Origin of the sequence: Mesorhizobium sp. M2E.F.Ca.ET.219.01.1.1 (assembly GCF_004016445.2) — a bacterium.
Taxonomy (GTDB): domain Bacteria; phylum Pseudomonadota; class Alphaproteobacteria; order Rhizobiales; family Rhizobiaceae; genus Mesorhizobium.
The window spans coordinates 57367-172709 of sequence record NZ_SADT02000005.1 but is presented as its reverse complement, the minus strand read 5'-3'; the positions used below and the strand labels follow the sequence as shown (position 1 = coordinate 172709).

100 protein-coding genes, 1 tRNA gene and 1 pseudogene (1 of these 102 running past the window's edge) are annotated in these 115343 nt (G+C 64.4%); 45 read left to right on the top strand and 57 right to left on the bottom strand.

Going from position 1 to position 115343, the window contains the following annotated elements; translation table 11 throughout:
• Positions 1-349, top strand: the 3' portion of a protein-coding gene (locus tag EN862_RS23760; protein ID WP_126083650.1) for a L,D-transpeptidase. 248 nt of this gene lie to the left of the window's left edge; the window shows 349 of its 597 coding nt (coding positions 249-597); its start codon lies off the left edge, out of view; it ends in the stop codon at positions 347-349.
• 64 nt (positions 350-413) lie between these two features.
• On the opposite strand, the gene EN862_RS23755 is transcribed toward EN862_RS23760, so the two are convergent.
• Positions 414-812 (bottom strand): GFA family protein, encoded by a 399-nt coding sequence (locus EN862_RS23755; protein WP_127865981.1) that lies wholly within the window; start codon positions 810-812, stop codon positions 414-416.
• A 76-nt stretch (positions 813-888) separates the two neighbouring features.
• The gene (locus EN862_RS23750; RefSeq protein WP_127865980.1) at positions 889-1152 is read right to left on the bottom strand and encodes a hypothetical protein; all 264 of its coding nucleotides are present in this window, start codon (positions 1150-1152) and stop codon (positions 889-891) included.
• Positions 1153-1283: 131 nt separating this feature from the next.
• Here EN862_RS23750 and gcvA point away from each other — a divergent pair, with 131 nt between their 5' ends.
• Positions 1284-2204 (top strand): transcriptional regulator GcvA, encoded by a 921-nt coding sequence (gene gcvA / locus EN862_RS23745; RefSeq protein WP_127865979.1) that lies wholly within the window; start codon positions 1284-1286, stop codon positions 2202-2204.
• Between the two features lie 8 nt (positions 2205-2212).
• On the opposite strand, the gene EN862_RS23740 is transcribed toward gcvA, so the two are convergent.
• From EN862_RS23740 to tsaD, 6 genes are read right to left on the bottom strand one after another with little or no spacing between them, the layout of a single operon-like run.
• Positions 2213-2638: a DUF1761 domain-containing protein gene (locus tag EN862_RS23740; RefSeq protein WP_127865978.1), complete on the bottom strand. Its 426-nt coding sequence runs from the start codon at positions 2636-2638 to the stop codon at positions 2213-2215.
• 50 nt (positions 2639-2688) lie between these two features.
• Entirely contained in the window at positions 2689-3387 is a 699-nt protein-coding gene (locus tag EN862_RS23735) for a methyltransferase (protein WP_189401482.1), read from the bottom strand.
• A complete protein-coding gene (locus tag EN862_RS23730; protein ID WP_127865976.1) occupies positions 3342-3767 on the bottom strand; it encodes an EVE domain-containing protein in 426 nt (141 codons plus the stop codon). Before EN862_RS23730 ends, EN862_RS23735 begins: the two co-directional genes overlap by 46 nt.
• Positions 3768-3798: 31 nt before the next feature.
• A complete protein-coding gene (locus EN862_RS23725) occupies positions 3799-4095 on the bottom strand; it encodes a YciI-like protein (RefSeq protein ID WP_127305685.1) in 297 nt (98 codons plus the stop codon).
• Between the two features lie 17 nt (positions 4096-4112).
• The gene (locus EN862_RS23720; protein WP_127865975.1) at positions 4113-5117 is read right to left on the bottom strand and encodes an NAD(P)H-dependent glycerol-3-phosphate dehydrogenase; all 1005 of its coding nucleotides are present in this window, start codon (positions 5115-5117) and stop codon (positions 4113-4115) included.
• Positions 5114-6199 carry a tRNA (adenosine(37)-N6)-threonylcarbamoyltransferase complex transferase subunit TsaD gene (gene tsaD, locus EN862_RS23715; protein ID WP_189401531.1) on the bottom strand — a complete coding sequence of 362 codons (1086 nt, stop codon included), beginning with the start codon at positions 6197-6199 and terminating at the stop codon, positions 5114-5116. The genes EN862_RS23720 and tsaD overlap by 4 nt, the downstream gene beginning before the upstream one ends.
• 103 nt (positions 6200-6302) lie before the next feature.
• On the opposite strand from tsaD, the gene hemC reads away from it, so the two are divergent.
• The 7 genes from hemC to EN862_RS23680 all read left to right on the top strand — a co-directional run bounded on the left by hemC (position 6303) and on the right by EN862_RS23680 (position 13944).
• Entirely contained in the window at positions 6303-7226 is a 924-nt protein-coding gene (hemC, locus tag EN862_RS23710; RefSeq protein ID WP_127865974.1) for a hydroxymethylbilane synthase, read from the top strand.
• A gap of 1 nt (position 7227) precedes the next feature.
• On the top strand, positions 7228-7941 hold the full coding sequence (locus tag EN862_RS23705) for a uroporphyrinogen-III synthase (RefSeq protein WP_127865973.1): 714 nt from the start codon (positions 7228-7230) through the stop codon (positions 7939-7941).
• Between the two features lie 205 nt (positions 7942-8146).
• Positions 8147-9610, top strand: coding sequence for a COG4223 family protein (locus EN862_RS23700; RefSeq protein WP_127865972.1), 1464 nt, complete (start codon positions 8147-8149; stop codon positions 9608-9610).
• Positions 9611-9620: 10 nt separating this feature from the next.
• Positions 9621-11189 carry a heme biosynthesis protein HemY gene (locus EN862_RS23695; RefSeq protein ID WP_127865971.1) on the top strand — a complete coding sequence of 523 codons (1569 nt, stop codon included), beginning with the start codon at positions 9621-9623 and terminating at the stop codon, positions 11187-11189.
• Positions 11190-11222: 33 nt separating this feature from the next.
• A complete protein-coding gene (locus tag EN862_RS23690) occupies positions 11223-11702 on the top strand; it encodes a TerB family tellurite resistance protein (RefSeq protein ID WP_127865970.1) in 480 nt (159 codons plus the stop codon).
• An 18-nt stretch (positions 11703-11720) separates the two neighbouring features.
• Positions 11721-12437 carry a glutamine amidotransferase gene (locus EN862_RS23685; protein ID WP_127865969.1) on the top strand — a complete coding sequence of 239 codons (717 nt, stop codon included), beginning with the start codon at positions 11721-11723 and terminating at the stop codon, positions 12435-12437.
• 541 nt (positions 12438-12978) lie between these two features.
• On the top strand, positions 12979-13944 hold the full coding sequence (locus tag EN862_RS23680) for an MBL fold metallo-hydrolase (protein WP_127866339.1): 966 nt from the start codon (positions 12979-12981) through the stop codon (positions 13942-13944).
• 267 nt (positions 13945-14211) lie between these two features.
• Here EN862_RS23680 and EN862_RS23675 read toward each other — a convergent pair whose 3' ends face one another.
• Positions 14212-17067 (bottom strand): winged helix-turn-helix domain-containing protein, encoded by a 2856-nt coding sequence (locus EN862_RS23675; protein ID WP_127865968.1) that lies wholly within the window; start codon positions 17065-17067, stop codon positions 14212-14214.
• Between the two features lie 223 nt (positions 17068-17290).
• On the opposite strand from EN862_RS23675, the gene EN862_RS23670 reads away from it, so the two are divergent.
• From EN862_RS23670 to EN862_RS23655, 4 genes are all read left to right on the top strand, one after another.
• Complete coding sequence (locus tag EN862_RS23670) at positions 17291-18652, top strand: epoxide hydrolase family protein (RefSeq protein WP_127865967.1); 1362 nt, start codon at positions 17291-17293, stop codon at positions 18650-18652.
• A gap of 87 nt (positions 18653-18739) precedes the next feature.
• Entirely contained in the window at positions 18740-20056 is a 1317-nt protein-coding gene (locus tag EN862_RS23665) for an epoxide hydrolase family protein (RefSeq protein WP_127865966.1), read from the top strand.
• A gap of 54 nt (positions 20057-20110) precedes the next feature.
• Positions 20111-20776, top strand: a complete 666-nt coding sequence (locus EN862_RS23660; protein WP_127865965.1) for a VOC family protein — start codon at positions 20111-20113, stop codon at positions 20774-20776.
• 222 nt (positions 20777-20998) lie between these two features.
• On the top strand, positions 20999-21424 hold the full coding sequence (locus tag EN862_RS23655) for an Ohr family peroxiredoxin (protein WP_127865964.1): 426 nt from the start codon (positions 20999-21001) through the stop codon (positions 21422-21424).
• A 116-nt stretch (positions 21425-21540) separates the two neighbouring features.
• On the opposite strand, the gene EN862_RS23650 is transcribed toward EN862_RS23655, so the two are convergent.
• Both EN862_RS23650 and EN862_RS23645 read right to left on the bottom strand, forming a co-directional pair.
• Positions 21541-24744 carry a multidrug efflux RND transporter permease subunit gene (locus tag EN862_RS23650; protein WP_127865963.1) on the bottom strand — a complete coding sequence of 1068 codons (3204 nt, stop codon included), beginning with the start codon at positions 24742-24744 and terminating at the stop codon, positions 21541-21543.
• On the bottom strand, positions 24741-25847 hold the full coding sequence (locus tag EN862_RS23645) for an efflux RND transporter periplasmic adaptor subunit (protein WP_189401534.1): 1107 nt from the start codon (positions 25845-25847) through the stop codon (positions 24741-24743). The genes EN862_RS23650 and EN862_RS23645 overlap by 4 nt, the downstream gene beginning before the upstream one ends.
• Before the next feature lie 345 nt (positions 25848-26192).
• On the opposite strand from EN862_RS23645, the gene EN862_RS23640 reads away from it, so the two are divergent.
• The 3 genes from EN862_RS23640 to EN862_RS23630 all read left to right on the top strand — a co-directional run bounded on the left by EN862_RS23640 (position 26193) and on the right by EN862_RS23630 (position 28021).
• Entirely contained in the window at positions 26193-27263 is a 1071-nt protein-coding gene (locus tag EN862_RS23640) for a cyclic nucleotide-gated potassium channel (protein WP_127865961.1), read from the top strand.
• Positions 27264-27463: 200 nt separating this feature from the next.
• The gene (locus EN862_RS23635; protein ID WP_127866338.1) at positions 27464-27697 is read left to right on the top strand and encodes a hypothetical protein; all 234 of its coding nucleotides are present in this window, start codon (positions 27464-27466) and stop codon (positions 27695-27697) included.
• 123 nt (positions 27698-27820) lie between these two features.
• Positions 27821-28021 (top strand): hypothetical protein, encoded by a 201-nt coding sequence (locus tag EN862_RS23630; protein ID WP_127865960.1) that lies wholly within the window; start codon positions 27821-27823, stop codon positions 28019-28021.
• Between the two features lie 237 nt (positions 28022-28258).
• Here EN862_RS23630 and EN862_RS23625 read toward each other — a convergent pair whose 3' ends face one another.
• Positions 28259-31438, bottom strand: coding sequence for an amino acid permease (locus tag EN862_RS23625; RefSeq protein WP_210235678.1), 3180 nt, complete (start codon positions 31436-31438; stop codon positions 28259-28261).
• Positions 31439-31928: 490 nt separating this feature from the next.
• On the opposite strand from EN862_RS23625, the gene EN862_RS23615 reads away from it, so the two are divergent.
• Positions 31929-32246 (top strand): GYD domain-containing protein, encoded by a 318-nt coding sequence (locus tag EN862_RS23615; protein ID WP_127865958.1) that lies wholly within the window; start codon positions 31929-31931, stop codon positions 32244-32246.
• A 158-nt stretch (positions 32247-32404) separates the two neighbouring features.
• Here the strand turns inward: EN862_RS23615 and EN862_RS23610 are convergent, their stop codons facing one another.
• The 7 genes from EN862_RS23610 to EN862_RS23580 all read right to left on the bottom strand — a co-directional run bounded on the left by EN862_RS23610 (position 32405) and on the right by EN862_RS23580 (position 41239).
• Complete coding sequence (locus EN862_RS23610; protein ID WP_127865957.1) at positions 32405-33643, bottom strand: MFS transporter; 1239 nt, start codon at positions 33641-33643, stop codon at positions 32405-32407.
• A gap of 141 nt (positions 33644-33784) precedes the next feature.
• Complete coding sequence (locus EN862_RS23605; protein ID WP_127865956.1) at positions 33785-34885, bottom strand: aminotransferase class I/II-fold pyridoxal phosphate-dependent enzyme; 1101 nt, start codon at positions 34883-34885, stop codon at positions 33785-33787.
• Between the two features lie 107 nt (positions 34886-34992).
• Positions 34993-35454, bottom strand: coding sequence for a MucR family transcriptional regulator (locus tag EN862_RS23600; RefSeq protein WP_127865955.1), 462 nt, complete (start codon positions 35452-35454; stop codon positions 34993-34995).
• 207 nt (positions 35455-35661) lie between these two features.
• The gene (locus EN862_RS23595; protein ID WP_127865954.1) at positions 35662-36366 is read right to left on the bottom strand and encodes an ROK family protein; all 705 of its coding nucleotides are present in this window, start codon (positions 36364-36366) and stop codon (positions 35662-35664) included.
• 18 nt (positions 36367-36384) lie between these two features.
• Positions 36385-37761: a glucose-6-phosphate dehydrogenase gene (zwf, locus tag EN862_RS23590; protein WP_127865953.1), complete on the bottom strand. Its 1377-nt coding sequence runs from the start codon at positions 37759-37761 to the stop codon at positions 36385-36387.
• 13 nt (positions 37762-37774) lie between these two features.
• Entirely contained in the window at positions 37775-38788 is a 1014-nt protein-coding gene (gnd, locus tag EN862_RS23585) for a phosphogluconate dehydrogenase (NAD(+)-dependent, decarboxylating) (RefSeq protein WP_127865952.1), read from the bottom strand.
• Positions 38789-38821: 33 nt separating this feature from the next.
• Positions 38822-41239 (bottom strand): glucan 1,4-alpha-glucosidase, encoded by a 2418-nt coding sequence (locus tag EN862_RS23580; RefSeq protein WP_127865951.1) that lies wholly within the window; start codon positions 41237-41239, stop codon positions 38822-38824.
• A gap of 196 nt (positions 41240-41435) precedes the next feature.
• Here EN862_RS23580 and EN862_RS23575 point away from each other — a divergent pair, with 196 nt between their 5' ends.
• The 4 genes from EN862_RS23575 to EN862_RS23560 are packed head-to-tail and all read left to right on the top strand — an operon-like array spanning position 41436 to position 45891.
• The gene (locus EN862_RS23575; RefSeq protein ID WP_112128638.1) at positions 41436-42449 is read left to right on the top strand and encodes an ABC transporter substrate-binding protein; all 1014 of its coding nucleotides are present in this window, start codon (positions 41436-41438) and stop codon (positions 42447-42449) included.
• Between the two features lie 48 nt (positions 42450-42497).
• A complete protein-coding gene (locus EN862_RS23570; protein WP_127865950.1) occupies positions 42498-43961 on the top strand; it encodes a sugar ABC transporter ATP-binding protein in 1464 nt (487 codons plus the stop codon).
• Position 43962: 1 nt separating this feature from the next.
• Positions 43963-44940: an ABC transporter permease gene (locus tag EN862_RS23565; RefSeq protein ID WP_189401485.1), complete on the top strand. Its 978-nt coding sequence runs from the start codon at positions 43963-43965 to the stop codon at positions 44938-44940.
• 3 nt (positions 44941-44943) lie between these two features.
• Positions 44944-45891, top strand: coding sequence for an ABC transporter permease (locus EN862_RS23560; RefSeq protein ID WP_127865948.1), 948 nt, complete (start codon positions 44944-44946; stop codon positions 45889-45891).
• 61 nt (positions 45892-45952) lie between these two features.
• Here EN862_RS23560 and ppa read toward each other — a convergent pair whose 3' ends face one another.
• The 5 genes from ppa to EN862_RS23530 form a co-directional block, all read right to left on the bottom strand.
• A complete protein-coding gene (gene ppa / locus EN862_RS23555) occupies positions 45953-46486 on the bottom strand; it encodes an inorganic diphosphatase (protein WP_126063718.1) in 534 nt (177 codons plus the stop codon).
• A gap of 121 nt (positions 46487-46607) precedes the next feature.
• A complete protein-coding gene (locus EN862_RS23550; RefSeq protein ID WP_095816522.1) occupies positions 46608-47117 on the bottom strand; it encodes a GNAT family N-acetyltransferase in 510 nt (169 codons plus the stop codon).
• Positions 47118-47346: 229 nt separating this feature from the next.
• Positions 47347-47985, bottom strand: a complete 639-nt coding sequence (locus tag EN862_RS23545) for a TPM domain-containing protein (RefSeq protein ID WP_127865947.1) — start codon at positions 47983-47985, stop codon at positions 47347-47349.
• A gap of 6 nt (positions 47986-47991) precedes the next feature.
• A complete protein-coding gene (locus EN862_RS23540) occupies positions 47992-48810 on the bottom strand; it encodes a YgcG family protein (protein ID WP_189401488.1) in 819 nt (272 codons plus the stop codon).
• Positions 48811-49013: 203 nt separating this feature from the next.
• Positions 49014-49661: a LemA family protein gene (locus EN862_RS23530; protein WP_127865945.1), complete on the bottom strand. Its 648-nt coding sequence runs from the start codon at positions 49659-49661 to the stop codon at positions 49014-49016.
• A 153-nt stretch (positions 49662-49814) separates the two neighbouring features.
• Between EN862_RS23530 and EN862_RS23525 the strand changes: the two genes are divergently transcribed.
• The 6 genes from EN862_RS23525 (at position 49815) to EN862_RS23500 (ending at position 55069) form a co-directional block, all read left to right on the top strand.
• Entirely contained in the window at positions 49815-50063 is a 249-nt protein-coding gene (locus EN862_RS23525; protein ID WP_127865944.1) for a hypothetical protein, read from the top strand.
• A gap of 12 nt (positions 50064-50075) precedes the next feature.
• Positions 50076-50960, top strand: coding sequence for a pyridoxal kinase PdxY (pdxY, locus tag EN862_RS23520; protein WP_127865943.1), 885 nt, complete (start codon positions 50076-50078; stop codon positions 50958-50960).
• Positions 50957-51718, top strand: coding sequence for a DUF429 domain-containing protein (locus tag EN862_RS23515; RefSeq protein ID WP_127865942.1), 762 nt, complete (start codon positions 50957-50959; stop codon positions 51716-51718). The genes pdxY and EN862_RS23515 overlap by 4 nt, the downstream gene beginning before the upstream one ends.
• Positions 51719-51868: 150 nt before the next feature.
• Positions 51869-52510 (top strand): carbonic anhydrase, encoded by a 642-nt coding sequence (locus tag EN862_RS23510; protein WP_127228985.1) that lies wholly within the window; start codon positions 51869-51871, stop codon positions 52508-52510.
• Between the two features lie 10 nt (positions 52511-52520).
• Complete coding sequence (locus tag EN862_RS23505) at positions 52521-52937, top strand: nuclear transport factor 2 family protein (protein ID WP_127865941.1); 417 nt, start codon at positions 52521-52523, stop codon at positions 52935-52937.
• A gap of 77 nt (positions 52938-53014) precedes the next feature.
• Positions 53015-55069 carry a M3 family metallopeptidase gene (locus EN862_RS23500; RefSeq protein ID WP_127865940.1) on the top strand — a complete coding sequence of 685 codons (2055 nt, stop codon included), beginning with the start codon at positions 53015-53017 and terminating at the stop codon, positions 55067-55069.
• Between the two features lie 121 nt (positions 55070-55190).
• Here EN862_RS23500 and EN862_RS23495 read toward each other — a convergent pair whose 3' ends face one another.
• The 4 genes from EN862_RS23495 to EN862_RS23480 all read right to left on the bottom strand — a co-directional run bounded on the left by EN862_RS23495 (position 55191) and on the right by EN862_RS23480 (position 60141).
• Positions 55191-56735 (bottom strand): M81 family metallopeptidase, encoded by a 1545-nt coding sequence (locus EN862_RS23495; RefSeq protein WP_127865939.1) that lies wholly within the window; start codon positions 56733-56735, stop codon positions 55191-55193.
• A 75-nt stretch (positions 56736-56810) separates the two neighbouring features.
• Positions 56811-57635 (bottom strand): carbohydrate ABC transporter permease, encoded by an 825-nt coding sequence (locus EN862_RS23490; protein WP_040991530.1) that lies wholly within the window; start codon positions 57633-57635, stop codon positions 56811-56813.
• Positions 57632-58501: a sugar ABC transporter permease gene (locus EN862_RS23485; RefSeq protein ID WP_127865938.1), complete on the bottom strand. Its 870-nt coding sequence runs from the start codon at positions 58499-58501 to the stop codon at positions 57632-57634. Before EN862_RS23485 ends, EN862_RS23490 begins: the two co-directional genes overlap by 4 nt.
• 413 nt (positions 58502-58914) lie before the next feature.
• The gene (locus tag EN862_RS23480) at positions 58915-60141 is read right to left on the bottom strand and encodes a sugar ABC transporter substrate-binding protein (RefSeq protein WP_127865937.1); all 1227 of its coding nucleotides are present in this window, start codon (positions 60139-60141) and stop codon (positions 58915-58917) included.
• A gap of 174 nt (positions 60142-60315) precedes the next feature.
• Between EN862_RS23480 and EN862_RS23475 the strand changes: the two genes are divergently transcribed.
• From EN862_RS23475 to EN862_RS23465, 3 genes are read left to right on the top strand one after another with little or no spacing between them, the layout of a single operon-like run.
• Positions 60316-61086 carry an SDR family oxidoreductase gene (locus tag EN862_RS23475; RefSeq protein ID WP_127865936.1) on the top strand — a complete coding sequence of 257 codons (771 nt, stop codon included), beginning with the start codon at positions 60316-60318 and terminating at the stop codon, positions 61084-61086.
• Between the two features lie 2 nt (positions 61087-61088).
• Positions 61089-62156: a sn-glycerol-3-phosphate ABC transporter ATP-binding protein UgpC gene (gene ugpC / locus EN862_RS23470; RefSeq protein ID WP_127865935.1), complete on the top strand. Its 1068-nt coding sequence runs from the start codon at positions 61089-61091 to the stop codon at positions 62154-62156.
• Positions 62157-62163: 7 nt separating this feature from the next.
• Positions 62164-63045, top strand: coding sequence for a MurR/RpiR family transcriptional regulator (locus EN862_RS23465; protein ID WP_127865934.1), 882 nt, complete (start codon positions 62164-62166; stop codon positions 63043-63045).
• Positions 63046-63214: 169 nt separating this feature from the next.
• On the opposite strand, the gene EN862_RS23460 is transcribed toward EN862_RS23465, so the two are convergent.
• Positions 63215-63526, bottom strand: coding sequence for a DUF167 family protein (locus EN862_RS23460; RefSeq protein WP_127865933.1), 312 nt, complete (start codon positions 63524-63526; stop codon positions 63215-63217).
• On the bottom strand, positions 63526-63825 hold the full coding sequence (locus tag EN862_RS23455; protein WP_112129074.1) for a YggT family protein: 300 nt from the start codon (positions 63823-63825) through the stop codon (positions 63526-63528). Before EN862_RS23455 ends, EN862_RS23460 begins: the two co-directional genes overlap by 1 nt.
• Positions 63826-63964: 139 nt before the next feature.
• On the opposite strand from EN862_RS23455, the gene EN862_RS23450 reads away from it, so the two are divergent.
• Positions 63965-64040: transfer RNA gene (locus EN862_RS23450), tRNA-Ala, on the top strand.
• A gap of 174 nt (positions 64041-64214) precedes the next feature.
• On the top strand, positions 64215-64658 hold the full coding sequence (locus EN862_RS23445) for a hypothetical protein (RefSeq protein ID WP_127865932.1): 444 nt from the start codon (positions 64215-64217) through the stop codon (positions 64656-64658).
• 197 nt (positions 64659-64855) lie between these two features.
• On the opposite strand, the gene EN862_RS23440 is transcribed toward EN862_RS23445, so the two are convergent.
• From EN862_RS23440 to exbB, 7 genes are all read right to left on the bottom strand, one after another.
• Entirely contained in the window at positions 64856-65185 is a 330-nt protein-coding gene (locus EN862_RS23440) for a hypothetical protein (RefSeq protein WP_127865931.1), read from the bottom strand.
• Positions 65186-65456: 271 nt separating this feature from the next.
• Entirely contained in the window at positions 65457-68513 is a 3057-nt protein-coding gene (locus tag EN862_RS23435) for an AsmA family protein (protein WP_189401493.1), read from the bottom strand.
• A gap of 124 nt (positions 68514-68637) precedes the next feature.
• Positions 68638-69132 (bottom strand): hypothetical protein, encoded by a 495-nt coding sequence (locus tag EN862_RS23430; protein ID WP_127865929.1) that lies wholly within the window; start codon positions 69130-69132, stop codon positions 68638-68640.
• Positions 69133-69226: 94 nt separating this feature from the next.
• Positions 69227-70621: a multicopper oxidase family protein gene (locus EN862_RS23425; RefSeq protein WP_127865928.1), complete on the bottom strand. Its 1395-nt coding sequence runs from the start codon at positions 70619-70621 to the stop codon at positions 69227-69229.
• A 99-nt stretch (positions 70622-70720) separates the two neighbouring features.
• Positions 70721-71716: an energy transducer TonB gene (locus EN862_RS23420; RefSeq protein WP_127865927.1), complete on the bottom strand. Its 996-nt coding sequence runs from the start codon at positions 71714-71716 to the stop codon at positions 70721-70723.
• Complete coding sequence (exbD, locus tag EN862_RS23415) at positions 71713-72216, bottom strand: TonB system transport protein ExbD (protein ID WP_127865926.1); 504 nt, start codon at positions 72214-72216, stop codon at positions 71713-71715. Before exbD ends, EN862_RS23420 begins: the two co-directional genes overlap by 4 nt.
• Positions 72217-72221: 5 nt before the next feature.
• Complete coding sequence (exbB, locus tag EN862_RS23410) at positions 72222-73175, bottom strand: tonB-system energizer ExbB (protein WP_127865925.1); 954 nt, start codon at positions 73173-73175, stop codon at positions 72222-72224.
• Positions 73176-73434: 259 nt separating this feature from the next.
• Between exbB and EN862_RS23405 the strand changes: the two genes are divergently transcribed.
• The 3 genes from EN862_RS23405 to EN862_RS23395 all read left to right on the top strand — a co-directional run bounded on the left by EN862_RS23405 (position 73435) and on the right by EN862_RS23395 (position 75477).
• The gene (locus tag EN862_RS23405; protein WP_127865924.1) at positions 73435-74109 is read left to right on the top strand and encodes an isochorismatase family cysteine hydrolase; all 675 of its coding nucleotides are present in this window, start codon (positions 73435-73437) and stop codon (positions 74107-74109) included.
• A 130-nt stretch (positions 74110-74239) separates the two neighbouring features.
• On the top strand, positions 74240-74566 hold the full coding sequence (locus tag EN862_RS36980) for an antibiotic biosynthesis monooxygenase (protein WP_127865923.1): 327 nt from the start codon (positions 74240-74242) through the stop codon (positions 74564-74566).
• On the top strand, positions 74563-75477 hold the full coding sequence (locus EN862_RS23395; RefSeq protein WP_348632084.1) for a sigma-70 family RNA polymerase sigma factor: 915 nt from the start codon (positions 74563-74565) through the stop codon (positions 75475-75477). Before EN862_RS36980 ends, EN862_RS23395 begins: the two co-directional genes overlap by 4 nt.
• A gap of 2 nt (positions 75478-75479) precedes the next feature.
• Here the strand turns inward: EN862_RS23395 and EN862_RS23390 are convergent, their stop codons facing one another.
• Both EN862_RS23390 and EN862_RS23385 read right to left on the bottom strand, forming a co-directional pair.
• Positions 75480-76418, bottom strand: a complete 939-nt coding sequence (locus EN862_RS23390) for an LLM class flavin-dependent oxidoreductase (RefSeq protein ID WP_127865921.1) — start codon at positions 76416-76418, stop codon at positions 75480-75482.
• Between the two features lie 150 nt (positions 76419-76568).
• Positions 76569-76724: a hypothetical protein gene (locus EN862_RS23385; RefSeq protein ID WP_127865920.1), complete on the bottom strand. Its 156-nt coding sequence runs from the start codon at positions 76722-76724 to the stop codon at positions 76569-76571.
• A gap of 278 nt (positions 76725-77002) precedes the next feature.
• On the opposite strand from EN862_RS23385, the gene EN862_RS23380 reads away from it, so the two are divergent.
• Positions 77003-77770, top strand: coding sequence for an SDR family oxidoreductase (locus EN862_RS23380; RefSeq protein ID WP_127865919.1), 768 nt, complete (start codon positions 77003-77005; stop codon positions 77768-77770).
• A 207-nt stretch (positions 77771-77977) separates the two neighbouring features.
• On the opposite strand, the gene EN862_RS23375 is transcribed toward EN862_RS23380, so the two are convergent.
• From EN862_RS23375 to EN862_RS23335, 7 genes and pseudogenes are all read right to left on the bottom strand, one after another.
• The gene (locus EN862_RS23375; RefSeq protein ID WP_127865918.1) at positions 77978-78922 is read right to left on the bottom strand and encodes an ABC transporter permease; all 945 of its coding nucleotides are present in this window, start codon (positions 78920-78922) and stop codon (positions 77978-77980) included.
• Entirely contained in the window at positions 78919-79974 is a 1056-nt protein-coding gene (locus EN862_RS23370) for an ABC transporter permease (protein WP_127865917.1), read from the bottom strand. Before EN862_RS23370 ends, EN862_RS23375 begins: the two co-directional genes overlap by 4 nt.
• Entirely contained in the window at positions 79974-81494 is a 1521-nt protein-coding gene (locus EN862_RS23365) for an ABC transporter ATP-binding protein (protein ID WP_127865916.1), read from the bottom strand. Before EN862_RS23365 ends, EN862_RS23370 begins: the two co-directional genes overlap by 1 nt.
• A gap of 250 nt (positions 81495-81744) precedes the next feature.
• Positions 81745-82770 (bottom strand): BMP family protein, encoded by a 1026-nt coding sequence (locus EN862_RS23355; protein WP_127865915.1) that lies wholly within the window; start codon positions 82768-82770, stop codon positions 81745-81747.
• Positions 82771-83097: 327 nt separating this feature from the next.
• A pseudogene (locus tag EN862_RS23345) lies at positions 83098-85171 on the bottom strand (3-hydroxyacyl-CoA dehydrogenase NAD-binding domain-containing protein).
• Between the two features lie 478 nt (positions 85172-85649).
• Entirely contained in the window at positions 85650-86240 is a 591-nt protein-coding gene (locus EN862_RS23340) for a hypothetical protein (protein ID WP_127865913.1), read from the bottom strand.
• Positions 86241-86285: 45 nt separating this feature from the next.
• On the bottom strand, positions 86286-86894 hold the full coding sequence (locus EN862_RS23335) for a TetR/AcrR family transcriptional regulator (RefSeq protein WP_127865912.1): 609 nt from the start codon (positions 86892-86894) through the stop codon (positions 86286-86288).
• Between the two features lie 78 nt (positions 86895-86972).
• Here EN862_RS23335 and EN862_RS23330 point away from each other — a divergent pair, with 78 nt between their 5' ends.
• Both EN862_RS23330 and EN862_RS23325 read left to right on the top strand, forming a co-directional pair.
• Positions 86973-88256: an MFS transporter gene (locus EN862_RS23330; RefSeq protein WP_127865911.1), complete on the top strand. Its 1284-nt coding sequence runs from the start codon at positions 86973-86975 to the stop codon at positions 88254-88256.
• 137 nt (positions 88257-88393) lie between these two features.
• Positions 88394-89968 (top strand): alkaline phosphatase, encoded by a 1575-nt coding sequence (locus EN862_RS23325; RefSeq protein WP_127865910.1) that lies wholly within the window; start codon positions 88394-88396, stop codon positions 89966-89968.
• Between the two features lie 224 nt (positions 89969-90192).
• Here the strand turns inward: EN862_RS23325 and EN862_RS23320 are convergent, their stop codons facing one another.
• Positions 90193-90480 (bottom strand): hypothetical protein, encoded by a 288-nt coding sequence (locus EN862_RS23320; protein WP_245519679.1) that lies wholly within the window; start codon positions 90478-90480, stop codon positions 90193-90195.
• 196 nt (positions 90481-90676) lie between these two features.
• Between EN862_RS23320 and typA the strand changes: the two genes are divergently transcribed.
• Positions 90677-92506: a translational GTPase TypA gene (typA, locus tag EN862_RS23315; RefSeq protein ID WP_127865909.1), complete on the top strand. Its 1830-nt coding sequence runs from the start codon at positions 90677-90679 to the stop codon at positions 92504-92506.
• Between the two features lie 174 nt (positions 92507-92680).
• Here typA and EN862_RS23310 read toward each other — a convergent pair whose 3' ends face one another.
• Complete coding sequence (locus EN862_RS23310; RefSeq protein ID WP_127865908.1) at positions 92681-93307, bottom strand: DUF1062 domain-containing protein; 627 nt, start codon at positions 93305-93307, stop codon at positions 92681-92683.
• Positions 93308-93913: 606 nt separating this feature from the next.
• Here EN862_RS23310 and EN862_RS23305 point away from each other — a divergent pair.
• Positions 93914-94525 (top strand): LysE family translocator, encoded by a 612-nt coding sequence (locus EN862_RS23305; protein ID WP_127865907.1) that lies wholly within the window; start codon positions 93914-93916, stop codon positions 94523-94525.
• A gap of 50 nt (positions 94526-94575) precedes the next feature.
• Here the strand turns inward: EN862_RS23305 and EN862_RS23300 are convergent, their stop codons facing one another.
• Entirely contained in the window at positions 94576-94899 is a 324-nt protein-coding gene (locus EN862_RS23300) for a YciI family protein (protein WP_127865906.1), read from the bottom strand.
• A 121-nt stretch (positions 94900-95020) separates the two neighbouring features.
• Positions 95021-95584 carry a peroxidase-related enzyme gene (locus EN862_RS23295; protein ID WP_127865905.1) on the bottom strand — a complete coding sequence of 188 codons (564 nt, stop codon included), beginning with the start codon at positions 95582-95584 and terminating at the stop codon, positions 95021-95023.
• Positions 95585-95710: 126 nt separating this feature from the next.
• On the opposite strand from EN862_RS23295, the gene EN862_RS23290 reads away from it, so the two are divergent.
• Positions 95711-100489 (top strand): NAD-glutamate dehydrogenase, encoded by a 4779-nt coding sequence (locus EN862_RS23290; protein WP_127865904.1) that lies wholly within the window; start codon positions 95711-95713, stop codon positions 100487-100489.
• Between the two features lie 262 nt (positions 100490-100751).
• Complete coding sequence (locus EN862_RS23285; RefSeq protein ID WP_127865903.1) at positions 100752-102125, top strand: MFS transporter; 1374 nt, start codon at positions 100752-100754, stop codon at positions 102123-102125.
• A 153-nt stretch (positions 102126-102278) separates the two neighbouring features.
• On the opposite strand, the gene purH is transcribed toward EN862_RS23285, so the two are convergent.
• From purH to htpX, 4 genes are all read right to left on the bottom strand, one after another.
• On the bottom strand, positions 102279-103895 hold the full coding sequence (gene purH / locus EN862_RS23280) for a bifunctional phosphoribosylaminoimidazolecarboxamide formyltransferase/IMP cyclohydrolase (protein ID WP_127865902.1): 1617 nt from the start codon (positions 103893-103895) through the stop codon (positions 102279-102281).
• Between the two features lie 112 nt (positions 103896-104007).
• Positions 104008-105732 carry a heparinase II/III family protein gene (locus EN862_RS23275; RefSeq protein ID WP_127865901.1) on the bottom strand — a complete coding sequence of 575 codons (1725 nt, stop codon included), beginning with the start codon at positions 105730-105732 and terminating at the stop codon, positions 104008-104010.
• Between the two features lie 149 nt (positions 105733-105881).
• The gene (locus EN862_RS23270) at positions 105882-107255 is read right to left on the bottom strand and encodes an RsmB/NOP family class I SAM-dependent RNA methyltransferase (protein ID WP_245519678.1); all 1374 of its coding nucleotides are present in this window, start codon (positions 107253-107255) and stop codon (positions 105882-105884) included.
• Positions 107252-108286 carry a zinc metalloprotease HtpX gene (gene htpX / locus EN862_RS23265; RefSeq protein ID WP_127865900.1) on the bottom strand — a complete coding sequence of 345 codons (1035 nt, stop codon included), beginning with the start codon at positions 108284-108286 and terminating at the stop codon, positions 107252-107254. Before htpX ends, EN862_RS23270 begins: the two co-directional genes overlap by 4 nt.
• A 105-nt stretch (positions 108287-108391) precedes the next feature.
• Between htpX and EN862_RS23260 the strand changes: the two genes are divergently transcribed.
• Entirely contained in the window at positions 108392-108613 is a 222-nt protein-coding gene (locus tag EN862_RS23260) for a DUF1674 domain-containing protein (protein WP_127865899.1), read from the top strand.
• Positions 108614-108652: 39 nt separating this feature from the next.
• Here EN862_RS23260 and EN862_RS23255 read toward each other — a convergent pair whose 3' ends face one another.
• Positions 108653-109318: an HAD-IA family hydrolase gene (locus EN862_RS23255; protein WP_127865898.1), complete on the bottom strand. Its 666-nt coding sequence runs from the start codon at positions 109316-109318 to the stop codon at positions 108653-108655.
• 172 nt (positions 109319-109490) lie between these two features.
• On the opposite strand from EN862_RS23255, the gene EN862_RS23250 reads away from it, so the two are divergent.
• Positions 109491-110360: a transglutaminase family protein gene (locus EN862_RS23250; protein WP_127865897.1), complete on the top strand. Its 870-nt coding sequence runs from the start codon at positions 109491-109493 to the stop codon at positions 110358-110360.
• A 444-nt stretch (positions 110361-110804) separates the two neighbouring features.
• Positions 110805-112166 carry a pilus assembly protein gene (locus EN862_RS23245; RefSeq protein WP_127865896.1) on the top strand — a complete coding sequence of 454 codons (1362 nt, stop codon included), beginning with the start codon at positions 110805-110807 and terminating at the stop codon, positions 112164-112166.
• A 287-nt stretch (positions 112167-112453) separates the two neighbouring features.
• Here the strand turns inward: EN862_RS23245 and EN862_RS23240 are convergent, their stop codons facing one another.
• Together EN862_RS23240 and acs are read right to left on the bottom strand one after the other, a co-directional pair.
• Complete coding sequence (locus EN862_RS23240; RefSeq protein ID WP_127865895.1) at positions 112454-113197, bottom strand: MOSC domain-containing protein; 744 nt, start codon at positions 113195-113197, stop codon at positions 112454-112456.
• The gene (gene acs, locus EN862_RS23235; protein WP_127865894.1) at positions 113197-115152 is read right to left on the bottom strand and encodes an acetate--CoA ligase; all 1956 of its coding nucleotides are present in this window, start codon (positions 115150-115152) and stop codon (positions 113197-113199) included. Before acs ends, EN862_RS23240 begins: the two co-directional genes overlap by 1 nt.
• Between the last annotated feature and the right edge of the window lie 191 nt (positions 115153-115343).

The window sequence follows — 115343 nt, the reverse complement described above, 5'->3', positions numbered from 1 at the left end:
GGGCGATCATTTCGCGGGCGGGCGCAGGACGAGGCTGCCGATGGCGCCGATCGGTCCGGATCTCGGCTGGTGCGAGGTGCCGGACGACCGCAACTACAACCGCCCGGTGAAGATCCCCTATGGCGCGAGCCATGAGCGGATGAAGCGCGACGACCGGCTCTACGATGTCTGCCTGGTGCTCGACTGGAACATCGCGCCGCGCTTGCGCGGGCGCGGCAGCGCGATCTTCTTCCATCTGGCGCGGCCGGGCTTCACGCCGACCCAAGGCTGCGTGGCGGTGACGGCGCGGACCATGGCGAGGCTGCTTCCGTTGTTGTCGGACAGGACGGTGGTGAAGGTGGTGAGGTAGGGTGAGGCCGGCAAACGGCGGTCTCGGAAGCCGCCGAGTTTGGCCGCTTCGCGATTCCGGTGCCCTAGCCTTTCGTGTAGTCAGGCCCAACACGCGTCGGCAGGCCGTCGGCGAGTTTCAACCAGGGGAGCTTCTCTTCAAAAGCGACATGCAGCGTGGGCGCGAATTTCTCCGGCTCATCCATTGCCGCGGCAAAGAAATGCATGACGTCGGACATCTTCTTCGAGCGGAAGGACAGCGGCGTGCCGCAGTGATCGCAAAATGTCCTTTCCACGCCGGGAGAAGAATTGAACACCTTCGCCGGCTTGCTCAGCCATCGCCATTGGCCGTCCAGGACGCCGATATAAGTCGTCATCGGCGCAGAACATTGCCGCCGGCAACTTTCGCAATGACAGACCACGCAGGCCTGTGGCGGACCATCGACTTCGAAAGCAACGGCGCCGCATAGGCAGTGACCACGCATGTGAATTCTCCTTCAGCTGATCGACCCGCTGGCGCTAAAGCCCATCATGCCGGTGAAAGCGCCAGCGGTGTATGCATTAGCGATGGGATCGACGTGGAGGCTGCCAGCCGGTGTCCAGCAAGCCGATGCGGCCAAGCTCCCTGTCCATTGCCTTTGTGACGTTGCGGCGCCTGCCGCCGACGTCGCGCAGGTCGCGGTCGGAAAGGTCTTCGACGGATTCCACAGTCAAGGTGGCGGCGACCCGGGCCTGGCGCAGCCAATCGCGTGCTGAATGCAGCCAGAGGGCGAGGCCAGAAGGCGATTCCAGGGTGGTGCAGGGCTTCAGGGCGATCTCAGACATGGCTCTATCCGTGTTTCTCCGGATATCAAATCCGGTTTGATGGTGTTTCGATGAAGCCATCATGCCGGATTGAAAAACAAACGAGAAACGAGTAGTTCTTTTTTGATCATCAAGTTTTATTTGGAGATTGGATGTCCAAGCTGCTGCCCGGGACGCGCGCTCTGAGGACGTTCGAGGCGGCCGCCAGGCACCTCAACTTCACCCGCGCCGCGGACGAGCTCGGCCTGACGCCGGCGGCGGTCAGCCACCAGATCAAGGAAATCGAGGATCAGCTCGACCTGGTGCTGTTCACGCGCACCAGCCGCACCATCCGGCTGACCGAAGCGGGCAGCGTGCTTCACGACGCGTCGATCGACGCGCTCGACCTGCTCAGCCGCGCCGTCAGCCGCGCGCGCAAGATGACGCGCGGCACATCCTTGTTGAAGGTGACGCTCGACGCGCAGTTCGCCACAAAGTGGCTGATGCGGCGCGTCGACGATTTCCGCCAGCAGAAGCCCGGCATCGAGCTGCGCTTCGACATCACCTACGATGTCAGGGATTTCGAACGCGACGATGTCGATATCGGCATCCGCTTCGGCACCGGCAGATATCCGGGGCTCGTCGCGCACCGGCTGTTTGAAAACATCATCATCCCGGTGTGCAGCCCGGCGCTGCTGGTGTCGGGTCCGCCGCTGAGGGAGCCGCGCGACCTGTTCAACCACACGCTTGCGCATATCGAATGGTCAAGGCAGGGCGTGACCTGGCCGAACTGGAGCATGTGGATGCACGCGGCCGGCGTCGATGATTTCGACGACAGCCGCACGCTGGTCTTCGGATCGTCGACCGATGCCACCCAGGCGGCGCTCGACGGCAATGCGGTGGCGCTCGCCGACTTTGCCATGGTCGCCAACGATCTTTCGCAGGGGCGGCTGGTGCGGCCCTTCGAGCTCGGCATCAAGGTGGCGCCGGAATTTGCCTATTTCCTCGTCTATCTCGAGGCCGCGAAGGACGACGCGCGGATCATCGCCTTCCGCGAATGGCTGTTGGACGAGGTGGCGAAAACGCCGACATAAGACTGTTGTCAGCCCGCCGGCGCGGCTGGCGCGCCGAACCAGCCGATGATGGCGCCGATGATCAGCATCACGCCCAGCCAATGGCCGGCATCGATCAGCGTCAGGGTCCAGCCGAAGCCTTGATAACGGTGATTGGCGGTCAGCGTCGTGGCGATGAAGCCCAGCCAGAGCACGAAGCCGAACAGCAAGCCGGCGACCGGGTTCGGTTCGCCGCCAGTTATGGCGCCCACCACCAGTGTCAGCACGAGCGCCATGACCAATTCGGCAACGAAGCTGATAACGAACGGAAGCGCCGAGCGCTTCATGGTGGCCGGGTCGAGCTTGGCCGCGTTCAACCAGGGCTTGCTCAAACCCATGTACCAGACGGCGCCGAACAACCATGCGACGACAGCGGCGACGATTACCGCCAGCCAGTTCACGACCGAAAAATCCATGCTTTCCCCTCCAAATCGAAATGCGATGGAACGCTTGTTCGGCGATCGCGTCAAGCAAGGCGCCAGACAGTCGTGCGCTTGACCTCGGCATCTTCCAGCACCCGCGTCACCGGGACCTCATAGACGGCAAGCGACTGCAGCCCGGTCCTGGGCAGGTAGGCGCGGCCGGGATCGCCGACGAGGATGTCGGCGCCGCGCGCCCGCAGGCTCGCGAACCAGGGCATGAGCCTCTCGGCGAAGGCCTTGTCGTAGAAGACGTCGCCGGCAAGCACGACGTCCCAGCCACCGTCGGAGCTGACGCAATCCATGCCCAGGAATTGCGCTTCGACGCCGTTGGCCTCGAGGTTGAGCGCGATCGCCGTCTCGCAGAACGGATCGATGTCGGCGGCGATCACTGCCGCGGCACCTGCCTTCATCGCCGCGATCGCGACGAGGCCCGATCCCGAGGCGAAGTCGAGCACGCGTTTTCCGCGCACAGTTCCGGGGTGGTCGAGCACATAGCGGGCGAGGCCCTGGCCGCCGGCCCAGGCAAAAGCCCAGAAAGGCGGCGGCAAGCCGATCTCGGCCAGCTCCTCCTCGGTGCGCAGCCAAAGGTCATGCGCCTCGTCGGCGAGGTGCAAAAGCACTTCCGGCACATGCGGCGGCGCCATCAGCGCCGTGTTGTCGAGGATGAATTTCTTGGCGCTTTTCGGCGTCAGCTTTGTCACGGCGCCGGGTTGAGCTCGGCCATGCGGCAGACCTCTTTCCATTCGGCCGGCGTCACCGGCTGCACGGAAAGCCGGCCGAGCCGGACCAGCGCCATGTCGGCCAATTTCGGGTTGGCCTTGACCTGCTCCAGCGTCACCGGCTTCGGCACGTCCTTGAAGGCGCGGATGTCGACGCATTCCCAGCGCGGATCATCGGTCGTCGTATCGGGGTGGGCAAGCGCGCAGACCTCGGCGATGCCGACGATGTTCAGCCCCTCATTGGAATGATAGAAGAAGCCGAGATCGCCGATCTGCATCGCCTTCATGTTGTTGCGAGCAGCGTAGTTGCGCACGCCGTCCCACTGCGTGCCGGCCTTGCCCTTGGCCTTCAGCGCCTCGAAGGAAAAGACCGAGGGTTCGGACTTGAACAGCCAGTAGTTCATTTTGTTCCTCCAGCGGCGCTTCGACTGCGAATTAACTAGCCGCCGGCTTGTTGAAGGTCCAGTTCCACTGGCGGATTTCGACGCTCTCGAACAGGCCCGCCTTGGCATAAGGATCGGCTGCCGACAGGGCCTGCGCCGCCGCCAGGTCCGGCGCCTCGACCACGACGAGGCTGCCGTCCGGCTTGCCCTCGGCGTTGAGGAAGGGACCGGCGAAGGCCAGCTTTCCCTCGCCGTTCAGGCCTTCGAGGAAGGCGACATGGGTCGGCCTGGTGTCGACGCGCAGCTGCAGGCTGCCGGGCTTGTCCTTGCAAATCAATGCAAACAGCATTTTTCAACTCCGATGGTTCAGATGTCGGTTTCGGTCTTGAGCGGGCGTGTCATCAGCGCGGTCACCGCCTGCTCGATGGTTATCTTGCCGTCGAGGATGGCGGCGACGGCGGAAATGATCGGCGCCTCGATGCCGCGCTCGGCGGCGATGCGGGCGGCGATGCCCGCCGTGGGCACGCCTTCGGCCAGTGGCAGGCCGGCAAGCGGCTTGCCCTGACCGAGCGCCAGACCATAGGCGAAATTGCGCGATTGTGCCGAGGAGCAGGTGAGCAAGAGGTCGCCAAGGCCGGAAAGCCCCATCAGCGTCTCCGGCCTGGCGCCGAAGGCGGCGCCGATGCGGCGCAGTTCGACGAAGCCGCGCGTCACCATGGCGGCCTGGGCGCTGGCTCCGAGCCCGGCGCCGGTGACGGCGCCAGCGGCGATGGCAAAGACGTTCTTCAGCGCGCCGCCGATCTCGACGCCGATCAGGTCGTCGCTGGAATAGCAGCGCAGGTTCTCCGCCGAGAAGCGCGCGGCAAGCTCTGCCGCCAATTCCGCCTCTCGGGCGGCGACCACCACGGCGGTCGGCAGGCCGCGCGCGACGTCGCTGGCGAAGCTCGGACCGGAAAGTGCGGCGACCGGATTGTTGGGCAGGCTTTCCTCGACGATCGTCGAGAGCAGCGCGCCGGTGTCGCGCTCGATGCCCTTGGCGCAGAGCACCAGCGGCACGCCCGTAGGAACGTGGTTGCGGGCATGGGCCAGGACGGCGCGCAGCGACTGCGCCGGCGTCACCGCGAGCACGCAGTCGGCGCCGTCGAGGGCGGCTGCAATGTCGCTGGTGGCCGCGATGCCGGGCTCGATGCTGATGCCGGGCAAATAGCGCGCGTTCTCGCCGCGGGCGATGGCGGCGACCGTATCAGTGTCGCGCGCATAGAGCCTCACATCATGGCCGGCGCGCAGCATGGCCAGCGCCAGCGCCGTGCCCCAGGCGCCGCCGCCCACCACCGCAACACGCCAGCCGCTGGCGGATCGCTTGGCTGTCATGCCTTGGCACCACGTCGGCCCGAGCCGACCATGGGCGTGGAAACGCTGTCGAGCGGCCAGCGCGAACGCGGCACGAAGTCGGCGGTGTTTTCGTCGGCGATCCCGGCGCGCAGGCGTTCGATGCCGGCCCAGGCGATCATCGCTGCATTGTCGGTGCACAGTTTCTGCGGCGGCGCGACAAAGGCGAAGCCGGCTTGCGAGCAAAGCGCTTCAAGCGTCGCCTTGATGGTGCGGTTGGCGGCGACGCCGCCGGCGACGACCAGCGCCGGCTTTGCCTGGTCGGGGAATTCCTGGCGGAAACGGGCCAGCGCGCGCGCCACGCGGTCGCCCAGCGCGTCGGCCACCGCCGCCTGGAAGGAGGCGCAGATGTCGGCGACGTCCTGGTCGCTCAACGGCGCGATCGCTGTCGCCGCCTGGCGCACCGCCGTCTTCAGGCCGGAGAAGGAAAAGTCCGGTTGCGCCGAGCCCTTCATCGGGCGCGGGAAGGCAAATCGGCCGGCGTCGCCGCTGGCCGCGGCCTTCTCGACATTCGGTCCGCCGGGATAGGGCAGGCCAAGCATCTTGGCCGTCTTGTCGAAGGCTTCGCCGAGCGCATCGTCGATCGTGGTCGCCCAGCGCTGGTAATCGCCGACGCCGCGCACTGCGACGATCTGGGTGTGGCCGCCGGAGACGAGCAGAAGCAGATAGGGGAAGTTGAGACCGTCGGTCAGCCGCGCCGTCAACGCGTGGCCTTCCAGGTGGTTGATGGCGATCAGCGGCTTGTTCGCGGCGGCGGCGATCGCCTTGGCCGTCATCAGGCCAACTATCAGCCCGCCGACGAGACCGGGCCCTGCCGTCGCGGCGATGGCGTCGACCTCGTCCAGCGACACGGCCGAATCGGCAAGCGCCGCCTCGACGATCCCGTCCAGGGCTTCGACATGGGCGCGCGCGGCAATCTCCGGCACGACGCCGCCAAAGGCCGTGTGCTCCTCGATCTGGCTCAACACCACGTTGGACAGGATTTCCGGCGCGGCGCCACCGTCCAGCGCCACCACGCTGGCCGCCGTCTCGTCGCAACTCGTCTCAATGCCCAGAACGCGGATCAATTGGTCGCTGTCCATGAAGATTGTATCACCGGCCAATCCCAATTAGGAAAAGGCCCGGCAGACCTCAAGCTGCCCCGGGGGTTATCACGGACCGCGCGCCATGCAAACTTTGAAAATCGGAACACGCGGCAGCCCGCTGGCGCTGGCCCAGGCGCATGAGACGCAGGCGCGGCTGATGCAGGCGCATGGCCTGCCCGAGCAGGCGTTTGAGGTGATGCCTATCTCGACCAGCGGCGACCGCATCCAGGACCGGCCGCTCTCGGAAGCCGGCGGCAAGGGCCTGTTCACCAAGGAGATCGAGGAGGCGCTGCTCGACGGCCGCATCGACATCGCCGTGCATTCCTCCAAGGATATGCCGACGGTGCTGCCCGACGGATTGGAGCTTGTCACCTTCCTGCCGCGCGAGGATGCGCGCGACGCTTTCATCGGCAAACGGGCGAAGCAGATCGCCGACCTGCCGCACGGCGCGACGGTGGGATCCTCGTCGCTGCGCCGCCAGGCGCTGATCCGCCGGATGCGGCCGGATCTCGATGTGGTGACCTTTCGCGGCAATGTGCAGACGAGGCTGCGCAAGCTGGACGAAGGCGTCGCCGAGGGTACGATCCTGGCCTATGCAGGGCTGAAGCGGCTCGGGCTCGAACATGTCGTCACCGACCTGATGTCGCTGGAGGATTTCCCGCCGGCGCCGGGGCAAGGCGCGATCGGCATCGAAACCCGCATCGGCGACCGCGAGGTCGAAAAAATGCTCGCGGCGATCCATCATGTGCCGACCGGCCAGGCGCTCGCCTGCGAGCGCGCCTTTCTTGCCGCGCTCGATGGATCCTGCCGCACGCCAATCGCCGGCCATGCGACGGTCGCGGGCGAGAAACTGTCATTTGCCGGGCTGATCATCTCGCCCGATGGCACGCAATCGCACGAGGTCCGGCTGGAAGGCGAGGCTGCGGACGCGGCGGAGATCGGGCTCGACGCCGCGCGGACGGTTCGCGCCAGGGCGGGCGCCGAATTCTTCGACGGCTGGGCGTGACATGGTCCGCGTCCTGGTGACGAGGCCGGAGCCCGGCGCGTCGCGCACGGCACGACGCCTCGAAGCCCTGGGATTTCAGCCCGTCCTGCTGCCGCTCACTGAGACGAGCGCCTTGCCGGTCGAGGTGACTATCGGCGCCGATGCCGTGGCGGTTGCGGTCACCAGCGCCAATGCGGTGCGGCATGCGCCGCAAGCGCTAATCGCGGTGCTTGCGGGCCTGCCTTGCCACGCGGTTGGCAAAAGGACGGCCGAAGCCTGCCGCGCGGCGGGATTCTTGTCCGTCACGGAAGGCCCGGGCGACGCAGAAGCACTGGCGGATCTCATCGCCGGCGATCTTGCCGGCAAGGCAATCGTCTATTTGTGCGGCCGTGTCCGCTTCCCGGCGTTCGAGCGGCGGCTGGCGGAAGCCGGCGTGCGTGTCCAGCCGATCGAGACTTACGACACGACCGGCATCGACCATGGCGATGCCGAGGTGGTCACCCGCCTGTCGGGCCAGCCGGTCGAGGTCGTGCTGCTCTATTCAGCCAAGGCCAGCGCGGCGTTGGCCAACCTGATTGCGCGACCGGTCCTGAAGCAGCTCTTTGAAAAGACGGATTTTCTGGCGCTTTCTGCGCGCGTCGCCAAGCCGCTGGATGGGGTAGCCGGGCACAGGATCCGGATCGCGCCGCGACCGGATGAAGACGCGCTTCTCACGCTTTTGTCGCAACCGCGCTAGGGCATTTCACCGTTTCACGGAAACGGTGAAATACCCTATCTCTTTGTTTTTACGCAATTCCGGACGGAAAACCGCTCACACTTTTCCTGGAATTGCTCTAAGCCGCGTCATCACACCGCCCCTTTTCACCGCTTGGTGATGTGCTAGAGCATCCTGACGCTCGAGACCCTTTGAACCATCCCAAGCCAGTTCGCGGAGCCCAAGCATGGTCAAGACGCCGAAGATGCGACATTCGAAGACCCGGCGCGAGCCGGTGACCATCGAACTCGAGCCCGGCGCCGTCTCGCGAATCACCGATGAGGATGCCGCGAAGGCCAAGGCCACGCAGACCGACGAGGCGAAGGCGGAAGAGGCCGCCGCCGCTTCGCAGCCGGAGGCGCCAGAAGAGCCGATCCATGCCGACCAGGCCGATATCGAGCCTTGGGAGCATAGCGACGCCGCGCAGGCGACGGCCGACAAGCCCGAGGCCGGCAAGGACGACGAGCCGGAAAAGCCATATCCCGGCGGCTCCGATGCACCGAAGAGCCAGCCCAAGGGCTTCGAGTACAATTTCGAGGACGCATCCGCTGCGGCAAGCGCGAGCGCCTCGACAGCAAAGTCAGCCGACACACGGAGCGCGGATCGCGTGCCGCAGCCGTCGCGCAAAGCCGGCGTAAACAGCATCGCCGCCGGCGTGATCGGCGGCGTGATCGCGCTTGCCGGCGCCGGCCTGCTGCAGGCGGTCGGCATGCTTGGCGCGCCGGGAGCGGGCGGCGGATCGCTCGATGGCGTCAATGGCGAGATCGCTTCGCTGAAGGGCCAAATCGCGGCGCTGAAGCAAAATGGCGACACCGGTGCTTTCGCCAAGGTGGAGGGGCTTGCCTCGGCGCTGGAGCAGGTCAAGACCGATGTTGCGGCGCTGAAATCCGCGGCGGGGCAAGGCGGCGACGGCGCCGCGCTCAAGGCGCTCAGCGACAAGGTCGGCCAGATCGAGACGACCGTCGCCGAGCTACAGAAGAACGGCAATGCCGCATCCGTCGATCTCGGTCCGCTCAACGAGAAGATCGCCGGGCTCGACGCTCAGGTGAAATCGACCGGCGATGCGGCCAAGGCCGAGGATGGCCGGATCTCGGCGCTGGAGCAGTCCGTGTCGCAACTCTCCGGCAAGGTCGAGGCGCAGGCCTCGCAGCCCAAGATCGCACTGGCGATCGCTGCCTCCGCGCTGAAAGCGGCGCTCGACCGCGGTGCGCCGTTCGCGACCGAGCTGGACACTTTCGCGGCGATCGCGCCGAACGCGCCGGAGATCGGGGTGCTGCGTTCCTATGCCGAGAAAGGCGTGCCGACCCGCGCCACGATTGCCTCGGAGATCGATGCGGCGGCCAACGCCATGGTCGAGGCGGCGACGCCGGTCGACCCGAATGCCGGCTTCTTCCAGAGTCTGGTGTCGAGCGCGAAATCGCTGGTGCAGGTGCGGCCAGTCGGCGCCGTCGAAGGCAAGGGCACGCCCGAAACCGTGGCCCGCATGGAAGTGGCGGTAAACCAGGGCGACTACGCCAAGGCGCTCGGCGAATACGACACGCTGCCCGACGCAGTGAAAGCGGCGGGCGCCGATTTTGCCGGCAAACTGAAGGCACGGCTGGAGGTCGAAAAGCAGATCGATGCGCTGATTGCCGGCGCGACGAAGGCGTGAGGACGACAAGATGATCCGCCTTCTCGCCTTCCTCGCCGTCGTCTTCGCGCTGGGACTCGGTTTTGCCTGGCTGGCCGACCGTCCGGGCGAAATGCTCGTCACCTTCAACGGCTATAATTACAAGGTCTCGCTGATGGTCGCGGCGGTGGCGATCGTCGCCGTGGTCGCCGCGGTGATGATCGTCTGGTGGCTGATCAAGTCGCTGTGGAACAGCCCCTACACGATCTCGCGCTATTTCCGGGTGCGCCGCCGCGACCGCGGCTATCAGGCGCTGTCGACCGGCATGATCGCGGCCGGCGCTGGCGACGGCGCGCTGGCACGCAAGAAGACCAAGGAGGCGGCGAAGCTGATCAGCTCCGACCAGGAACCGCTGATCAACCTGCTCGACGCGCAGGCCTCTCTGCTCGAAGGCGACCATGAAGGCGCACGGGAAAAGTTCGAGCGCATGCTCGATGATCCCGAGATGCGGCTGCTCGGCCTGCGCGGGCTCTATCTGGAGGCCGAGCGGCTCGGCGACCGTAACGCCGCGCGCCACTATGCCGGCCGCGCCGCCGCGGTGGCGCCGCAGCTTGCCTGGGCGGCGGAATCGACGCTGGAGGAACTGACCGAACGCGGCGACTGGGATGGCGCGCTGAAGCTGGTCGAGGCGCAGAAATCGACGCGGCAGATCGAGCGCGACGCCGCCAACCGCCGCCGCGCCGTGCTGCTCACCGCCAAGGCGCAGGCGCTGGTCGACAGCGACCCGAACGCGGCCCGCACCGCGGCGCTTGAAGCCAACAAGCTGGCGCCCGGTTTCGCGCCGGCGGCGGTGATCGCCGCCGATCTGGTTATCCGGCAAAACGACGTGCGCAAGGGCTCCAAGATCCTGGAGGCCGCCTGGAAGGCCGAGCCGCATCCGGATATCGCCGAACTCTACACGCATGCGAGGCCGGGCGACGCGGTGCTCGACCGCCTCAACCGCGCGAAGAAGCTGCAGGAATTGAAGAGAAACCACGCCGAGTCGTCGATGGCCGTGGCGCGCGCGGCGCTCGACGCGCAGGATTACGCCACGGCGCGGCGTGAGGCGGAGGCAGCGATCCGCATGGATCGCCGCGAGGGCGCTTACCTTTTGCTCGCCGACATCGAGGAAGCCGAGACCGGCGACCAGGGCAAGGTGCGGCAGCTCTTATCGAAGGCGGTGCGCGCGCCGCGCGATCCGGCCTGGGTGGCGGATGGCGTCATTTCCGAGCGCTGGGCGCCGGTGTCGCCGGTCACCGGCAAGCTCGATGCCTTCACCTGGCGCGCGCCGATGGAGCGGCTCGGCCAACTGATCGACAGCGACGCGGATGTCGTAGTGCCGGCGATCACCGCCGCGCCTCCGGCCGCACCCGCTGAGAAGGCGATCGACATTGTTGCCGATGCTCCGATCGGGAAGCCGGCGTCGGCGAATGGTGGCGAGAAGGATTTGGCGGTTGCCGACGCGGCCGGCGAGGCGGAAGCCATCGGGCAGGGTTCGGAGTTGCGGCCTCTGCCCGACGATCCGGGCGTCGCGCCGGAAGAGGCTGCGGAAAAATCGCCGCGCCGGTTTCGTTTGTTTTGAGGTAGGGTTTTGGCGGGCAGGGAAAAGATATCGATGTTCGAGCGCGTATTGTCCTTCCTGAGGGATCTGCCTTCTGCCGGCGAGACCAAGCCGAGCGCCGACGATCCGCGCGTCGCGGCTTCCGCGCTGCTCTATCATGTGATGAACGCCGACGGCGTGCGCCAGGACGTCGAATGGGAGCGGTTCAAGCAGATCCTGGCCGAGACCTATTCGGTGAGCGGCGCGGAGCTCGACGCGCTGGCCGCCGCCGGCGAACGCGCCGACAATGAGGCGATCGACCTCTACGCCTTCACCAGCGTCTTGAAGCGCGATCTCGACCCCGAGGCGCGCAAGGCCTTCATCGGGCTGATGTGGGAAATCGTCTATGCCGATGGCGAGCTGCACGAACTCGAGGACAACACGGTATGGCGGGTCGCCGAGCTGATCGGCGTCGAGCGGCGTGACCGCATCGAGGCGCGCCGCAAGGCGGCGGCCGAGGCGCCCGGCGCGCGGGGCAGTTCAAGCGACGAATAACAGGACCCATCGCCTTCCATGCCACCCAGACCGAGGCCGAGACCAAAAATCCTGATCGTGCTGCATCAGGAGACTTCGAGCCCCGGCCGCGTCGGCCACATGCTGCTGGAAGAAGGTTTCGATCTCGACATCCGCCGGCCGCCGCTCGGCGACGAACTGCCTTGCACGCTCAACGATCATGCCGGCGCGGTGGTGTTCGGCGGGCCGATGAGCGCCAATGACGGGGACGAGTTCGTCCGCCGCGAGACCGACTGGCTGCAAATCCCGCTGAAGGAGAACCGTCCCTTCCTCGGCATCTGCCTCGGCGCGCAGATGCTGGCCAACCATCTCGGCGGTAAGGTCGAGGGCCATGGAGACGGGCTGGTCGAGATCGGCTGGTATCCGCTGAAGGCAACCGAGGCCGGCAAGAAGCTGCTGCACTGGCCGGAAATGGTCTACCAGTTCCACCGCGAAGGCTTTTCGCTGCCCAAGGAAGCGACGCTTTTGGCGACGGCGGAAACCTATCCCAACCAGGCGTTCCGCTATGGCGACAATGCCTGGGGCATCCAGTTCCATGGCGAGCTGACCCGCGCGATGATGCAGCGCTGGGTGGTGCGCGGCGCGCATCGCTTCGAGCTCCCCGGCGCCCAGCCCGGCCGCGACCATCTCGGCGGCCGGCTGATCTGGGACATGCACCTCAAGCGCTGGCTGAGCGAGTTCTTGCAGCTGATTTTTGGCAAGCCGGCTGTGGGGTAGAGCCAAGGCCGAATTGCCATGAACGGCCGGTTTTGACCGAAGATGGCTTGCGTCTGCCATGGCGTGGACGATCGCTTTGCGCCTCAAATTGGACATTGACCTAGCTATAGCCACACCCCGAAAGCTGATGTTTCTGAGCAGCGCTTTTGATTGGGTGATGTAGCCGACGATCCTCCCGGATTGCAGCGAACCTAGCGTCCGTGACGGGGGCGATAAGTTGGCACAATGCACCAAATGCTCGCCAACCTGTCATTTCGAGAAGGAATGCTCCAGTGAGGAACGGACCTGACCAAGTCAGGAACGGCTGGCATCTCGTCTATCCGGTTAGGAACAGCCAGGTGTTCGCGTAACATCATCGCTCCGGTCTTGGCCGGCATTGCTCTACGTCGGTTTTACCTCTTTTAACCAGAAGCCTTGCAGCCGATGCGATATCGTCCCGGCATTGGAGGCGATTGTGAAACGAACAATCAGCCCGCGGGTGTCGGCACGGACAAACGTCAGTCGTGCTTGGCGCTATTGCTTTCCAAGCGGAGTGGAAATGATGTCTAAGACAAATCTGATTTCGCGAAGGAGTTTCTGCCTCTGTTGCGCAGCCGCCTCTGCTTCAGCGGCCACCGGCGGATGGCTCAGTCCCAGGGAAGCGTATGCCGAGGCTCGCGGCGTTGTCACTCTTGTCAAGGATAGCGCTGCCGTATCGCCGATCGTCGCGCATCAGCTGCGCGGCAGCATTAGCGTGCTGGAGGGTTCGGGCGGGAACATCGCCGTCCTCACGGGGCCGGACGGCAAACTTCTGGTGGACGCCGGCATCGGAGTGTCGCGGATACATGTGACCGAAGCCTTGGATAAGCTCTCGGCCGATCCCGTAACGCATGTGATTAACACGCATTGGCATTTCGACCATGCCGACGGCAACGCGTGGCTTGGCGCGCTCGGGGCAAAGATCACGGCCCATGAAAACACGCGCAAATACCTTTCGCAGGTCCAGCGCGTCGAAGACTACGACTACAACTTCTTGCCGCTGCCGACAGACGGGCTGCCATCCGACGTGTTCGCGAACGAGCACGCCATCAAGGTTAACCGCGCCTCTGTAGGCATGAAATATTATGGCTCTGCTCACACCGACAGCGACATATCCGTTACCTTCGCCGAAGCGGACATCGTCCACGCTGGCGACACGTACTGGAATGGCCTTTACCCCTTCATCGACTATTCCACCGGCGGCAGCATCGATGGCATGATCGCGGCGTCGGAGGCCAATCTGGCCGCGACGACAGACAAGACGATCATCATTCCGGGCCACGGCAAGCCCGCCAGTAACCGGGCGGAGCTGCAAGAGTTCCGCGACATGCTTGTGGCTGTCCGCGAGAACGTCGCGAAGCTGAAAAAGCAAGGCCGGTCGCGCGACGAGACGGTCGCAGCCAAGCCAACCGCCACCTTCGACGCCAAGTGGGGCAAATCCGTCATCGATCCCGGCTTCTTCACTCGGCTGGTGTACCAAGGCGTGTGATTACCAGTTCACACATTCACGCAATTCGAACGACCGCGATGACGAAACGACGCAAAATCCGAGCAACCTCTGAGCCACGATCAACCGCCGGGCTCTACTCCTCGGATTGTGGGTATTCGACGTCGGCGCTTCCGCGACAGAGGCGAGATCCGCCGGGGCGATCGCCGCGCCCATCTCGCCTTCAATTCCTGTGACAAATAACAGAGGGACGGGTGTCGATGGCGTCAAGATATGGCGTACGACGCCTCTGGGGAGTGGCTTCAGGTTCTACCCCAGCGTCGTCAGCAGGTGTTTGGCAGCCATAACATCCGCTGTACTCAGGCCTTCGGCAAAGTATGCCGCAACGGGCTGCAAGAGCTCTCGAGCGGCATTGATTTCCCCGCGCCCGGCCATCAGCGTCGTCATATCGATTACGGTCCGCAATTCCCATGCCCGCGCGCCCTGACTGCGGCTCAACTCCAGCGCTTCCATGAGATAGGCGGCAGCTTCGTCGCGGTTGCGTCTCGACTGGAGAAGGAGGCTACCCTTCATCCGCAGCAACTCCGGTAGGTACAATTGGTCGCCGTTCTTTTCGACGAGGCCAAGCGACTCGTCGATCAGCGCGGTCGCTTCGTCTACCTGACCGATCGTCGATAATCCTCTGACCAGCGAGAGGTTGAGCGGAGTCGTGAGCAATTCGTAAGGGGCCGCGTGCAGTTTCTGAAGACAAGTCTGCAGGCCCTCGACACCGCCTTTTGCATCGCCCTGACGGATGGCGACCTCGCTTTTGTATCCTTGGCCGACCAGCAGGTAAGGAGTCATGGAATGGGACTCCGCGCGGGCGATGAGCATGTCGATATAGGCATCGGCGCTCTTCAGGTCCCCGGTCCACAGGAAGACGGAAATCGCCCAGATCAACGCGATCGCCAGTGTCAGGGAATGATCCATGGCGGCAGCTTCGTCGACGGCCTGCCGGGCATGTGTCGCAGCTTGATCCGGATGGCCTTGCAGCCAAAGGTTCCTCGCCAGAATTGCCCTGGCCAGGATTTTGCCTTCGAAGCCCAGATAGATCGTCGTGGTCCGTTGAGAGCGGGGCCCACGGTCGAGCGCCGCTTCCAGCTCTGCGCGCGCCGCCGCGAGGTCACCTCGCAAGTGGAGCGAGATGCCCAGGATCGAGTGTGCAAGCGCGATCGCGACCGAATCCTCCAGACCTGCGGCTGTGGCTGAACAACGTCTCGCAAATTCGAGGGCGGTTACGAAATTGCCCGTCCGCAGATGGAACATGTTAAGCGGACCCAACAGACGCACTCGATCCAGCGGATCGCCGCGCTCCTCTGCAATCGCCAGACTCCTTTCCAGGGCTACACGCGCCCTCTGGCGTCCTCCCCGCATGAACATGAAGGACACGCCGAGGGTTGCCTGGAGATGCATCTCGTCAAGTCCGCCAAGAGCTGCATTGTCGAAAGCCAATATCGCGCGTTCGGACCAGTGGTGACATTCCGGCAACAAGGACATCGCCAGAAAAACCGGCGCGGCAGCGGTGACCAGCCCGATGCCGATGTCGGCGTTGCCGCGGTCGCTGAAGCACCACTGCAGGGCAGCCCGGACGTTGTTGATGGCGGCGAAATGAGGAGCCCGCTCCTCACCGGTTGCCAGTCTCGGCCACTCCATTCCTGTCTGCTCGAGCCATCTTCGAAAGTACGCGGCGTGACGCACTGCCAGATCGGCAGCCTCGGCTTCATCGATCCGGATGTCGAGAACGTAGGCGCGCGTGGTATCGAGGAGCCGGTAGCGTATCATCGCTCCGACCGGACGCGTCGCTACCATCGATTTGGCGACGAGACTGTCCACGGCGCCTAACACGGTCGATCGATCGAGGGTCGCGCTCGTCACCACCTCCAGGGCCGCATCGAGCGTGAAATGACCGACGAATACCGCGAGCCTACGCAACACCACACGCTCAAGGTCGGTCAGGAGCCCAAAGCTCCAATCCAGCGTCGCCTGCAGCGTTTGCTGACGCGGCGGCGCGATCCGGGAACCGAGCCATAGCAGTGTCAGACGTTGGTCAAGAAGTGCGGCGGTCTGTTGCAGCCCATGAGATTCGACGCGCCTTGCCGCCAGTTCGATGGAGAGCGCCACTCCGTCGAGCTTTCGACAGATGCTTGCGATGAGCAGGGCTTCCGCGTCGCCGACGTCCAAACGAGCGCCGCCTGCCACCGCCCGTTCGACGAACAGCTGGGTGGCTGGGAAGGTCTGGACAATGGCCGCCGTTAGTCCAGGCCCGTCGGGCGGATAGGCAAGCGCATTCAACCGATAGATATGCTCGCCGTCGACCCGAAGCGCCTCGCGGCTCGTCGCCAGAATGTGGACATGCGACGCCGCACCGACGATGCTTGCTGCCAAAGGCGCCACCGCATCCAAGAGATGCTCACAGGTATCGAGGATCAAGAGAATCCGCTTGTTCCGCAAGTAAGCAATCAGATTGGGCGTGGCATCTTCTGTCTGAACGGTTAGCCCAAGCATCGAGGCGACTGCTGTCGTGACCAGACCGGGATCACCGATCATTCCCAGATCGACGAACAGCACTGCTCCATAAAATGCGTCGATCAGATGATGCCCGACTGCGATCGCAACGGTGGTTTTGCCGACACCGCCGGCGCCGACGATGGTGACGAACCGCGAAGCATTCAGTTGCGCCGACAGCTTGAGAACGTCCTCATCCCGCCCGACCATTCTGCTCAAGCGGTTTGGAAGATTCGCATGCGGAAACCCGGCGGCGATGATTGGGGCCTCGTCGTGTGAGCCGCTTGATCGCGAAACCGGTGCAACGAAGCAATAGCCGCGCCCCGGAAGTGTCGCGATGTAACGCGCGCCATCCTTTCCATCGCCCAACGCCTTGCGCAGTCCGGTCATGTGGAACCGCAGGCTGCCTTCCTCGACAACCACATCGGGCCAGACCCGCGACATCAGATCCTTCTTGCTGACGACTTCATTCGGGGCGGAAGTCAGTACGATGAGAATTTCAAGGGCGCGCGAGCCAAGCTCTACGGGAGCGCCTTCTCTTGTCAGGAGCCTTTCACCCGCAGCCAAACAGAAAGGGCCGAACGACAGTCCGTCTTTGGCCCGACTTGCCGTTATCGTCATGGCGTCTCTTCTTTTGGGAGCCGCCTGCACCCAGCGCTTCAGTTTAGGTCAAGGAGCGCTCGCGCACCATAGGGAGTCCCACTGCCTGGCGCTTCCTATTTGCTCAAAAAAGCGGCAGGGGGGCAGCGACTAACACGGGCTCACGACGCATAACGGGCTAACTCCACCTCCCAGGGGTACGTCAAGCAGGGCAGATCGCATCCATCAACCCTAGGAGAGTCCCATGAACACGACCAGAACCTCCGAAGCAATCGACCAGGATCGCCGGCGACTTTTGGGCACTGCCGCAGTCGGCATCGCCGCCGCAGGCGCCGCGAGCCTGCTCCCGTCACAAAAGGCCGCCGCATCAACCAGCGATGGCATTCGCCCCTTCACCGTTGGCTTCCCGCAGGAAGAGCTCACCGAGCTTCGCCGGCGCATCATGGCCACGCGCTGGCCCGAGCGCGAGCTCGTATCCGACGAGGCCTCCCGGCGGATCTGGTCGACCCCGGCGTCGGCAGGGCCAACGCAGGGCGTGCAACTCGCCACGATGCAGAAGCTCATGCGGTACTGGGCAACAGAATATGATTGGAGCAAATGCGAGGCGCGGTTGAAGGCGCTCCCGAATTTCGTCACTGAGATCGACGGCCTCGATATCCACTTCATCCATGTGAAATCCAAGCATGAGGGCGCCCTGCCTGTCATCATCACGCATGGGTGGCCCGGTTCGGTCATTGAACTGCTGAAGATCATCGATCCGTTGACCAATCCCACTGCTCACGGCGGTACCGAGGGCGACGCGTTCGACGTGGTTATCCCGTCGATGCCGGGCTACGGCTTTTCCGGCAAGCCCACCGAAACCGGTTGGGATCCACCACGCATAGCGCGGGCGTGGATCGTGCTGATGAAGCGGCTCGGCTACGACCGGTACGTCGCGCAGGGCGGCGATTGGGGAGCACTTATCACCGAACAGATGGCCCTGATCGCACCTCCCGGGCTGGTCGCCATCCACACGAACATGCCGGGGACGATTCCGCCCGAGATCGTGAAGGCGCTTGCCTCCGGCGGCCCGCCCCCTGCCGATCTCGGCCCCGACGAGAAGCGCGCCTACGAGCAGGTGGCGTTTTTCTATAAGAACGGCCTGGGCTACGCCAACGAAATGGCGCTTCGTCCGCAAACGCTCTACGGGATCGTCGATTCACCGGCCGGCCTGGCGGCGTGGATCCTCGATCACGATGCGGATAGCTATGCGCTGATCGCCCGCTCCTTCGACGGAGAGCCGGAGGGCCTTACCCGCGACGACATCCTCGACAACATCACGTTCTACTGGCTGACGAACACGGCGATCTCTTCGGCGCGCCTCTATTGGGAGCACACGCAAACGGCAAAGGCCGGCTTCTTCGACGCCAAGGGCATCACAATTCCTGTCGGCGCCACTGCGAATCCCAGTGAAATCTACACGGCGCCGAAGAGCTGGACTGAACGCGCGTTCCCGAAGCTTCTGCATTACGGCCGCACAGACAAGGGCTGCCATTTCGCGGCCTGGGAACAGCCGAAGATCTTCACCGATGAAGTGCGCGCAACATTCAAGACGTTGCAGACCTGACGTGTCGGCGGGGGATGGCGCGCCGGACGCGCGTCATCTTCCGCCCTGCTATAGCCGCGTAGCGAACTTCCGAAGGGAGCGACTGCAATGAACCCTCTCATCAAGACACTTGCCGCAGTTGCGACTTGCATTGTGCTCGCTACCGGTGCGCTGGCGTTTGGAGTTTGCACCCTCGCCGCGCCCGCCTTGGCAAATCCCGTCGAGGATCGCTCGATCCGGCCCTTCAAAGTTCAGGTGCCGCAAGCGGCGCTCGACGATCTTCGCGGTCGTATTGCCGAAACACGGTGGCCCGACCGGGAGACCGTCGGTGACCAGTCGCAGGGCATTCAGCTCGCGAAGATCAAGCCGCTCGTCGAGTATTGGGGCACGGCCTACGACTGGCGGACAGCGGAAGCGAAGCTGAATTCCCTGCCTCAGTTCACGACCACGATCGACGGCGTTGACATTTACTTCATCCACGTTCGATCGAAACATCCCCATGCCCTGCCGCTGATCATGACGCATGGCTGGCCTGGCTCGGTGCTGGAACTGCTGAAAACGGTCGGCCCGCTCACCGATCCCACCGCGCATGGCGGCAGCCCTGAGGACGCGTTCGACCTCGTACTGCCGTCTCTGCCGGGTTTCGGCTTCTCCGGCAAGCCGACCGAGACCGGCTGGGATACAGATCGCATCGCGCGAGCCTGGGCAGAGCTGATGAAGCGCCTCGGCTACACAAGATATGTCGCCCAAGGCGGCGACTGGGGCTCCCCCGTTTCGAATGCGATGGGCCGCCTGGCCCCTGCAGGACTTCTTGGCATCCATGTCAACCTGCCGGCTGTCGTACCTCCCGAGATAGCTGCTGTGCTCGCCGCCGGCGGACCAGCGCCGGCAGGCCTGACGGCTAAGGAGCGCACGGCATTCGACGCGCTCAGCATGGCCGCCAAGATGGGGAATAGATCCTATGCCACGATGATGGGCGCCCGACCGCAGACGATCGGCTACGCCATCAATGACTCCCCTGTGGGGCTCGCAGCGTGGATGCTCGGGCATCCGGGCTTTTCAGGCTGGACCTACGACAAAAGCGACCCTGAAAAGTCACGGGACGAGGTGCTGGACGACATAACTCTGTACTGGTTGACGAACACCGCCACCTCGTCCGCGCGAATTTACTGGGAGTACGGCGGCGGGCGCAGTCCCGTTTTTGCCCAACCTGAAAAAACGAACGAAGTCTCGCTGCCGGTCGCCATCACGGTCTTTCCGGGGGAAGGCTATCAAGCCCCCGAGACGTGGGCCCGGCGCGCCTATCCCAACCTGATCTACTTCCATGAGGTCGACAAAGGCGGCCACTTCGCCGCGTGGGAGCAGCCGGAGCTCTTCTCCGCCGAGTTGCGCGCTGCCTTCAGGTCGCTGCGGCAAAGAAACTGAACCGACCGAAGGGCCAAAGAAGCATTCCCATCAGACTCAACGCAGGAGGCAGACATGACGATTGCCACTATCCGCCGCGACACCGCAGTCGAGACGCAAAAACCCCACGACATGAAGCTCGAGGTCGTGGTCATTCCAGTTTCTGATGTCGAGCGCGCCAAGCTGTTCTACACAGGTTTGGGTTGGCGGCTGGACGCCGACCTTACAGGCGACGGATTTCATGTCGTCCAGTTTACGCCTCCTGGATCAAACTGTTCGGTTGTCTTCGGCTCGGGCGTTGCACCGGGCCCCTATGCTCGTATCGAGCTCGACATTCTCGAAACCGCTGGTGAACTCGTTGTGTCGGACATAGAGGCGGCACGCGCCGAGCTCGCCGATCGCGGGCTCGATGTGAGCGAAGTGTATCACAATGCCGGTGATAAAGGGCGTGTCAGCGGGCCTGACCCGGAAAGACGCAGCTACGCCTCGTGGGCTTCCTTCCACGATCCGGCCGGAAACAACTGGCTTTTGCAGGAGGTCACTGCGCGAGCGCCAGGCCGCGTCGACGCTGACGGCGCCACATTTATGTCGTCGGTCGAACTCGCGGCCGCACTGCGGCGTGCATCTGTGGCTCATGGCGAGCACGAGCAGCGGACAGGCGGCCAGCGTGATGAGAACTGGCCGGACTGGTACGCCGAGTACATGGTGGCGGAGCAGGCTGGCACCGAGCTTCCGCTCTGAAAGGTTGGGCGCGCAGTGCGCACTCGAACCGCTCGCGCGACAACATCGAAGGCGCTTGTAATGGCAATCGGGCTCCGATTGCCGGTTTTCCAAGGGGCACGAATTTGGCGCAGTCCATGACCTCCGCCGCGGGCCTTCGTTGATGCTGTTATCGAGGTCGATGCCTGATCGAGTTAGCGGTAACCACCCCCGGCGGTCACCGCTGCCAGAAGAAGAATGCCCATGAGCCGCATCGCGAGGGTTGTCTACACGGCCAGGACCGCAACTGCGGGCGGCCGCGAAAATGGCGCCTCGCGCAGTTCCGACGGCCTTCTGGACATCTGGCTTTCGGTGCCCGGATCGGCGCGTATAGGCACCAATCCGGAGCAATTGCTCGCAGCCGGCTGGTCGGCCAGCTTCGCAAGCGCAATCGCATCTGTGGCACACGAGCGAAAAATCGCGCTGCCTGCAGGGGTGAGCATCGAGGCCGAGGTGAATCTGAACCACGGAGAAAACGGCCACTTTCTCAGTGTCCAACTGAATATCGCCGTGCCGGGTGTGGAGCGGGATGTCGTACAAATTCTGGTGGATCAAGCCCACGAGATTTGTCCTTACTCCAAAGCGACACAAGGCAACATCAATGTCGTGATCGTGCCCATGTCGACGTGAATGTCCGCTTTTGACATCCGCGGGATCTTGCCGGCCTCATCTCGTCCGTAGAGATCAGCTTCGCGGCGTCCTGAACGCAGACATCGCAAGCGAGGACCCTGGAGGTCGCGGTTGCGCTACTCGGCGGGCGTCTCCGATGGCGCCTCCGCCGGCCCCGAAGGCTCGGCTTCGGCACGGGGCTTGCGCCCTGAAAACAGCGACCTGAGCGTGACGTAGAATACCGGCGTCAGGAACAGGCCGACGAAGGTGACGCCGAGCATGCCAGAGAACACCGCGGTGCCGAGCGACTGTCGCATTTCCGCGCCCGGGCCCGTTGCGATCATCAGCGGCACGACACCGAGGATGAACGCGAACGCGGTCATCAGGATCGGCCGCAGCCTGAGCCGGCAGGCTTCGACGGCAGCTTCGGCGGCCGACAGGCCGCGTTCCTGCGCCTGCCGCGCGAATTCGACGATCAGGATCGCGTTCTTGGCGGCAAGCCCGATCAGCACGATGAGGCCGATCTGCACGAGGATGTTGTTGTCCAGCCCTCGGAAAGTCACGCCGAGCAACGCCGCGAGAACGCCGAGCGGCACCACCAGCACAATGGCGAACGGCAGCACCCAGCTTTCATATTGCGCCGCCAGCGCCAGGAATACGAACAGGACCGACAGTCCGAAGATATAGACTGCGGCATTGCCGGTGTTGCGCTCCTGATAGGCGAGCTCGGTCCATTCATAGGAGGTACCCGCCGGCAGCGTCTTTGCCGCAATCCCTTCCATCAATGCCAGCGCGTCGCCCGTGGAAACGCCGGGCGCGGCGTTGCCCTGCAGCGGCACCGAGACGTACATGTTGTAGCGCTGGACCAGCGCTGGGCCGGTGACGTCGCGGATCTCGATCAACGTGCCGAGCGGAACCAGCGCGCCGGTCGCCGAGCGAACCTTCAGTTTCAAGATGTCGGCGCGATCGAGCCGGAACGCCTGGTCGGCCTGCGCCCGCACCTGGTAGACGCGCCCGAAAGCGTTGAAGTCGTTGACATAGGCCGTGCCCAGATTGATCGACAGCGTCTCGAAGATGTTGGGGATCGGCACGTTCAGGATGCGCGCCTTGTCGCGATCGATCGCCAGGAAGAATTGCGGGCTCGACGCGGAGAACGTGGTGAACACGCCCATCAGCCCCGGCGTCTTGTTGGCCTTGCCGGCGATCTCGTAGGCAAGCGCCAGGATCTGCCGCATGTCGGCGCTGTTGCGCTCCTGGATCTGCAGCTTGAAGCCGCCGGCATTGCCGACGCCGCGAATCGGCGGCGGCGGCAGTGCTATGATGAAGGCTTCCTTGATGCTTTGCAGGCTGCCGAACAGATTGCCGATGACCTTGGTCGCCGACTGGCCGGCTTTCAGCCGCTCGTCAAACGGCTTGAACCTGGCGAAGATCACGCCCTGGTTGCTGGCGTTGGTGAAGGTCGCGCCGGAGAAGCCGGCGAAGGCGACTGCGTAGTCGACGCCTGGCGTTTTCTGAATGATCTGCGACGCCTGCTGGATGACAGCATCGGTCCTCGACAGCGAGGCGCCGTCCGGCAACTGGACGACGACGATCGCATAGCCCTGGTCGAGCGACGGAATGAAACCGCGCGGCACCACCTGCGCCATGTAGACCGTGGCGGAGATCAGGGCCGCGAAAACCGCCAGCATGGCGGCGATCGTTATCCACGAGCCGACCAGCACGCGAATGATGCTCGAATACCAATGGGCGACCCTGTCGAAGCCGCGATTGAACCCGTCGGCGAGCGCGCGTCCAAACCGCGCCAGGAAAAAGCGCGGCGGCGCCGCTGCGGCGTGGTGCGGCTTGAACAGCAGTGCGGCCAGCGCCGGCGAAAGCGTCAGCGAATTGAATGCCGAGATCGCCGTCGACACCGCGATGGTGATCGCGAACTGCAGGTAGAACTGCCCGGAAATGCCGGGGATGAAGGCTGTCGGCACGAACACGGCTATCAGCACCAGCGAGATCGCGATGATGGCCGTCCCGACTTCGTTCATTGTGAGGTGCGACGCCGGATTGGGCGCCAGCCCACTGGCGATATTGCGCTCGACGTTCTCGACCACGACGATCGCATCGTCGACGACGATGCCGATCGCCAGAACGAGGCCGAACAGCGTCAGCATGTTGAGCGAGAAGCCGGCGGCGTAAAGCACAGCCAGCGTGCCGATCAGCGACACGGGGATCGCCACGATCGGCACGATCGCCATGCGCCACGACTGCAGGAAGACGATGATGACGATGATGACCAGCAGCATCGCCTCGAGGATCGTCTTGTAGACCTCCTGGATCGACTCGGCGACGAACTCGGTCGGATTGTAGACGATGTCGTAGCTCAACCCCTTCGGGAAGTCGCGGGAAAGCTCCTTCATCTTGTCCTGGATCTCCGCGGCCGCGGCGAGCGCATTGGTGCCCGGCCGCTGGAAGATGGCGAGCGCCACCGCCGGTTTGCCGTTGAGATAGGAGTTGGTGACGTAATCCTTGGCGCCGAGCTCGATGCGCGCCACGTCCTGCAGCGAGATCAGGCGGCCGTCGTCGGTCGATTTGACGATCACGTATCGGAAGTCGCGGGCGTCGTTGAAGCGGCCTTGCGTGGTGACCGTGTACTGGAACGCCGTGCCGGTGCCGGTCGGCGGCGCGCCGATCGAGCCGCCCGACACCTGGACGTTCTGGTCGCGCAGCGCCTGCACCACATCGCCCGAGGTCATCCCCAGGGCGGACAGTTTTTCCGGATCGAGCCAGATGCGCAGCGAATATTCGCGTTCGCCGAAGATGATGAGGTCGCCGACGCCGTCTAACCTGAGCAGTATGTCACGCACCCGCGAGCGGGCGTAGTTCGAGACGTAGAGCTGGTCGTAGGTGTTGTCGGGCGACAACATGTGCACGACCATCATCAGGTCGGGCGAGCTCTTGGTGGTGGTGATGCCGAGGCGGCGGACTTCTTCGGGCAGGCGCGGCTCGGCGACCGACACGCGGTTCTGCACAAGCACCTGCGCCTTGTCGAGATCGGTGCCCAGCTTGAAGGTGATGGTGAGCGCCATCGACCCGTCGCCCGACGAATAGGACGACATGTAGAGCATGCCCTCGACGCCGTTGATCTCCTGCTCGATCGGCGTTGCCACCGTCGCTGCGACCGTCTGGGCGTCGGCGCCCGGATACTGCGCGCGAACGACGATGGTCGGCGGCGCGATCTCGGGATATTGCGCGACCGGTAGCTGGGTATAAGCAATGCCGCCGAGGATCAGCAGGACGATCGAAACGACCGACGCGAAGATTGGGCGGTCGACGAAGAAATGCGCGAACCTCATTGCTGCAACCCGGCGGTCTCGACCTTGGGCGGCAACGTCACCATCTCGACCTTCACCTTGGTGCCGGGCCTGGCGTGCATCAGCCCGTTGACGATGATCGTCTCGCCGCCGGTCAGGCCCGAGCGGATCACCCGGTAGCCGTCGAGAAGCGGTCCGGTGCGCACGGGCTTCGCCGACACCATTCCGGCCTCGTCGACCAGGAAGACGATGCGGCGATCCTGATCGGCGCCGATCGCCTCGTCGGGCACCAGCACGCCGCTATGCGGCAGCGACCCCGGCACGTTGATGCGTCCGAACATGCCTGGCTGGAGAATGCCGTCGGGGTTGGCAAACTTCGCACGCACCCGCATGGTGCCGGTCGCGTTGTCGATCCGGTTCTCGGCAAAATCGAGCTTGCCCTTGAACACCGCCTCCGCGCGGTCGGCGACATGAACCTCCACATCGAGGCCGCCGGCGCCTTCCTGCATGCTGCCGCCACGCGCCTTCGCGTCGCGGGCGTAGCTGAAATACAGGCGCTCATCGACGTCGAAATAGAAGTCGATCGGGTCGCGCGTGACGATGGTCGTCAGCAAGGTGGAATCCGGCTGCACGAGGTTGCCGACCGACACCAGCCGGCGGTCGATGCGGCCGGACAAGGGCGCCTTGATCTCGGTGAATTCCATGTTCAGGCTGGCCGTCGTCAGCGCGGCCGTCGCGCCCTGCATCTGCGCCTGCGCCGCAAGGTATTCCCGCCGGCGGTCGTCGACGGTGGCGGGCGAGATGTTGCCGGTCTTGGCAAGTTCGTTGGCGCGATCCAGCTGCATCTTGGTGAATTCAAGCAGGCTCTTGGCGACGTCCACTTGCGATTTGGCGGCATCATAGGCGGCCTGGTACGGACGCTGGTCGATGGTGAAGAGCAGGTCGCCCTTGTTGACCAGCGCGCCGTCCTGGAAGCTGACCTTGTCCAGATAGCCGCTGACGCGCGAACGGATGGCGACCTGGTCGACGGCTTCGAAGCGCCCGACGAACTCGTCGTCCTCGACGATGTCACGCACCACCGGCTTGGCCGCCGTCACCACGGGTAGCTGCTGGTCCTGCGCAAATGCAGTGCTGCTGAAAGCCATGCCGAGCAGGAATGCCGCCGAGACGGCGGCGCGGGCCAGCCAGCCGGCCGATCGACGGGGTCGGCCGTCCGCGTCGCAACGCAATTGCCCATTCCCTGTGGTGTCCATTTGCGTCCCCGCTCGCTGGACCGGAGGTCGGTTGATCCGCTTCTACGCTCAGGCTTCTCGTCGAGATTTGAGCACTGCGGTATTGTGCATAGCAACATGATCATTTTCCATGTGGGCAGAAATGTCCACCCTGTGGCTGCCGTTTGGTGATGATGCACGCTGCGGCGAGAGCAAGCACCGTTGCGCTTGCCTTTAAGGCATCTATTTTGGAAGGTGGTCGCGGCTGGTGGGCGCAGAATGTCGGTACTGCCTTTCTTGAGAATTTACGCGCCGCTCAATGCGGTGCTGGCTGCGCCTGGGCTTCTGGCGGTGGCTGGGCTCACGATACCGGACATATCCGGACGAAGCAGGCTGGCTCTGACCGCGGTACTCGTCGTCGTTTGGGGCGCCTATCTCCTGCAAATGGCCGCGACGCTGCTCAAGCGCCGGGCGGGAGACGTCAGGGACAGGACGCCGGCAATCACCATCGATGTGCTCGCGGTCCTGGTTCCACTCGCCGCTTTTCTGCTCATTGGCACCTCCGACTGGAGCCTGTACTGTGGTGTCTGGCTGCTGAAACCGCTGCGCGACTCGACTTTCTTCCCGGTGCTGGGCAGGGTGCTGGCCAACGAAGCGCGCAACCTGATCGGCGTCACCACGCTCTTCGGCGTCGTTCTGTTCGGCGTCGCCCTCGCGGCCTATGTCATCGAGCGCGATATCCAACCGGAAAAGTTCGGCAGCATCCCCCAGGCAATGTGGTGGGCGGTGGTTACGCTGTCCACCACCGGCTATGGCGACGAGATTCCGCAAAGCTTCGCTGGTCGCGTCCTCTCTGGGGCTGTCATGATGAGCGGCATCGGCATCTTCGCGCTCTGGGCCGGCATTCTTGCTACCGGCTTCGCTCAGGAAGTCCGTCGCGGGGATTTCGTTCGCAATTGGCAATTGGTCGCCGCCGTGCCGTTGTTTCAGAAACTTGGCCCGGCCGCGCTGGTCGAGATCGTGAGCGCGTTACGACCTCGCACGGTACCGGCGGGCGCCGTGATCTGCCGCAGCGGCGAGCCCGGTGATCGGATGTTCTTCGTCGTGGAGGGGCGCGTCAGCGTCGCGGCACCGAAGCCGGTGGAACTCGGCCCCGGCGCCTTCTTCGGCGAGATGGCGCTGATCACTGGTGAACCGCGCATGGCGACCGTCAGCGCCGCAACAGCGGTGTCACTCCTGTCATTGCACTCGTCGGATTTCCAGATGCTGTGCAGCAGCAGCCCGGAGATCGCTGAAATCATCCGCACGACCGCGCTTGAGCGGCGCGGCGCAGCGCAGCCGTCCGCATAAGTGCCGTTGCACTATCTCCTTGTTTTTACGCAATTCCGGACGGAAAACCGCTCACACTTTTCCTGGAATTGCTCTAAAGGTCCGAGGCGCTGGCGAATGGATCGGGCTTCGCCACCGGCGCTGTGCACAGGCAGTCTCATCGGTATCGGCGCAGCCGCGAATCTGTGCTAAGGCGCCGCGGGATCAACCAAAGGAAGACACTGTTGAACGAACTGACCCTGGCCGAAGCGATCGAAAATATCTATGCCTCGCTCCGAGCGGACAACGCCGACCTCGATGCGCATATCGCGACCCTCAAGGCGGCGCTGGCCCGAGAGGGGAAGAAGCAGGCGGTGTTCGATCCGGCCAGGCTGGTGCAGAACAACCGCGCCGGGCGCAAGTTGATGCAGGCCTATTTTCGGCAGCGCGGCGTCAGTGTGAGCTTTTCGGAGTAGAGGGTCCCCGCGCGGGTGATCTGCGGGTGATCTCAAGCACCGTCGGCTGACGACGCTGAAACCTATCGCAACTAAGCCTTCCGCACGGCGACAATGCCTGGGGCATCCGACTTGGCGTGACCGATGATCGGCGGTCCAAAGTCGGAAAAAGCTTGGTCAACGCGCTTTACACACAAGCTTTCTCGCCTCCCTCTCAAGTCGGGCGTGATTGTTGCCGTGCTGCCGCATGAGCATCCTCGCTTCAGGCATCGTGAGATGGAATTTTCTGGCGAAGTGGGCGACTTCGCATGCGTCTTCCATGAGCTCTGGTTCGCGGCGCTCTGAATAGTGTTCGACCTGATGCATGGCTGTTTCCTCCTGGTCAAAAGGAACAGCGGCGCCGATCGAATGTTCCGGGTCCCTTGTTCAGCAACCACTAACAATGCGTCCACGCTCTGACCGTCGTCTGTAGCAGGCCGCTCCAGGGTTCCCGTGAGCCGCCTTTCAGCGTCGCTCACCTCCAACGGCCACGGGTGAAACCCCGAAAACAAAGTCACGGCGCGGCTTTGTTTTCGCCAGACTTCACCGTTTCCTCTCAGAGCGACGGGGGATCTCTATTATTTCCCGACGGGCTGGCCCTCGAACAACCCCAGCATTGGCCTTGGCCGTCAAACCGGAAAAGGTCTCGATGGACGCAGGCCAGCCTACCAGGTAGCCCTGAACTTCGACACAGCCCTCCCGGGCAAGGAAGGAACGCTGAGCTTCGGTTTCGACGCCCTCGGCGATAACGGGCACGCCGAGAGCGGACCCTAGGCCTATGACGGTACGCACGATGGCTGCCGCTTGGTCACTGGTCGCCACATCGACAATGAAACTGCGATCTATTTTGATTTTGTCGAACGGAAACGACCGCAATGAGGAAAGAGAAGCATAGCCAGTGCCGAAGTCGTCCATTGCAATCTTGACACCCAGGGATTTGAGCCGACGCAGGATAGACAGAGTCCGCTGGGGGTCGTTTATGAGAACCCCTTCAGTGATTTCGAACTCCAGACGGGCAGGAGCGAGCCCCGTTTCGAGTAAAATCGAGTGGACGAGGTTCACCAGGTCCCCATGTTGAAACTGCACCGGCGACAGGTTAACCGCGATCTTCAGAGGAGCGAACCACGCTGCAGCCTCACGACAAGCGCGTCTGAGCACCCATTCGCCGATCGAAACGATCAAACCATTCTTCTCGGCCAACGGAATAAAGTCGTTGGGAGGGACGAGGCCTAGCCTTTCGTGGCGCCACCGCAGAAGAACTTCAAATCCGAACACCTTTCCATCAATTGTGGCTTGTGGCTGGTAATGCAGCATCAATTCATCCCGTTCGAGCGCCGATCGAAGGTCAAGCTGCAGCGCCAGCTGTTCGCGCAGATGGCGATCCATCTCCGGTTCGAAAAAGCGGGCATTTAGTCGACCTTCCGCTTTCGCGCGGTAAAGCGCCGCATCGGCATTCGCCACAAGCGTCCCGGCATCGCTTCCGTCTTTGGGAAACACGGCGATCCCGATGCTCAATCCAATGCGCAGTTTTTGACCTTCAATATCGAAGGCATCATCGGCCGTGGCCAGCAGTCTGCCAGCTAGTTGCTCGAGCGGTTCAAGCGAAATTGGATGTGCCGCAATCAAAGTGAATTCGTCGCCCCCGACTCTTGCCAGGAAAGCATCCTGCGAGGCGATTGTGAGGCGCAGCGCGGCTTCCTTCAGTAGCTCGTCGCCAATGGCATGTCCGAAAACGTCGTTGACCTCCTTAAAATTGTCCAGGTCCATACAAAAGACCGCGAAGGTCTCGCCGCTAGCAATCGACTGTTCGAAGGTCAGGGCCAAATGTTTGGCAAATGCTACCCGATTTGGCAGGCCGGTGAGCGCATCGTGATGAGCGAGATGAACGATGCTCTGATACGACGCATCGAGTTGGCTTCGCGCCAAGGAAAGATTGTCTCTGGCGTCATCGAGGCTATGAGCGGCCTGGAGAACTTCCTGCTGCATTAGATTGAAGCTTTCCGCCATCTCGCCGATTTCATCCCTCGAATGAATGGAAACCGGCGTGATGTTGACGGAGGCGTGGGCTGCACCAAGGTCACCGCGACCGAGGGCCACCATAGCTCGACTGAAGTCACGAAGCGTACCGGAGGTGAGCCGCTTGGCAGCCTCGCTGATTTCGGTTGCCGAGTGCGCAATCATCCCTGGCAGAACCAGTCCGACGCTGATGGTCAACATCGCCACCGCGACAAAGATGTCCTCGAGCGCCGCTATCAGAGCGCCATGTTCGGCCGAGACAGTGCTTACCGCGATGACGTAGCCAGCGGCGTCCAGCGCCAGAACCAGCAACATAGCGCCGGTCAGCTTAAGATGCAGCGACTGCCCGACCGCCGGCAACCCTGCGCGGAGCCGATCCTCGATTGTTCGCCATGCGTAGAGGGCGGCCCCCGAATAGGCCATGACGAGACCGACAATGACCGTAGGGAGTCCGAACTGCTGAAACCCGAGCAAAGCGGCTAGCATCCATATCCCGGAGGCAACCAAGCCAAGCACAATGGCTCCCTTCGGGGCTCGATAAGGTCGGTCGACCGAAGGATAGTCGCGGCGCAAAAGCCAGGCCGCGACATTGGGCAGGCAAATTCCGATCAAATAGGTAAAATTCGCCGCCGCGATCAGCCATATCGGATCGCCTATGACAAGGAACAGGATAGCCATTGAGGCTGTCAGCAACGTCGCCGCCCATGGACAATCCGTCGCCGAACGTCGGCCGAGGAACCGCGGCAGCAGCCCGTCCTCGCTCAGCTGCGCCAAGGTCCGAGAGGCGCCCGCCAGCGGCTGCATCGTTCCATGGAACATGTTGAGCATCATGAACCAGATAGCGGCTGCCTTGCCAAAACTGCCAAGCAGGGGGGCAAAGGCAGGGCCCAGAGCGACAGCCAGGTCCATGCCCAGCGGCTGAGACCCCAACGCACCCAACCAGACAATTGGCAGGACAATGAAGTAAAGTCCGGCCATTGCGGCGCTTGCAAACACCGCACGAGGAACGTTGCGGTTCGGGTCGACTGTTTCGCCGACATGGCATGTCGCCGCTTCAAACGCGGGGGCCGCAAACCCGACCAGATAAAGGCCGGCCATTATCGAGGTCAGATCTCCAAACCAGCCTGCGAAGGGTGACGTTAAAGCGAAGGTCGTCGCCTGCCGCCAATCGACGTTGCCCGAGAGGATCGGGATGATCGCGGCCGCGAATGCCAGGAAGGCCGAACCCGTGGCTATCGGAACGACTAGCCGAGAGACCCATTTTATTCCGCATAGATTGACTGCGGTGAAGCACACGACCAACGCGCAGGCCACGAACTCGACGGGAATATCCGGCAGGTACCATTGCTGTATTGCCGACGCCGAAAGCAGTGCCGTCAAGCCACAGGTTGGAACCCAACCCCACCAATAGCATGTACCGGCCAAACCTGAGAGAACCGGACTGTACGGTCGGAATGCCTCTGAACACGTCGCCGCGATGCCGCCCACGCGGTCGGGCCATAGTAATATCAGCTCTATCCACGCTGGCGCGGCTGCCCAACTGAGGATGACGCCCACGATCAGCAAAACAACGGCAGCGCTGCCCTGGCCCGGGATCGCACCCTGGCCGACGAAAAGCGCGGCTATAAGAAACAGGCTTTGGTTGCTGCCACCCATGGCCAGCGCGGTCGTGCCGATCCAACCCAACGATCGGGGATGCGGTCGCAAGGAATGATCCCTTTGCATTCCAGCCGCCAATCTATTCGTGAGCGCTAATCAACGATGCGAGCAAAATCCTTTCGAAGTCCTTAGCGGCAGCAAAGTAGGGATCTCTCGGCGGCCTAGTTAGTCGCTACCACGGTATAGTCGGACGGCAGCTTCCATTGCGCGCGGCACGCATCCGGTGTCATGCCGTTACCGGCACTGCGTGGCGCTCGGCGATTTGAACTTCACGCCATCTTCCAGGCAGATGATGAAATCGGGCTTTCATCGACCTTATGCCGGCATCGCGGCGGGCCTGCGGGACAGCGCGGCAAGACGGCCTGGCGCGCCTCATGTCGGTCGTTCAGTGAACTTTGCCGCCGCCTCCAAGCGCACGTCCTGAGACGCGCCCGAAGCCGCTTGCCCGGTAAGCGCACATTGACGACCTATTCCGCGATCCAATTGCAGGCTGTATCCTACCTGCTGTCACCACGAACTTTGAAAGTGAGGAGCCGCGATGCCGAAATATCTCGTCCAGGGTTCTTACACGGACCAGGGTCTCAAGGGCTTGCTGAAGGAGGGCGGTTCGAAACGGCGAATGATGGTCGAGAAACTCGCCGAGGAGATCGGCGGCAAACTCGAAGTGTTCTATTTCGCCTTTGGCAGCGACGACTTCGTTGTTATCCTTGACCTGCCGAGCAACATTGACATGGCTGCGACCGCTATTGTCGCTCAGGCCAGCGGCATGGTGAAGTCTCGGGTCACGGTGCTCATGGATCCGAAGGATGTGGACCAAGCCGTTCAAAGGAAGGTCGACTTCCGCCCACCATTGTAGGTTTGGGACGCGAAGGACCGCGTCCAGTAGCTGAACACCAGCTTGTCGAAGGCTCCGACCGATACCGGGCTGTCGGTTCCCGGTCCCATCCCGGTCGTCGTCGGCCCGGCGTGATTCAGCCCGAACGTCGGACTCTGTGGCTTAGATCCAGCGCCTAATCAATTCCGGCTGTTGAGATGCCTTACCCGCCGCAGCGCCGGGAACAGCCAGGCCCACAGACCGGCGACCGCGATGGCGCCGATGCCGCCGATCACCACGGCGGGAACCGTGCCGATCAGCGCCGCCATCGTGCCGGCGCGGAATTCGCCGACCTCGTTCGAGGCGCCGACGAAGACCTGGTTGACGGCGTTGACGCGGCCGCGCACCTCATCCGGTGTCCAGAGCTGGATCAGCGTCTCGCGGATGTAGACGCTGAACATGTCGGTGGCGCCGAGCAGAGCGAGTGCCAGGATCGACAGCCAGGTGATGGTCGAGACGCCGAACAGCACGGTGAAGGCGCCGAACAGCGCGACGAAGCCCAGCATGATCTTGCCGGCATGGTCGCGGATCGGATGGCCGGCAAGCCAGACGGCGACGCAGATGGCGCCGATGCCGGGCGCCGAGCGCAGCAGGCCTAGGCCCCACGGGCCAAGCTCCAATATGTCGCGCGCATAGACCGGCAGCAGCGCCGAGGCGCCGGACAGAAGCACAGCGAAGAGGTCGAGCGAGATCGCGCCGAGCACTATCTTCTCGCTCCAGATATAGCCGAAGCCGGCAAACAGCGTCTGCATCGTCGGCTTGTCGGTGGCCGTCTGCTGCGCCGGCTTCGGAATGGTGAAGATGAGCACGGCGGCGGCAAGCATCAGGATGGCGGCGGTGGCGTAGGCGACCTCCGCCGAAACGCCGTAGAGCAGGCCGCCGGCGACGGGGCCGACGATGGTCGCCGTCTGCCAGGCCGACGAATTCCAGGCGATCGCGTTGGCGAAATCCTCCTGCGGCACCAGATTGGCGAACAGCGAGGACGAAGCCGGGCCGTAGAAGGCCCGCGCAATGCCGAACATCACCAGCACGATGAAGATCGGCAGCGGGCCATGCAGGCCGCGCTGCGTCAGAAGCAGCAAGGCCAAGGCGCAGCCGGCCTCGACCAGCGTAGCCAGCGTCATGATCAGCCGGCGGCCGAAGCGGTCGGCGACGACGCCGGTGACCAGGACCAGAAGCAGCGAAGGCAGGAACTGAACGATGCCGACAATGCCGAGGTCGAACGGGTCGCGGGTCAGGTCATAGACCTGCCAGCCGACAGCGACTGACACGATCATGGTGGCGAAGGTGGTGAGGAAACGGGCCGTCCAGTAGCTGAGGAATGGGCGGTGCCGGAACGCGGCGTAACGCTGGTCGGGTGAAGTTGCTTCGGCGGTCATGATTCGAGAGCCCCGTTGCGACAATAGCCGGCGGGGCACGGTGGGCGCTGGTCCGGCCAGGACCCTTTAGCCCAGTTCGTGCTGCCATGCGCGCAAAAATCCGCGCTGGATCAAAGAAAATCGAATCTTTTGCGCGGCTGCTCAGTCCCGCAACGCGGCGGAGATTGCGTCGAGGCCGCCGCGCAACTCCGCTTCCGTCGGCCAGCCGAAGCCGAGGCGGAAGAAGCGTTTCGGCATCTCGAACCAGTGGCCCGGACCGACATAGGCGCCATGCTGCTCCAGCAGCCTTGTGTAGAAGCGGTCGAGGTCGAAGCCGGCCTCGACATTGAGCCGCGGGAAGCCAACGACGCCGCCTTGCGGGCGCACCCAGTCGACCAACGGCTCGCCGTCGATCCAGGCTTGCACGATGTCGCGGCGCCTGGCCATCTCGGGGAGCAGCGAGGCCAGGAATGCGTCACGGCGTTCGAGCGTGGCGCGCGCGATCGCTTCGTCGATGACGCTGCCGCAGATGCCGATCTGCTCCTTGGCGGCGAGGAAGGTTTCCTGCAGTTGCGGATCGTTGGTTATCAGCCAGCCGATGCGGATACCCGGAATGCCGAAGGCCTTGGACAGCGAGCAGACGCTGATCGCGCTCGGGCTGAGCGAGGCCGCCGCCGGCAGGCGCCCGCCATAGGAGAGGTCGCGATAGGTCTCGTCGACCAGCAGCCGGCATTTGCGGCTCTCCGCAAGCACGACCAGCGCGTCGAGATCGGCGCGGGTCATCATCGTGCCGGTCGGATTGTGCGGGCAGGTGACGCTGATCAGCTTGGTGTTCGGGGGGATCTCGGCCTTCACGCGCTCGACGTCGATGGCAAAGCCTTGGTCGAAATCGAGATCGACATAGGAGATGGCGCAGCCGATCGCCTTCGGCGTCTCGATGTTGGTGGCGTAGTTCGGCCGCACGACGACGAGATGGTCAGCGGGCGACAGCAGCGAAGTCGCAATGATGAACAGCGCGCCGGCCGCGCCGGCCGTCACCAGCACATCGTCGGGAGAAAGGCCCTTGTCCTGCCCCGCGATCAGCGCGCGCAGTTGCTTGTCGCCGCGATGCTCGCCATAGAACAAGGTGAGGTCGGGCAGCGCGAGGCCGATGTCGGAGAGTTTCTGGTCGGCGATCGAGCTTTCGGAGAGATTGTAGCGGATGCGGTCGTAGCCGTATTCCTCCGGCGCTTCCTTTTCGATCAGCATCCTGGCGTAGTTCATGGCTTGCCTCCCCAATCTCCGGTAGTATCAAAGCCACAAAAGCGGAAAGCCTGCCAAGGCAGATTCCTCGGCAGGCTTCCTCAAATCATTGGTGCAGGCGCGCTATTTCAGGCGGGCGCCTTGGCCTTCCTGCCCTTGGTTGGCTTCACCGGTTCCGGCTCCGCCTTGCGGCCGAGGCCGATCGATTTTGCCAGCTGCGAGCGCGAGGCCGCATAATTAGGCGCAACCATCGGGTAGTCGACCGGCAAGCCCCATTTGGTGCGGTAAGCCTCCGGCGTCAGGCCGAAATGCACGCCGATATGGCGCTTGAGCGATTTGAACTTCTTCCCGTCCTCGAGACAGATGATGTAGTCCGGCGTCACCGAGCGCCTGGGGTTGACGGCGGGAACCGGCGGGGGCGCGGCGGGTTCCGTCGGCTGGCTAATCCCGCCGATCGACGAGGCGACGCTGGCGATCAGTCCGCCCAGGTCCGAAGCGGGCAGGCGGTTTTTCGCGACATAGGCAGATACGATGTGAGCAGTGAGCTCGAGCAGGTCGACTTCCTTGGTTGTGCTGGTGTCCTCGTCCACGTAGTTCCTCCATTTTGTGCCGCAATGCCGCGAAACCAGTCCGTATTTCGCGGTGTGTAATATCAAAGCGCTGCGAGCGTTGTTGGCGAATTCGAAAGCCGCAGGGGCCGCAGGCTGGTGAATTCCTAGTCGGCAAATCTGCGCGGCGCAACGTTTTGTAGCGTCAATACACGCCGTTTTGAACAATTATACTGAAATGTAACAATATCAGACGATCAGCGCCTTGTCGCGCCATAGACGAAATCCACCCTCGAAAGCGCGAGTGTTGTCGCCGCGCCGGGATTTTTCAGGCAATTCATCGAGCTTGTCGACATTGCCGCCGCCGATCACGACATAGTCCGGCTGCAAGGCGGCGCGAAGCCTGCCGACCACGTCGAATACGTATTTGCGCCACTTCTTCTTCCCGTGCTTCAGCAGGCCGCGCTCGCCGACATAATCCTCGAAAGTCGCCCCCTTTTTGTAGGGCAGATGGGCAAGCTCCATCGGCTGGCCGACATTCCTGATGATCATGGCGGCGCCCAGGCCGGTGCCGAGGCCGAGGAACAGCATGCGGCCCCCGTCATAGCTGCCGATCGCCTGCATCAGCGCGTCGTTGACGAGCTTCACCGGCTTGCCGAAGGCGGCGGTGAAATCATAACCGTTCCAGCCCTTGCCGAGATTGAAGGGATCGAGCGAGGGCTTGTTGTCCGACACGGGGCCGGGATAACCCATCGAGATCACGTCATAGTCCAGGCCCTCGGCGAGATCCCTGACCGAAGCGACAACCTTGTCGGGCGTCAGGCTCGGGCCGGACGGAACGCGGCGCATCTCGCCGCCGGCGCTGGTGAGGATCTTCACATGCGAGCCGCCGACATCGATGCAGAGCACGATCGGATCGCTGCCCGTCGCGGCGGTCTTTGCTGCCTTCGCCATTTCCCTCCTCCCCGGAAATTATCTGGTCGGATTGATCCAGCCATCGGGCGGGCCGAAACCTTTCATGGCGTCGGCCGGCCCCCAGGTCTTGGGCGCATAGATTGCCGGCGGCGTGGTGTCGCCGAGCACCGGACCGACGATGCGCCAGGCAAGCTCGGCCGCGTCCTGGCGCGTGAACAGCTGGCCATTGCCGTTCATGGCGTCGCCGATCAGCCGTTCATAGGGCGGCATGTCGCCCTTGGTGTCGTCGAGCGCGGTGAGCTCCACCTGTTCGCCGATCATGTCGTCGCCGGGCCTCTTGCGCTGGGCGCCGATCGAGATTGCCACCTGCGGGTCGATGCGGAAGCGCACATAATTGGCGTCGTCCGCCTTGATCGGATCGAAGACGTCGAGCGGCGGCCGCTTCAGCCGCACGATCACCTCGGTGGCGTGCACCGGCATGTTCTTGCCGGCGCGGATGAAGAAGGGCACGTCGCGCCAGCGCCAGGTGTCGACGAAGAAGCGCACCGCGGCGAAGGTCTCGACCGGCGAGTTGGGCCTGACGCCCGGCTCGGCCAGATAGCCGTCGAACTGGCCGCGCACGACATCGTCCCTGGTCAGCGTGCGGATCGCGCGCAGCACCTGCACCTTCTCGTCGATCAGGTCGTCGGCCGAGCGGCCGACCGGTGGCTCCATGGCGAGCAGAAGAAGGATGTTGAGCAGGTGGTTCTCGATGACGTCGCGGATGCAGCCGACATCGTCATAGAATTTGCCGCGGCCCTCGATGCCGAAATCCTCGGCCATGGTGATCTGCACGCTCTCGACGAAATTGCGGTTCCAGATCGGCTCGAGGAAAGAGTTGGCGAAGCGGAAATAGAGCAGGTTCTGGATCGCTTCCTTGCCGAGATAGTGGTCGATGCGGAAGATCGACTGCTCGTCGAACACCAGATGCAGCACCCGGTTCAGCCAGCGCGCCGACTGCAAATCGTGGCCGAAGGGTTTTTCGATCATCAGCCGCGCGCCGCGTGCGGTGCCGGACTGCTCCAACCCCTGCACGACGGTCTCGAACATCGTTGGCGGCACGGCCATGTAGTGCAGCGGGTGTAGCGCCGGACCCAGCGCCGTCCTCAGCTTCTCGAAGGTGGCGCCGTCGCGGTAGTCGCCGCTGACATAGCGCAGCAGCGAGGCGAACTTGGCAAAGACCATGTCGTCGATGCCGCCCAGCGCGGTGACGATGCCGTCGCGGGCGCGGTCCACCAGCTTGGGCAGGTCCCACGGGTCGAAGGCGACGCCGATGATCGGCTCGGTCAGTGTTCCCTTGGCGACCATCTGGTAGAGCGCCGGGAATATCTTCTTGTGCGCAAGGTCGCCGGTCGCCCCGAAAAGCACCAGCGTGTCGGACCTCTCCTGGCTCATGCCGTTTCTCCCCTCACGCGCCGGCCTTGGGCTTTTCGACATGGCCGCCGAAGGCATAGCGCATGGCGGACAGGAGCTTGTCGGCGAATTGCGATTCGCCCTGCGAGGAGAAGCGGTCGAACAGCGCCGAGGACAGCACCGGCGCGGGCACGCCGGTGTCGATCGCCGCCTTCAGCGTCCAGCGGCCTTCGCCGGAGTCGGAGACGCGGCCGCCGAACTGGGCGAGCGCCGGATCGCTCTTCAGCGCGCCGGCGGTGAGATCGAGCAGCCAGGAACCGATGACGCTGCCGTGCCGCCAGACTTCGGCGACCTGGGGCAGGTCGATATCGAACTGGTAGTATTGCGGGTTTTCGAGCGGGCTCGTCTCGGCGTCGGCGGTGCGCTGCCTTTTGCCGGCATTGGCCGATTTCAGGATGTTCATGCCCTCGGCATAGGCGGCCATGACGCCATATTCGATGCCGTTGTGCACCATCTTGACGAAATGGCCGGCGCCGCTCGGTCCGCAATGGAGATAGCCGAAAGCCGCCGTTCCGTCGGTCTTCGACGGGTTGGCTCCGGCGTCCGGGCCAGGCGCCAGCGTGGCGAAGACCGAATCCAGATGTTTCACCGCTTCGTCCGGGCCGCCGATCATCAGGCAGTAGCCGCGCTCGAGACCCCAGACGCCGCCGCTGGTGCCGACATCGACGAAGTTGATGCCCTTCACCGCCAGCTTCGCCGCCTGGTCGACGGCATCGTGGTAGTAGGAATTGCCGCCGTCGATGATGATGTCGCCCGGCTCCATCAGCGCCGCCACCTGGTCGACGATCCTGCCGGTGATCGCGGCCGGCAGCATGAGCCAGGCGCAGCGCGGCTTGGCGAGCTTGCCGACGAACTCCTCCAGCGAGGCGGCGCCCACGGCGCCGTCCTTGACCATGCCGGCGACGCTTGCCGAATTGATGTCGTAGACGACACATTCATGGCCGTCGCGCATCAGGCGCCGCACCATGTTGGCGCCCATCCTGCCCAGTCCCATCATTCCGATCTGCATGGTTTCATCCCGATTGCTTGAGGAAAGAAGAATTCACTGGCCGTTTGGCTGGTCGATCGCGACTGTGAAGTCGACATTCTCCCAATGCATCGCTTCCGGCCAGAAAAAAGTGAATACGATGGTGGTTCCCGGTTGCAGGCGGTCAACGGGCAAATCCACCAGATGGATGCCGAACGCATTCTCCACAGTCCTGCTGTCCTGCACCGTCAGCCATTTGTCGCTGCTCCAATGGACGACGCCGGGCGCCGACAATTCGACGCGCAGCGCCTTGCCGGCGGGGATGGAACGGATCTTGTTGTTGAAGCGCCACGTCCTGAATGGCGCGACAGTCCTTTGCTTGATGTAGCGCTCGACGCCCTGCGGCGGCAGGTCGAAGACGGCGCCGTCGCGCAGCGAGCGCAGCAGCTTGATGTGCTCGGCATGCGCCCAGACCAGCGGCATGGCGCTGCCGGACGGCTTGCCAAGCCAAAGCTCGCGGTCCGGTATGTCGGGGCGATCCCAGACTTGCTCCGGCAGAAGGCCGCCCACGCCGGCCGAGCGCTCGAAGGTTTCCAGCAGCTGCGCCGCCTTTTCCTTGCGGCCGGCGGCAAGCTCGTAATGGGCGCGCTCGCCGGCAAGCAACGGCCACGGCCGTCCCTGGCCGGTGCCGTCGAAGGGCGCGCCATCCTCATGCTCGCCATAGCCGTCGCCGCTATAGCGGTACCAGAGCGGCCCTTGCGGCAGTTCGCAGCGCAGCTCGGCGTCGATTGCCCTGACGGTGTTCAGGATGCGCGGGTCATCCGAGGCTCTGAGCCCGAAACGGACCAGCGCCAGGGCGTCCGGGCTGATGATGGCTTCGGCCGGTCTGTCGGTATCGGCCGGCGGCCGGTTCTTGATCGGCACGAAACCGTCCTTGAGCGAGGCGGCGCCGCCTTCGTCCGGCGGGGCGATGCGAACATAATAGCCTTCGATTCCCGCCCTGGCGCTTACCTCGGTGCCGGTGACATAGGTCCAGCGCTCGATCTGGTCGTTCCAGCAATCGGCGGTTTCGCGCAGATAGTTTGCCGGCTCATTTTTACCGCAGGCATCGAGCATGTCGGCCGCGGCAAGCAGACCCGCTATCTCCACGGCCAGCGTGAACGGGCTGTAGCCGGCATCCTCTTCCCAGCGGTCCTCGCCGGTGACCGGGCCGTTGCGCACGACGTAGGCGGCCGCGTTCTCGATCATGGCCAGGAAATCGGCGAGCTTCGGCTTCGGCAGGTGGCCGGCGCGGCGCAGAGCGTCGGCGAGCAGCAGCGGAAAGGCGCATTCGTCCATCTGGATGCCGGGCCAATAGGCTGTGCCGTCGGACCAGACATTCTGCGGCCAGTGGCCGTCCGGCTGCTGGATCGAGCGCAGATAGGTGAGGATCTGCTGCGCCTGCCTGCCGTCGCCGGCGGCCAGGAAGCCGCCCGCCGTCTCGACCAGGTCGCGCGGCCAGACGAGGTGATAGCCGCCGAGGTCGTCGTCGCCCTTGTTGAAGCCCCAGGGGATCGACAGGCTGGCGACCGCGGCGCCGGGCCTGGCGACCGACAGATGCGTCGCCAGCACTGCCGTGCTGGCGCGGTAGGTGTTCAGACCGGAAGCGCCGCGACGGTCGAGCTTTTCCAACCCCGCCTGGAATTTCCGCCAGTTGTCGACATAGGTTTTCGCGGCCGGCTCGAAACCCTCCTTAAGGCTTGCAAGCGCGAGGTCGGCGGCTTCTTGCGGCGAAGCGCCGAAGCCGAGCGCCAGCAACGCGGTGGTCCTGCCGGCCGAAAAGCCGATCCCGCCGGTCAACGCGACATTGCCGTTCTCCGCCGCCTGGCAGGAAGGATCGAGCACCCCATCGTCGCGCAGCTGCCGCCAGCCGTCGGAAAAGCCGACATAGCCGGCCGAGCAGGCGTCCCAGGGCAAGGACGACGCCAGCGCCAGCGAGACGCCGCGTCCGGTGGCGAACAGAAGGCGCTGCCCCTTGTGTTCGCCGACCCAGGCCGTGTTGCCCATACCGGCATTGACGAGATGCGGCGCAAGCAGCGCGTAGACGCGATAGTCGGCGGCCTGGCCCTTGATCGCGGTGAAACTTGTTTCTTGGAGTAGGACAGGTCGTTTCGAATCCGTAACGATTCGCTTTTCGATACGGTAGACACCGTCGGAAGCGATGTTGGTCAGTCGGTAGCCAGGAACCCCATCCTCGAAAGGTTCGACCGTATGGGCCGCATCGCGCTTCTCTTCGGAAAAATAACCGCCGGGACCGGTGACGACCAGCCCCAGGTCGCGCGTGCAGGCGCTGTCGAGGCGCGGATAATAAATCTCGTTCAAGATGCCGTGACTGGTGGTGAACCAGAGCGGGCTTCTTGCCGAAAGGGCGGTTCCGACGCCGCTCTTGGCGCTTGACGTCCATCGCGCGGGTATTCCGGGCGCGCCTTTAGCAACGATCGGCGTCACTGCCATGCATTGGCCTCCTGCCGCGTTCCTAGACCATCAGCCGGAGGCATTTCAATCGCCGCACCGCAAGTTGATCGCTGGCCCATCAAGCTTTGCAGTTGACAGCTTGCGGTTCCTCTAAATTTGTCTGACAATAGATAAAAAACAGGGCGCTACACGTCACCACCGTTCGTCAAAATCAGCAACCTCGGGAGGAACCGACATGAAGAAACTGCTCGTACTGAGTGCATTCGCGGCGATGCTCGCCTCGGGCACAGCGCTTGCCGACACCAGCGGCAAGAAGATCGCCTTTTCCAACAATTACGCCGGCAATTCGTGGCGCCAGGCGATGCTCGACAGCTACGGCATCGTCACCAAGAAGGCGGTCGAAGACAAGATCGTCGCGGCGGCGGACGTCTTCACCACCGCCGACAAGGAGGTGCCGACTCAGGCGGCGCAGGTGCAGAATCTCATCCTGCAGGGCTATGACGCCATCGTCATCAACGCCGCCTCGCCGGATGCTCTGAACGGCGCCATCAAGCAGGCCTGCGATGCCGGTATCGTCGTCGTCTCCTTCGACGGCATCGTCACGGAGCCCTGCGCCTACCGCGTCGTCGTCGACTTCAAGGACATGGGCAAGCAGGAAGTCGAGCAGATGGCCAAGTTCCAGCCCAAGGGCGGCAATCTGCTGGAAATCCGCGGCCTCGCCGGCACCTCGATCGACGATGCCATCCATGCCGGCATCCTCGAGGGCGTCGCCGCCCATCCCGAGTTCAAGATCGTCGGATCGGTGACCGGCGACTGGGACCAGACGACAGCGCAAAAAGCGGTGGCGACCATCCTGCCTTCGCTCCCCGATGTCGTCGGCATCGTCGACCAGGGCGGCGACGGTTATGGCGCGGCGCAAGCCTTCGCCGCCGCCGGCAAGCCGCGCCCGACCATCATCATGGGCAACCGGCAGGACGAGCTGAAGTGGTGGAAGGAGCAGAAAGAGAAGGACGGCTACAAGACCTGGTCGGCCTCGATCGCGCCCGGCGTGTCGACGCTCGCCTTCTGGGTAGCGCAGCAGGTGCTCGACGGCCACAAGGACATTCCGCACGATCTCCTGGTGCCCTATCTCGCCTTCACCCAGGACGATTTCGAGGCCGCGCTGCCGAAGATCAAGGAAGGCGGCGTCGCCACGCACGAATACACGCAGGAAGAGGCTATCGCGGCGATCAAGGCCAACATCAAGTAGTGGCGGCGTGAATTTGCCAGCCGCATCGCCAGCCGGGTATCGTTGAGCATGCTCAAGGCAAACACCGACATCGTCAGGCTGAACGGCGCCGAAAAGCATTTCGGCGCCGTTCGGGCTCTAAACGGCGTCGACTTCCATGTCGGCGCCGGCGAATGCGTCGGGCTTGTCGGGCACAATGGCGCCGGCAAGTCGACGCTCATGCATATGGTAGCCGGCACGCTGCGGCCGGATGGCGGGCAGATCGCGGTGCGCGGCAACGAAGAGGTGAGCTATTCCGTGGCGCGCGCGCTGGAGCTCGGTATACGCTGCGTGTTCCAGGAACTGTCGCTCTGTCCCAATCTCAGCATCGCCGAGAACACGCGCATCAACCATCCCGCGCTCAAGGGCTTCGGCTGGCGGCGTAGGGCGGCCGATCTCATCCGCGCCAAACTCGACGAGATCTTCCCGGATCACGGCATTTCGGCGGACGACATTGCCGGTGACCTCTCGATCGGGCGGCGGCAGATGGTCGAGGTGGCGCGCGCCTTCACGCTGACCCGCGAGCCGCTGCATCTGGTCATACTCGACGAGCCGACCTCCTCGCTCGATGCGCACACCGCAGGCCAGCTGCTTTCCTTCGTCCGTCGTTTCGTCGAGGCAGGCGGCAGCTGCATCCTGATCTCGCATGTGCTGGGCGAGGTGCTGCAGAACGCCGACCGCATCGTGGTGATGCGCGACGGCAAGGTGGTCGCGGCCGATGCCGCCCGCGCCTTCGACCGCGACAAGCTCGTCGCCGCCATGGGTGGCGCCGAAGGACATCAGAAGGCCGCCGCCGAAACGCGGAAAACCGAGGCCGGCGTGCTCAGGGTTCGCGCGCGCCCGGCCAGACAGCAGGACGGCAAGGAGCTTGTCGCCCGCGCCGGCGAGATCATCGGCCTTGCAGGGCTTGCCGGCCATGGCCAGACGGACCTTTTGCTGGCGATCTTCTCGGCGGCCTCCCGCGCCAAGGCCGGCATCGAGGTGACGGCGCCCGTGGCGCTGGTCGCCGGCGACCGCCAGTCGGACGGCATCTTTTCGCAATGGTCGATCGCGCAGAATATCGGCATCCGCTCGCTGGCCCGGCTGCGCAACGGCCTTTTGATCTCTCCGCAGCGCGAGGCCGAGCTCGCCGAATTCTGGAAGCAGAAGATCGGCATCCGCACGCCCGACATGAACAACAACATCTATTCGCTGTCGGGCGGGAACCAGCAGAAGGCGCTGTTTGCCCGCGCGCTCGGCTCCGACGCCGAGATCGTGCTGATGGACGACCCGATGCGCGGCGTCGACATCGGCACCAAGCTCGAAGTCTACGACTTGGTGCGCGAGGAGGCTGCCAAGGGCCGCACCTTCCTCTGGTACACGACCGAAACCGAAGAACTCGACAATTGCGACCATGTCTATGTGTTCAAGAACGGCCGCATCGTCGCCAATCTGCGGCGCGACGAGCTGACGGAGGAAAAGATCATCCAGTCCTCGTTCGGCGATGCGGCCTGAGATGACCGCGATCGCTCCCGGCACGCTTCCGAAATCCTCGCCACGCGGCAGCGCCGCTCGGGCGCGCCTGCTGCGCGGTCTTTTGCCGGCCTTGTCATTGGCGCTGGTGCTGATGGCGATTGCCTGGCTCAACCCACGCGCCATCAGCTATTTCGGCTTCAACCTGATGCTCAACCTGGCGATCCCGATCGCCCTGGCGACGATCGCGCAGATGTTCGTCATCGCCGGCAACGAGCTCGACCTCTCCATAGGGACGTTCGTCGGTTTCGTCGGTTGCGTCACCGCGACATGGCTGAGGGACGCGCCGCTCATCGGCATTGTCGTGCTGCTCGGCTCGATTGGCGTCTACGCACTGCTCGGCGCGCTGATCCATCTGCGCAATCTGCCGTCCATCGTGGTGACGCTCGGCATGAGCTTCGTCTGGCAGGGGCTTGCCATCCTGGTTCTGCCCAAGCCCGGCGGCAAGGCGCCGGACTGGCTGCTGTCGATCATGTCCTTCAAGCCGCCTTACATCCCGTTCCCGATCCTGGCCGCGCTGATCATCGCGGCGGTCGTGCATTTCGGTCTGATGCGCACGTCCTACGGCGTCATCCTGCGCGGCTCCGGCGGCAACGCCGCGGCGCTCAGACGCGCCGGCTGGTCGCTGCTCAAGACCAAGATCATGCTCTTCGCGCTGACAGGGTTGTTCGGCGTGCTTTCCGGCATGGCGCTGATCGGCATTACCACCTCGGCCGACGCCAATATCGGCAATGGCTACACGCTGCTCTCGATCGCCGGCGTCATCCTCGGCGGTGGCGAGTTCGTCGGCGGGCGCGTGTCGCCGATCGGCGCGGTGCTCGGCGCGCTGACGCTGGCCTTGGCTGCCTCACCGCTCTTGACCTTCATGCACATCCCGTCCGACTGGCAGGTCGCCGCCAACGGCGCGATCCTGATCATCGTGCTGGCCGCGCGGGTGCTGATCAGCCGCAGGGAGCGGTAGGCGATGACCTCGGTGCGGACGCTGCTCGAAAAACCCTGGATCTGGTCCTTCGTAGGCGCGCTGGTCGTCTGGCTGGCAACCGTCGCCTTCACCGGCGGCTATGGCGCCGGCGGCATGGTCACGGCGGCGCTTTCGCTCGCCGTGTTCACCGTCATCGTCGGCGTCGGCCAGATGTTCGTCATCACGCTCGGGCCGGGCAATGTCGACCTGTCGCTGCCGGCCAATATCGGCCTGGCGAGCGCCGTCGCCATGAAGGTGATGGGCGGCAGCGATTCCATGATCGTCGTCGGGCTGCTCGCGGCACTTGCCTGCGGGGCGGCGATCGGCGCCATCAACTATCTCTTGATCTGGGCACTGCGCATCCCGCCGATCATCGCGACGCTGTCGGCGAGCTTCATCATCCAGTCGGTCGACATCAGCTATGGCCGCGGCCTGCAGATCAAGCCACCGCCGGGTTTTGCCGACTTCACCAACTGGCAGGTGCTGGGCATTCCGGTGCTGGCGATGCTGACTGTGCTGTTCACGATCGGCGCCGCGCTCGCGTTGCAGCGCATGATCTTTGGCCGCTCGGTGCTGGCGATCGGCCAGAACATCCGCGCCGCATGGCTGGCCGGCGTCCATGTCGGCCGCATCCGCTTCCTGACCTATACGCTGTGCGGGGCGCTCGGCGGCATCGACGGGGCGCTGCTCGCCGGTTATTTCCGCGGCGCCAATGTCGATATCGGCAATGAGTACCTGCTCGCCTCGATCGCGGTCGTCGTCATCGGCGGCACCTCGGTCGCCGGCGGCAAGGCCAATGTGCCCGGCGTCTGGGGCGCTGGGCTGTTCCTGGTGTTGCTGCTCACCATGCTCAACACGTTCGGCGTCAGCGCCGGCGTGCGGCTGGTGCTCACCGGGTTGATCATCGTGGGCGTGATCACCGCCGCCGGCGGCGAGAAGGCGGCGCGCTAAAGCAATTCCAGGAAAAGTGTGAAGCGGTTTTCCGTCCGGAATTGCGACAAAACAACGACCCCTACTTAGCCGCCTTGGCCCGCGCGATCGCGTCGACGATCATCTTCTTGGCATATTTGGAATCGTGCCAGCCCTCAATCTTGACCCATTTGCCGGGCTCGAGATCCTTGTAGTGCTCGAAGAAGTGCTGCACCTGCTGGCGGGTGATTTCCGGAAGATGGGTGTATTCGGTGACGTTCTCGTAGCGTAGCGTCAGCTTGGGCGAGGGGACGGCGATCACCTTCTCGTCCTGGCCGGCATTGTCTTCCATGATCAGCACGCCGATCGGCCGCACGTTGATGACGCAGCCCGGCACTAGCGCGCGGGTGTTGCAGACCAGGACGTCGATCGGGTCGCCGTCCCCCGACAGCGTGTGCGGCACGAAGCCGTAATTGCCGGGATAGCGCATGGAGGTGTGCAGGAAGCGGTCGACGAACAAGGTGCCGGCCTCCTTGTCCATCTCGTATTTGATCGGCTCGCCGCCGATCGGCACCTCGATGATGACGTTGATGTCGTCAGGCGGGTTCTTCCCGATTGGCACGGCTTCGATACGCATGGCTAAATCCCTCTCTCGATTGCAAGACCGATAGCGGGCGAAGCGTCATGGTGCAATGCGGCGATTAGTGCCGGACGCTAATGGAAGCGCACAGTTTGTGATCGCCTGTAACTTAGGGATGCTAGTCGTTCCAGACAAAGGCGACCTTCTTCAGCGCCCGCTGCTCGAAGACCTCGACGCCTTCGGCGATATCGCGGCCGCCATTGCCGGCATAGAAGGCCAGGGCGTTGTGGTTGTCTTCCAGCGCCCACACCACAAGGCCGCGCAGGCCGTGGTCCGCCAGCCGGGCCTTGGCCGCCTTGAACAGCCGGCTGCCGAGCCCGATGCCCTGATATTCCGGCCGCAGATAGAGCTCATAGATCTCGCCCTGCTGACGGAGCTCGCGGGCGCGGTTCTTGCCGATCGTGGCATAGCCGGCGACGGTTCCGCCGATCTCGACCACCAGCACGGTGGCGGCGCGGCGAATCGCGTTGGCCCACCAGTCGACGCCGCGGCGGTTGATCATCGAGGTCAGCGTGCGGTGCGGGATGATGCCGGAATAAGCGCCGCGCCAGGCCTGCTGGTGCACCTCGGCGATGGCGCTGGCGTCGCGCGGCTCTGCCTTCCGGATGTCGATGGTCAGCGTGTTCATGATTGGTTAACCATAAACCCGCATCGGGCGATTGCAAAGAGTCCGCCACGGCCCTTGGACGGCTTTCGCACAGACGAAAGCCGTACGCTGTGTTGATATTCAGGTGATGCCGGTCTGCGAACGGCAACTTCCTGCGCTTCCGGTGCTCACGTACTCAAAAGTACGATCCGCTCCGGTTCTCGGAAGCTGTCATTCTCGCCTCGGCCTGACCTGAATCTCAACACAGCGTTCAGATCTCGACGAGATGATCGTCGAGCTCGTTGGTGTCGCCTTCGGTGACCGGGAAATGCTCGGCAAGCACCGCGCCGACCGATTCGGTGGCTTTAACGAAGCCGTCGGCCAGGCGGTTGTCGCCGGCCTGTTTCGTCAACTCGCGCACCACGCTATCCCAGACATGCTGGCCGACCTTGGCGTCGATGCCGGAGTCGGCGACGACCTCGGCATAGCGCTCGGCGATGGAGACGAAGATCAGCACGCCCGTGCGCGCGCTCGTACGATGGACGTTGCGGGCAAGGAACTGCTTCATCGCGTTGGCGTGCGCGGCCTGATAGCGCAGCCTTCGCGGCACGAAATGGATGCGGAAGGCGGGCAGGAACCAGAGCAGGGCGAACACCGAAGCCAGCGCCAACATCTGCGCCAGCACGAAATGCGGCAGCCGGATGGTCAGCCACAAGCCTTCAAGCCCGTAGGCGACGGCGAGGCTGGCGATGAATAGGCCGATCGTCGTGGTGAAAGCAGCCGGAAAGAAGTAGCCGTCGCTGGCGCGGGCGACGACGCAATAGATCTCGCCGCCGGTCTTCAGCTCGGCCGTCCGGATCGCCTCGGCGATTCGGTCATGGTCCTCGGCGCTGATCGGTCGCGTTGCCATGGTGCCTCACCAGCTTCCCGAAGAACCGCCGCCGCCGGACGAGCCGCCGCCGCCGGAGAACCCGCCGCCCGACGACCAGCCTCCGCCGCCGCCTGAGGACCAGCCGCCGCCACCCGACGACCAGCCGCCCGAAGAGGAGCGCCGGTTCTGATCGAAGGTCATGCCGAGCCAGCGGTAGCGGCCGGGTCCGATCTTCTGGCCGAAGATCGGCGGCAGCACCGTCATCGCGATGCCGCCGAAGAAGATCAGCGCCCAGATGGTGATGAAGATGGCGAAGAAAAGGTCGTCGGAATTGAACGGGGCTTGCTCGTTGCGCTTGCCGCGCGCCTCAAGCTCCTCCGGATTGCCCTCCAGCACCATGATCATGTCGTCGACGGCCTTGGTGATGCCGCCGGAGAAATCGCCGGCGCGGAAGGCCGGCACCATGTCGTTCTCGATGATCAGCTTGGTGTGCAGGTCGGTCAGCGTGCCTTCGAGCCCATAGCCGACCTCGATACGCATCTTGCGGTCGTTGGGCGCCACCAAGAGCAGCACGCCGTTGTTTTCCTTGGCCTGGCCGAGCTTCCAGAAGCGGAACAGCCTGTTGGCGTAAGGTTCGATCTCTTCCCCGCCGAGGCTGGGGATGGTGGCGACGACGATCTGGTCGGAGCCCTTCTGCTCGAAGTTCGCGAGCTTTTGCGTCAGCGCCGCGCGGGTGCCGGCATCGATGATGCCGGCATTGTCGACGACGCGGCCGGTAAGGGCGGGGAGGTCGGCGGCGAAGGCGGCGAGGGGGAGGAGGAAGGCGGCAAGAAGGCCAAGAAGGGCGAGGTAGCCGCGAGGCACCCCCCTCTGGCCTGCCGGCCATCTCCCCCGCAAGGGGGGAGATTGGATGTCACGCCCACCTTCGCAAATCTCCAACGTTGGAAGGGGAGATCCGGCCGTCAAGCTGCCGATCTCCCCCCTTGCGGGGGAGATGTCCGGCAGGACAGAGGGGGGTGTGAAGGAACTCAAGGCCTGCAAGCTCGATTAGATTTCAGCCGGAGCCTTTAACCGCCCTGCTTGGTGGTGCTCGTGCCGAAATCGACTTTCGGCACCTGCATCTTGTCCTCGTCGACGGTGAAGTTGGCGAATGGCTCGTTGCCGCGGAACCAGAAGGTCGCCCACAGCACGGACGGGAAGGTCTTCAGCGTCAGATTGTAGTCCCTGACCGCCTGGATGTAGTCGCGCCGCGCAACCGCGATGCGGTTCTCGGTGCCTTCGAGCTGCGCCTGCAGCGCGAGGAAATTCTGGTTGGCCTTGAGGTCGGGATAGGCTTCCGACACCGCGATCAGCCGCGACAGCGCGCTGGTCAGTCCGGCCTGGGCATCCTGGAACTTCTTCAGCGCGTCGGGATCCTTCAGCGTCTCGGGCGTCACGGTGATCTGTGTTGCCTTGGCGCGCGCCTGGACAACCGCGTCGAGCGTATCCTTTTCATGCGAGGCATAGCCTTTCACCGTCTCGACCAGGTTCGGGATCAGGTCGGAGCGGCGCTGATACTGGTTGAGCACCTCGCTCCAGGCCGCCCTGGCGTTCTCTTCCGCCGTCGGAATGGTGTTGTAGCCGCAGCCGGCGAGCAGCGGCAGCACGAAAGCCATCATCAGGAAGGCGGGCAGGCTGCGGAAGCGGGAAGGTGGTGAGAGGCGCTCGGCAATCATGAATGGTCCCTCGACGGAAGTTGCGTGCGAAGCATTACCACAATCCACGCGCAAGAAAATGTCCGGCTGATGGCGCCTGCCGCGGCTCGGGCGCAAGCCACTGTGAATAGCAACGCGAACAAGCTAAGGTCCGGGCAAGAAAGGGCATTTGCCATGGCGACCACCCCCGAGGACGAAGCCAAGAGCGAATCACGCCGTATCCTCAGGCGCATCGAGCAGGAGAACGGACCTGCAGGGGTCGGTTTTCTGATCGGAACCGAGCGGTGGGTGCAGAAGCTCGCGGACGATGCGGACCGCGCCGACCCAGCGGAATATTGGGGGACCGTCATTGGCCGAATACTTGGCTTCCTGATCGCCATTGGGCTCTTGGTGGCGCTGGTGTATGTCGCCTCAGGCGGCTAGGAATCAAAATCGATGAATGCAGAAAAAAACGACGCGCCGCGCGCGGTCATCGTCATCTCCAGCCATGTTGCCCGCGGTTCGGTCGGCAACCGCGCGGCGGTCTTTGCGCTGGAGACACTGGGTTTCCCGGTCTGGGCGGTGCCGACCGTCATCCTGCCCTGGCATCCGGGGCACAGCCGGGCAACCCGCATCGTGCCGCCGCTCGACCAGTTCAAGGCGCTGATGGCGGATCTCGAGCGGGCGCCTTGGCTGGGCGAGGTGCGGGCCGTGCTTTCGGGCTATCTCGGCGAGGCGGGTCAGGCCGAAGCCGTCGCCTCGCTGGTCGCAGCCGTCAAGGAAAAGACGCCGAACGCGCTTTACGTCTGTGATCCGGTGATGGGCGATTCCGGCGGGCTCTACGTGCCGGAGGCGACGGCCGCAGCCATGCGCGACAAATTGATGCCGATCGCGGACATCGCGACGCCGAACCGCTATGAGCTGGAGTGGATGGCGGGCGCGCCGCTGCCCGACATCAAGGCGGTGACGGCGGCGGCGCTTCATGCCGGACCCTCGACCATGCTGGTGACCTCGGCGCCGGCGATGATGGCGGGCGGCATCGGCAACTTCCTGCTTGACGGCAGCCAGGCGCTGCTTGCCGAGCATCGGGTGATCGAGAGGCCGCCGAACGGGCTGGGCGACCTGACGGCCGCGGTCTATCTGGCGCGGATTCTCTCCGGCCAGACGCCGGTCAAGGCGCTGCAATCGACCACGGCGGCCGTCTACGAGATCCTTGCCCGCACCGCTAAACGCGGCGGCGACGAGCTGCAGCTCGAAACCGACGCGCAAAGCCTGTCGCATCCGATGGCGATGGTGCAATTGCGCCATCTGCTCCATCCCGGGCGGGACAAGCGGGCGTGACGCCAGGCGCGCTGGCAGGCGTCGACGGCTGCAAGGCCGGCTGGATCGCCGTTCATCGCGAATTGGACAAGCCGCCGTCGGTCTCGGTCTTCCCGAGTTTTCACGAGTTGCTCGCCGCGCTGCCGGAGAGCACGATCGCCGTCGACATGCCGATCGGCCTGCCGGATTTTTCGAGCAAGGGCGGCCGCGGGCCGGAAGCGCTGGTGCGGCCGCTGCTCGGGGCGCGGCAATCAAGCGTGTTCGCCATCCCCTCGCGCGCCGCGCTTTATGCCGACACCAGCGATTTCACCACCGTAGAGGCCTGGTATGGAGCGCACCGGCGGGCAAGCGCGGTGGCGATGGGGACCTCCGACCCGCCGCGCGGCGTTTCCATCCAGGCCTTCGGCATCTTTTCGAAGATCCGCGAGGTCGACGCCTTGCTGATCGCGAAGCCGGATTTGCGCGCCCGCGTCTTCGAATCGCACCCGGAAGTGGCGTTCTGCCGGCTGAATGGCGGCACGGCGATGGCGCTGCCGAAGAAGATCAAGGGCGCGGTCAACCCGGCCGGCATGGAGGAGCGCAAGGCGCTGCTTTGCAGGCATGGCTATGAGAAGGGCTTCCTCGATCAGGCGCCGCCACGGGGTGCTGCGAGCGACGACTTCCTCGACGCGGCGGCGATGATGCTGATTGCCGGGCGGATCGCCAGCGGCGAGGCGCGGCCGTCGCCCGATCCGCCGCTGCTGGATCGTTTCGGCATTACGGTTGCCATCTGGGCTTGAGGCGAAATCGGCCGTGCAGCCTTTGGCGGCACGCGATTGCGACGCTTCCATCCGCAATTCGGCATTGCCCGCGACCTGCATTTGCCGCTAGAGGCTTTTTCGATCGCAACGAGCTGCCGCCTCCAACCCCCGGAAAGGCTTTAGCCGCCCATGCCTCACCTCCCCGAGCACCTCCTCGCCGGCTATCGCAACTTCATGAGTGGCCGCTACCCTGCCGAAAGCGACCGCTATCGCTCGCTGGCGCGCGACGGCCAGGCGCCAGAGACGATGATCGTCGCTTGCTGCGATTCGCGCTCGGCGCCGGAAGCGATCTTCGATGCCGGTCCCGGCGAGCTCTTCGTGCTGCGCAATGTCGCCAATCTGGTGCCGCCCTACGAGCCGGACGGCGAGTACCACTCGACCTCGGCCGCGCTCGAATTCGCCGTGCAGAGCCTGAAGGTGAAGAACATCGTGGTGATGGGCCACGGCCGCTGCGGCGGCATCCGCGCCGCGCTCGACACCAACTCCGCGCCGCTGTCGCCTGGCGATTTCATCGGCAAATGGATGAGCCTGATCGCGCCGGCCGCCGAGACCGTGGCCTCCAGCACGATGATGACGGCAACCGAGCGCCAGACGGCGCTGGAGCGGATTTCCATCCGCTATTCCATCGCCAATCTCAGGACCTTTCCCTGCGTCTCGATCCTCGAAGGCAAGGGCAGGCTCTCGCTCTACGGTGCGTGGTTCGACATCTCGGCCGGGGAGCTGTGGGTGATGAACAAGGAAACCGGCGATTTCGAGCGGCCCGAACTTTAGCGGAGGCGTGATGCAGCGCAGCTGGTGGAGGATCTTTGTCGCGGCGGCGCTGCTGGTGACGTCGATCGTCCACGCCAGCGCCGATGACGGCGCCATCATCGATCGCTGGTATTCGGCGCTGCTGGCCGCCGACCGCACCGAATTGTCGGACCTGCTTGCCGACGATGTGCGCATGAAGCTCGACGACATCGGCGTTGTCCAGACCAAAGAGGACTTCATCGCCTCGATCGACGAATGGCAGCAAGCGGTCGCGGGCGCGGCGATCCGCCACCGCATCGAAAAGAGCGAGAACGGCGAGACCACTGTGCTCGCCTGCTACGATTTTCCCGGCAACGACACGCTGATGCGCGAGACCTTCACCGTCGCCGGCGGCCGTATCGTCGCCAGCACGCAGACAGCGGTGGCGCAGGACTGCAGCGGCTATTGACCCCGCCGTGTTGCGCGTCGCGCGGCATCGCCCTACATCGGATACAGCCCGCCTCCATCCATTCACCGGAATTGCTCATGTCATCTTCAAAAGCCGTCGACCTCGCCGTCCATCCGCTGACCCTCTGGCAGGGGCCGCTCGGCCTGCCGGATTTCTCGCGCATCGGCGACAATGATTTCGGTCCGGTCTTCGACGCGGCACTCGCGGCGCATCAGGCTGAGATCGACGCGATCGCCGGCAACAGCGCGCCGCCGACCATCGAGAACACGCTTGCCGCGCTGGAGCTTGCCGGCGAGCCGCTCGACCATGTCTCGTCGATCTTCTGGTGCCGCGCCGGCGCGCACACCAACGACACGATCCAGGCGATGGAACGCGAGGTTTCGCCTAAGATGTCGCGGCATTTCTCGGCGATCTCGATGAACGAGAAGCTGTTTGCCCGCATCGACGATCTCTACCAGCGGCGCGACAGCCTGAAGCTCGATGCCGAGACGCTGCGCGTGCTGGAGAAGACCTGGAAGGGCTTTGTCCGCTCGGGCGCCAAGCTCGACGCCGAAGGCAAGAAGCGGCTCGCGGCCATCAATGAGGAACTTTCCTCGCTCGGCACCAAATTCGGCCAGAACGTGCTCGCCGATGAACGCGACTGGGCGCTGTTCCTCGACGAGGCCGATCTGGCCGGCCTGCCGGATTTTCTGAAGAGCGCCATGGCCGAGGCGGCCGAGATGCGCGGCCAGAAGGGCCGCTATGCGGTGACGTTATCGCGTTCGATCTACGAGCCGTTCTCGACCTTCTCCGAGCGCCGCGACCTGCGCGAGATCGCGTTCAAAGCTTTCATCATGCGCGGCCAGAATGGCGGTGCTTCCGACAATACCGATGTCGTGCGCGACATGCTGAAGCTGCGCGCCGAGAAGGCGAAGCTGCTGGGCTACGATTCCTTCGCGGCGCTGAAGCTCGACGATACGATGGCCAAGACGCCAAAGGCGGTGCACGAGCTGCTCGATCCGGTGTGGGAGAAGGCGCTGGAAAAAGCCGCCGCCGACCAGAAGGAACTGGAGCGGCTGGCGACTGAAGCCGGCAGTAACGAGAAGTTCGCGGCTTGGGACTGGCGCTTCTACCAGGAGAAGCTGCGCGCCGAGAAATTCGCTTTCGACGAGGCGGAGCTGAAGCCGTATCTGCAGCTCGAGCGCGTCATCGAGGCCTGCTTCGATGTCGCCACGAAACTGTTCGGCATCACTTTCGAGGAGAAGAAGGGCATCGCCGCCTGGCATCCCGATGCACGGGTCTTCGTGGTGAAGAATGCCGACGGCAGCGAGCGCGGCCTGTTCCTGGCCGATTATTTCGCGCGGCCGTCAAAACGTTCCGGCGCCTGGATGAGCGCGCTGAAGTCTGGCTACAAGCTCGGTCACGGTTCCAAGCCGGTGATCTACAACATCATGAACTTTGCCAAGCCGCCGGCCGGCGAGGCAGCGCTTCTGTCGGTCGATGAGGCGAAGACGCTGTTCCACGAGTTCGGCCACGCGCTGCATGGCATGCTGACCGACGTCACCTGGCCATCGGTTTCCGGAACGTCGGTCAGCCGCGATTTCGTCGAGCTGCCCTCGCAGCTCTACGAGCATTGGCTGACGGTGCCCGCGGTGCTGGAAAAGCACGCGCTGCACGTGAAGACCGGCAAGCCGATGCCGAAGGCGCTGCTCGACAAGATGCTCGCGACCCGCACCTTCGGCGCCGGCTTCGCCACGGTCGAGTTCACCGCCTCGGCGCTGATCGACATGGCCTATCATGCAAGGCCGGATGCGCCTGCGGAGCCGCTTCGCTTCGAGGCTGAGACGCTGGAAAAGCTGCATATGCCTGAGACGATCGCCATGCGTCACCGCACCCCGCATTTCGGCCATGTCTTCGCCGGCGACGGATATTCAGCCGGCTACTATTCCTACATGTGGTCGGAAGTGCTCGACGCCGACGCCTTCTCGGCTTTCGAGGAGACGGGCGATGCCTTCAATCCGGAACTCGCCGAGCGGCTGCGGAAGAACATCTATGCCGCGGGTGGCTCGAAGGATCCGGAGGAGCTTTACACGGCGTTCCGGGGAAAGATGCCGTCGGCTGAGGCGATGATGGTGAAGCGGGGGTTGGTGTGATTGGCTAATCTCCCCACTTGTGGGGGAGATGGCCGGCAGGCCAGAGGGGGGCGCTGTCCCGCCGACGTTGCAGTCCATCATAGTGGCCGCCGACATTCCGCCTGGGGTCTTGTTACCCAAGCTAAGCGAGGTCGCGATCCTTCGCGCCCCCCTCTGCCCTGCCGGGCATCTCCCCCACAAGGGGGGAGATTGGCTGTTTCCACGGATCCGCCACTCGCGGCCAGATCGGCCGCGTCAGCTTCCTGTAATCCGTCACCGCCGGGTTGCTCGGATAGGAGCTCGGCGCCGCGACATAGATGATCTCGGCGGCGATCGGCGCGAAGCCGGCGTAGAAATGGTTGGTCGATTTGATCAGCAGGATGTCCTTGCTGAGCGGATCGATGCCGATGTTGGAGAAGACATCCGGCTCGAAGGTCTGAGTGCGGTTGGTGTTCAAGATCACGTCGACCTCGGTGCCTTCGATGCGCACCACCGCTGATGGCCCGAGCGTCACCCGGCTCGGCCCGAAGCTTTGCCAGCCTTCGTTGGTCGTCTTCAGCACCGTGACGCGGGCGTCGATCGGCTCGCCGGCCTGCGGCCCGGCCTTGCCGCCGAAGCGCAGGTTGATCACCGCGCCTTCGCCGGCGGCATGGCAGAAAGTCACCGCGATCGGATCCCAGATCGTCGCCACCCCGACCTTGTTCATCCCGCGCTTGAGCAGCTCGCGCAACACGACCGTGCCGTCGCCTGGCACGCCGCCGCCGGGATTGTCCCAGATGTCGGCGATCACCACCGGCTTGTCCTGGTGCGTCGCGCGCACGGCGAGCGCCTGATCGATGCCCGCGGACGCGGAAAGCATCGTCATCGCGGTTTGTTCGCGCAGTGCATAGAGCTCACGGCCCAGTGTTTCCGCCAAAGCATCGCCCTTTGCCTTGTCGTTGTCGGTGACGACCAGGATGCGCGTGCCCATCTCCGGCACGTCGGCGGCCATGAAGCCGTGGATGACCGAGACCGACAGCACCCCGTCCTTGCCATGCAGCGCCTTGATCCTGTCGACGAAGGAGCGCATCGGCTCGCGGCTGGTCGGCAGCACCTGGATCATGCGGCAGTCGAAGGTGGAGATGACAGGCTTGATCTCGCCGCGCGCGGCGGCCAGGCCAAGCTCGACGACATGCTCGCCGCGCTCATAGAAATCGGTGTGCGGGAATTCGAGGAAATAGGCCATGACATCGCAGGCCGCGACGCGTTTCGGCGTCAGATGGCTGTGCGGATCGAACTCCGAAGCGATCACCACTTTCGGGCCGACGATGGCGCGGACACGCTCCAGCAGATCGCCTTCGCAGTCGTCATAGCCTTGCGCGACCATGGCGCCATGCAGGCCGAGGATGACGGCATCGACCGGTAGCGCGGCCTTGAGCTGGCCAAGGATCTCGTCGCGCAGCGCCTCATAGGTCTGCCGCTGCACCAGGCCGCCGGGCTCCGCCCAGGTGGCAGTGCCTTCGATGACGGTCAGCCCTTCCTTGGCGACGCGCTTGCGCAGCGCGACGATCGGTGAGGAGCAGAGCGTCGGCGTCTCCGGATGCTTGCCCGGACCGGCATAGAAGGCCATCTCGAAGGAGGCCCGGTCGGTCGGCACCGGCGAGAAGGTGTTGGTTTCCGTCGCCAGCGAGGCGGTGAAGATGCGCATGAAGGATCCCTAGACTTCTTGTTTTTTGCGATTCCGGACGAAAACCGCTGCGTATTCCTGGAATTGCCGGGATTGCTATTTGACGGCCCCGAGCGCAAGACCCCGGACGAGGTAGCGCTGCAGCCAGATGAAGAGGATCGCCACCGGCAGCGTCGCCAAGAGCGTGGCCGCCATGACATGGTGCCATTCGATCGTATAGCGGCCGGCGACGAGCGAGAAAACCTGGATCGGCAGCGTGTAGCTTTCCTGGCTGCGCAGCATGGTGAGCGCGACCACGAACTCGTTCCAGGCGTTGATGAAGGTGAAGATCGCCGTCACCGCGATCGCCGGCAGGCAGAGCGGCAGGAACACTTTTCGCAGCGTCAGCCAGCGGCCGGCGCCTTCCATCCAGGCCGCCTCCTCGAGGTCGCGCGGGATGGTGTCGAAATAGCTCTGCAGCATCCACACCGTGAAGGCGACGTTGAAGGCCATGTAGATGAAGCCGAGCGCGGTGGTTGATTCGACCAGGCCCCAGGCCGCCATCAGCCTGAATAGGCCGAGCACCAGCACGATCGGCGAGATCATCTGCGAGATCAGCAGGAACTGGCGGAAGGCGCCATAGCCGGCAAAACGGAAGCGCGACATGGCATAGGCCGCCGGGACCGAGATCAGGATGGCGCCGATGGTCGCCAGCGCCGAGACATAGAGCGAATTCAGAAGCGCCTGGCCGAAGCCGGTCGCCACCCACATGTCGGCGAAATTCGACCAGCGGAACTCGCTCGGCCACCAGGTCGGCGTCAGCACCTCGGTGCGCGGCTTGACGGCGGTGAGGAACATCACCGCGAAGGGGAAGATCGTCACCACAATCAACGGAGCCAGCAGCAGCCAGGCGATAACGGTGCGTTTCAGCTTCGGCGTCATGCGCGCTGCTCCCGCATGGCAAGCCGCACATAAATCATGGTGAAGACGAGCAGGATCGCGAACATCACCAGCGACACGGCGGACGCCTCGCCCAGCTTGCCGATGCGGAAGGCGAGCTTGTAGAGATGCGTCACCAATATGTCGGTCGAGTTGGCCGGCCCGCCCTGCGTCATCACCCAGATGATCGGGAAGGAGTTGAAGACATAGATGGTGTTGAGCACGATCGCGATGTTGATGAAGGGCTTTAGCAACGGAAAGGTTATCTCGCGGAACTGTTGAAACAGCGTTGCGCCCTCGAGCGCGGCCGCCTCATAGAGATCGTCAGGGATCGAGGACAGGCCGCCGAGGAAGATCGTGGTGGTGAAGGGCACCGTCACCAATATGCCGATCAGCACCTGCATCGGGAAAGCGGTCTCGGCGCTCGCCAGCCACTGGATGTTCTGGCTGATCAGGCCGAGCTTCATCAGCGCCGAGTTCAGCATGCCGCTTTCGCCGTTGAGCGCCCAGCGCCAGACCACCGCGGTCATGGTCAGCGACACCGCCCAGGGCAGCATGATGATGACGCGGGCGAGGCCGCGTCCGTAGAAATCCATGTTGAGGATCATCGCCACCGGGATCGACAAGAGCAGCGCGCCGCCGACCACCAGCACGGTCCAAAGCCCGGTGCGCCAAAGTGCTGCGACGAAATCCGGATCGGCGAACAGTTCGGTGAAGTTGGCGAGGCCGCTGAACTCGCGCAACTGGCCGAAGCGGTTGACGTCATGCGTCGAGATCTGGATCAGGTCCCAGACCGGCCAGAAGATCACCACCGCCGCGAGCAGCAGGCTGGGCAACGTCAGCAGATAGGGCAGGAAACGATTTTGCATCGGCTGGTTTGTACTGCGTTGCGAGGCATCAATTCGCTGGCTTGCCAGCTAACTAATCCTGACCTGTTCTTCCGAGGCGCTCAATCTCGAACTCTTCCGGCATCGGAGCTGCCCCTCACTGTCTGCCCCGTCCTCCGCGGCAGTCGCGGAAGGGGGTCCTTCCTCTCCCCCGTCAATCGGGGGAGAGGTGTCGAGCGAAGCTCGACGGAGTTGGGGTCGACCTTCTGAGCGCAAGGCGAGGCGACGCTTGCGCCGAATGCCTTTCCGATGTCCGTTCGCCGCGGTTGCCAGGTGGTTCCCCCACTCCGTCTCGGCTTCGCCGAGCCACCTCTCCCCCCTCCGGAGGGAGAGGAAGAAAGGTGTGGCGCGCCCCGCGGGGGTAGGGCGCGCCACGGGCGCAGGGAGATACGCCCTTATTTCTTGAGCACCGCGTTGGCCTTGGCCGCCGCTTCCTTCAGGCCGGCCTCGGGGTCGCCGCCGAGATAGATCTTCTGCATGGCGTCCGAGGTGATCTGGGCGATCTCCTCCCAGCCCGGGATGACCGGCGCGAAGCGGGCGTCGGGCAGAAGTGCTGTAAAGGCGGCAAGATCAGCGTTGTTGACGTAATAGTCCATCTTGGCCTCTTCCTTGTTCACCGGCAGGAAGCCTTCGCCTTGGGTGAACTTGGCGCGCTGCTCCTTGGTGAACAGGAAGTCGAGCAGCTTCCAGGCCTCGTCCTTGTTCTTGGAATTCTTGAACATGATGATCGAGTCGGTGACGCCATAGGTGCCGCGCGCGCCGGTCGGGCCGGCGGGAATGGCGGCGACGCCATATTTCAGGTTGGGCGCTTCTTCCTTGATCTGGTTGGACAGGAAGGGCGCGGTGATCATCATGCCGACCTTGCCCTGCTTGAACAGGTTCTGCACGTCCTCGCGGTTGTTGGAGGTGACACCCGGTTCCGTCAGGCCCTCGTCGATCATCGACTTGTAGAGCTTGGCGGCTTCCAGTGCGCCGGGCGTTCCGAGGCCCGATGTGCCGTCCTTGTTGAGGATCTCGGTGCCGAAGGACCACATCGCATAGTAGTAATAGACGTCGGTCTCGATCTCCTTGCCCTGCAGGCCGTAGCCGAAGGCGCCGACGGCCTTGATCTTGCGGGCGTCTTCCTGCAGTTCGGTCCAGGTCGCCGGCGGCTTGGCGATGCCGGCCTTCTCGAGCAGCTCCTTGTTGTAATACATGGCGCGCGCCGAGGCGGCGATCGGCAGGCCATAGGTGTGGCCATTCATGATCGAGGGCTGCAGGAAGGTGTCGATGAAGCGGTCCTTGAATTCGGGCTTGATGTAGCTGTCGAGCGGCTCGGCGACATCCTGCTGGACGAAATCGATCAGCCAGCGGGTGCCAATGATCGAGAGGTCGGCATTGGTGCCGGCGGTGATGTCGGTGGTGAGCTTCTGCAACAGCACATCCCACGGCACCACTTCATATTTGATGGTGATGCCGGGATTGGCGGCCTCGAATTCCTTTTTCACCGCTTCGAAATAGGGGCCGGTCTTGGCGCTGTATTCGGCGACGGTGACGCGCACCTCGCCGGCATCGGCCGGCGCTGCAAAAGCCAGCATGCTCATTCCGGCCAACAGGCCGACAGTCCATTTCGCAAGGCTCATCTCGATTTCTCCCATTGATGCACGTTGGCGCCTGGCCCTTAGGAGCACAGGATTTATGTTACTTTCCTACATTATCTAGGATTTCACGCCGCGCAAGCGGATTATCGTGTTGCTTAATTACATTTGCTTGGCTAGCTTATTGGCTCAAAATAAGGGCGTGGAGGAGGGCGCAGCGTGGGTTCAACAGCCGAGTTCGAAGGCAAGACCGTGGTCGTCACCGGCGCCGGCGGCGGCCTCGGCTCGGCGATCGTCGAGCTCATGGCCGAGCGCGGAGCGCGCATCGTCGGCTGCGACCAGTCGACGGAGGCGCTGGCCAGCCCGCATATCGCCTCGCGTCATGTCTTCGACCTGCTTGACCGGGCCTCGATCGAAGCGGCCATCCCTGCGCTGCTCGACAAGGACGGCGTTCCCGACATCCTGATCAACAATGCCGGCTGGACGCGCGCCGAAACGCTGAAGGCACTGACGGCGGAGAAGATCGAGCAGGAGCTCGACCTCAATTTGACCGGCGTGATGAGTTTCGCCGATCCGCTGATCAAGGCGATGGCCGGGCGAGGCGCGGGCAGCGTCGTCTTCATCTCTTCGGTCAACGCTATCGCGCATTTCGGCAATCCGGCCTATGCGGCGGCCAAGGCCGGCATCAACGCCTATGCTAAATCGGTCGCCGTCGAGCTCGGCCGCAGCGGGTTGCGCGCCAATGTCGTCTGCCCAGGCTCGATCCGCACCGCCGCTTGGGACCATCGCCTGGCCAAGGATCCGGAGATCCTCGGCCGGCTGCAGCGGCTCTATCCGCTCGGCCGCATCGTCAATGCTTCGGAAGTGGCGGAAGCGGTGGCGTTCCTTGCCTCCCATCGCGCTTCCGGCATAACTGGCGCCGTGGTGCCCGTGGACGCCGGACTGACGGCCGGCTACCTGCCTTTCATCGACGACATATTGGGAGCGTGACCATGACCGACGTCCAGTTCCGCAATCTGTCGAAATCCTTCGGCCAGCACAAAATCCTGGAAGACATCAACCTTGACATCCGGACCGGCGAGTTCGTCGTGCTGGTCGGGCCGTCCGGCTGCGGCAAGTCCACGCTTTTGCGCATGCTGGCGGGACTTGAGACGATCACCTCCGGCGATCTCGTCATCGGCGGCATCCGCGCCAACGACCTGCCGCCGCAGAAGCGCAACATCGCTATGGTGTTCCAGTCCTACGCGCTGTTCCCGCATCTGAAGGCATCGGAAAATATCGGCTTCGGCCCGAAGATCCGCGGCGAGAAACGCGCGGCGATCGACGACAAGGTGAAGAAGGCGTCCGGCGTGCTCAACCTCTTCTCCTATCTCGACCGCTATCCGAGGCAATTGTCGGGCGGCCAGCGTCAGCGCGTCGCCATGGGTCGCGCCATCGTGCGCGAGCCTTCAGTGTTTCTGTTCGACGAGCCGCTCTCCAATCTCGACGCGCAATTGCGCGTGCAGATGCGTACCGAGATCAAGGCGCTGCACCAGCGGCTGAAATCGACCATCGTCTACGTCACCCACGACCAGATCGAGGCGATGACCATGGCCGACCGCATCGTGGTGATGGATCGCGGCCGCATCCAGCAGGTCGGGCAGCCGCTGGAGCTCTATGACCGGCCGGCCAACAAATTCGTCGCCGGCTTCATCGGCTCACCCTCGATGAGCTTTGTCTCGGGCGCGCTGAGGACTGCGGGAGCCAAGTCCTGGTTCGAGACAAAGGGCGGCGGCCGGCTGGCGCTTGCCGGCGGCGCGGCTTCCGGCAGCGACACGGTCGAGGCCGGCATCCGGCCCGAGCATTTCGTGGTCGGCGCCGGTGACGAGGCCATCGCCATCAAGGTCGATGTCGTCGAGCCGACCGGCTCGGAAACGCATGTCTATGGTTCGGTCGGCGACGACACGGTGCGCGCGGTGTTTCGCGACCGGCTGCAGGTCAAGCCCGGCGACCGGCTGCCGGTGAGCGTCGATCCGCGCAACATCCACCTCTTCGACAAGGCGACGGGCCTGCCGCTGTGAGAAGACGATGAAGAGCCCGGCCGACATCATCACCCGCCTGCAACTGATGTCGCAGGACGGCACCAAGTCGGACCGCCGGCTGGCCGGGTTGGTGCTTTCCGACCTCGATTTCGCCTCCAAGGCGGCCATCTCGGAGATCGCCGCGCGCGTCGGCGTCAGCGAGCCGACGGTCACCCGCTTCTGCCGCAATCTGGGCTGCGAAGGTCTGCGCGATTTCAAATTCTACTTGGCGCAGGCGATCGCCATCGGCGGCCAGTATCTGTCGCCGGAGCCGCTCAGCCGCGATGCGCGCGAGCAGCGCATTGCGTCCGCCATCACCGAGGCGGCGATCGCCGCCATCCAGCGCGCCAGCGAAAATCTCGACATGACCACGCTGATGGAAGTCGCCGCCCGGATTGCAAGCTCCGGCAATGTGCTCTGCATCGGCTCCGGCGGCATCTCCTCGATGATGGCGACGGAGATGCAGAACCGGCTGTTCCGGCTCGGTCTCTCGGCGCTCGCCCAGACCGACGGCCAGCTGCAGCGCATGTATGCCGCCGTCGCCACGCCCGAGACCACGCTGCTTGCCTTCTCGGTCTCCGGCTATGCGCGCTCGGTGATCGAAGCGGTCGAGGTCGCGCAGCAATACGGCGCCGCCACCGTCGCCATCACCGCGCCGGACTCGGCGCTGGCCAAGGCAGCAGACACGGTGATCCTTCTGCAGTCGGTCGAGGACGGCAACATCTACAAGCCGACCTCGTCGCGCTACGCTCTGCTGGCCATCGTCGACATGATCGCCACCACGGTGGCGGAATCGCGCGGACCGAAAGTGCTGGAGAATCTGCGCCGCATCAAGCAAAGCGTGAACACGCTCAAGGTGGACGATCCGAAGCTGCCGCTGGGGGATTGAGCGAAGACTCACCCTCACCCGGATTGCCAACCGAATTGCGATGAGCAATTCGGGGCAATCCGACCTCTCCCCAAGGGGAGAGGAGCAGGTCGGCGCCGGCGCCAACCTCTTCTCCCCGTCGGGGAGAAGGTGGCCGCATAGCGGCCGGATGAGGGGGGCGTCGCCAGCGTTATTTGCTGAGCGTCTGAAGCCGCTCCACCAACTCAGCCGCATCCCCCACCATCCGTAACGTCTTCAGCCGCGAGGTGCCGCCGGCGACCACGGAAACGGCCGAGACCGGCACGCCCAGCGCCTTGGCCATCATCCGTTCCAGCGCTTGATTGGCGGCACCGTTCTCCGGCACAGCGCGCACGCGCGCTTTGAGATGACTGCGCCCGTCGGCGGCGGTCTCGACGCCGTCGACCCGGTCGAGCGCCGCCTTTGGCGTCAATCGCACGAAGAGGTCGATGCCGTTGTCGCGCGGCCGAAACGGTATGCTCATCAGCCGCCGGTCACGACCCAGGACCAGACCGTGGTAACCAGGAACTGCCGGATGAAGAAAAGGATCAGCAGCAGGATGATCGGCGAAATGTCGATGCCGCCGAGATCGGGCATGAAGCGGCGGATCGGGCGCAAGGCCGGCTCGGTCAGCCTGTAGAGCATGTTGCCGACGCTGCCGACGAACTGGTTGCGCGAATTGACGACATTGAAGGCGTAGAGCCAGGAAAAGATCGCCGAGGCGATGATGATCCACCAGTAGATATCAAGCGCCATGACGATGGTCTGAATAAGGGCGATCATGCCGGTCTCCAAATTGTCGCCGACATGTAGCCACTGCCAGGCGTGCGGGCAAGGCCCGCCCGGCCACGGCTTGTGTTTGGCCCGGTCTTTCGCCTTGACATCAAACGGCCGCGACCGATACAAGCCGTTCCGCTGGAACGGGGCTGTAGCTCAGCTGGGAGAGCGCATCGTTCGCAATGATGAGGTCAGGGGTTCGATCCCCCTCAGCTCCACCAGCCAGCACAAGTCTGTGCTCTCGTCGCTTCCGCCTTCCTCGCTCGCCATTTCGTGACCGCCGGATTTCGGGCCGCGTGCCTGGAACCAATGGCGGGGCAATTCGGTTCAGCTATACATTTGAAGCCGACGTGCGCGGCCGGTTGGGCAAGCGGCGATCCTTGAGGAGTTCCATCATGCAGATTTCATCCAGGTTCCGGTCCGTCGCGGTCGCGGCAATCGCCGCCGTGGGCGTGAGCATTGCCAGCGCGGCGCATGCCGACACCGGCACGATCCGCTTTTCCGTCTACAAGGCGGCCTTCTTCATCGGCGGCTCCGGCGGCGAGGGTACGCTGACCTTCCATGGCAAGCGCTATCCGATCTCCGTCGGCGGCGTCTCGGGCGGCCTCGCCTTCGGCGCGTCCAAGACCTATTTCCAGGGCACGGTGCGCCGCATCCGGCGCGCCAGCGACGTGACAGGAGTCTACGGTGCGGCCGGCGGCGGCGGCGCGGTCGGCAAAGGCGCCCAGGTGATCGTCATGACCAATGACAAGGGCGCCCAGCTCGAGCTCACCGGCAGGCAGGTCGGCCTGCAGGTCAACGCCGATCTCAGCGGCATCAGCATCGCGCTGAAGCGGTAGAAGACGCGGCTCCCCGATCTTCAGATGGGCCGGCAAAGGCGCTGGCTGGCGCCGGATGCTGGCCGCTGGAGGCAAAAGGCACGCAGGCAGGCCGCTTGGCACGAAGCGCGGCTCCGCTCCATCTCCTTGTTCTGTCGCAATATCCAGGCGGAAGGCTACGGCGAAGTCGCCGAGCCTACCGCTTTGCTCCAGGCTGCTCAATCGTCCCAATCATCCCAATTGTCTTCATCCCGCGGCGGGTAGTTGGGAACGACCCGGATAATCGGCCGCGGACGCTGATAGCGCCAGTAATATTCGTCCGGCGGCTGCGGCTCATAGGTGCGATAGACGGGCCGGTAGTAGTGCTTCGGCTTCCAGTGCTTCTTGTACGACCGCACGCAGTAGCCGTCCTCGGTCAGGTAAGCGCATGTGACATGCGCGTCCTGCACCAGACTATTTCCGGCCGGCACGCCGAATATCGGCGCCGCCTCGACCGCCGGCATCACCGCCAGCATGGTCCCGGCAAGGGCAAGAGCAGATAATTTCATCGGCCTCTCCAACGTCTCCAGACTAAGGCCGGAAGAACGTCCCGATTGGGGGCGATTTGCGGCGGCCGAGATCACTTTGATTTTCGGCCGCACATATGAGCGTCAGATCATGTACCGCGCCGGCTTCAGGCTGAGGTGACGAGAGCGACCGCTGTCTTTCGCGATGGGCGTTTCGGCCAATCTCCCACGCATGCCACTTGCCAATGCGAGCCGAGCCGACCAGTCAAAATCCCTGTGCAGTGCCACTAGCGATCCCGGCGCACCCCTAACGCTAGTTCGCCAGCTGATCGAGAAGCGTGTCTATTTCGCCTTTCTTCGGAGCTTCGGGCGAAGCAGGGGCGGGTTGGGGGTCGGCTTGCGGATCGACGGGGGCGGATTCCGCCGCCGGCGCGGCGGCTTCGGTCTCGCTGCTGGTGTCCGAACTTGTCGGCGGCGTCGCGTTTTCCGTATTGCCATTGTCGGGCGCCGCGGCTGCTTCCGGAGCGGCGGGTGGCGCCTTGGGCCGGGGCGCGGCGTTGCGCAGAAGGTCGCCGATCAGATCCGCCGGTCCCTTGCCGGAGCCGTCTGCGTTCGAGCCTGTCTGGCCCGGGATCAGCTTGTCGAGATTGAGTTTTCCGGTCGGCAGACCGAGGCGGCTCAACATATCCAGCGCGCCCTGCGGGTCCTTGGCCAACGCGCTGAGATCCGGATAGGCACGGGGCGCTGAGAGCGGGCCCTGGACCACGACCGGCACCCCGACGCCCTTCACGGCAACGTCGCCTCCCTGCCCGGCGAGTGAAGCGACGACGCGAGGATTGAGCCGTATGTCGAGCGTCTGGTCGGCGAGGTCGATCCGGCCCGAGCCGTCCATCCGCACCAGCGGGCCCAGCAGGCTGATGTCCATCGTCTGGGCGACGCCGTTCTCGATCGCGAATGAGGCGCCGAGCGCGGTGAACGTCGTCTTCTTGGCCTGATCCTGCTTGAAGCCGCCGGCGAGCAGTCCGACCAGGTTGTTGTAGCACTCCGCTATGTCGATGCCGCGGAAGGCGCCGTCGCTGAATTTGGTCGCCGCCGTGCCGGCGAGGGAGCGGGCAAGCGATTTCGTGGTCTTTCCCGAGCCTGAGACCGCGACCGTCGCATCGAGCGTTCCTTCGATACGGTCGAAATCGGCCGCGTCATGAAGCAAGGGCGCAGCGGCCGCGCCGGTGATCGCGGTGTTGAGGGCCAGGGATGAGGCGTCGCCGGAACCGTCGGCGGTCATGTCCGCCGCAATCGTGCCGCCGTAGAAGGGGCTTTGCGGCACATTCAAGTGAGCCTTGCCGTCGGTCACCGTCAGGCTGGTCGCCACCGGCCCGGCAAAGACCTTTCCATAGCCAAGCTTGTCGGCCTGGATATCTACCTTGGCATCAAGTCCCTTGAGGAAGGAGAGGTCGATCGGCGCGTCGGTTGCCGTGCCCGGTTTCTGTTTGCCGCCGGCCACGGCCCCGCCGCCGCCGGCGAGCGCCGCAAGGTCGAGTTTCGCGATATTGAGCGAAGTCCGGATGGTGAGAGGCTCTCCCAGCTTCACCGAGCCTTGCCCTGACGCCTTGACGCCGTTCAAAGCGATGGCGGCTTTCTGGAAGGAGAATTGCTTTGGCCCGGCATCGACATCGCCCTTGAAGGCAAAGTCCTGCAGGCTGCGGGAAGCGCCCTGTCCCAACCATTGCATCAGCCTGTCTCCCGAGGGCGATGTGGCCGAGACCTGGCCCTTGAACGTCCCGCCACCCCCGACGGTACCGCTTATGCTGCCTTCGAGGTATTTGGAGGAGACCGAAAGGTTGATCGGCCCGGAGGCGTCGGCAACGGAGCCGCCGGCCAGAAAGGATGCGGGCGCGACCTGAGACTTGAACGTCACTGCCTGCCCCCGCCAGGCAAGCTTGCCTGTCACATCAACCGGCTTGCCGATGTCGCGAACCTTCGCATCAAGATTGAGGCCGGTGATGTCGTTGGCCGTGCGGTCCTTGGCATCGGCAAGCGCCGCAAGCGCAAGCTTGCCTTCGCGAATCCCGACCGTTCCCTGCAGATTTGCGCTGCCGCGGATGCGTTGCGCGGTGAGCCCGCGAAAAGCGAACCCCATATCGGCCGTGAGCTTGCCGGACAACGGCACGGATTGTCCGGCCAGCTTCGCAATCGAGCCGATGTCCAGCCCCGAGCTCGCAACATTGCCCCGTATGGTGGGAGGTGTTTCATCGACATTCGTCGAGGCATTCGCAGTGAGGCTTCCCGCGTCGAGCCCGAAATGCTCCAGCTTTGCCTCGAGATGTCCGTCGCGCAATGTTGCGGCGAGCTGGACGTCGGAAGCCCGTATCTTGCCGCCGATCAGTTCATCGATTGTCACGCTGATGTCGGCGTCGAAAGCGGCCAGCATGGCAAGGTCTGGCTCTCCGGAGGCGGCCGGAGGCTTGCCCTCGCTGGAACCGCCCTTTCCTATATCGCTCAAGGCGTCGATATCGACGCGCTTGGCCGAAAGGTCGGCGAAGAAGTGGTGCCGCGCGCCAGGCTGAAAGAGCGCATCCATCTGGAAGCTCTGGTCGCCGATATCGAACTTTCCGCCCTTGATCTGATAGCTGCCATTGCCGTTGAGCTGGATCTCGCCGCTGGCATGGAGGGAAGAGAACTTCGGAACCGGCGCCGGATCGAGCCGCGCCTCGATGGCGATCTGGGCCGGGAGCTGCCGCAGGATCGGCCGCAGCGCGGAAAGGCTACCGCTCACTTCGACGCGGCGGCCGTTGCTGGTGCCGGCCAATGAAAACGAAGTCTCGCGGTCGAGGTCCGGGACCCTAAGATCGGCGTCGATTGCCGTCACGGTGCTGGGCTTGCCGGTCGAAGCGCTCGAAGTAAGGGTGCCATTCGTTATGGTCAGCTGGTTGATCGCCAGCCGCTCGAGTGTATCGACGATGGCCGCGAACGGATCGGAGGGATCGGCCTGAGCATCCCGCGGTGCCGGAGCCGGCTCCGCGTTCGCCAAAGCGTTGAGCGCGATTGCCGGTTCCGTCAGCGCGACGGACTGTATCTCGAGCTTTTTCGACCATAGCGACGACAGGGTTATCGACGTCGAGAACCGTGGCGCGGATATCGCGATGCCGCCCGTGCCGGTCGAGAGCGAGATATCGTCCGCGACTACCGCCAGCCTGGGCAGCAGCGACAATCTGACCGGTCCGTCGAGCCGAATGGTCATTCCGGTCGCGGACGACAGTTGCCGGCTCAATTCGCCACGAACCCAGTCGGTCGAAACAAGTGCGGGCAAAAGCAAGAGCAGCCCAATCACAAGAACCACAGCTACGGTGAGTGCAGCGACGATTTTTCTCACATCGACCAGCCAAAATGATCGGAAGAATCAGTATCGTCGAGCATACATGCTTCCGGCACCCGACTGAATCCTGCCGAACCACGAGCCGCGCGCCGGACGAATTTCGGACTGGTCCAAGTCCCACTCACCTGGAGACTGCCGTCGCCTTGTGATTGCGTTGGCGCGCATAGGCCACGCAGGCGTCGACCGTGCTGACGCCGAGCGCATCGATGCTGTTCGGCAGGTTGTTGTCGCCGGCATAGGCCACTTCGGCGACATGGCCGCCGACCATGCGGATCTGCGTGTTGCAATAGCCGCCGGGAGCGACGTTGACCGACCCTCCAACCGCGGGGATCGCGCCAACGGCCATGGTCGGCACCGCGATGCTGAGATTGCCGCGCTGCACGGTGCGCTGATAGGTCCAGATCTGGCCGGAGGCTCCCGTATCGGCCGTTGCGGTCGGAAAGCCGGCGCACATGCGCACATCGGCCTCGCTGAGACCGACCATCTCCTTGCGGGCAGCGGCCGTGGTGGGATCGACCTTGGCGATGCTCGACGTGTCGTTGGGGATGACGCAGGACGACAGGATGGAGATGCCTGCCGCCACAAGGGCAAGTTTTCGAATGCGCAAAAATGTCATGCCGTCGGTCGGAGTTGCGTGTCGCCCGCCTGCCAGTTGCCTACCTAGGCAATCAGGCGGCGCGGTCAACCCACCTCACGAAAACGAGACGCGCTCACATCACGCGAAAATAGCTCGTCATGCCTGTCTTCTGGTGCTCGATGATATGGCAGTGCAGCAGCCAGTCGCCGGGATTGTCGGCGACAAATCCTAGCTGCACCTTTTCATCGGGCTGGATGAGATAGGTGTCGGAGAGAAGCGGCTGCACCGCCCTGGTCGAGGACGACAGCACCTTGAAGCTCATGCCGTGCAAATGGATCGGGTGCGCGTGCGGCGTCAGGTTCTCCATGTCGATGATGTAGCTCTTGCCGAGCTTCAGCTCGGCGAGCGGCGCCGTCGGGTCGGGCGTGTCGCCTGGCCACGGCACCTTGTTGATCGCCCAGAAACTGTAACCGAGCGAGCCGCAGATGCTGTCGGCCGAAACGTTTTCCGCCGTGGCGCTCAGCGCCAGCGGAATGCGCCTGGCGCTGGAAAGGTCCACTTCCGCCACCGGATTGACTTCTAGCGGGCCGAGATCGCGCAGATCGTGCTTGAGCGATTTGCCGACGGAACGCAGCGTCGCCAGGATTTTCGGCTTGGTGCCCCGGACGTCGCGCAGGCTGACGATCGCGCCTTCCTCGTCGGGCATACGGATGGCAAGCTCCAGCCGCTGGCCGGGTCCGATCTGCAAGGCGTCCGGCGTAAAACGCTGCGGCACCGGGTTGCCGTCGAGCGCGATCACCGCCGCTTCGGCCCCGTCGACGCGGAAGGCGTAGATGCGGGTGACGTCGGTGATGGCGGCGCGCAGCCGCACCAGTCCGCCAGCCGGCGCATGGAATTGCGGCTGGTCGAGCCAATTGGCGGTGCGCACCGTGCCGAAGGTGCCGGCCTTGGCGGCGTCGCGTGGCCGGAACGCCTCGATGAACTGGCCATCGTCGCCGAGCCGCCAGTCGCGCAGGTTGATCACCATTTCGGCGTCGAAGGCGGGGTCCTTCGGGTTCTCGACCACGATCACGCCGGTCAGGCCGCGACCCATCTGGACCAGCGTGTTGCAATGCGGGTGATACCAGAAGGTGCCGGCATCGGGCGGGGTGAAGGCATAGTCGAAATGGTCGCCCTGATAGACATAGGGCTGGATCAGGAACGGCACGCCGTCCATCTTGTTGGGAACGCGGATGCCGTGCCAGTGAATGGTCGTCGGATCATCGATGCCGTTGATCAAGCGCGCGGCAAACGCCTCGCCTTTCCTCATTCGGATCACCGGCGGCGGACCTGCCTCGCCATAGGTCAGCACGTTCTTCGTCGGCGCGCCGTCCATCAGCCGCGCCTCGATGCTGGCGGTCTTCAGGGTCAGCGGCTCGGGCGTGGGCGCGGCGAGTCCCGTCAATCTGCCGAAGGCTGCGGCACCGGTTCCGGCGAGACCGGCGACGGCTGCGGTTTTGAGAAGAGTGCGACGGGTTAGCATGGTCATAGGGCTTTCGAATGAGAAGGCTCTTGGCGCAAATCAACATAGAGCCGATCGCTTGGGGCACCTATCGCCGATAGCATGACATCCACGAAGGCGATCTCCTTAATCCTGAACATAGAAATACAATGGCGCCGTTACGCTGGTGCCGGCCTTTTCGGGCGGGGGCGCGGGCACGGTCGCGCCTTGAAGGGCACCCAGCGCGGCCCGATCGAGATCCGGGTCGCCCGAGGAACGCGCCAGCCGGACGGAGCTCACGTTGCCGGAAGCGCCAACGACAAAAGTCACATTGACGGCACCTTCGACCCGTCTGGAACGTGCCGCGCTCGGATAGCGCGTATGTCGGCCCAACCACGATCTCAGTTGAGCATTCCACTTGGAACTGTCGCCGGACCGCGAGGCTGCCCCGGTCGATTTGGGGGCAGCCGCCTTGCCCTGCGCCTTTGCATCGATGCTGGCTGTTATGGATGCTCTCGGGGGCGCCGTTTTTTCCTTCTTCGGCCGCTCCCTCGGTTTGTCGAACGGCTTCTTCTCGACCTTCTTCTTCGCTTCGATCGGCCTGTCCGCCTTAACGTTCCTTTCGACCGGTCTCGGCTCCGGCAATGGGACGACGACGGTGGGATTGATCGCCTCCAAGGGGTCCGGCACGACCTCTTCCAGCGGTTGCTGCCCGCTCAGCGCCGCCATCTTCTGGACCGCCGGCTCGGCTTGCTCGATCTCTTCCGCTTTCTCGGTCTCGACCGGCGGCTCCGCTACGGGCTCGGGTTCTTCCACCACGGGCTCGGGCGACGGGTCGGTCACGGGATGCGCCTCGACAGGCTTGTCCGTTGGCTCGACGATCGGGTCGGGTTGATCCGGTGTCAGCGTGTCCAGCATGGCGGCATCGTCGGCGCTGACAGGGGCGATAGGCAGCGGCGCCAACTCGACCGCCAGCGCGGGCAGCGAACCGCCGTCCTGTGCGTCGGCGAAGCTCAAGCGCTGCAGACCATAGCCGGCCACGACATGCGCGGCGAGAACGATCGCGGCGGCGCTCGTCCACAGGCCGGCGTCGCGCGCGCCGAAGCGCGGCTGGGACATTCGGGAAAGGGCGGCGACCGTCATCGCGCCGGGTTCCCGCCGGATGTCGGAGCTGGGTTCGCGCCGGCCGCAGGGGTTCCTGGCGCAGCCTGTCCGCCGGCGCTGCCCGTGGTTTCGAGGCCGACCAGCGCCGCCTTCAGATAGCCGGCGCTCCGCAGCAGGTTCATCACCTCCATCAGGTCGCCATAGCCGACCGTCTTGTCGGCGCGCAGGAAGATGCGCGTCTGCCTGTCGCCTTTGGTGCGGCTGTCGAGCATCCCGGCGAAGGCCGGACGCGGCACGCTGTCATTGCCGATCGCCAGCGTGAGGTCACTTTTCAGCGTGAGGAACAGCGGCGTTTCGGGGCGCGGCGCGGGCGTCGCCGTCGATCCGGGAAGGTCGACATTGACGTCGACGGTCGCGAGCGGTGCCGCGACCATGAAGATGATCAGAAGCACCAGGATGACGTCGATGAACGGTGTGACGTTGATGTCGTGGCTTTCCTCGAGATCGTCGCCGGCCGTCTCGCGAATGCGCGCCGCCATCGCCGTTACTCCGCCGCCATGGCCGTCGCCGGCGGCACCGTGCGGAAATCGAGATCGCGGCTGACCAGCCGCTCGACGCCGGCGGAGGCGTCGGCGAGGATCTGCCTGTAGCCGGCTATCGAGCGCGCGAAGGCGTTGTAGATGACCACGGCCGGAATGGCCGCCATCAGGCCCATCGCGGTCGCAAGCAGCGCCTCGGCGATGCCCGGCGCCACGACGGCGAGGTTGGTGGTCTGCGCCTGCGAGATGCCGATGAAGGCGTTCATGATGCCCCAGACGGTGCCGAACAGGCCGACAAAGGGCGCCGTCGAGCCGATCGTGGCGAGCAGGCCGGTGCCGCGCGACATGCGCCGCGCCGCCGCCGCTTCGATACGCGAAAGCCGGGAGGCGACACGTTCCTTGAGACCTTCGCCGGACACATGGTCGAGCGCGCCGGCCGAGAGCGCCCGTTCTTCTTCGGCTGCCCGCACCAGCAGCGCGCCCGGATCGCCGCTGTGGCCAAGCTCGCGGCCGGCCTGCATCAGCGTCGCGGCGTTGCCGATCGCATCGGCGGCGCGGCGGGCCCTCAGCTTGCCGCCGAACACCTCCAGCGACTTGGCAAGCCAGATCGTCCAGGTGACGAGAGACGCGAAGGCCAGCCCGACCATGACCGCCTTCACGACGATGTCGGCATTCATGAACATGCCCCAAGGCGAGAGGTCATGCGGCAGTGTCAGCGAGATGGAAGGCTCTTCACCGGCGGCGCCGTTCGGAGCCGTTTGGATGCCTGGCACCGCCGGCACGGCCTCAGCCGGCATTCGCGCCGCGGGCGGTGGATCAGCGGTGGATGCGGAAGGCGCGGAGGCGGCCGCAGCCGGACCGGTCGCCGGCGGTGTTGCCGGCTGCTGCTCAGCCACGGCTATCCCAGCCGAAGAGATCATGGATGCGGCCATCGCCGCGAACAGAACGCTCCGGGACAAGTCTCGTCCTCGCTTTGTCATGGCACGAACCGGCGGATTGTCGGCTGGCTGGTGCGAACTTCGGTCACGGCTTTGCGCCATGCGCTGCCGACTGAGTATGAAACATGACTTTGATAGTCAAGATTAAGATCGGAATCAGGCCAACAAATCGGCGAAGGCCTGGTGTTCAATCGCCTCGGCGCGCTCGCCGGCCGTCACCAGAGGGGCTTCCGCCGCATGCCCGGCAGGCTATGCTCGATACCGAAGAAGGAGACCGCGGATGATCAAGGCGATACCATTCGACTTCCCCTATGACGGCAGGCTGGTGCCGCAACACACCGCGCTGCTGGTCATCGACCTGCAGGAGGATTTCCTGTCGCCGACCGGCTATTTCGCCAGGAAAGGTTATGATCCGTCGCCGCTGAGAGCCATCCTGCCGGCGGTCAACCGGCTGATTGCCGCGGCGCGCGCCGCAGGCCTCGCCGTCATCCACACAAGGCAAGGCTACCGCGCCGACATGGCCGACATGACGCCATACGAAAAATGGCGGCGCAAGCGGGCTGGCCTCGACGGTACCGATGTCCTGCTGCGCTCGGGTCCGGGCTTCCAGATCTCCGCGGAAGTCGACGTCGCGCCGCAGGACCTCATCGTCGACAAGACCTGCAACAGCGCCTTCACCTATACGGATCTGGAGATGGTGCTGCGCGCGCGAGACATAACGCATCTGCTTTTCACCGGTTGCACGACGGATGTGTGCGTGCACACCACCTTGCGCGAGGCCTGCGACCGCAACTTCCAATGCCTGACGGTTTCGGACGCCTGCGCCAGCGGCGACCAGTATGCGCATGAAGCGGCGCTGCACATGGTGACGGTCGAGGACGGGATCTTCGGCGCGTTGGCGGACTCGCAAACCGTCATCGCGGCTTTGCGGCAGCTCGCGGGCGCCGTGCGCTGAAAGTTATTTGCGGTGTCATCGAAATTTTTCCGCCCCACCGTTCCATTTCCGGTTCCGCCTTCGTCTTGAGGATCGTAACAGGTGTGAGAGCCGCGACGGCCTCCGCCCGCAGGACAAACGGAGCCGAGCCATGTCGACCACAGTGACCTTGATCAACGTCTTCACCGCCAAGCCGGGCAAGCAGCAGGAACTCGCCACGACGCTCGCCGAGGGCACGCGAAACTTCTTCAGCAAGCAGCCGGGCTCGTTGTCATCATCCGTGGTCGTCGGCGGCGACGGCAGCAAGGTCGCCAACATCTCGCAATGGCGTTCGGCCGAGGATATCGCGGCCTTTCGTGCCGATCCGCGTTTCGCCGACTACATGAAGTGCATCGTCGGGCTCGCAGCTGGCGAGAGCATGATGGGTCACACGACCTATTCGCATACGGGCGGGATCGAAGACCAGGAGGTTGCGTGACCGGTTTGCACGATCAGTCCGCCGCGACGACCGAGGCCCGGCTTCGCGCCTTCGAGCGCGAGGCCGCCGGCCTGAGGGCCAAGCTGCACCGCTACGCGTCGCGCATGGTCGGATCGGTCATCGATGGCGAGGACATCGTCCAGGAGACCCTGGCCAAAGGCTTCGTGGCGATCAGGAATGGCGACATGCCCGACAGGACCGAACCCTGGCTGTTTCGCATCGCGCACAACGCGGCGCTCGATTTCCTGCGCAAGCGCGCCCGGTTACGGGGCCGAGAGAGCGAGGTCGAGCTCGACACGATCGCCGACGAGAATTCGGCGCAGGACGCTCGCATCGCCGCCGAGGCGAGCCTAGCCGAGCTGATGCAGCTGCCGCCGGCGCAAAGATGCGCGGTCGTGCTGAAGGACGTGCTCGGCCACAGCCTGGAGGAGATCGGCGAAATCCTCGACACATCCGACACGGCGATCAAGGGCGCGCTGCAGCGCGGGCGCGAAAGCTTGCGCAAGCTGGCGGCCGCGCCGCGCATGGCGCCGCCCCGTCCGGCGCTCGACCGGCAGGACATGCGCCGCTTGGGCGACTATGTGGCCGCCTTCAACGCCAGGGATTTCGATACGCTGCGCGGTCTTTTGGCCGAGGACGTCAAGCTGGAGCTGGTCAATCGCCTGCGCGCCGACGGCAAGGAATTTGTCGGCAATTATTTCGGCCGCTATGCCGACGAAACGCATTGGCATTTCGCCACCGGACTTGTCGAAGGCCGGCCCGCCATCCTGGTCACCAGCCCGGAGCGTCCGGATGGACCGCCGCGCTACTTCATCCTCATCGATTGGGAAGACGGCCGGATCGCCGGCATCCGCGATTTCCTGTTCGCGGATTACGTGATGGACGGCCTGGGGTACTCCAGCACGCCGTGATTTCAGCCTATACGGTGTTCCGCGAAGCGGGATGAGGCAAACGCACCCGGCTGCGGAACCTCCGCCTCGCGGCGCGCCAGCGAGTTCGCGAGCAGCGTGATGGTTTCGCGCCCAATGCGGGCGATCTCGCCCGGACGGTCGATGCCGCTGATCATGAATTCCTCGATGCCGAGCGCGGCATAGGGCAAAAGCGCCAGGGCAATCCGCGCCGGCGGTCCGGCGATCTCGACCGCCTTGTGGTCCGGGGTTCCGCTCCAGCCATCCGCATGGATGCGGACCGGAAGCGCGAAGCGCAGCTTGCCGGCGCGGCCGTGCTCAGCGGCGGCGCTGCGGGCACGTTCGATCAGCTGTCGCACTTCGTCGGGCGAGCCGGCGGCCAGCTCGAAGACATCGGCATGCTTGCCGGCGACCTTCAGCGCGGTTCCCGACTGGCCACCGAGCCGGATGACGAGATCGGCGCCATGCGGCCCCTTGCGCGGCACGAAGCCGCCCCGGACGCTGTAGAAGGCGCCTTCATGGTCGAAGGGCCTGTCGTTCGACCAGAGGCGCTTCAGCAGCACCAGATATTCGTCGATGCGCTGCCAAACGACGCTGTGGCCGACCGGCCGCGCCTCGGCATCGCTGTCTTCCAGCGGCTCGCTCAGCATGCGAAGCGAAAGGCGTCCGCCGCCTCGACTGTCGAGCGCGGCGAGCTGCCTTGCCGCCACCGTCGGCTCGATCACGCCGGCCCAATGCGTCAGCACCACCTCCAGCGACCCGGTGCGGTCGAGCGTCTGCGCGGCGATGTCCATATTGGCGAGCAGGCCTGCCGGATCGTCCACCACCAGCCTGCGGAAACCGGCGTCCTCGATCAGCGACAATCTGGTCGCCGTCTCGGCGAAATCATAGAAGAAGCTGCCATTGGCAGCCTTACCGGGAACATGCGTGAACTCGATCGGCATTGCCATCTCCTCCATCACGTCGGCTTGCCCCGCTCCAAAGCGTTCGAACCAAATCCGCGGGCGCACGACAGCGCCCCGGCGTTCGGCCAGCTTTCCACTCCGGTTACGCAACTCAGCTTGTTTGACGGCGGGTCTCGGCCCGCCTTGAAATCAGGGGATCAGCCCCAGCACCACCGCGCCCGTGAACACGAATGCAAGCGCGAAGACGAGATAGGCGAAGGTACCGCCATAGGCGGGCCTCCAGCTCTGGTCGGCGGTCAGCCTTTGGCCCCTGCGGGCGGTCTGAGCGTTCTGGATATAGGACATATCGGCCTCCGTCTCAGGGCTTAATCTATAAAGTTAGTAGACTTTGTCGATTGCTATTTTTCAAGGATTTTTGGGAGAATGTTCTCATAGAGGGCGCAATCCAGGTAACTCATGCTCCTGCGGAGCGGAGCATCCAGGGAGCAGGCGGAGCATGGGCTGCCCGGCAAATGCCCGGGACCACGGGCTTTCAGCGGCAAACGGCATCGTTCGAGCGCTTGGCCATCCCCCGCACGACGCGGTAGCATCAAGGACACTTCACGGAATCCAGGGAGACGAAAATGGGTGGAAGGCTGGCGGGCAAGGTCGCCATCGTTTCGGGCGGCGCGACGGGCATGGGCGGGGCGGCCTCCGAGCTGTTCGCCGCCGAGGGCGCCAAGGTGGCGATCATCGACCGCAATGGCGAGGCGGCCGGCAAGACCGCCGCGGCGATCCGGGCGCGGGGCCATATAGCCCAGCATTTCGTGGCCGATGTTTCGGACGAGGCGCAGGTCGAGGTAGCCGTGAAGGCGGCGACGGATGAGCTCGGTCCGGTCACGGTCCTGTTCAACCATGCCGGCACGATCGTGATAAAGCCGTTCCTGGAGACGACGCTGCAGGAATGGGACTGGCTGCATGCCGTCAACGTGCGGTCGATGTTTTTGATGACGCGCGCGGTGCTGCCCGGCATGATCGCCGCCGGCGGCGGCTCGATCGTCTGCACCTCGTCGATCTCGGCGGTGGCGGCGACGCCGAACGAGGTGCTCTACGACACCACCAAGGGCGCCTGCCACATGTTCGCCCGCGCCATCGCGGTGGAGTTCCGCGACCGCAACATCCGCTGCAACGCCGTCTGCCCAGGCTTCATCCGCACGCCGCACGGACTTCGCGAAGTGGCCGATCTCGGCAAGCTCGGCGTCGACGTCTCCGATGCCGCCATGGCCGCACAGCAAGGCCGCATCGGCGAGCCGGAGGAGGTGGCGAAGGCCGCGCTGTTCCTTGTCAGCGACGAGTCGAGCTTCGTCAACGGCGCGCATTTGTTCGTGGATAATGCTTTCACGGCGATTTGAGGCTTTTCCTCGCCCCACGAAAGTGGGGAGAGGTGGCTCGGCGAAGCCGAGACGGAGAGGGGACGCCCTGCGTGAAGCCAGAACCGGCTGAGAATTTGGCGCAAACGCGGCGCAGAAAGAGCAACCATTCGACCGTCGGCGCAGCCCCCTCTCCGGCCGCTTCGCGGCCACCTCTCCCCCGCTTTGCGGGGGCGAGGAAATCCGAGCCTACCGCTCTTCCCTTCTGAACGGTTTCAGTAGCGCCGAGGGCGCCACCGCATTGCGCGACATGAAGGCCATGGCGACGATGGTGAAGATGAAGGGCAGCATCAGGAAGGTTTCGTAAGGGATGTGGCCGAGGCCGCTCGCCTGCATCCGGAGCTGCAGCGCGTCGACGAAGGCGAAGAGTAGCGCGGCACCCGCCGAGCGCCACGGGTCCCAGCGTCCGAACACGACCAGCGCGATTGCCACCCAGCCACGGCCCGAGACAACGCCGAAGGTGAAGGCGTTGAACTGCGCCATGGTGAGGAACGCGCCGGCAAGACCCATCAGCGCGCCGCCGAGGATCACCGCCTGGAAGCGCGTGGCGATGACGCTGACGCCGGCCGAGTCCGCCGCGCGCGGGTTTTCTCCGACCATGCGCACGGACAGCCCCCATGGCGTGCGGTAGAGCACGAAGGCGGCGAGCGGAACGGCGATGATCGCCAGATAGACCAGCGTGAACTGGTTGAACACGGCCGGCCCCAGGATCGGGATGTCCGAGAGCAGCGGGATCGGCACGGGCTTGAAGCCGTCGATGCTGGGCGGCACCGATTGCTGGCCGAAGATCAGGCGGTAGAGGAAATAGGCGAGACCGGATGAGAACAAGGTCACGCCGATGCCGCAGACATGCTGGCTGAGGCCTAGCGCCACGGTGAACAGCGCATGCAACGCGCCCATGAGGGCGCCGACAAGCACCGCCACGAGCACGCCGAGCCACAGGCTGCCACTCAGGCTCGCGGCTGTGAAGCCGGCCATGGCACAGAGCAACATGATGCCCTCGATGCCGAGATTGAGCACGCCGGCGCGTTCGGAAAACATTTCGCCGAGCGTCGCGAAAGCGAGCGGCGTGGCGATGCGGATGATGGCGGCGAGGAAGCCGACCTGGAAAATCTGCTCGAACACCGCGCTCATGTCTGCGCTCCCACGCGGCGGATGCGGTAGGCGGTGAAGAGCAGCGCCACCAGCATGGCAAGCAGCGCCGTGCCCTGGATGACGTCGCTCAGGAAAGCCGGCACGCCGGTCGCGCGCGACATCGCCTCGGCGCCGGTCATGACAGCGGCCAGGAAGATCGCCGCCGGCACCACGCCGAGCGGGTTGAGACGGGCGAGCATGGCGACGACGATGCCGGAATAGCCATAGCCCGGCGAGATGTCGCTCATCACCTGGAAATGCACGCCGCCGACCTCGCCGACGCCGGCCAGGCCCGCCAGCGCGCCCGAGAGCAGGGCTGTCGAGAGCAGCACGCGCTGCACGTTGATGCCGCCATAGCGGGCGGCTTCCGGGTTCTCGCCGGTGACGCGGATGCGGAAGCCGAGCGTGGTGCGGGCGATCAGGAACCAGCAAAGCGGTGCCGCGATCAGCGCGACGACGACGCCGAGATGCAGTCTTGTGCCTTCGATCAACACCGGGAAATTGGCCGAATCCTCGATCGGCGGCGAGATCGGATAGCCGGAAAAGGTGTCCTTCCACGGCCCTTCGATCAGCGCCATCAGCGCGTAATAGATGACCGAGTTGAGCAGCAGCGAGCTGACCACATCGTCGACCTTGAATTTGACCCTCAGCGTCGCCGGCACCAGCGCCACCAGCGCGCCGGCCGCGGCGCCGGCCAGCGCCATCAACAGCATGGCGAGGGTGCCCGGCATCGGGATCGCGCCGACGAAGCAGCTCGCCACCGCGCCGGCCAGCAGCTGGCCCTCGGCGCCGATGTTCCAGAATTTGGCGCGGAAGGCGATCGCCACCGCAAGGCCGGTGAAGATCATCGGCGCGGCGCGCACCAGCGTCTCGGTGATGGCGTAGCTGTCGCCGAGCGAGGCGGACAGCATGACGCCATAGGCCTCGATCACACCGGCGCCGGCGATGGCGATCAGGCCACTGCACAGAATGAGCGTCGCGGCGATGGCGATCAGCGGGAGCGCCAGGTTGAACCAGGCGGGTGTCGACGTGCGGGCTTCGAGGCGAAACATCAAGCCGCCTCCTCGGTGTGCCCCGCGCCGGTCATCATCAGGCCGAGCCTCGCGACGGTGGCATCCGCGCTGGGAAGCGTGCCAGCGATGCGGCCCTCATACATCACCGCGATACGGTCCGAGAGCATCAGCAATTCCTCGAGATCCTCGCCGATGACGATGATGCCGCAGCCCCTGGCGCGCATCGCCAGGAATTTCTCGTGGATGAAGCGGGCGGCGCCGATGTCGAGGCCGCGCGTCGGCTGCGAGACGATCAGCACTTTTGGGTCGAAGGCGAGTTCCCGCGCCAAAAGCGCCTTCTGCAGATTGCCGCCGGACAGCGCGCCGGCGCGGACCATCGGGCCAGGACAGCGTATGTCGTAAGCCTTGATCTGCGCTTCGGCGAAGGCGCGGATCGCCGTTGGGTTGAGCAGTCCTTTGCGGCTGAAGGCCTCGGTGCCGATGCGCGGCAGCACCATGGAATCGGCCAAAGGCAGGTTGGTCACCAGGCCGGTCGTCATCCGGTCTTCCGGAATGCGGCCGAGGCCAAGCGCCTGCAGCTCGCGCGGCGAGAATTGCGTGACTGTTTTGCCGGCTATCGTCATGGTGCCGGCCCTGGGTTGCAGCATGCCGGAAATGACGTCGGCCAGCGCCCGCTGGCCGTTGCCGGAGACGCCGGCGATGCCGAGAATCTCGCCCGCGCGGACGAAAAGCGAGACATCGCGCAACGGGGTGCCGGCGTGACCCGAAGTGGATATGCCATCCAGCGTCAGCACCGAAGCGCCTGGCGTCGAAGCCTCCCTGACCGGCGGCACGATTTCGTGGCCGCACATCAGCTTCGCCATTTCCGCCGATGTGGTGCTTGCCGGGTGGTCGACGCGGCCGGCGACCTTGCCGTGGCGCAGCACGACGCAGCGATGGGTGAGCGCCCTGACCTCGTTGAGCTTGTGTGAGATGAAGATGATGCCTAGCCCTTGCGCCGCCATCGAGCGCAGGGCGGCGAACAGGCCGTCTACTTCGCTTGGCGCCAGCACTGCCGTCGGCTCGTCGAGGATCAGAAGCTTCGCGCCGCGAAACAGCGCCTTGATGATCTCCAGCCGCTGCTGCTCGCCGACCGACAGAGCCGACACCGGCAGGTTCGGGTCGAGGCTCAGCCCATACTGCCGGCTGATCTCGGTGAGCCGGGCAAGCCCGCGCGCGCGGTCGATGCGGCCGGACTTGCCGGGAATGCCGATCAGCAGGTTTTCCAGCACCGTGAGGCGCGGGGCGAGGTGAAAATGCTGGTGCACCATGCCGATGCCGGCGGCCAATGCATCGGCGGAATTGTGGATGGCGACCGGCCTGCCTTCGACCAGGATGTCGCCGGCATCCGGCGCATAGGCGCCGAACAGCACGTTCATCAGCGTCGTCTTGCCGGCACCATTCTCGCCCAGCAGGCCGAGGATCTCGCCGGGCGCCACGCTGAGGTCGACGGCCTCATTCGCCTTGACGGCGCCGAAGCTCTTGGTGATGCCGCGCATTTCGATGAGTGGGGCGGACAAGGGTGCTCCCTGGATTTGTGATCCGGCTAACCGCCGAGGGCAGCGCGAGGCCCCCTCTCTGGCCTGCCGGCCATCTCCCCCTCAAGGGGGGAGATCAGATGTCACGCCGCCCTTCGCCACCTTCCAACGTTGAAAAGATCGAGCGTTGAAAGATCGAGCGCCGTCAACGGAACTGCCAATCTCCCCCCTTGAGGGGGAGATGTCCGGCAGGACAGAGAGGGGGGGCCTCGCGCCACCCCTCAACAATGCATCAATCCGAAACCGGCGTGTTCTCGTCGACGTCGACGCGGAAATTGCCTTCGAGGATCTCGGCTTTCTTCTTCTCGACCAGTTCCTTCACCTCGGCGGGCAGCGTCTTGTCGAACTTGTGGTAGGGCGCCAGATAGGAGCCGCCCTTGGCCATGCGCGAGAAGTCGCCATAGTCCTGCGCGGTGAAGACGCCGGCCTTGACCAGCTTGATCGCCTGCTCGACCGTCGGATACATGTCCCAGACTGGGCCGGTGATGACCGTGTCGGGCCCGAGGCTCGACTGGTCCGACATGTTGGAGATGGCAAGGATCTTCTTTTCGACCGCCGCCTCGATGACGCCGAAGCGCTCGGCATAGATGACGTCGACGCCGGCATCGATCTGCGCCACGGCCGCTTCCTTGGCCTTGGGCGGATCGAAGAAGGAGCCAATGAAGGCGACCTTCTTCTTGACGTTCGGATTGACCTCCTTGGCGCCGGCAAAGAAGGCGTTGACCAACCGGTTCACTTCCGGAATGCCCATCGCCGCGACGGCGCCCACCGTGCCCGATTTCGACATCTTTCCGGCGATCATGCCGGAGAGATAGGCCGGTTCATGGATCCAGTTGTCGAAGACGCCGAAATTCGGCTCGGCCGGGCCGGCGCCGGAACCGAACAGGAAGGCCGTCTTGGGGAATTGCTTGGCGGTCTTTCGCGATTCGCGCTCGGCGGCGAAGGCGTCGCCCAGCACCAGCTGGTAGCCCCCTTGCGCATATTCGCGCATGACGCGGCTGAAGTCGGCGGTCTGCACCTTTTCCGACCATTTGTATTCGATGCCCAGTTCCCTCTCGGCCTTCTGCAGGGCGACATGGATCTGGTTGTCCCACGGCTCCTCGATCGGCGTGGCGAAGATCGCCGCCACCTTCAGCTTCTTGTCCTTGGCGAAGGCCGCGCCGGGCAGCACGGTGGCCGCAAGGCCGAGCGCGCCAAGTTCCAGCAGGTTGCGCCGCGACAGGCCGGCGCGTTGCGTTTTGCTACGGTCGTTTTCCATTGAAGTGCCCCTCTGTTCGACAGCCGTGTCGAGCCGGCCGTTCCAAAAATGTCAGACGCCGAGGACTATGGAACGGTGGGTGAGATTTGTCCACATGGTCAAATTTGGTGTGTGGTCGCTGTGGAAGCTGGGAACGCTGGCGGGACAGCGCCCCCCTCTGGCCTGCCGGCCATCTCCCCCACAAGGGGGGAGATCAGCTGTCACGTCGGCTTTCGCCAATTACCGGCTTGGCAGGAAGAGCGAGGCGCCCAAGCTGCCAATCTCCCCCCTCGTGGGGGAGATGTCCGGCAGGACAGAGGGGGGCGCGAAGGAACGCGGCGTCTGCCCTTATCCGTTCGCTGCGCCTTCCCACGATCCCGTCTCGGCGAACCTTTTCAACGCCGGGGCCGGCTCGAAAATCGCCCTGCCGGTCCGCTCGTGCCAATACTCCAGCCGCTCGACGATCTTGCCGGCTCCTTCGAGACCCGCCCAGAACATTGGCCCGCCCTTGCCGATCGGGAAGCCGTAGCCATTGACCCAGACGACATCGATGTCGGACGCCCGCGCGGCGATGCCCTCAGCGAGGATTTTCGCCCCTTCGTTGACCAGCGGATAGAGCGTGCGCTCCATGATCTCGTCAGCGCCGATCTCACGCCGGGCGATTCCGAGTTCCGCCGCCTTAGCGCGGATCAGCGCCTCGACTTCCGGGTCGGCAATCGGCTCGCGCGCGCTGCTCTCATAGCGATACCAGCCGCGCCCGGTCTTCTGGCCGAAATGACCCTGCTCGCACAGGGTGTCGGCGATCAGGGCTGCCTGGCCACGCGCCTTGCGGTTGCGCCAACCGATGTCGAGGCCGGCGAGATCGCCCATCTGGAACGGCCCCATCGGCCAGCCGAAATCGGTGAACGCCTTGTCGACCTGGGCAGGGGTGGCACCTTCCAGCAGCAGCGCTTCGCTTTCGGCGCCCCGCGCGGACAGCATCCGGTTGCCCACAAAACCGTGGCAGACGCCGACGACGACCGCCACCTTGCCGATGCGCCGGGCGAGATCGGTGACCGTCGCCAGCACCTCGGGCGCGGTCTTTTCGGCGCGCACGATCTCCAGGAGCTTCATGACGTTAGCCGGCGAAAAGAAATGCATGCCGAGCACGTCTTGCGGCCGCGAGGTCGAGGCGGCGATTTCGTTCACGTCGAGATAGGAGGTGTTGGTGGCGAGGATCGCGCCGGGCCTGGCGATCGCGTCGAGCTTTCCGAACACTTCTTTCTTCACCGCCATGTCCTCGAACACGGCTTCGATGATCAGGTCGCAATCGGCAAGGACGGCATAATCGGTGCTGCCCTTGAACAGTTCGAGGCGCTTCTGCTTGGCCTCTTCCGTCAACGAACCGCGGCTAACGGAGACAGCATAGTTCTTCTCGATTGTCGCCAGCCCGCGCCGCAGCGCTTCCTCGCTGGTCTCGAGCAACGTCACCGGCAGGCCGCCATTGGCGAAGGCCATGGCGATGCCGCCACCCATCGTGCCGGCGCCGATGATGCCGACGCGGGCGATTTGGCGCTTCTGCAGGTCCTTGCCAGGAATTTTTGCCGCCTCGCGCTCGGCGAAGAACAGATGCCGCTGCGCCCGCGACTGGTCGCCCGAAACGAGTTTCAGGAAAAGCTGCCGCTCGGCGGCAAGTGCTGCGTCGAAGGGCAAGGTGATAGCGTTGCGCACGGCTTCGGCGCAGGCAAGCGGCGCTTCCAGTCCGCGGGCTTTTTTGGCCAGCTCAGCGGCTTGGGCGTCGAAGCTGGCGAGATCGGTTTCGGCAAGGCGTTGATTGCGCTCACGCACCGGCGGGAACGGCCCGCCGCGATCAGCCATTTCGCGAGCGAAACTAATCGCCTCCGCCAGCAGATCTCCATCGATAACCGCATCGGCAAGGCCCGCTGCCTTCGCCTCGCCTGCCGAAATCGGCGTTCCGGAAACGATCATGCCGAGCGCTTTCGCGGGGCCGACCAAGCGCGGCAGCCGCACCGTGCCGCCGCCTCCCGGCAAAAGGCCGAGCTTCACTTCCGGCAGGCCGAGCTTGGCGCCGCGATCGGCGACACGAAAATGGCAGCCGAGAGCCAGTTCCAGCCCGCCGCCCAGCGCTGTGCCGTGGACGGCGGCTACCGTCGGCTTGGCGATGGTTTCAAGCAAGGCGATGATGGTGCGCAGTTCGGGCTGCTGGACCGGCTTGCCGAATTCGGTGATGTCGGCGCCGGCGACGAAAGTGCGCCCGGCGCAGGCGATCACGATCGCCTTGACGGCAGGATCGTCGCGCAAAGCGGCGAGTGCCTCATAAAGCGGCTCGCGGACATGAAAACTCAGCGCATTGACCGGCGGATTGTCGATGGTGACCACCGCCACGGCCGTTGTCGTTCGCGACGCTGACAGAACTGGACAAGCGGACCTCCCGAAAACTTGCGACCGCGCAAGGGTTTACTAGCCACGCCGGCGAATGGGAACCCAACACGGCCTTGGCCCAATGATTGGCGGGAAGTTCCCCAGCACAGGGATTTTGAAAAATTGCCGGTTTTCTTGGCGCAAGATTTTCCGTTCATGTCCGTGAAATCAGCGCAAGCGCCGGGGATTGGTTGAAGCCGCCTCAACCTCGTCATTCTATGGCGGAGCAAGGAGCGAAGCGACGCGGCGCAGACCATAGAATCCATTCCGTGACTTGGAAGCGCCGCCACGGTGCGGAATTCTGCTCCGTTGCACGCCTTGGCGAAGGAAACGGCATGGATTCCAGGGTCTTCGCGACGGAGCTTCGCTCCTGCTCCGCCCTGGAATGACGATCGCGATGGGCGTTTCGGCCAATCTCCAAAGCATGCCGCCTACCAACGCGAACCGAGCCGACCGGTCAAAATCCCAGTGCAGTGCCACTAATTATCCACCCGGCCGAAGGGAGGCACGTCGCCGATCACTTCGCGCTTGTCCTTGCCGCAGACGAAGGTCTTCGCCTTCTCGTCAGCGAGCTTGCGCGCCTGGTCGTTGGCCTGCGGGTTGCCGGTGGCCAAAACCAGGCCGACGGTGCAGCCCTGATGGTCTTCCGGTTGCGCGACCTTGGCGACAACCAGCACATCGGTCGATTTCTTGTCGTCCTCGGGATTGCTGACCGACCGGCGATGGATGGCGGCGAAGGGGATTGCGACGTCGCCATTGGTCTCGATGCGCCATTCCACCTTCGGGCCGGAGCCGTTGAAGGCGGTGAAGCTCTCCCAGACCGCGGTCATGTCGTCGGACGGAAAGCCATAATAGACGGATTCGCGCGCATCATCGTAGCCGATCAGCACCGGGTAGCCGCGATAGCCCGAGCAGACGAGGCTCGCCCAGTCGCCATCGCCTTCCGCGGCCTGCGCGTAGGTCACGCAGTCCTTCTTGGAGTCGAGGTCGGTGTAGGCGCTGGAGATTTCGCCGGCCTGGGCCGCCTGGCAGAAACCGGCGAGAGCAAGCGGGATCAGAAGGGCACGCATCAACGGCAACTCCGTTTCGAGCTGCCGGAAGCGTAACGCCGTCCGCTATTTCTTCAAGCTGGCTTCGATCAGGAGATCGGCGTTGCGGGCCACCGACGCCGCCGGTCCGCCATGGCCGAAAATCTGGCCGCTGATATAGGCGCCTTCGATGAGGAGCAGCAGGCCATCGCCCAGCGTATCGGCATCGGCGGCGCCCATCGCGGCGGCCATGGCGTGCAGGCGCCGGCGCAATTCCTGCTTGTTGTTCTCGCTGACGATGCGCGCGGGATGGCCGCGCTCTGGATATTCCACCGCAGCGTTGGTCATGCCGCAGCCGCGGTAATCGGGCTTCTGAGTGCGTTTGCCTACACGGGTCAGGAAAGCGATGATCTGCGCGCGCGGATTGCCCGGATGCGCGTCGACGGCCTCGTCGAAGCGTTCCCAGAATTCCAGGTCATATTTGCGCAGATAGGAGGCGGCGAGCTCATCCTTGGATGGAAAGGTGCGGTAGAGGCTGGGTTTTGTGACGCCGGCGCGCCTGACGATCTCGTCGACGCCGATCGCCCGTATGCCCTCGCGATAAAAAAGGTCGAACGCCACGTCGAGGATCTTGTCCGCCGCCCTGGGGGCCGGCGCATCGCTCAACGACGTTTCAATTTTTTTGTCCGATGGCATGCAGACGACTCGCTTGACAATGTTACTGACCGGTACGTATGTATGGTGCCATCCCATTGCAACGTACCGGTCAGTAACATGATAGCTCAATCCCGTCCGTTTGGCCAGCGCTACGCTTTCGTTGTCGTTGCCGTCATCTTTCTTTGTCTTTTGATCGCAGCAGGGCTTCGTTCAGCGCCGTCGGTCATGATGCTGCCGCTGGAAGAGAGCTTCGGCTGGCGCCGCGACATCGTCTCGCTGGCTGCCGCGATCGGCATCTTCCTCTATGGTCTAACCGGACCGTTCGCTGCGGCGTTGATGGAGCGGATCGGGCTGCGCCGCACGCTGCTTGCCGCGCTAATAATCATGTCGGGCTCCACCGCGCTCAGCCTGCTGATGACCAAGCCGTGGCATCTGCTGATCACGTGGGGTGTGTTTTCTGGCATCGGTTCGGGCGCGGTCGCGACCGTGCTCGGCGCAACAATCGTCAACCGCTGGTTCAAGACCAATCGCGGCCTGGTGATGGGGTTGATGTCCGCCTCCAGCGCGACCGGCCTGCTGGTGTTCCTGCCGCTGCTTGCCTCGCTGGCCCAGTCGGGAGGTTGGAAGCCGGTCGCCATAGCCATCGCCATTGCCGCCGCTGCTCTCGTGCCGCTGGTCTTCCTGCTGGTGCCCGAGCGTCCGGCCTCCATCGGCCAGGTGCGTTACGGCGCCGATGCGAACGACGTGCCGCCGGTGTCGCCCGCATCGCAGGGCAATTTCCTGGCGCATACGCTGAACACGCTGCGCCGCGCCGCCGGTACAAGGGTGTTCTGGTATCTGTTCGCCACCTTCTTCATCTGCGGTTTCACCACCAACGGTCTGGTCGGCACCCATCTCATCGCGTTCTGCGGCGACATGGGCATTCCCGAAGTCCAGGCGGCCGGTCTGCTGTCGCTGATGGGCATCTTCGACCTGATCGGCACGACGTTGTCCGGCTGGCTCACCGACCGCTTCGATCCGCGCAAGCTGCTCGGCGTCTACTATGCCATCCGTGGCCTGTCGCTGATCTACCTGCCCTATTCCGGCTTTTCGGGAACCAGCCTGATCATCTTCGCCGTGCTCTATGGGCTGGACTGGATCGCCACCGTGCCGCCGACGCTCAGGCTCGCCAACGAGGCCTTCGGCGACCGCAGCGGGCCGATCGTCTTCGGCTGGATCGTCGCCGGCCACCAGGTGGGCGCCGCGGCGGCGGCCGCCTTCGGCGGCACGATGCGCGAGCTGCAGGGCAATTATGAGCTGGCCTTCCTGATTGCCGGCATGACGGGCATCGCGGCAGCCTGTATCTCGCTCTTGATCAACACGAGCAGGGCGGCCTTCGAGCCGGAGCCGCAGATGGTCTGAGCTGCCAATCTCCCCCACAAGGGGGGAGATCAGCAGTTCCGCTGTGCACTGTTATCAAAACTTCATGGTTCCGAGACACGCCTGAAACATTAAGGCGAGAGCTTGGCGGTCCCGTTCAATGCCATCCGGAGACAGCCATGAACAAGCTTTCCCTCACCCGCCGCGCTTTCGTCACCTCGGCCAGCGCCTTCGGCCTTGTCGGCGCCTCCGGTCTGGCGCTGCCCTATTATTCCCGCGCCAGCCAGCGGCCGGCCTTCACCCATGGCGTGCAGTCCGGGGATGTCGACGCCACCTCCGGCATGGTGTGGACGCGTACCGACCGGCCGGCGCGCGTGATGTATGAAGTGTCGACCACCGAAAGTTTTGCAAACGCCACAAGGCTGGCTGCGCTCGATACCTCGCCGGCCAGCGACTACACGGCGAAGCGGCTGCTGACCGATCTCGCCTCCGACCAGGACATCTTCTACCGCATGGTCGCGGCCGATCTTTCCGACATCAATGCCGTCTCCGAGCCGATCGTCGGCCGCTTCCGCACCGCGCCGTCGTCGAAGCGCGACGTGCGCTTCGCCTGGTCGGGCGACACCGCCGGCCAGGGCTGGGGCATCGATGAGACCGGCATGAAGACCTATTCGATCATCGCCAAGCACACGCCTGACTTCTTCCTGCATTCCGGCGACACGATCTATGCCGACGGCGCCTTGAAGGACGAGGTCGACCTGCCCGGCGGCGGCAAGTGGAAGAACGTCGTCATGCTCGACGGCAAGCGCAAGGTCGCCGAGACGCTGGACGAATATCGCGACCAGTGGAAATACAACATGATGGACAAGCATGTGCTTGCCCTCTCGGCCATTTGCCCGACCTTCTACCAGTGGGACGACCACGAGGTGCTGAACAACTGGTCGGACTCGAAGGACCTCAGCAAGGACGACCGCTACAAGGAAAAGTCGATCCATGTGCTGGCGGCCAGGGCCGCGCGCGCGTTCCATGAGATGACCACCATCCGCTACGAGCCGTCGGAGCCGGGCCGCGTCTACCGCAAGCTCTCGCATGGGCCGCTGCTCGACGTGTTCTTCCTCGACATGCGCTCCTATCGCGGCCCGAACGGCGCCAATCTGGATGAAACGCTGACGCCGAAGTCGCGCATGATCGGCGAGGAGCAGTCGAAGTGGCTGAAGCGCGAGCTGGCCAATTCCAAGGCGACCTGGAAGATCATCGCCGCCGACATGCCGCTCAGCCTCGTCGTATGGGACGATGCGGCGAAGAAGGTCGGGTTCGAGGCCGTCAGCAACAACGACAACGGCAAGCCGAAGGGGCGCGAGCTCGAATTCGCCGATGTGCTGCGCTTCATCAAGACTGCCGGCATCACCAACACGGTGTGGCTCACCGCCGACGTGCACTACACGGCGGCGCATTACTACAACCCCGACAAGGCGCAGTTCCAGGATTTCAACCCGTTTTGGGAATTCGTCTCCGGCCCCATCCATGCCGGCACGTTCGGCCCCAACGACCTCGACATGACCTTCGGGCCGGAGCTGAAATTCATCAAGGCGCCGACCGCCGAGCAGGGCCAGAACCTGCCGCCGTCGGCCGGCCTGCAGTTCTTCGGGCTGGTCGATATTTCCGGCGCGACCGAGCAGCTCACGGTGCGGCTGATGGATCGCGACGATAATGAGCTTTACAAGGTGACGCTGGATCCGGTGCGATCGGCCTGAAGTGATCGAGAAATTGGCAAGGCTGACGGGACAGCGCCCCCCTCTGGCCTGCTGGCCATCTCCCCCACTTGGGGGGAGATCAGCAGTTTCGGCGCCTCGCTGCCTTTGCAACGCCGGTGATTGGCGAAAACAAGCGTGACGGCCAATCTCCCCCAAAGTGGGGGAGATGCCCGGTAGGGCAGAGGGGGGCGCGAAGGATCGCTACGTTTGCCGTATTGGGAGCGTCAATCCGGATAACAAGCCCGGGGAATGTTCGGCCAAACCGCAGCGTCGCAGTTGGCATCCTTCTGGCGCTGCTTGAAGGCAGCGCTGACCGGGCCGGTGACGATCGGGTCGACGCCATCGGGGGCATCGGCGAACATCTGCTGCGCCGTTTGGCCATCGGGCGGCGAGATCGGATCGGCTTGCCTCAGCGCGGCCGCCGACTGCGCGGCGCCCGCCGCGACGAGCAGTCCAAGCGCCGCCCACGCGAAAACCGGACGCAATCTGGACATCTGATCGGTCATAAACATCAAATCGCCCGGCCCCTCAAAGGTTCCGCCTTGGTTAACAGAATCATTTCACACCAAGACGTTTAAGAATCAGTGACCATTTATTTGGGGTCGGGCCTCCCCTTTCGCAATTGCGAAAAACCTTGTATGAGCCGCGCAACCGAAAAAGGCGGCGCTTTTTAAGCCTGCTGCCTGCAACGTTCCCGAGACCAGAAAAATGAACCTCCGCAATATCGCGATCATCGCGCACGTCGACCATGGCAAAACCACGCTGGTCGACCAGCTTCTGAAACAGTCCGGCGCCTTCCGCGACAACCAGCGCGTCGCCGAACGCGCCATGGATTCCAACGACCTCGAAAAAGAGCGCGGCATCACCATCCTGGCCAAGGCGACCTCGGTCGACTGGCACGGCACCCGCATCAATATCGTCGACACGCCCGGACACGCCGATTTCGGCGGCGAGGTCGAGCGCATCCTGTCGATGGTGGATTCGGCGATCGTGCTCGTCGATGCCGCCGAAGGCCCGATGCCGCAGACCAAGTTCGTCGTCGGCAAGGCACTGAAAGTGGGCCTGCGTCCGATCGTCGTCATCAACAAGATCGACCGTCCGGACGCCCGCCATGTCGAGGTGGTCAACGAGGTGTTCGACCTCTTCGCCGCGCTTGACGCCACCGACGAGCAGCTCGACTTCCCGATCCTCTACGGCTCGGGCCGCGACGGCTGGGTTTCCGAGTATCCCGAAGGTCCGAAGGACCAGGGCCTGGCCCCGCTGTTCGACCTCGTGGTCAAGCATGTGCCGGCGCCGACGGTCCATCCCGGCCCGTTCCGCATGATCGGCACCATCCTGGAAGCCAACCCATTCCTTGGTCGCATCATCACCGGCCGCATCGAGTCCGGCACGCTGAAGGCCAACCAGGCGGTCAAGGTGCTGCACCATGACGGCACCCAGATCGAGACCGGCCGCGTCTCCAAAATCCTCGCTTTCCGCGGCCTCGAGCGCCAGCCGATCGACGAGGCCCAGGCGGGCGACATCGTGGCGATCGCCGGCCTGTCGAAGGGCACGGTCGCCGACACGTTCTGCGACCCGGCGGTGAACGAGCCGCTGCACGCGCAGCCGATCGATCCACCAACCGTGACCATGTCCTTCCTCGTCAATGACAGCCCGCTGGCCGGCACCGAGGGCGACAAGGTGACCAGCCGCGTCATTCGCGACCGCCTGCTGCGCGAGGCCGAAGGCAATGTCGCGCTGAAGATCGAGGAATCGGCCGAAAAGGATTCCTTCTTCGTCTCCGGCCGCGGCGAATTGCAGCTTGCGGTGCTGATCGAGACGATGCGCCGCGAGGGTTTCGAGCTTGCCGTGTCGCGTCCGCGCGTCGTCATGCAGAAGGGCGATGACGGCCAGCTGCTCGAGCCGGTCGAGGAAGTCGTCATCGACGTCGACGAGGAGCATGCCGGCGTCGTCGTGCAGAAAATGTCGGAGCGCAAGGCCGAGATGGTCGAGCTGCGTCCGTCCGGCGGCAATCGCCAGCGCCTCGTCTTCCATGCGCCGACGCGCGGCCTGATCGGCTATCAGTCGGAGCTTTTGACCGACACGCGCGGCACCGCCGTGATGAACCGGCTGTTCTTCGCCTATGAGCCTTACAAGGGCGAGTTGCCTGGCCGCACCAATGGCGTCTTGATCTCCAACGAGCAGGGCGAGTCGGTGGCCTACGCCATGTGGAACCTGGAAGACCGCGGCCCGATGATCATCGATCCGGGCGTCAAGGTGTATCAGGGCATGATCATCGGCATCCATAGCCGCGACAACGACCTCGAAGTGAATGTGCTCAAGGGCAAGAAGCTCACCAACATCCGCGCCGCCGGCAAGGACGAGGCGGTGAAGCTGACGCCGCCGATCCGGATGACGCTGGAGCGGGCGCTGGCCTGGATCCAGGACGACGAGCTGGTCGAGGTGACGCCCAAGACCATTCGGCTCCGCAAGCTCTATCTCGACCCGAACGAGCGCAAGCGTTTCGAGAAGGCCGCCAAGGTCATGGGCGCGGCGTAAGCTTTTCAGCCAAGGGTTCAAAAGAGGGAGCATCGGCTCCCTCTTTTCGTTTCAGAGCATGATCCCGAACCGAAGGTCCGCGTCGGCGAAACTTGGGAACCGGTTTTCGGACAAAGATCATGCTCCAACAAAGAGCTGGATCGAGATGGCGATTCAACGAAACGCCATCACGATCTAGCGGCACGCTGCCGACAGGATAGCGGGGCAATCCGCCTCTCCGGCCAGATCGATGCGCGCCGCCAGGCCGTCGCGAACCGGCTTGCGCAAGGCTTTCGCGCCATCCGGTTCGATGGTCAGTAGCCCTCGGTCGTCCAGGGTCTGGAGCCTTGACCGCGAAAGGCCCAGCTCGCCGGCAAGCAGGCGGTCCAGCCGCAAAGGCGTCGTCCCCTCCAGCCGAAGCTCGAGCGCGAGCGCGTCGGCGTGTCCCGGCTCTCCGTCCATCAGCCTCTTTCGGACCGTTACATCACGAGATTCCTCGACCCGCCCGGCCCGGTTGCGCAACGCGGCGGCATCGAAGGCAAAGCAGCGAGCAAGCGCCGGATCGTTGCTTTCGAGCGCTGCCAGCAGTGCCGGCTCGATATCGTGGCGGTTTCGCCGTTCCAGGATGGTGAAATTCCAGGAGTTGTCGCAGCTCACGCAGCGATAGATCAACCAGACGTCGATGCGCTTGCCATTGGCATTGACGCGGAATTTTTCGCTGCAACGATAGGGTTTGATGTCGCCGCAACGGTTGCAGTTGATCAGAGGTCGTGGCGCGATTGCGGGTGCGATCGTCCAGCGGACACGCAAGGTAGAAGACATGCCGGTAGGCCCTTCCCGTCGGGAAGTCCGTCAGGCCGGCAATGTCCGAGATGCCCTTCATGGGCACGGCGTGGCGAAAGTTGAAAGTCAGGCGTCGGCGCGGATCACACGCGGCGGCTCAGCATGCCAAACCGGTCTCGAACCGCCGCCTGAAGAACACATGAAAATAAGCAGGCAGCGTTGATGGCTGCGCCTGGGGTGCATTCGGGGGAGTTGGCGAGACCGGCGGTTACTGAGGCAAAGTGATGCTCAAAAAATGGATGTCAGGCGGGTCTTCTAGCCAAGGCTCAACGGAACGGCAAGAGCAGCAATCGTCAGCGTCGGCGCTGCCCCTCATCCGCCTGCCGGCACCTTCTCCCCGTTAACGGGGAGAAGAAGGCTGGTCGCAACGCCGGCTCCTGTTCTACGAACGTTTGCGATTGGCGAAATCGTCGGCGCCAGCGTCCCTTCGACCCTTTTACGGGGAGAAGGTGCCCGAAGGGCGGATGAGGGGCGGCGCCGGCGTTGGCAGTTATTGTCGCCTTGATCGATGATCGCGCCTTGCTGGGCGTGCCAAATCTACTCCGATCGGCTATCGTTTCTTTCTATCCCGTAGGAAACGCCCCCATGCATCTCGCCTCGCTGCTGATCTTCGCCGCCGCTTTGTTCGTCGCCGCCGGCTCGCCCGGGCCGTCGATCGCGGCACTGGTGGCTCGGGTGATCTCGAAGGGGTTTCGCGACGTCTTCCCCTTCCTGCTCGCCATGTGGATCGGCGAGGCGATCTGGCTGTCGCTGGCGGTGTTCGGGCTGGCCGTCGTGGCGCAGACCTTTCACTACGCCTTCGTCGTCGTGAAATGGGTCGGCGTTGCCTACCTTGCTTATCTGGCGTTCAAGATGTGGACGGCGCCGGTCGAGGCCAAGGAAGGCGAGATGCCGCGCGAAGATTCGCCCGTGAAGCTGTTCTTTGCCGGCATGGCGGTGACATTAGGCAACCCGAAGATCATGATGTTCTATCTGGCTCTGCTGCCAACCATCATCGATCTTGCCTCGGTCAGCGTGGTCGGCTGGGTCGAGCTGACGCTGACCATGGCTGTCGTGCTGGTGGTCATCGACCTCGCCTGGGTGCTGGCCGCTTCGCAGGCGCGCCGGCTCCTGAAGAGCAAGCGCGCCATGAAGATCGCCAACCGCGTCAGCGCCACGACGATGGCGGGCGCCGCGGCGGCGATCGCCGCTCGGTAGTTGATGTTCAGGTCAGGGTGCCCGCGCGCGGGCGGCCTGAACCTCTTACCTCACATCATTTCGATGATCGGCGCGATCTCGACGCTGAAGGCGGGGTCCATCAGGATCGGGCAGTCCTTGGCCTTGGCGACGGCGTCGTCGATGTCCCTGGCTTCGACGACGGTGTAGCCGGCTGTCGGATTGCTGCCGCCATTGTTCTCGACCTTGCCGCTCGGCAGCACAGTCTTCGACATACCGACCGGATTGCCGCCATCGACCACGGCCGAGCCGAGCTTGCCGTACCAGCCGGTCCAGGCATCCATAGCCGCTTTCCGTTCGGCCTCATCGGTCGGCATCTTGCCGGAGCCATGATAGACATAGAGAAATTTCGCCATGTTCTCTCTCCCTTGTCGGCAGCGTCGAACCGGCATGCGGCCGCGCCGCAATCGTTGATCATCGGACCAAAAGGCGGGGTCGGCAACGAAAAATTCGAACTCGCTAATATAATCGTGGCCGTCACCTTGCCATGGCGTGGTATTCCGCGTTGGGCCGCATGTCGACGGCGGCGGCCACGCGATTGGACATGTTGAAGAAGGCGGCGGTCGCGGCGATGTCCCAGATGTCGCGGTCCGAAAAGCCGGCCTGGCGCAAGGTGGCGCGGTCGGCTTCCACGATCCTGGCCGGCTCTTCCGTCAGCTTGACCGCGAATTCGAGCATGGCGCGCTGGCGGTCCGACAAGTCGGCGGCGCGGAAATTCATCACCATCATCTCGCCCAGCGCCGGCTCGCCCGACAGCTGACGCACCGCCGCGCCATGCGCGGTCAGGCAATAATAGCAATGGTTGATCGAGGAGACGGCGACCGCGATCATCTCGCGCTCCAGCTTGGACAGGCCCGAATCGCCCAGCATCAGATCGTTGTACATGTCGGTGAAGGCACGCAGTTTCTTCTCGTCGAAGGCGTAGGCGAGCAGCACGTTGGGCACGAGACCGAGCTTCTCTTCGCACTTGGCGAAATAGGCTTTCGTCGCCTCGCTGAGCTCCGCCTGGACGAGGTCGAGCGCGGTTATTTTGCCGGTCATATGGTTTCTCCTTGCAAGCCAACGGCGTCGGTTCGAATTTTTTAATGCGTCGTCAAACCTTTGTCGCGAAACGGCGGTCATCTGCTACGATAGCCGCAAAAGCATAAGACGGGAGGAATAAGCGTCATGGCCAGCGTGAAATCCAAGCCGAGGAAGAAAGCGGCAGCCGCCGCGAAAGCGGAGGAGAAGCCCGCAAGGCTTGCCGACTATCTGCTTGCGCGGGCACCCGCCGAGGATATCGCGGCCTATGACGCGGCCGACCTGGAACGCGCCGGCGCGCTCGCCGCCCAAGCGGTGGCCAGGCACAGGAAGGGCGAAAGCGTCGTCGCCGTCGAGGCCGATTCGGGCGTTGCCTGCGACGGCCGGCCGGTCACCGTCGTCACCGTCGTCAACGACAACATGCCGTTCCTGTTCGATTCCATCCTCGGCGAGATCACCGAGACAAGCGGCGAGCCGACGCTGGTCACCCATCCGATCGTTACCGTACGCCACGGCAAGAACGGTGTGGTCGAGGTGCTTGGCGATGGCGGCAAGGAGGATGACGAGCACGACAGGCTGAGCGTCGTCCACGTCCACATTCCAAGGCTGACCGCCGAAGAGGCGAAGAGCCTTACCGAGCGGCTGCGCAAGATGCTCTCCCAGGTCCGGGCCGCGGTCGTCGACTGGAAGCGTATGCTCGCCCGCCTCGACCAGGCGATTTCCGAGTTCCGCTATTCCGCGGTGCCGCTCGACAAGAAGAGCGTTGCCGAGGCGATCGCCTTCCTCGAATGGCTGCGCGACGACAATTTCACCTTCCTCGGCATGCGCGAGTTCAAATATGTCGGCGGCGAGGAGAGCGGCACGCTGGAGCGCGCCGACAAGCCGGGCCTCGGCATCCTGTCGGATCCCGATGTGCTGGTGTTGCGGCGCGGCACCGAGGCGGTGACGACGACGCCGGAGATCCGCGCCTTCCTGCACGGACCGGAGCCATTGATCGTCACCAAGGCGAACGCCAAGTCGCTGGTGCACCGCCGCATCTATCTCGACTATGTCGGCATCAAGACCTACACGCCAAAAGGCGCGCTCGCGGGCGAACTGCGCATCGTCGGCCTGTTCACCTCGACCGCGTACACGCGCTCGGTGATGAAGATCCCCTATCTGCGCTCAAAGGCCGAGACGATCATTGCCAAGTCGGGTTTCAATCCGAACGACCATTCGGGCAAGGCGCTGATCAATGTGCTGGAAAGCTATCCGCGCGATGAGTTCTTCCAGGTTCCGGTGCCGGTCCTCAGAAAGCATGCCAACGCCATCCTCGGCCTGGTCGAGCGGCCGCGGATCAGGGCGCTGGTGCGCGTCGACCAGTTCGATCGTTTCGTTTCGATCCTCGTCTTCGTGCCGCGCGACCGCTATGACAGCGTCGTGCGCGAGAAGATCGGCGCCTATCTCAAGACCGTGTTCGAGGGCCGGCTGTCGGCCTATTACCCGGCCTTCCCGGAAGGCGGGCTGGCGCGTGTGCATTTCATCATCGGCCGCTCTGGCGGCAAAACGCCGAAGGTCGAGCAGTCGACGATCGAGGCGGCGATCCGCGACATCGTGCGCACCTGGGAGGACGCGCTGTCCGAAGCCGCGGAAGCGGCTGGCAGCGATCCGGGCTTAAAGGCGATCGCGGCGCGGTTCCCCGAAAGCTATCGCGACACCTTCTCCGCCGCCGTGGCGCTTGCCGATGCCGGGCGCATCGCCAAGATCAGCGCGGATAATCCGATCGCGATCGACTATTACCGCCATGCCGGGCAGAAGCCGAACCAGGCGGCGCTGAAGATCTACCACCATGGCAGCCCGGTGGCGCTGTCGCGGCGCGTGCCGGTGCTGGAGAATATCGGCTTCCGCGTCATCAGCGAGCGCACCTTCGAGGTCGGCGGCGATCCGGCCGACCGGGTGTTCATTCACGACATGGAGCTGGAGAACAGCTACGGCACCGCAATCAACCTCGCCGATGGTGGGGCGCTGTTCGAGGACGCCTTCCTCTCCGTCTGGCGCGGCGATGTCGACAATGACGGCTATAACGGCCTGGCGCAGACCGCCGGCCTGTGGTCGGGCGAGATCACCATCCTGCGCGCCTATGGCCGCTATCTGCAGCAGGCCGGCATTCCGCAGAGCCAGGATTTCATCGCCGCGGCGCTCAACCGCTATCCGGAGATCGCGCGCGGCCTGCATTCGCTCTTCGTCGCCCGACTCGGGCCGACAGCGGAAGGCGACGGCGCGGTCGCGGCCAAGCACCTCAAGGCCAAGATCAAGGACGCGCTGGAAGAGGTGCCCAATATCGATGACGACACCATCATCCGCCGCTACCTCAACCTCATCGAGGCCTCGCTGCGCACCAATCATTTCGTAGCCGATACGAAAGCGAAGGGGCAGTCGCTGGCGATCAAGCTGGACTCGCAGGCGGTCGAGGGACTGCCGGCGCCGCGGCCATGGCGCGAGATCTTCGTCTACGGCTCCGAGGTCGAGGGCGTGCATCTGCGCTTCGGCCCGGTGGCGCGCGGCGGCCTGCGCTGGTCGGACCGCGCCCAGGACTACCGTACCGAGGTGCTGGGGCTGGTGAAGGCGCAGCAGGTCAAGAACGCGGTCATCGTGCCTGTCGGCGCCAAGGGTGGCTTCTTCCCGAAGCGCCTGCCGGCCGGCGGCAGCCGCGACGCCATCTTCGAGGCCGGCACCTCGGCCTACAAGAACTTCGTCTCCAGCCTGCTTTCGATCACCGACAATATCGGAGTCGACGGGGTCATCCCGCCGGCCGGCGTGGTGCGGCGCGATCCTGACGATCCCTATTTCGTCGTCGCCGCCGACAAGGGCACGGCGACCTTCTCCGACACGGCCAACGCGATTTCCGAGAAGCACCACTTCTGGCTGGACGACGCCTTCGCCAGCGGCGGCTCGGCGGGCTACGACCACAAGAAGATGGGCATCACCGCCAAGGGCGCCTGGGAGGCGGTGAAGCGGCATTTCCGCGAGATCAACCGCGACATCCAGACCACGCCCTTCAGCGTGGTCGGCGTCGGCGACATGTCGGGCGACGTTTTCGGCAACGGCATGCTGTTGTCGCCGGCCACCAGGCTGATCGCCGCCTTCGACCATCGCGACATCTTCATCGATCCCGATCCGGACATGGCGGCCTCGATGGCCGAGCGCCAGCGCATGTTCGCCCTGCCGCGCTCGTCCTGGCAGGACTATGACAAGTCGAAGCTGTCGGAAGGCGGCGTCATCGTCTCGCGCAACCAGAAATCGATCACGCTGCCGCAGGCGGCCGCCGTCGCGATCGGGCTCGCCAAGACCACGGCGACGCCGGTCGAGATCATGAACGCTATTCTCAAGGCTCCGGTCGACCTCCTGTGGTTTGGCGGGATCGGCACCTATGTCAGGGCTTCCGGCGAAAGCAATCAGGATGTCGGCGACCGCGCCAACGACGCCATCCGCGTCACCGCGCTCGATGTCCGGGCGAAAGTCATCGGCGAGGGCGCCAATCTCGGCGTCACGCAGCGGGCGCGCATCGAGTTCGGCCTGAATGGCGGCCGCTGCAACTCCGACGCCATCGACAATTCGGGCGGCGTCAACTGCTCCGACGTCGAGGTCAACATCAAGATCGCGCTGGCTTCCGCCATGCGCAAAGGCTCGCTGACCAGACCGGCGCGCAATAAGCTGCTGGCCGAGATGACCGACGAGGTGAGCGCGCTGGTGCTTTCCAACAACTACCAGCAGACGCTGGCGCTGTCGCTGGCGCGCAAGCGGGGGCTGGCTGACATCGCCCATCAGGCCCGCTTCATGACGGCGCTGGAGGCGCGCGGCCTGCTCGACCGCGCCGTCGAGACGCTGCCTTCGCCGGCGGCGCTTGCCGAGCGCGAGGCGCGCGGCGAGCCGCTGACCAGGGCCGAGCTCGGCGTGCTGCTCGCCTATGCCAAGATCGTGCTGTTCTCCGACATCGTCGCCAGCGACGTGCCGGACGAGCCGCATTTCGACCGCGACCTGATGGGCTATTTCCCGGAGCGCATGGCCAAGAAATTCGCCGGCGAAATCCGCGACCACAGGCTGCGGCGCGAGATCATCGCGCGCGTCGTCGCCAACGATCTCGTCAATCGCGGTGGGCCATCCTTCGTCAACCGGCTGCAGGAAGCCACCGGCCGGCCGGCGGCCGATGTCGTGCGCACCTTCGCCGTGGTCCGCGACGGCTTTGCGCTGCCCGCGCTCTATCGCGAGATCGACGCGCTCGACAACCAGATCGACGGGCAGACCCAGCTCGATCTCTACCAGTCCGTCAGCCGGCTCATCTTTGTAACCAGCGGCTGGTACCTGAAGAACGAAGCCGGCTCCGCGCCGCTCGGCCAGCGGATCGACGAGCTGCAGGAGGCCCGCAAGGCGCTGGAGCCGAAGCTGGTGTCGCTGCTGCCGGCCTTCTCGCGCGAGCGCATCGAGGAGCGGCGGCAGGGCTTGTTCAAGGGTGGCGCGCCGGAGAAGCTCGCCGGGCAGCTCGCCCTGGCCGAGGTGGCCGAGCTGATCCCCGACGTCGCGCTCACCGCGCGCACCGCCAATGCCGATATCGTCAGCGCGGCCAAGGCCTTCTTCGCCGTCAGCGACGCCTTCCGCATCCCGCGCGTCGAGGAAGCTGCGCGCTCGATCATGCCGCCCGACTATTACGACCAACTGGCGCTGTCACGCGCGACCGACACGATCGGCGTCGCGCGTCGCGGCATCGCGGTGGCGGCTCTGACGGCGCATGGCGCGGCGGCGGATCCGGTCGCGGCGTGGCTGGAGGCCGGCGGCGAGCGGGTCGCCCGCATCCGCGAGCGGCTGCAGGCGCTGACCGAAGGCGGCGACATCACCGTGTCGCGGCTTTCGGTGGCATCCGGGCTGATGACCGACCTGACAGGGATGTGAAGTTCCTCGCCCCACGAAGTGGGGAGAGGTGCCGAGCGCAGCGAGGCGGAGAGGGGGCTTCGTGGAGCGAAGACCTTCCTCGAGTGGTCAATCTGCCGGAGGTCGCCGCATTCCCCTCTCCGTCTCGGCTTCGCCGAGCCACCTCTCCCCACTTCGTGGGGCGAGGAACCCAAGGCGATAAGCGGCGCCGCTTGTTCATTTGCGTCGCTGCCTCAAAACATGCAGACATGACGCCCGACGCGGACGGCCCGAGGGAATCAGCATGGCGGCAGTAGAGACAGTGCAGCGGGCATCGGGGCGCGGCATCTGGGGCTGGATGTTCTTCGACTGGGCGGCGCAGCCTTTCTTCACCGTCGTCACCACCTTCATCTTCGGACCCTATTTCGTCTCGCGCATGGCGAGCGACCCGACCGCCGGCCAGGCTGCCTGGGGCTACGGCATTGCCGCGGCGGGCCTGGTCATCGCGGTACTGTCGCCGGTGCTCGGCTCGATCGCCGACCAGACCGGGCCGCGCAAGCCGTGGATTGCTTTCTTCGCCACGATAAAGATCGTCAGCCTCACCTTGCTATGGTTCGCCGCACCCGGCTCGAACCTCTTCCTGGTCGTGCTGCTGTTCTCGTTGGCCTCGGTTGCGGCCGAATTTTCCACCGTGTTCAACGATTCGATGATGCCGCGGCTGGTGCCGAAGGAAGAGATCGGCCGCATTTCCAATGTCGCCTGGGGACTTGGCTATCTCGGCGGCATGGTGGCGCTGATCTTCGTCGTGCTGTTCCTGGCCGGCAATCTGGAAACCGGCAAGACGCTCATCGGCCTTGACCCATTGTTCGGCCTCGACCCGAAGCTCGGCGAGGATGCGCGCTTCACCGGGCCAATGTCGGCCGGCTGGTATTTCCTGTTCATCCTGCCGATGTTCTTCTTCACGCCCGACGCCAGCAAGGGAATCCCGATCGGACCGGCGGTGCGCGAGGGCCTGTCCGAGCTGAAGTCCACGCTTGCCGAGGTGCGCCAGCGCAGCGGCATCCTGCGCTTCCTTTTGGCGCGGATGATCTATCAGGACGGCGTCAATGCGCTGCTGGCGCTCGGCGGCACCTTCGCGGCCGGCATGTTCCACTGGTCGATCACCGAGATCGGCCTGTTCGGCATCATCCTCAACATCGTCGCCATCTTCGGCTGCTGGATCGCGGCGCGGCTGGATACCGCGCTTGGCTCGAAGCATGTCGTGATGATCTCGCTGGTGATGCTGTCGGTCGCCACGATCGGCGTCGTCTCGACCGGTCCGGGCTTCACGCTGCTCGGCCTGATCCCGCTGCCGACAACCGATTCCGGCGGACTGTTCGGCACTGCGGCGGAAAAGGCCTATATCCTCTACGGCCTGCTGATCGGCCTCGCCTTCGGCCCGGTGCAGGCATCGTCGCGCTCCTACATGGCGCGCAGCGTCACCGCCGCGGAGTCGGGGCGCTATTTCGGCATCTATGCGCTGGCGGGGCGGGCGACCAGCTTCCTCGCACCGTTCATGGTGGCGACTATCACGACCATGAGCGATTCGCCACGGCTGGGCATGGCGGCGATCATCCTGTTCCTCGGGCTGGGTATGGCGATCCTGGCGGGGACGCCCTATCCGGCGGACAAGCGGTAGGAGACGCTTCGATAATTCTACTCCGCCGGCCGCTTGCCGCGGCTTTCTGCGCTTCCGGTGCTCACGGACTGAATGTCCGCTCCGCTCCGGTTCTCGAAAACCGCACCAATCGACTCAGCGGAGCGAATTCTTGAGGCATCTCCGCGTCGAGTATCAATGCCTGAAATGCCTCACGCCGGTGAACACCATGGCGATGCCGTGCTCGTCGGCGGCGGCGATGACGTCGTCGTCGCGCATCGAGCCGCCGGGCTGGATGACAGCCGTGGCGCCGGCCTCGATCGCCGACAACAGCCCGTCGGCGAAGGGGAAGAACGCGTCCGAGGCGACCACCGAACCCTTGGTCAGCGGCTCGGCCAAGCCGGCGGCCTCCGCCGCGTCGAGCGCCTTGCGGGCGGCGATGCGCGAGGAATCGACGCGACTCATCTGGCCGGCGCCGATGCCTACCGTTGCGCCGTCCCTGGCATAGACGATGGCGTTGGACTTCACGTGCTTGGCGACGCGGAAGGCAAATTTGAGATCGGCCAGTTCGGCCGGCGTCGGCGCGCGCTTGGTCACCACTTTCAATTCGAGGTCGTCGACCACGGCATTGTCGCGGCTTTGCACAAGCAATCCGCCTGCGACCGACTTCACCGTCGTGCCGGCGGCGCGCGGGTCGGGCAGGCCGCCGGTAACCAAGAGGCGCAAATTCCTCTTCGCCGCGACGATCGCGGCAGCCTCGTCGGTGGCGTCAGGCGCGATGATCACCTCGGTGAAGGTTTTCACGATTTCTTCCGCCGCCTCGGCGTCGAGGATGCGGTTCATGGCGACGATGCCGCCGAAGGCCGAGACCGGGTCGCAGGCCAGCGCCTTGGCATAGGCCGCCTTCAGCGACGAGCCTTCGGCGACGCCACAGGGGTTGGCGTGCTTGATGATGGCGATCGCCGCCGAGCGAGCCGGATCGAACTCGCCGACGAGCTCGAAGGCGGCGTCGGTGTCGTTGATGTTGTTGTAGGAGAGCTGCTTGCCCTGCAATTGCCTGGCGGTGGCGACACCGGGCCGTTTGTCGCCCGAGAGATAGAAGCCCGCATTCTGATGCGGGTTCTCGCCATAGCGCATCACCTGGTCGAGACGGCCGCCGAACGCGCGCCATGTCGGGTGCTCGATCTGGAGCTCTTCGGCGAACCAGCCGGAAATCGCCGCGTCATAAGTTGCAGTGCGGGCAAACGCCTTGGCCGCCAGCTTCTTGCGGAAGTCGAGCGACAGCGAGCCGAGATTCATCTCCAATGCGTTGACCACGGAAGCATAGTCGGCCGGGTCGGTGACAATGGCGACATAGGCGTGGTTCTTGGCCGAAGCGCGGATCATCGCCGGCCCGCCGATGTCGATGTTCTCGACGATCGAGGCATAGCCGGCGCCGGAGCGGCGCACCTCCTCGAACGGGTAGAGGTTCGAGACGACGAGGTCGATCGGCTCGATGTGATGATCGCGCATGGCCTTGGCATGCTCGGCATCGTCGCGGATGCCGAGCAGCGCGCCATGCACGGAAGGATGCAAGGTCTTCACCCGGCCGTCCATGATCTCGGGAAAGCCGGTGAGCTCGGAAACATCGCGCACCGCAAGGCCGGCCTCGGCGATGGTCTTTGCCGTGCCGCCCGTCGAAACCAGTTCGACGCCGGCGGCGGCGAGCGCCTTGGCAAAGTCGACCAGCCCGGTCTTATCGAAGACGGAAAGCAGGGCGCGGCGCACCGGAACGAGATCCGGCGCCGGAATGTTTTTTGTGGGCACGGCCATGGCGGGCGGCCTTTCAGAGCTGTTGGAAGGGACGTTGGCCGGCCCTAGCATATGAGCCCCGGAAATCAAGTGAATCCGGGGTCAGGCGCTCAGCCGCGTTTGCCAGGCAGGCTCAGTTGTTTTCGGGATAGCCGGCGATGTGCGTGCGGGTTAGCTGCCAGTGGACCTCGGCAATCTCCGAGGCCTTGAAGGCGAGCACGATCTGCCGGCTGCGGCGCGGGCCGCTCAGGCCGGCGAAATAGATCGATTCCTCGACCTCCGGCACCACTTCGGCGCAGGTGAAGACCCAGCTGTCGCCTTGCGCGGCGGCAAGCGTCAGCCGGTCGTGGTCGTCCTGCAGCAGGCTGATGTCGGGGTGGACGTGGAAGCGCACCGTGACGAAGTCGCGGCCATTGTTGCGGATCGCGGCATTGCCCGGGCGCAGGAACCGGTCGCGGCCGGCAAGCACATTGCCGTTCGTGCCGAGCTTCAGCTCGCGCTCATGCAGGAAGCCGAATTGCTGGACATAGCCGTCATGGCGGGCGACGAAGCCCTGCATGCCCTTCCGGTCGAGGCGCTTGCAGGGCACGTGCTGGGGGCCGCCGATCAGCGGCGAGCCCAAAAGGTCGCTGACCCGTAGCGAGTGACTGAAGCGCGCCGACGAGGTGTCGTTGATCGTCGCGGTCGAATGCGCGGCGGTGGCGCGCGCCAGCGGCCGGAATTCCGGGGCGCCGTATGTATCGATGCCGGCATTGACGATGAAGTGCTGGCGCCCGGACGAGAGCTCGAAGGCGAGACAGCCGGCATGCGCGGCGTTGGATACATCGATCGGCGGCGGCAGGCCGGTGTCGGCGATCACCGTCACGCCGCCCATCGAAAGGCGCTCATAGCCGGAATGCGGCGCGTGCAGCAGCGGCGCGCCCACCGTGTCGTCATGGCGCATGATGGTGGCAATGCGGTCATGGATGGTCGCGCCCATGCCGTTGAAGCGGGCAAGGCTGCCGTCCTGGTGGCGGAAGAAGCGCAGCGCCGGCAACATGCGGTCGATGGCGCCGATCAACGCCGCCGGCGGCGCCTCGGCCTGGTTGGCATAGGTCTGGCGCAGCGGCAGGAGATCGGCCAGCAGCTCCAGCACCGCCATCGGTTTGCGCGAGATGTGGCCGCCATCGGGCAGGATCTGATGCTCCAGCTCCTCAGCCAGGTTGCGCGTCGCGGAACGCAGCGCCGAGGCCGGCGCCGGCAGGGACAGGGCGGCGAAGGCGAGCGCGATGCGGGCGCGCAGCCTGGCCTCGCCATCCGGCATCTCACGCGCCATCGAGCGCAGGTAGCGGATCTGTACGGCAAGCGATTTGAGGAAGGCGCGATAGAAGGGGAATTCGGCGCCTTGCAGCACCACCGAGGAATGCTGCAGCCAGGCGATCACGCGCTTGGCCGTCGTTCCCGGTTCCCAGGCGACGCCGGAAATCTGGTTGCCGTGCATGGCGATCCAGTCGGTCACCAGGGCTCTCGCATTGGCGGCGGCGAGCTCGGTGCCGGCGGCGCGCATATGGCGCAGCCAGCGGAAGCCATGCAGCGATTTCTGCCAGCCACGATTGGGCACGTCGAGCTGAAAGGGCGAGGTGCCGCCGGTCTCGACCAGATGGCCGGACAGCGGGTAGCGGCCGTAATAGATCTCCAGCGCGATCTGCGGATCCGCGAGCCGCAAATCCGGCGGGGCGATCAGGACGCGTTCAGGCGTGCGGCCGGAATAGCGCCAGCGATAGACCGGACCGGCGCGCAAACGCCGGCGCGTCTTGCGCCAGAACTCCTTCGCGACGAGCGTCCATAGACGCGTCGTGTTGCCGGCAACAAGTGCCAAAAGCCCTCCTGATGTCCCCGTAACCCAAGCACAAGCTTATGCGATTCAAGAACTTATGCGAAGGCGGAATTCGCCTAAGTGAACCGCTTCACGCCGCTTTGCCGGTACCGATCCCTAAAAAAGTCAGCAAGTTTTTGCGAGATAACGATTCAACCGGCCCGTCTCATCCGTGCCGCGAAGAAGCCGTCCAGACCGGAAATCCCTGGCGATTCAAGCGTCAGGTCGGCGGGCGTCGTGCGCAGCATGCCCGCGGATGTAAGGAACGGATCGATGTCGGCGAACTCGCCCGGGCGGATCGGGTCATCGATCACCCCTGGGATTTCGGCAAGGAAGGCGCGGTAAAGTTCCTCGCCTTCGATCGGGTCGAGCGAGCAGTTGGAAAAGACGATGCGGCCGCCGGGCCTGACCAGCGTGAAGGCGTGGGCAAGCAGCGTGCGCTGGAGGGCGGCGAGCTTTTCGACATCGGCCATGGCTTTGGTCCACGGCACATCGGGGTGACGGCGCACGGTTCCGGTCGAGGAGCAGGGCGCGTCGAGCAGCACGGCGTCGAACAAGCGCGCCGGCCGGTAGTCCAGAAGGTCGGTCTGGACGAGTTCGGCTGTCAGGCCGAGGCGGTCGAGATTCTGCTTCAGCCGCGCCAGCCGGTTCTTGGAGGTGTCAACCGCGGTGACGTTGGCGCCGGCGAGGATAAGCTGCGCCGTCTTGCCGCCGGGCGCGGCGCAGAGGTCGGCTACGCGCTGGCCACTTATGTCGCCGAACAGGCGCGCCGGCAGGCTGGCGGCCGTGTCCTGCACCCACCAGGCACCATCAGTGAAACCGGGCAGGTCGGCGACGTTGGCCGACAGCTTTTCGACACGCACCGTGCCGGTCGGCAGAACGATGCCGCCCAGGCGCTCGGCCCAGAGCGCCGGATCGGCCTTGACGGTGAAATCGACGGGCGCCTCGTTGCGATGCGCGGCAAGAATGGCGCGCGCCTTGTCGGCGCCGTAAGCGCCGGTCAGCCGCTCGGCGAACCATTGCGGGGCCTCGCTGGTGGCGGCAAGCGCCGGGCCAAGCTGGGCCTCCTTGGCCCGGGCAAGCGAACGCAGCACCCCGTTGACGAGGCCGGAGAAGCGCAGCGTGCGCGGATCGGATTTGGCATGGGTGACGGCAAGGTCGACGGCGGCGCTGTCGGGAACATCGAGGAACAGGATCTGCGCGGCGGCGACATGCAGGATGTGCGAGAGCGCCGTGGCATTGGGCGGCAGCGGCTTTTCCAGCCGCTTCGACAGCAGCCCGGCAATGGTCATGCGATGGCGCAGCGCGGTCACCAGGATGGCGCGCACCAGCGCGCGGTCGCGCCCGTCCAGCGCCTTGTATTGCGGGTGGCCGTGCTCGTTGTCGGTCAATCCGTCCAACGGCGTGCGGGCATCGATGACGGCAGCCAGCAGCCGGGCCGCCGCCTTGCGCGCGGCAAGGCCGGCTATCTCGTCATCGGCCTTGCGTTGCGGATTGCCTGAATGTCCGCGCTTCGGCGGCGTCACGACCAGGGACCCCTGCGCCCGGCATTGCGGGGTCCGGTCGGGTTGCGGCCCCAGGGATTGGGTCTTGGCTGCGGCGGTTCGGCAGGCGGCGCGGGCGGCGCGGGCTTGCCCCAGGGACCGGCCGGCGCCTCCTCGGGCTGGATGGGCGGCGCGGATGCCTCGCGCCGATTGGCAGGCGATGCGCCGCCCATCGCGCGCGCCATCTCCTGCAGGGCGGCGATGCGGTTTTCCGTGCTCGGATGGGTCGAGAACAGATTGTCCATGCGCTCGCCGTGAAGCGGATTGATGATGAAGAGATGCGCCATCGCCGGGTTGCGCTCGGCATCCTCGTTGGGGATCTGCTCGGCGCCACGCGCGATCTTGTTCAGCGCCGAGGCCAGCCACAGCGGATGGCCGCAGATCTCGGCGCCGCGCCGGTCGGCCTCGTATTCGCGGGTGCGGCTCACCGCCATCTGAACGACCATGGCGGCGAAGGGCGCCACCAGCATGGCGACCAGCACGCCGACAAAGCCGAACGGATTGTTGTTCTCGCGGCTGCCGCCGAGGAAGAAGGCGAAATTGCCGAGCATCGAAATCGCGCCGGCGAGCGTCGCCACGATCGTCATGGTCAGCGTGTCGCGATGCTGCACATGGGCAAGCTCATGCGCCATCACTGCCGCGACCTCTTCATGGGAGAGCCGCTCGAGCAGGCCCGTGGAGGCCGCCACCGCGGCATTCTCGGGGTTGCGGCCGGTGGCGAAGGCGTTGGGCTGCGGGTTGTCGATCAGATAGGTCTTCGGCATCGGCAGGCCGGCCTGCTTGGCCAACGCCTGGACGATCGCGTAATATTCGGGCGCATTCTTCTCGTCGACCTCGACGGCGCGGTTCATCGACAGCACCATCTTGTCGGCGTTCCAGTAGCTGAACAGGTTGGTGCCGGCGGCGATCAGAAGCGCGATGACCATGCCGCCCGAGCCGCCGATCAGATAGCCGACGCCCATGAACAGCGCTGTCATCGCGGCAAGAAGCATGGCGGTGCGAAGCGTGTTCATCGTGTCATCCGTGCGGGGCGATGGAGAATTGGGGTCGATCCTTTTGTGGTCATGGCTATATGATGGGAAAGGCCGGGCCCCGTTTCAATCGGCAGGGAATATCGCATGACCGAACTGACCAACAAGACCGAAACCACGGATGAAGGCGACGAGCCGCGAAAGATGCTGACGCCGGAAGCGCAGCGGGCGCTGGCGGAGGCCGAGGCCAGGCGCAAGCTCTACCGCGAAGCGGAAGCGGCGATGCCGAAGGAAATCGGCGGTCGCGGCGGCAAGGAGCCCGGGCGCTACGGCGACTGGGAGGTGAAGGGCCTAACCAGCGACTTCTAGCCGGATGTGCTGATATTCAGGCCAGGCCGGCCTGCATGCTCAGGCTGCTGCCTGGGTTGGCGACAAAACGATGAATCCGGTATCATCGACCGCAATGGCGATTTCATCATAGGAACGGATCGTCGGGTGCGGTGTGACGAGCGGGTGGACGTGCGTGGCGCTGATCACCATCACCGAGGCGCCGGAAGCCTCGCCGGCCGCGATGCCTGCGGGCGCATCCTCGAAGACCAGGCAGTCGCGCGCCTCGACGCCAAGACGCTTTGCCGCCAGGAGAAAACAATCCGGCGCCGGCTTGCCATGGGTCACGTCTTCCGCCGTCACCATCATGGCGGGAACCGGGATGCCGGCGGCCTTGATGCGCAGCAGCGCCAGCTCGCGCGGCGCCGAGGTGACGATGACCCAGCGCTCCGGCGGCAGCGATTTCAGGAAGGCGACGGCGCCGGGGATCGGGACGATGCCTTCGAGGTCGTCCGCCTCGGCCTTGAGCAGCGCATCGGCCTCCGCAACCGCATCGACGCCCGCAAGCCTCAATCCAGCGATCGTCTCGATCGCCCGCTTGCCGTGGATCGTCGGCAGGAAGCTTGCCACATCGAGGCCGTGGCGTTCCGCCCATTTCGTCCACACCCGTTCCGCCGCCGCGATCGAGTTGAGCACCGTGCCGTCCATGTCGAACAGGAAGGCAGCGAACTTTGAGCCTGCGAACATCGGGTTTTCCTGGAGAATTGTTTTCGGGGAGGGCGAAACGTGCTACCCAGTTTAGACCGGCCATCGGTGGCTGAGAAGGCGAGATGCGCGCATTTCGATTCCGCGCGGGAACAACCTCCGGTTCGTTGCGTTGAAGGGGCTGTCTTTCCAAAATCACCAAAGGGGGCATGCGATGCTGATCCGGCTCGGCTACGAAATTGCCATCGAATGCGCGGCGGCGACACCGATCATCTCGCTTCTCGACATCCATCCCGACCGGCATGCCGACATCAAGCGGCAGACGCGGGTCCTGACCTCGCCGTCGGTGCCGACCCGGACCTATCACGACCGCTATGGCAATATCTGCCGTCGCTTCACGGCGCCCGCCGGGAGCTTCCGCATCCTCTACGACGCTGCGATCGAGGACAGCGGCGAGACCGACGAGGTCAACACGCTGGCGCGGGAAACGCCGGTCGCGGAACTGCCCGACGACGTGCTGGTCTATCTGCTCGGCAGCCGCTATTGCGAGACCGATCATCTCAGCGACGTCGCCTGGCAGCGTTTCGGCCAGCTGCCGCCCGGCTGGGCGCGCGTCCAGGCAATCGTCGACTATGTCAACAGCCGGCTTTCCTTCGGCTACGGCTATGCGCGCGCCAACCGCACGGCGGCCCAGGCGCATGAGGAGCGCGTCGGGGTCTGCCGCGATTTCGCGCATCTAGCGATCACGCTTTGCCGATGCATGAACATTCCGGCGCGCTACGTGAACGGCTATCTCGGCGACATCGGCGTGCCGGCCGATCCGGCGCCGATGGACTTCTCGGCCTGGATGGAAGTCTTCCTCGACGGCAAATGGTACACGTTCGATCCGCGCCACAACCGGCCGCGCATCGGCCGGGTCGTCATCGCGCGCGGCCGCGATGCCACCGACGTGCCGCTGCTGCACAGTTTCGGTCCGCATCGGCTCGCCCTGTTCAAGGTGTGGACCTATGAGCAGGAAGGCAACCGCTTCAATCCTCCGCACCACGGCGTCGACAGGACGGTCAGCGCGCAGATGCTGGCTTGAGGTCGGTGATATTCAGGTGAGGCCGGCCTGCGAATGAAGGCTTCCTGCGCTTCCGGTGCTCACGTACTTTAAGTACGCTTCCGCTCCGGTTCTCGGAAACCACCATTCTCGAACTCGGCCTGACCTGAATCTCGACCGACCCGGCGCGGCACCCGTTCATCACGGCTCATGGCTGCTGCTGACCCACTTCGGCACAGTTCGATTGTGCCGAAGAGAGAACGGCCGCGACAGCTGTCGAGATCATGGTAAGCGCTTCATGAAGCTCGCTTCGCCGGCGCATTATTGTTTACTTCCGGTTCACCTATAAATCTACCGAAAGCCAGTAAAAACAATGCGTTAACTGCCTGTTAAGCATCTTTCGGCGGCGGACTCTCCAGGTCTGGCCAAAATCCTGCAACGCCTTTGCCGAGCGGCGCGGCGCCGCAGAGAATGGAGGCGGAAGGGATGCGGCAGTTCAGAGGCGTCGTTCGTGGGGTGGACGACTTTACCCGCAATCGCGAAGGCAATTTCGCGGTTCTGTTCGGAGCTGCCGTATCTGTCCTCGCGCTGGGGGTGGGATTCGCGGTCAATATCTCGCAGCTCTACAATGCGAGGTCGAGCCTGCAGGGCGTCGTCGACGCCGCCGTGACCTCGACGGCCCGCGATCTCACCCTCGGCATCATCACGGAAGCCGACGCCGACAAAACGGTGCAGGCATTCCTCGACGCCAACAGCACCGCCGGCATCCTGCAGGCCAACCAGATCGTGCTGGACAAGCTCACGGTCGACAAGACGGCCAACACCGTACAGGCGGATGCGCATGCCGATGTCGGCCTCTTCTTTCCGCTGTTCAGCACCGACAGCATGCGGCGCGTGACCGCTTCGACCACGGCGCTTTATTCGGACAAGACCGTCGAGGTGGCTATGATGCTCGACGTCACCGGCTCGATGGCGGGCCAGAAGATCAAGGACCTGAGGACGGCGGCGAGCAACGCGGTCAATTCCTTCCTGACCGGCCAGAGCGCCACCAATCCGCGCGTGCGGGTGGCGATCGTGCCTTATGCCAATTCGGTCAATGTGGGCTCGCTTGCCGCTAGCACGGTTTTTGTCGAGACCAAGCCCAGCGAGCGCAAGCAGGCGCCCGCCAATGTCGATCCGAAATATGTCTCGGCATCGACACGGCCGGACAATTGCGCGACCGAGCGCAAGGGCGCCTTTCAATATTCGGATGCCGGCCCGGATGTCAGCATGGTCAACCGCGACCTCTATTTGTCGGCCTTCGCCCAGCAGACCAACACAGCAGCTTGTCCGGTTGCCACGGTTCAGCCGCTGACCGCGAATGCGTCTACCCTGAACAACGTCATCAAGGACCTTGTCGCCTCTGGCGGCACCGCCGGCCATATCGGCGTGCAATGGGCCTGGTACATGCTTTCGGAGAACTGGGGTAGCGTGATGGGGGCCTCGCAACGGCCGGCCAAGATGGATCCGAAGAAGGTGGCGAAATACGTGATCCTGATGACCGACGGCGAATTCAACCTGTCCTATTTCGACGCCAGCGGTCCGGATCAGGTCTATAACGGCGCCGGCAAGGTGCAGACGCGAACCGCGGCGACAACGCTCTGCGCGGCCATGCGCGACCAGGGCATCGAGATATTCACGGTCGGCTTTGCGCTGACCGAGACGAACGCCAAGTCGACGCTGCAGTCCTGCGCCAGTCCCGACACCGGCAACGCCAAGCATTTCTACCAGGCCGCCAACGGGACCGAGCTCAACCAGGCCTTCCAGGATATCGTGCGCAATATCGACAAGCTCACGGTGACTAGGTAGCGGCGCGTCACGCCGACCGAAAGCCGCCTCCAAACGGAAAAGGCCGCCGCTTCTTCAAGAAGCCGGCGGCCTTCCGTGTTTCCGTCCATGACGCGGCTCCTGGCGGCAACCCCTTCGGGCTACCTGCCGCGCGTCTCGCGCCTTAACGGGAAGACTGCTTCCCGGAAGTGCAATCCGCTGAGCTCACGTTATGGAAAACGAAATCACTCGACATCGGATCACCTCCTTTCGGTTTGTTGAACACACCCCAATGATGGGGTGCGTTGCAGCAAAAGACAAGGGGTGGGTTAGAGGAAGCGCATCGGCGCGCCGATCCCGACGCGCGCCGGCCGGTCGACGGTGCAGTAGACGCCGAGATTGTGGGCGTTGTGGCGCACCAGATTGCGCAGGATGCCGGGGTCGGTGTCGAAGCCGTCCTGGGCGATGATGGTGAAGCCGCAGCGGCGGCAGGGTTCGGAGACGGTGAGCTCGAGATCGCCGACGGCGAGCTTCCTGCCGATCCATTCCGTCTCAGGGAAGGCGCCTTCGACCGGCGCCATGTCGACGACGATGTTGGGACGGAAGCGGCGCGGATCGGGTGTGCCCTCGGGATGCAGCGCCTTCAGCCTGGCCAGCGAGGCGGTGGTGAGCAGATGGATCGGCGCCTTGGCATAGCGGGCTTCGGTCAGCGGGCCGGCGTAGCCGGGCGCCGCGTTCTCGGCCCCGAATGGACGGATGGAGGCCTCGAAGCCAAGGAAGGCTGAAACCGCCCGGTCGCTTTCCGGATCGGGCGCCGGCAGCCAGCCGCCGCCGGGCACCGCCACTTCCAGCCGCCGGTCTCCGGTAAGCCGGGTGCGGATCAGCGGCACCTTGTGCCATCTGGCTTCGCGATCCGGGCGGGCGATCTCGCCGTCGGAAGCGTCAACCAGTCCGAACAGCCGGTCGCCGTCGACGGTCTTCAGGCCGACGGAGATGGCATCAAGCCGCTCGCCGGCGAGCGAGCTCGCCGGATAGCGCCAGAGCTGGCTGACGGTGCCGAGCTCGCCGGCCATCAGCCCTTCTTGTTCTGGCGGTTGGCAACGAGGTCGTCGACCACGGCCGGATCGGCAAGCGTCGAGGTGTCGCCGAGCGAACCGAAATCGTCCTCGGCGATCTTGCGCAGGATGCGGCGCATGATCTTGCCGGAACGGGTCTTGGGCAGGCCGGGCGCGAACTGGATCTTGTCCGGCGTGGCGATGGCGCCGATTTCCTTGCGGACATGGGCGACGAGCTCCTTGCGCAGGTCCTCGCCGCCTGCCTCGCCGGCCATCAGCGTGACGTAGCAGTAGATCCCCTGCCCCTTGATGTCGTGCGGATAGCCGACGACCGCGGCCTCGGAAACCTTGTCGTGGCTGACCAGCGCCGACTCGACCTCGGCCGTGCCCATGCGGTGGCCGGAGACGTTGATGACGTCGTCGACGCGGCCGGTGATCCAGTAATAGCCGTCGGCGTCGCGGCGGCAGCCGTCGCCGGTGAAGTACTTGCCCTTGTAGGTCGAGAAATAGGTCTGCACGAACCGCTCGTGGTCGCCATAGACGGTGCGCATCTGGCCCGGCCAGGAATCGGTTATGCAGAGATTGCCGTCGGTGGCACCTTCCAGCACCTTGCCTTCGCCATCGACCAGCTGCGGCTGAACGCCGAAGAAGGGCCGCGTGGCGGAACCGGGTTTCAGGTCCGTGGCGCCGGGCAGCGGCGTGATCAGGATGCCGCCGGTCTCGGTCTGCCACCAGGTATCGACGATCGGCCTCTTACCGTTGCCGACGACGTTGAAATACCACTCCCAGGCTTCCGGATTGATCGGTTCGCCGACCGTGCCCAGCACGCGCAGCGATTTGCGCGAGGTCTTTTTCACATGCTGGTCGCCGGCGCCCATCAGCGCGCGCAGCGCCGTCGGCGCGGTGTAGAAAATGTTGACGTTGTGCTTGTCGATGACTTCCCAGAAACGCGACTGCGACGGGTAGTTCGGCACGCCTTCGAACATCAGCGTCGTGGCGCCGTTGGCCAGAGGCCCGTAGACGATATAGCTGTGGCCCGTGACCCAGCCGACATCGGCGGTGCACCAGTAGATGTTGCCGTCATGGTAATCGAACACATATTGGTGCGTCATCGAGACATAGACGAGATAGCCGGCGGTGGTGTGCAGCACCCCTTTCGGCTTGCCGGTCGAGCCCGAGGTGTAGAGGATGAACAGCGGGTCCTCCGCCTTCATCTTCTCCGGCTTGCACTCGGCCTTAACGGTTGCCGCCTCGTCATGGTACCAGACGTCGCGCCCCGGCACCCAACCGGTCTTGCCGCCGGTGCGGCGCACCACCACGACCTTCTCGACCTTGGTGCCGGCCTTTGCGGCGATGTCGACCGCCTTGTCGGTGTTGTCCTTGAGCGGGATCGGCTTGCCGCCGCGCAGGCCCTCGTCGGCGGTGACGACGACGGTCGACTTGCAGTCGTCGATGCGGCCGGCGAGAGCGTCGGGCGAGAAGCCGCCGAAGACGACCGAATGGATGGCGCCGATGCGCGTGCAGGCAAGCATAGCATAGGCCGTTTCCGGGATCATCGGCATGTAGATGGTGACGCGGTCGCCCTTCTTGACGCCTTGCTTCTTCAAGACATTGGCGAAGCGGCAGACATGCGCGTACAGCTCGTTATAGGTGATCTTCCTGTCGTCGTAAGGGTTGTCGCCCTCCCAGATGATCGCGGTCTGGTCGCCGCGCTTCTTCAGGTGCCGGTCGATGCAGTTGTAGGAGACATTGGTCTGGCCGTCCTCGAACCACTTGATCGAGACCTTGCCGTCGAACGAGGTGTTCTTGACCTTGGTGAAAGGCTTGAACCAGTCGATGCGCTTGCCGTGCTTGCCCCAGAACTTGTCCGGGTTCTTCACGCTGTCGGCATACCATTTGAGATAGGTGTCGTTGTCGATCAACGCGTTCTTCTTCCACGCCGGCTGGACGCGGTGGACATGCACATCGGACATTTCTTGCTTTCCTCCCAAACCACTCCACCGGCTTGAGCCGCCAGCGGCATCGCGGCAAAACGGCCGCGAATTCGCGGGCATTATTAACAGTTCCGCGGTGACGGCAATATTAGACGTTGGATTCGCGCGGCGGGATGACGCAGGGTCAAGCGCCCAAGTCTATTAGCACTCTCGCTTGGCGGCTGCTAACC

Coding starts and splice junctions, on each gene's coding strand:
- EN862_RS23755 (WP_127865981.1), bottom strand. CDS start 812: ATGCGTGGTCACTGCCTATGCGGCGCCGTTGCTTTCGAAGTCGATGGT.
- EN862_RS23750 (WP_127865980.1), bottom strand. CDS start 1,152: ATGTCTGAGATCGCCCTGAAGCCCTGCACCACCCTGGAATCGCCTTCT.
- gcvA (WP_127865979.1), top strand. CDS start 1,284: ATGTCCAAGCTGCTGCCCGGGACGCGCGCTCTGAGGACGTTCGAGGCG.
- EN862_RS23740 (WP_127865978.1), bottom strand. CDS start 2,638: ATGGATTTTTCGGTCGTGAACTGGCTGGCGGTAATCGTCGCCGCTGTC.
- EN862_RS23735 (WP_189401482.1), bottom strand. CDS start 3,387: ATGGAAAGAGGTCTGCCGCATGGCCGAGCTCAACCCGGCGCCGTGACA.
- EN862_RS23730 (WP_127865976.1), bottom strand. CDS start 3,767: ATGAACTACTGGCTGTTCAAGTCCGAACCCTCGGTCTTTTCCTTCGAG.
- EN862_RS23725 (WP_127305685.1), bottom strand. CDS start 4,095: ATGCTGTTTGCATTGATTTGCAAGGACAAGCCCGGCAGCCTGCAGCTG.
- EN862_RS23720 (WP_127865975.1), bottom strand. CDS start 5,117: ATGACAGCCAAGCGATCCGCCAGCGGCTGGCGTGTTGCGGTGGTGGGC.
- hemC (WP_127865974.1), top strand. CDS start 6,303: ATGCAAACTTTGAAAATCGGAACACGCGGCAGCCCGCTGGCGCTGGCC.
- EN862_RS23705 (WP_127865973.1), top strand. CDS start 7,228: ATGGTCCGCGTCCTGGTGACGAGGCCGGAGCCCGGCGCGTCGCGCACG.
- EN862_RS23700 (WP_127865972.1), top strand. CDS start 8,147: ATGGTCAAGACGCCGAAGATGCGACATTCGAAGACCCGGCGCGAGCCG.
- EN862_RS23695 (WP_127865971.1), top strand. CDS start 9,621: ATGATCCGCCTTCTCGCCTTCCTCGCCGTCGTCTTCGCGCTGGGACTC.
- EN862_RS23690 (WP_127865970.1), top strand. CDS start 11,223: ATGTTCGAGCGCGTATTGTCCTTCCTGAGGGATCTGCCTTCTGCCGGC.
- EN862_RS23685 (WP_127865969.1), top strand. CDS start 11,721: ATGCCACCCAGACCGAGGCCGAGACCAAAAATCCTGATCGTGCTGCAT.
- EN862_RS23680 (WP_127866339.1), top strand. CDS start 12,979: ATGTCTAAGACAAATCTGATTTCGCGAAGGAGTTTCTGCCTCTGTTGC.
- EN862_RS23675 (WP_127865968.1), bottom strand. CDS start 17,067: ATGACGATAACGGCAAGTCGGGCCAAAGACGGACTGTCGTTCGGCCCT.
- EN862_RS23670 (WP_127865967.1), top strand. CDS start 17,291: ATGAACACGACCAGAACCTCCGAAGCAATCGACCAGGATCGCCGGCGA.
- EN862_RS23665 (WP_127865966.1), top strand. CDS start 18,740: ATGAACCCTCTCATCAAGACACTTGCCGCAGTTGCGACTTGCATTGTG.
- EN862_RS23660 (WP_127865965.1), top strand. CDS start 20,111: ATGACGATTGCCACTATCCGCCGCGACACCGCAGTCGAGACGCAAAAA.
- EN862_RS23655 (WP_127865964.1), top strand. CDS start 20,999: ATGAGCCGCATCGCGAGGGTTGTCTACACGGCCAGGACCGCAACTGCG.
- EN862_RS23650 (WP_127865963.1), bottom strand. CDS start 24,744: ATGAGGTTCGCGCATTTCTTCGTCGACCGCCCAATCTTCGCGTCGGTC.
- EN862_RS23645 (WP_189401534.1), bottom strand. CDS start 25,847: ATGGCTTTCAGCAGCACTGCATTTGCGCAGGACCAGCAGCTACCCGTG.
- EN862_RS23640 (WP_127865961.1), top strand. CDS start 26,193: ATGTCGGTACTGCCTTTCTTGAGAATTTACGCGCCGCTCAATGCGGTG.
- EN862_RS23630 (WP_127865960.1), top strand. CDS start 27,821: ATGATCGGCGGTCCAAAGTCGGAAAAAGCTTGGTCAACGCGCTTTACA.
- EN862_RS23615 (WP_127865958.1), top strand. CDS start 31,929: ATGCCGAAATATCTCGTCCAGGGTTCTTACACGGACCAGGGTCTCAAG.
- EN862_RS23610 (WP_127865957.1), bottom strand. CDS start 33,643: ATGACCGCCGAAGCAACTTCACCCGACCAGCGTTACGCCGCGTTCCGG.
- EN862_RS23605 (WP_127865956.1), bottom strand. CDS start 34,885: ATGAACTACGCCAGGATGCTGATCGAAAAGGAAGCGCCGGAGGAATAC.
- EN862_RS23595 (WP_127865954.1), bottom strand. CDS start 36,366: ATGGCGAAGGCAGCAAAGACCGCCGCGACGGGCAGCGATCCGATCGTG.
- zwf (WP_127865953.1), bottom strand. CDS start 37,761: ATGAGCCAGGAGAGGTCCGACACGCTGGTGCTTTTCGGGGCGACCGGC.
- gnd (WP_127865952.1), bottom strand. CDS start 38,788: ATGCAGATCGGAATGATGGGACTGGGCAGGATGGGCGCCAACATGGTG.
- EN862_RS23580 (WP_127865951.1), bottom strand. CDS start 41,239: ATGGCAGTGACGCCGATCGTTGCTAAAGGCGCGCCCGGAATACCCGCG.
- EN862_RS23575 (WP_112128638.1), top strand. CDS start 41,436: ATGAAGAAACTGCTCGTACTGAGTGCATTCGCGGCGATGCTCGCCTCG.
- EN862_RS23570 (WP_127865950.1), top strand. CDS start 42,498: ATGCTCAAGGCAAACACCGACATCGTCAGGCTGAACGGCGCCGAAAAG.
- EN862_RS23565 (WP_189401485.1), top strand. CDS start 43,963: ATGACCGCGATCGCTCCCGGCACGCTTCCGAAATCCTCGCCACGCGGC.
- EN862_RS23560 (WP_127865948.1), top strand. CDS start 44,944: ATGACCTCGGTGCGGACGCTGCTCGAAAAACCCTGGATCTGGTCCTTC.
- ppa (WP_126063718.1), bottom strand. CDS start 46,486: ATGCGTATCGAAGCCGTGCCAATCGGGAAGAACCCGCCTGACGACATC.
- EN862_RS23550 (WP_095816522.1), bottom strand. CDS start 47,117: ATGAACACGCTGACCATCGACATCCGGAAGGCAGAGCCGCGCGACGCC.
- EN862_RS23545 (WP_127865947.1), bottom strand. CDS start 47,985: ATGGCAACGCGACCGATCAGCGCCGAGGACCATGACCGAATCGCCGAG.
- EN862_RS23530 (WP_127865945.1), bottom strand. CDS start 49,661: ATGATTGCCGAGCGCCTCTCACCACCTTCCCGCTTCCGCAGCCTGCCC.
- EN862_RS23525 (WP_127865944.1), top strand. CDS start 49,815: ATGGCGACCACCCCCGAGGACGAAGCCAAGAGCGAATCACGCCGTATC.
- pdxY (WP_127865943.1), top strand. CDS start 50,076: ATGAATGCAGAAAAAAACGACGCGCCGCGCGCGGTCATCGTCATCTCC.
- EN862_RS23510 (WP_127228985.1), top strand. CDS start 51,869: ATGCCTCACCTCCCCGAGCACCTCCTCGCCGGCTATCGCAACTTCATG.
- EN862_RS23505 (WP_127865941.1), top strand. CDS start 52,521: ATGCAGCGCAGCTGGTGGAGGATCTTTGTCGCGGCGGCGCTGCTGGTG.
- EN862_RS23500 (WP_127865940.1), top strand. CDS start 53,015: ATGTCATCTTCAAAAGCCGTCGACCTCGCCGTCCATCCGCTGACCCTC.
- EN862_RS23495 (WP_127865939.1), bottom strand. CDS start 56,735: ATGCGCATCTTCACCGCCTCGCTGGCGACGGAAACCAACACCTTCTCG.
- EN862_RS23490 (WP_040991530.1), bottom strand. CDS start 57,635: ATGACGCCGAAGCTGAAACGCACCGTTATCGCCTGGCTGCTGCTGGCT.
- EN862_RS23485 (WP_127865938.1), bottom strand. CDS start 58,501: ATGCAAAATCGTTTCCTGCCCTATCTGCTGACGTTGCCCAGCCTGCTG.
- EN862_RS23480 (WP_127865937.1), bottom strand. CDS start 60,141: ATGAGCCTTGCGAAATGGACTGTCGGCCTGTTGGCCGGAATGAGCATG.
- ugpC (WP_127865935.1), top strand. CDS start 61,089: ATGACCGACGTCCAGTTCCGCAATCTGTCGAAATCCTTCGGCCAGCAC.
- EN862_RS23465 (WP_127865934.1), top strand. CDS start 62,164: ATGAAGAGCCCGGCCGACATCATCACCCGCCTGCAACTGATGTCGCAG.
- EN862_RS23460 (WP_127865933.1), bottom strand. CDS start 63,526: ATGAGCATACCGTTTCGGCCGCGCGACAACGGCATCGACCTCTTCGTG.
- EN862_RS23455 (WP_112129074.1), bottom strand. CDS start 63,825: ATGATCGCCCTTATTCAGACCATCGTCATGGCGCTTGATATCTACTGG.
- EN862_RS23445 (WP_127865932.1), top strand. CDS start 64,215: ATGCAGATTTCATCCAGGTTCCGGTCCGTCGCGGTCGCGGCAATCGCC.
- EN862_RS23440 (WP_127865931.1), bottom strand. CDS start 65,185: ATGAAATTATCTGCTCTTGCCCTTGCCGGGACCATGCTGGCGGTGATG.
- EN862_RS23430 (WP_127865929.1), bottom strand. CDS start 69,132: ATGACATTTTTGCGCATTCGAAAACTTGCCCTTGTGGCGGCAGGCATC.
- EN862_RS23425 (WP_127865928.1), bottom strand. CDS start 70,621: ATGACCATGCTAACCCGTCGCACTCTTCTCAAAACCGCAGCCGTCGCC.
- EN862_RS23420 (WP_127865927.1), bottom strand. CDS start 71,716: ATGACGGTCGCCGCCCTTTCCCGAATGTCCCAGCCGCGCTTCGGCGCG.
- exbD (WP_127865926.1), bottom strand. CDS start 72,216: ATGGCGGCGCGCATTCGCGAGACGGCCGGCGACGATCTCGAGGAAAGC.
- EN862_RS23405 (WP_127865924.1), top strand. CDS start 73,435: ATGATCAAGGCGATACCATTCGACTTCCCCTATGACGGCAGGCTGGTG.
- EN862_RS36980 (WP_127865923.1), top strand. CDS start 74,240: ATGTCGACCACAGTGACCTTGATCAACGTCTTCACCGCCAAGCCGGGC.
- EN862_RS23390 (WP_127865921.1), bottom strand. CDS start 76,418: ATGCCGATCGAGTTCACGCATGTTCCCGGTAAGGCTGCCAATGGCAGC.
- EN862_RS23385 (WP_127865920.1), bottom strand. CDS start 76,724: ATGTCCTATATCCAGAACGCTCAGACCGCCCGCAGGGGCCAAAGGCTG.
- EN862_RS23380 (WP_127865919.1), top strand. CDS start 77,003: ATGGGTGGAAGGCTGGCGGGCAAGGTCGCCATCGTTTCGGGCGGCGCG.
- EN862_RS23375 (WP_127865918.1), bottom strand. CDS start 78,922: ATGAGCGCGGTGTTCGAGCAGATTTTCCAGGTCGGCTTCCTCGCCGCC.
- EN862_RS23370 (WP_127865917.1), bottom strand. CDS start 79,974: ATGTTTCGCCTCGAAGCCCGCACGTCGACACCCGCCTGGTTCAACCTG.
- EN862_RS23355 (WP_127865915.1), bottom strand. CDS start 82,770: ATGGAAAACGACCGTAGCAAAACGCAACGCGCCGGCCTGTCGCGGCGC.
- EN862_RS23340 (WP_127865913.1), bottom strand. CDS start 86,240: ATGCGTGCCCTTCTGATCCCGCTTGCTCTCGCCGGTTTCTGCCAGGCG.
- EN862_RS23335 (WP_127865912.1), bottom strand. CDS start 86,894: ATGCCATCGGACAAAAAAATTGAAACGTCGTTGAGCGATGCGCCGGCC.
- EN862_RS23330 (WP_127865911.1), top strand. CDS start 86,973: ATGATAGCTCAATCCCGTCCGTTTGGCCAGCGCTACGCTTTCGTTGTC.
- EN862_RS23325 (WP_127865910.1), top strand. CDS start 88,394: ATGAACAAGCTTTCCCTCACCCGCCGCGCTTTCGTCACCTCGGCCAGC.
- EN862_RS23320 (WP_245519679.1), bottom strand. CDS start 90,480: ATGTTTATGACCGATCAGATGTCCAGATTGCGTCCGGTTTTCGCGTGG.
- typA (WP_127865909.1), top strand. CDS start 90,677: ATGAACCTCCGCAATATCGCGATCATCGCGCACGTCGACCATGGCAAA.
- EN862_RS23310 (WP_127865908.1), bottom strand. CDS start 93,307: ATGTCTTCTACCTTGCGTGTCCGCTGGACGATCGCACCCGCAATCGCG.
- EN862_RS23305 (WP_127865907.1), top strand. CDS start 93,914: ATGCATCTCGCCTCGCTGCTGATCTTCGCCGCCGCTTTGTTCGTCGCC.
- EN862_RS23300 (WP_127865906.1), bottom strand. CDS start 94,899: ATGGCGAAATTTCTCTATGTCTATCATGGCTCCGGCAAGATGCCGACC.
- EN862_RS23295 (WP_127865905.1), bottom strand. CDS start 95,584: ATGACCGGCAAAATAACCGCGCTCGACCTCGTCCAGGCGGAGCTCAGC.
- EN862_RS23290 (WP_127865904.1), top strand. CDS start 95,711: ATGGCCAGCGTGAAATCCAAGCCGAGGAAGAAAGCGGCAGCCGCCGCG.
- EN862_RS23285 (WP_127865903.1), top strand. CDS start 100,752: ATGGCGGCAGTAGAGACAGTGCAGCGGGCATCGGGGCGCGGCATCTGG.
- purH (WP_127865902.1), bottom strand. CDS start 103,895: ATGGCCGTGCCCACAAAAAACATTCCGGCGCCGGATCTCGTTCCGGTG.
- htpX (WP_127865900.1), bottom strand. CDS start 108,286: ATGAACACGCTTCGCACCGCCATGCTTCTTGCCGCGATGACAGCGCTG.
- EN862_RS23260 (WP_127865899.1), top strand. CDS start 108,392: ATGACCGAACTGACCAACAAGACCGAAACCACGGATGAAGGCGACGAG.
- EN862_RS23255 (WP_127865898.1), bottom strand. CDS start 109,318: ATGTTCGCAGGCTCAAAGTTCGCTGCCTTCCTGTTCGACATGGACGGC.
- EN862_RS23250 (WP_127865897.1), top strand. CDS start 109,491: ATGCTGATCCGGCTCGGCTACGAAATTGCCATCGAATGCGCGGCGGCG.
- EN862_RS23245 (WP_127865896.1), top strand. CDS start 110,805: ATGCGGCAGTTCAGAGGCGTCGTTCGTGGGGTGGACGACTTTACCCGC.
- EN862_RS23240 (WP_127865895.1), bottom strand. CDS start 113,197: ATGGCCGGCGAGCTCGGCACCGTCAGCCAGCTCTGGCGCTATCCGGCG.
- acs (WP_127865894.1), bottom strand. CDS start 115,152: ATGTCCGATGTGCATGTCCACCGCGTCCAGCCGGCGTGGAAGAAGAAC.